General features: G+C 33.0%; 93 protein-coding genes, 1 tRNA gene and 2 pseudogenes (1 of these 96 only partly in view). 72 read left to right on the top strand and 24 right to left on the bottom strand.

The window, feature by feature from the left end:
* From H8R24_RS02730 to H8R24_RS02710, 5 genes are all read left to right on the top strand, one after another.
* Nucleotides 1-344, top strand: partial view of a response regulator gene (locus H8R24_RS02730; RefSeq protein ID WP_187016923.1) — the 3' portion only. 85 nt of this gene lie to the left of the window's left edge; 344 of the gene's 429 nt are visible here — the last part of the coding sequence; its start codon lies beyond the left edge, outside the window; the stop codon is at nucleotides 342-344.
* Between the two features lie 33 nt (nucleotides 345-377).
* Nucleotides 378-3,101: a response regulator gene (locus tag H8R24_RS02725; protein WP_187016924.1), complete on the top strand. Its 2,724-nt coding sequence runs from the start codon at nucleotides 378-380 to the stop codon at nucleotides 3,099-3,101.
* Nucleotides 3,102-3,122: 21 nt separating this feature from the next.
* A complete protein-coding gene (locus H8R24_RS02720) occupies nucleotides 3,123-3,680 on the top strand; it encodes a DUF6985 domain-containing protein (RefSeq protein WP_187016925.1) in 558 nt (185 codons plus the stop codon).
* 25 nt (nucleotides 3,681-3,705) lie between these two features.
* Entirely contained in the window at nucleotides 3,706-4,263 is a 558-nt protein-coding gene (locus tag H8R24_RS02715) for a hypothetical protein (protein ID WP_187016926.1), read from the top strand.
* A gap of 223 nt (nucleotides 4,264-4,486) precedes the next feature.
* Nucleotides 4,487-6,250 (top strand): alpha-amylase family protein, encoded by a 1,764-nt coding sequence (locus tag H8R24_RS02710; protein ID WP_187016927.1) that lies wholly within the window; start codon nucleotides 4,487-4,489, stop codon nucleotides 6,248-6,250.
* A gap of 157 nt (nucleotides 6,251-6,407) precedes the next feature.
* Here H8R24_RS02710 and H8R24_RS02705 read toward each other — a convergent pair whose 3' ends face one another.
* Complete coding sequence (locus tag H8R24_RS02705; RefSeq protein ID WP_187016928.1) at nucleotides 6,408-7,154, bottom strand: NUDIX hydrolase; 747 nt, start codon at nucleotides 7,152-7,154, stop codon at nucleotides 6,408-6,410.
* Between the two features lie 155 nt (nucleotides 7,155-7,309).
* On the opposite strand from H8R24_RS02705, the gene H8R24_RS02700 reads away from it, so the two are divergent.
* The 11 genes from H8R24_RS02700 (at nucleotide 7,310) to H8R24_RS02645 (ending at nucleotide 24,567) form a co-directional block, all read left to right on the top strand.
* Complete coding sequence (locus H8R24_RS02700) at nucleotides 7,310-9,787, top strand: glycoside hydrolase family 3 C-terminal domain-containing protein (RefSeq protein ID WP_187016929.1); 2,478 nt, start codon at nucleotides 7,310-7,312, stop codon at nucleotides 9,785-9,787.
* Nucleotides 9,788-9,901: 114 nt separating this feature from the next.
* On the top strand, nucleotides 9,902-11,011 hold the full coding sequence (locus H8R24_RS02695) for an acyltransferase family protein (RefSeq protein WP_187016930.1): 1,110 nt from the start codon (nucleotides 9,902-9,904) through the stop codon (nucleotides 11,009-11,011).
* Between the two features lie 196 nt (nucleotides 11,012-11,207).
* Nucleotides 11,208-12,026 carry a 3-methyl-2-oxobutanoate hydroxymethyltransferase gene (gene panB / locus H8R24_RS02690; RefSeq protein ID WP_187016931.1) on the top strand — a complete coding sequence of 273 codons (819 nt, stop codon included), beginning with the start codon at nucleotides 11,208-11,210 and terminating at the stop codon, nucleotides 12,024-12,026.
* 29 nt (nucleotides 12,027-12,055) lie between these two features.
* Nucleotides 12,056-12,745, top strand: a complete 690-nt coding sequence (locus H8R24_RS02685; RefSeq protein WP_187016932.1) for an RluA family pseudouridine synthase — start codon at nucleotides 12,056-12,058, stop codon at nucleotides 12,743-12,745.
* 201 nt (nucleotides 12,746-12,946) lie between these two features.
* Nucleotides 12,947-14,275, top strand: coding sequence for an aldehyde dehydrogenase (locus tag H8R24_RS02680; RefSeq protein ID WP_187016933.1), 1,329 nt, complete (start codon nucleotides 12,947-12,949; stop codon nucleotides 14,273-14,275).
* A 63-nt stretch (nucleotides 14,276-14,338) separates the two neighbouring features.
* Nucleotides 14,339-15,121, top strand: a complete 783-nt coding sequence (locus tag H8R24_RS02675) for a DUF2189 domain-containing protein (RefSeq protein WP_187016934.1) — start codon at nucleotides 14,339-14,341, stop codon at nucleotides 15,119-15,121.
* A 98-nt stretch (nucleotides 15,122-15,219) separates the two neighbouring features.
* Entirely contained in the window at nucleotides 15,220-19,278 is a 4,059-nt protein-coding gene (locus tag H8R24_RS02670; RefSeq protein ID WP_187016935.1) for a PAS domain S-box protein, read from the top strand.
* A 56-nt stretch (nucleotides 19,279-19,334) separates the two neighbouring features.
* Nucleotides 19,335-20,195, top strand: coding sequence for a KPN_02809 family neutral zinc metallopeptidase (ypfJ, locus tag H8R24_RS02665; RefSeq protein WP_187016936.1), 861 nt, complete (start codon nucleotides 19,335-19,337; stop codon nucleotides 20,193-20,195).
* A gap of 193 nt (nucleotides 20,196-20,388) precedes the next feature.
* A complete protein-coding gene (locus H8R24_RS02660) occupies nucleotides 20,389-20,754 on the top strand; it encodes a hypothetical protein (RefSeq protein WP_187016937.1) in 366 nt (121 codons plus the stop codon).
* Nucleotides 20,755-20,975: 221 nt separating this feature from the next.
* Entirely contained in the window at nucleotides 20,976-22,265 is a 1,290-nt protein-coding gene (locus H8R24_RS02655) for a DEAD/DEAH box helicase (RefSeq protein ID WP_187016938.1), read from the top strand.
* A gap of 862 nt (nucleotides 22,266-23,127) precedes the next feature.
* Nucleotides 23,128-24,567, top strand: a complete 1,440-nt coding sequence (locus tag H8R24_RS02645; protein ID WP_187016939.1) for an FAD-dependent monooxygenase — start codon at nucleotides 23,128-23,130, stop codon at nucleotides 24,565-24,567.
* Between the two features lie 118 nt (nucleotides 24,568-24,685).
* On the opposite strand, the pseudogene H8R24_RS02640 reads toward H8R24_RS02645, so the two are convergent.
* Nucleotides 24,686-25,579 (bottom strand): annotated as a pseudogene (locus tag H8R24_RS02640) (YifB family Mg chelatase-like AAA ATPase); the annotation flags it as partial.
* 252 nt (nucleotides 25,580-25,831) lie between these two features.
* On the opposite strand from H8R24_RS02640, the gene H8R24_RS02635 reads away from it, so the two are divergent.
* Nucleotides 25,832-26,647: a hypothetical protein gene (locus H8R24_RS02635; RefSeq protein WP_187016940.1), complete on the top strand. Its 816-nt coding sequence runs from the start codon at nucleotides 25,832-25,834 to the stop codon at nucleotides 26,645-26,647.
* On the opposite strand, the gene H8R24_RS02630 is transcribed toward H8R24_RS02635, so the two are convergent.
* Nucleotides 26,633-26,911: a hypothetical protein gene (locus H8R24_RS02630; RefSeq protein WP_187016941.1), complete on the bottom strand. Its 279-nt coding sequence runs from the start codon at nucleotides 26,909-26,911 to the stop codon at nucleotides 26,633-26,635. The genes H8R24_RS02635 and H8R24_RS02630 overlap by 15 nt on opposite strands.
* A gap of 40 nt (nucleotides 26,912-26,951) precedes the next feature.
* Here H8R24_RS02630 and H8R24_RS02625 point away from each other — a divergent pair, with 40 nt between their 5' ends.
* Nucleotides 26,952-27,422, top strand: a complete 471-nt coding sequence (locus H8R24_RS02625) for a hypothetical protein (RefSeq protein WP_187016942.1) — start codon at nucleotides 26,952-26,954, stop codon at nucleotides 27,420-27,422.
* A 32-nt stretch (nucleotides 27,423-27,454) separates the two neighbouring features.
* Here the strand turns inward: H8R24_RS02625 and H8R24_RS02620 are convergent, their stop codons facing one another.
* From H8R24_RS02620 to H8R24_RS02600, 5 genes are all read right to left on the bottom strand, one after another.
* A complete protein-coding gene (locus tag H8R24_RS02620; RefSeq protein ID WP_187016943.1) occupies nucleotides 27,455-27,598 on the bottom strand; it encodes a hypothetical protein in 144 nt (47 codons plus the stop codon).
* A gap of 34 nt (nucleotides 27,599-27,632) precedes the next feature.
* On the bottom strand, nucleotides 27,633-28,172 hold the full coding sequence (locus tag H8R24_RS02615) for a hypothetical protein (RefSeq protein ID WP_187016944.1): 540 nt from the start codon (nucleotides 28,170-28,172) through the stop codon (nucleotides 27,633-27,635).
* Between the two features lie 69 nt (nucleotides 28,173-28,241).
* On the bottom strand, nucleotides 28,242-28,952 hold the full coding sequence (locus tag H8R24_RS02610; protein ID WP_187016945.1) for a sigma-70 family RNA polymerase sigma factor: 711 nt from the start codon (nucleotides 28,950-28,952) through the stop codon (nucleotides 28,242-28,244).
* 66 nt (nucleotides 28,953-29,018) lie between these two features.
* Nucleotides 29,019-29,576, bottom strand: coding sequence for a hypothetical protein (locus H8R24_RS02605; protein ID WP_187016946.1), 558 nt, complete (start codon nucleotides 29,574-29,576; stop codon nucleotides 29,019-29,021).
* Between the two features lie 165 nt (nucleotides 29,577-29,741).
* A complete protein-coding gene (locus tag H8R24_RS02600; RefSeq protein WP_187016947.1) occupies nucleotides 29,742-29,933 on the bottom strand; it encodes a hypothetical protein in 192 nt (63 codons plus the stop codon).
* A gap of 965 nt (nucleotides 29,934-30,898) precedes the next feature.
* Between H8R24_RS02600 and H8R24_RS02595 the strand changes: the two genes are divergently transcribed.
* The 25 genes from H8R24_RS02595 to H8R24_RS02475 all read left to right on the top strand — a co-directional run bounded on the left by H8R24_RS02595 (nucleotide 30,899) and on the right by H8R24_RS02475 (nucleotide 55,219).
* Entirely contained in the window at nucleotides 30,899-31,297 is a 399-nt protein-coding gene (locus tag H8R24_RS02595) for a hypothetical protein (protein ID WP_187016948.1), read from the top strand.
* 3 nt (nucleotides 31,298-31,300) lie between these two features.
* Complete coding sequence (locus tag H8R24_RS02590; RefSeq protein ID WP_187016949.1) at nucleotides 31,301-31,939, top strand: glycoside hydrolase family 19 protein; 639 nt, start codon at nucleotides 31,301-31,303, stop codon at nucleotides 31,937-31,939.
* Nucleotides 31,940-32,131: 192 nt separating this feature from the next.
* On the top strand, nucleotides 32,132-32,851 hold the full coding sequence (locus H8R24_RS02585) for a hypothetical protein (protein WP_187016950.1): 720 nt from the start codon (nucleotides 32,132-32,134) through the stop codon (nucleotides 32,849-32,851).
* Nucleotides 32,852-32,853: 2 nt separating this feature from the next.
* Nucleotides 32,854-34,062 (top strand): Clp protease ClpP, encoded by a 1,209-nt coding sequence (locus H8R24_RS02580; RefSeq protein WP_187016951.1) that lies wholly within the window; start codon nucleotides 32,854-32,856, stop codon nucleotides 34,060-34,062.
* Between the two features lie 58 nt (nucleotides 34,063-34,120).
* Nucleotides 34,121-35,044, top strand: coding sequence for a hypothetical protein (locus H8R24_RS02575; protein ID WP_187016952.1), 924 nt, complete (start codon nucleotides 34,121-34,123; stop codon nucleotides 35,042-35,044).
* 70 nt (nucleotides 35,045-35,114) lie between these two features.
* On the top strand, nucleotides 35,115-35,687 hold the full coding sequence (locus H8R24_RS02570) for a hypothetical protein (RefSeq protein WP_187016953.1): 573 nt from the start codon (nucleotides 35,115-35,117) through the stop codon (nucleotides 35,685-35,687).
* 92 nt (nucleotides 35,688-35,779) lie between these two features.
* The gene (locus H8R24_RS02565; protein ID WP_187016954.1) at nucleotides 35,780-36,190 is read left to right on the top strand and encodes a hypothetical protein; all 411 of its coding nucleotides are present in this window, start codon (nucleotides 35,780-35,782) and stop codon (nucleotides 36,188-36,190) included.
* Nucleotides 36,190-37,332 (top strand): phage portal family protein, encoded by a 1,143-nt coding sequence (locus tag H8R24_RS02560; protein ID WP_187016955.1) that lies wholly within the window; start codon nucleotides 36,190-36,192, stop codon nucleotides 37,330-37,332. The genes H8R24_RS02565 and H8R24_RS02560 overlap by 1 nt, the downstream gene beginning before the upstream one ends.
* The gene (locus H8R24_RS02555; protein WP_187016956.1) at nucleotides 37,325-37,846 is read left to right on the top strand and encodes a DUF6712 family protein; all 522 of its coding nucleotides are present in this window, start codon (nucleotides 37,325-37,327) and stop codon (nucleotides 37,844-37,846) included. The genes H8R24_RS02560 and H8R24_RS02555 overlap by 8 nt, the downstream gene beginning before the upstream one ends.
* Nucleotides 37,846-38,172 carry a hypothetical protein gene (locus tag H8R24_RS02550; RefSeq protein WP_187016957.1) on the top strand — a complete coding sequence of 109 codons (327 nt, stop codon included), beginning with the start codon at nucleotides 37,846-37,848 and terminating at the stop codon, nucleotides 38,170-38,172. Before H8R24_RS02555 ends, H8R24_RS02550 begins: the two co-directional genes overlap by 1 nt.
* Nucleotides 38,172-42,716 carry an alkaline phosphatase D family protein gene (locus H8R24_RS02545; protein ID WP_187016958.1) on the top strand — a complete coding sequence of 1,515 codons (4,545 nt, stop codon included), beginning with the start codon at nucleotides 38,172-38,174 and terminating at the stop codon, nucleotides 42,714-42,716. Before H8R24_RS02550 ends, H8R24_RS02545 begins: the two co-directional genes overlap by 1 nt.
* 26 nt (nucleotides 42,717-42,742) lie before the next feature.
* A complete protein-coding gene (locus H8R24_RS02540) occupies nucleotides 42,743-43,189 on the top strand; it encodes a phage holin family protein (protein ID WP_187016959.1) in 447 nt (148 codons plus the stop codon).
* Nucleotides 43,190-43,293: 104 nt separating this feature from the next.
* The gene (locus H8R24_RS02535) at nucleotides 43,294-43,833 is read left to right on the top strand and encodes a hypothetical protein (RefSeq protein ID WP_187016960.1); all 540 of its coding nucleotides are present in this window, start codon (nucleotides 43,294-43,296) and stop codon (nucleotides 43,831-43,833) included.
* The gene (locus H8R24_RS02530; RefSeq protein ID WP_187016961.1) at nucleotides 43,833-45,002 is read left to right on the top strand and encodes a PBSX family phage terminase large subunit; all 1,170 of its coding nucleotides are present in this window, start codon (nucleotides 43,833-43,835) and stop codon (nucleotides 45,000-45,002) included. Before H8R24_RS02535 ends, H8R24_RS02530 begins: the two co-directional genes overlap by 1 nt.
* The gene (locus tag H8R24_RS02525) at nucleotides 44,990-45,598 is read left to right on the top strand and encodes a hypothetical protein (RefSeq protein ID WP_187016962.1); all 609 of its coding nucleotides are present in this window, start codon (nucleotides 44,990-44,992) and stop codon (nucleotides 45,596-45,598) included. The genes H8R24_RS02530 and H8R24_RS02525 overlap by 13 nt, the downstream gene beginning before the upstream one ends.
* Before the next feature lies 1 nt (nucleotide 45,599).
* The gene (locus tag H8R24_RS02520) at nucleotides 45,600-46,001 is read left to right on the top strand and encodes a hypothetical protein (protein ID WP_187016963.1); all 402 of its coding nucleotides are present in this window, start codon (nucleotides 45,600-45,602) and stop codon (nucleotides 45,999-46,001) included.
* Nucleotides 46,002-46,039: 38 nt separating this feature from the next.
* Nucleotides 46,040-46,459: a hypothetical protein gene (locus H8R24_RS02515; protein WP_222621506.1), complete on the top strand. Its 420-nt coding sequence runs from the start codon at nucleotides 46,040-46,042 to the stop codon at nucleotides 46,457-46,459.
* Nucleotides 46,459-47,562 (top strand): hypothetical protein, encoded by a 1,104-nt coding sequence (locus tag H8R24_RS02510; protein ID WP_187016965.1) that lies wholly within the window; start codon nucleotides 46,459-46,461, stop codon nucleotides 47,560-47,562. Before H8R24_RS02515 ends, H8R24_RS02510 begins: the two co-directional genes overlap by 1 nt.
* Nucleotides 47,562-49,427: a hypothetical protein gene (locus H8R24_RS02505; protein WP_187016966.1), complete on the top strand. Its 1,866-nt coding sequence runs from the start codon at nucleotides 47,562-47,564 to the stop codon at nucleotides 49,425-49,427. The genes H8R24_RS02510 and H8R24_RS02505 overlap by 1 nt, the downstream gene beginning before the upstream one ends.
* A gap of 40 nt (nucleotides 49,428-49,467) precedes the next feature.
* On the top strand, nucleotides 49,468-52,236 hold the full coding sequence (locus H8R24_RS02500; protein ID WP_187016967.1) for a hypothetical protein: 2,769 nt from the start codon (nucleotides 49,468-49,470) through the stop codon (nucleotides 52,234-52,236).
* Between the two features lie 111 nt (nucleotides 52,237-52,347).
* Complete coding sequence (locus H8R24_RS02495; RefSeq protein ID WP_187016968.1) at nucleotides 52,348-53,112, top strand: sigma-70 family RNA polymerase sigma factor; 765 nt, start codon at nucleotides 52,348-52,350, stop codon at nucleotides 53,110-53,112.
* 8 nt (nucleotides 53,113-53,120) lie between these two features.
* Nucleotides 53,121-53,456: a hypothetical protein gene (locus H8R24_RS02490; RefSeq protein WP_187016969.1), complete on the top strand. Its 336-nt coding sequence runs from the start codon at nucleotides 53,121-53,123 to the stop codon at nucleotides 53,454-53,456.
* A gap of 425 nt (nucleotides 53,457-53,881) precedes the next feature.
* Entirely contained in the window at nucleotides 53,882-54,253 is a 372-nt protein-coding gene (locus tag H8R24_RS02485) for an LPD29 domain-containing protein (RefSeq protein WP_187016970.1), read from the top strand.
* 99 nt (nucleotides 54,254-54,352) lie between these two features.
* On the top strand, nucleotides 54,353-54,661 hold the full coding sequence (locus tag H8R24_RS02480; RefSeq protein WP_187016971.1) for a hypothetical protein: 309 nt from the start codon (nucleotides 54,353-54,355) through the stop codon (nucleotides 54,659-54,661).
* A 6-nt stretch (nucleotides 54,662-54,667) separates the two neighbouring features.
* Nucleotides 54,668-55,219: a tyrosine-type recombinase/integrase gene (locus tag H8R24_RS02475; protein WP_187016972.1), complete on the top strand. Its 552-nt coding sequence runs from the start codon at nucleotides 54,668-54,670 to the stop codon at nucleotides 55,217-55,219.
* A gap of 111 nt (nucleotides 55,220-55,330) precedes the next feature.
* On the opposite strand, the gene H8R24_RS02470 is transcribed toward H8R24_RS02475, so the two are convergent.
* The 7 genes and pseudogenes from H8R24_RS02470 to H8R24_RS02440 all read right to left on the bottom strand — a co-directional run bounded on the left by H8R24_RS02470 (nucleotide 55,331) and on the right by H8R24_RS02440 (nucleotide 66,525).
* A complete protein-coding gene (locus H8R24_RS02470) occupies nucleotides 55,331-55,690 on the bottom strand; it encodes a hypothetical protein (protein WP_187016973.1) in 360 nt (119 codons plus the stop codon).
* A 166-nt stretch (nucleotides 55,691-55,856) separates the two neighbouring features.
* Entirely contained in the window at nucleotides 55,857-56,495 is a 639-nt protein-coding gene (locus tag H8R24_RS02465; protein WP_187016974.1) for a hypothetical protein, read from the bottom strand.
* Nucleotides 56,496-56,571: 76 nt separating this feature from the next.
* On the bottom strand, nucleotides 56,572-58,350 hold the full coding sequence (locus H8R24_RS02460) for a recombinase family protein (protein WP_187016975.1): 1,779 nt from the start codon (nucleotides 58,348-58,350) through the stop codon (nucleotides 56,572-56,574).
* A 7-nt stretch (nucleotides 58,351-58,357) separates the two neighbouring features.
* Nucleotides 58,358-59,056, bottom strand: a pseudogene (locus tag H8R24_RS02455) (magnesium chelatase domain-containing protein); the annotation flags it as partial.
* A gap of 160 nt (nucleotides 59,057-59,216) precedes the next feature.
* Nucleotides 59,217-60,572 carry a RagB/SusD family nutrient uptake outer membrane protein gene (locus H8R24_RS02450; RefSeq protein ID WP_187016976.1) on the bottom strand — a complete coding sequence of 452 codons (1,356 nt, stop codon included), beginning with the start codon at nucleotides 60,570-60,572 and terminating at the stop codon, nucleotides 59,217-59,219.
* An 11-nt stretch (nucleotides 60,573-60,583) separates the two neighbouring features.
* Nucleotides 60,584-63,604, bottom strand: coding sequence for a SusC/RagA family TonB-linked outer membrane protein (locus H8R24_RS02445; protein ID WP_187016977.1), 3,021 nt, complete (start codon nucleotides 63,602-63,604; stop codon nucleotides 60,584-60,586).
* Between the two features lie 413 nt (nucleotides 63,605-64,017).
* Nucleotides 64,018-66,525, bottom strand: coding sequence for a M14 family zinc carboxypeptidase (locus tag H8R24_RS02440; protein ID WP_187016978.1), 2,508 nt, complete (start codon nucleotides 66,523-66,525; stop codon nucleotides 64,018-64,020).
* Nucleotides 66,526-66,744: 219 nt separating this feature from the next.
* On the opposite strand from H8R24_RS02440, the gene H8R24_RS02435 reads away from it, so the two are divergent.
* From H8R24_RS02435 to H8R24_RS02390, 10 genes are all read left to right on the top strand, one after another.
* A complete protein-coding gene (locus H8R24_RS02435) occupies nucleotides 66,745-67,599 on the top strand; it encodes a cyanophycinase (protein WP_187016979.1) in 855 nt (284 codons plus the stop codon).
* A gap of 2 nt (nucleotides 67,600-67,601) precedes the next feature.
* Nucleotides 67,602-69,803, top strand: coding sequence for a penicillin acylase family protein (locus H8R24_RS02430; RefSeq protein ID WP_187016980.1), 2,202 nt, complete (start codon nucleotides 67,602-67,604; stop codon nucleotides 69,801-69,803).
* A gap of 306 nt (nucleotides 69,804-70,109) precedes the next feature.
* The gene (locus tag H8R24_RS02425) at nucleotides 70,110-71,579 is read left to right on the top strand and encodes a sodium:solute symporter family protein (protein ID WP_187016981.1); all 1,470 of its coding nucleotides are present in this window, start codon (nucleotides 70,110-70,112) and stop codon (nucleotides 71,577-71,579) included.
* A complete protein-coding gene (locus H8R24_RS02420; protein WP_187016982.1) occupies nucleotides 71,560-71,994 on the top strand; it encodes a GNAT family N-acetyltransferase in 435 nt (144 codons plus the stop codon). Before H8R24_RS02425 ends, H8R24_RS02420 begins: the two co-directional genes overlap by 20 nt.
* 6 nt (nucleotides 71,995-72,000) lie before the next feature.
* On the top strand, nucleotides 72,001-73,152 hold the full coding sequence (locus tag H8R24_RS02415) for an amidohydrolase (protein ID WP_187016983.1): 1,152 nt from the start codon (nucleotides 72,001-72,003) through the stop codon (nucleotides 73,150-73,152).
* On the top strand, nucleotides 73,142-74,293 hold the full coding sequence (alr, locus tag H8R24_RS02410; RefSeq protein WP_187016984.1) for an alanine racemase: 1,152 nt from the start codon (nucleotides 73,142-73,144) through the stop codon (nucleotides 74,291-74,293). Before H8R24_RS02415 ends, alr begins: the two co-directional genes overlap by 11 nt.
* Nucleotides 74,293-75,366: an alanine racemase gene (locus H8R24_RS02405; protein ID WP_187016985.1), complete on the top strand. Its 1,074-nt coding sequence runs from the start codon at nucleotides 74,293-74,295 to the stop codon at nucleotides 75,364-75,366. The genes alr and H8R24_RS02405 overlap by 1 nt, the downstream gene beginning before the upstream one ends.
* Nucleotides 75,367-75,568: 202 nt before the next feature.
* Complete coding sequence (locus H8R24_RS02400) at nucleotides 75,569-78,568, top strand: amidohydrolase family protein (protein WP_187016986.1); 3,000 nt, start codon at nucleotides 75,569-75,571, stop codon at nucleotides 78,566-78,568.
* Nucleotides 78,569-78,614: 46 nt separating this feature from the next.
* Nucleotides 78,615-79,913, top strand: coding sequence for an amidohydrolase family protein (locus H8R24_RS02395; protein ID WP_187016987.1), 1,299 nt, complete (start codon nucleotides 78,615-78,617; stop codon nucleotides 79,911-79,913).
* Between the two features lie 316 nt (nucleotides 79,914-80,229).
* Nucleotides 80,230-81,534: an ammonium transporter gene (locus H8R24_RS02390; RefSeq protein WP_187016988.1), complete on the top strand. Its 1,305-nt coding sequence runs from the start codon at nucleotides 80,230-80,232 to the stop codon at nucleotides 81,532-81,534.
* Between the two features lie 264 nt (nucleotides 81,535-81,798).
* Here H8R24_RS02390 and H8R24_RS02385 read toward each other — a convergent pair whose 3' ends face one another.
* Genes H8R24_RS02385 through H8R24_RS02375 form a run of 3 tightly spaced genes read right to left on the bottom strand, consistent with a single transcriptional unit; the run spans nucleotide 81,799 to nucleotide 86,488 of the window.
* Complete coding sequence (locus H8R24_RS02385) at nucleotides 81,799-83,844, bottom strand: protein-disulfide reductase DsbD family protein (protein ID WP_187016989.1); 2,046 nt, start codon at nucleotides 83,842-83,844, stop codon at nucleotides 81,799-81,801.
* The gene (gene tilS, locus H8R24_RS02380; protein WP_187016990.1) at nucleotides 83,844-85,154 is read right to left on the bottom strand and encodes a tRNA lysidine(34) synthetase TilS; all 1,311 of its coding nucleotides are present in this window, start codon (nucleotides 85,152-85,154) and stop codon (nucleotides 83,844-83,846) included. The genes H8R24_RS02385 and tilS overlap by 1 nt, the downstream gene beginning before the upstream one ends.
* A 47-nt stretch (nucleotides 85,155-85,201) precedes the next feature.
* A complete protein-coding gene (locus H8R24_RS02375) occupies nucleotides 85,202-86,488 on the bottom strand; it encodes an anthranilate synthase component I family protein (RefSeq protein WP_187016991.1) in 1,287 nt (428 codons plus the stop codon).
* 244 nt (nucleotides 86,489-86,732) lie between these two features.
* Between H8R24_RS02375 and H8R24_RS02370 the strand changes: the two genes are divergently transcribed.
* Both H8R24_RS02370 and H8R24_RS02365 read left to right on the top strand, forming a co-directional pair.
* Nucleotides 86,733-87,110 (top strand): DoxX family membrane protein, encoded by a 378-nt coding sequence (locus tag H8R24_RS02370; protein WP_187016992.1) that lies wholly within the window; start codon nucleotides 86,733-86,735, stop codon nucleotides 87,108-87,110.
* Nucleotides 87,111-87,356: 246 nt separating this feature from the next.
* On the top strand, nucleotides 87,357-88,250 hold the full coding sequence (locus H8R24_RS02365; RefSeq protein ID WP_187016993.1) for a DUF4349 domain-containing protein: 894 nt from the start codon (nucleotides 87,357-87,359) through the stop codon (nucleotides 88,248-88,250).
* An 86-nt stretch (nucleotides 88,251-88,336) separates the two neighbouring features.
* Here the strand turns inward: H8R24_RS02365 and lpdA are convergent, their stop codons facing one another.
* Together lpdA and H8R24_RS02355 are read right to left on the bottom strand one after the other, a co-directional pair.
* Nucleotides 88,337-89,740 (bottom strand): dihydrolipoyl dehydrogenase, encoded by a 1,404-nt coding sequence (lpdA, locus tag H8R24_RS02360; protein ID WP_187016994.1) that lies wholly within the window; start codon nucleotides 89,738-89,740, stop codon nucleotides 88,337-88,339.
* A gap of 152 nt (nucleotides 89,741-89,892) precedes the next feature.
* Nucleotides 89,893-90,351: an Lrp/AsnC family transcriptional regulator gene (locus H8R24_RS02355; protein WP_187016995.1), complete on the bottom strand. Its 459-nt coding sequence runs from the start codon at nucleotides 90,349-90,351 to the stop codon at nucleotides 89,893-89,895.
* Between the two features lie 288 nt (nucleotides 90,352-90,639).
* Here H8R24_RS02355 and H8R24_RS02350 point away from each other — a divergent pair, with 288 nt between their 5' ends.
* Nucleotides 90,640-91,842 carry an aminotransferase class I/II-fold pyridoxal phosphate-dependent enzyme gene (locus H8R24_RS02350; protein WP_187016996.1) on the top strand — a complete coding sequence of 401 codons (1,203 nt, stop codon included), beginning with the start codon at nucleotides 90,640-90,642 and terminating at the stop codon, nucleotides 91,840-91,842.
* A 71-nt stretch (nucleotides 91,843-91,913) separates the two neighbouring features.
* Here the strand turns inward: H8R24_RS02350 and H8R24_RS02345 are convergent, their stop codons facing one another.
* Together H8R24_RS02345 and H8R24_RS02340 are read right to left on the bottom strand one after the other, a co-directional pair.
* Nucleotides 91,914-92,441 (bottom strand): PaaI family thioesterase, encoded by a 528-nt coding sequence (locus H8R24_RS02345; RefSeq protein WP_187016997.1) that lies wholly within the window; start codon nucleotides 92,439-92,441, stop codon nucleotides 91,914-91,916.
* Nucleotides 92,442-92,635: 194 nt separating this feature from the next.
* Nucleotides 92,636-93,139, bottom strand: coding sequence for a hypothetical protein (locus H8R24_RS02340; protein ID WP_187016998.1), 504 nt, complete (start codon nucleotides 93,137-93,139; stop codon nucleotides 92,636-92,638).
* Nucleotides 93,140-93,486: 347 nt separating this feature from the next.
* Here H8R24_RS02340 and H8R24_RS18455 point away from each other — a divergent pair, with 347 nt between their 5' ends.
* Nucleotides 93,487-93,858, top strand: a complete 372-nt coding sequence (locus tag H8R24_RS18455; RefSeq protein ID WP_449404287.1) for a DUF7793 family protein — start codon at nucleotides 93,487-93,489, stop codon at nucleotides 93,856-93,858.
* A 95-nt stretch (nucleotides 93,859-93,953) separates the two neighbouring features.
* Here H8R24_RS18455 and H8R24_RS02335 read toward each other — a convergent pair whose 3' ends face one another.
* Nucleotides 93,954-95,912, bottom strand: a complete 1,959-nt coding sequence (locus tag H8R24_RS02335; RefSeq protein WP_187016999.1) for an amino acid permease — start codon at nucleotides 95,910-95,912, stop codon at nucleotides 93,954-93,956.
* 414 nt (nucleotides 95,913-96,326) lie between these two features.
* Nucleotides 96,327-99,242 (bottom strand): FAD-binding and (Fe-S)-binding domain-containing protein, encoded by a 2,916-nt coding sequence (locus H8R24_RS02330; protein ID WP_187017000.1) that lies wholly within the window; start codon nucleotides 99,240-99,242, stop codon nucleotides 96,327-96,329.
* Between the two features lie 376 nt (nucleotides 99,243-99,618).
* On the opposite strand from H8R24_RS02330, the gene H8R24_RS02325 reads away from it, so the two are divergent.
* From H8R24_RS02325 to H8R24_RS02255, 15 genes are all read left to right on the top strand, one after another.
* Nucleotides 99,619-101,196, top strand: a complete 1,578-nt coding sequence (locus tag H8R24_RS02325; RefSeq protein WP_187017001.1) for a glycoside hydrolase family 10 protein — start codon at nucleotides 99,619-99,621, stop codon at nucleotides 101,194-101,196.
* Nucleotides 101,180-102,445: an MFS transporter gene (locus H8R24_RS02320; RefSeq protein WP_187017002.1), complete on the top strand. Its 1,266-nt coding sequence runs from the start codon at nucleotides 101,180-101,182 to the stop codon at nucleotides 102,443-102,445. The genes H8R24_RS02325 and H8R24_RS02320 overlap by 17 nt, the downstream gene beginning before the upstream one ends.
* Before the next feature lie 122 nt (nucleotides 102,446-102,567).
* On the top strand, nucleotides 102,568-104,163 hold the full coding sequence (locus tag H8R24_RS02315) for a glycoside hydrolase family 3 protein (RefSeq protein ID WP_187017003.1): 1,596 nt from the start codon (nucleotides 102,568-102,570) through the stop codon (nucleotides 104,161-104,163).
* Between the two features lie 210 nt (nucleotides 104,164-104,373).
* A complete protein-coding gene (gene nhaC / locus H8R24_RS02310) occupies nucleotides 104,374-105,831 on the top strand; it encodes a Na+/H+ antiporter NhaC (protein ID WP_187017004.1) in 1,458 nt (485 codons plus the stop codon).
* Between the two features lie 196 nt (nucleotides 105,832-106,027).
* A complete protein-coding gene (locus H8R24_RS02305; protein WP_187017005.1) occupies nucleotides 106,028-106,666 on the top strand; it encodes a peroxiredoxin in 639 nt (212 codons plus the stop codon).
* 113 nt (nucleotides 106,667-106,779) lie between these two features.
* Nucleotides 106,780-107,088 (top strand): thioredoxin family protein, encoded by a 309-nt coding sequence (locus H8R24_RS02300; RefSeq protein ID WP_187017006.1) that lies wholly within the window; start codon nucleotides 106,780-106,782, stop codon nucleotides 107,086-107,088.
* 135 nt (nucleotides 107,089-107,223) lie between these two features.
* A complete protein-coding gene (locus tag H8R24_RS02295; RefSeq protein WP_074722499.1) occupies nucleotides 107,224-107,481 on the top strand; it encodes a DUF6952 family protein in 258 nt (85 codons plus the stop codon).
* Nucleotides 107,482-107,669: 188 nt separating this feature from the next.
* Nucleotides 107,670-108,167: a thiol peroxidase gene (tpx, locus tag H8R24_RS02290; protein WP_187017007.1), complete on the top strand. Its 498-nt coding sequence runs from the start codon at nucleotides 107,670-107,672 to the stop codon at nucleotides 108,165-108,167.
* 10 nt (nucleotides 108,168-108,177) lie between these two features.
* On the top strand, nucleotides 108,178-108,552 hold the full coding sequence (locus H8R24_RS02285; protein ID WP_187017008.1) for a diacylglycerol kinase family protein: 375 nt from the start codon (nucleotides 108,178-108,180) through the stop codon (nucleotides 108,550-108,552).
* Between the two features lie 17 nt (nucleotides 108,553-108,569).
* On the top strand, nucleotides 108,570-111,005 hold the full coding sequence (locus H8R24_RS02280) for a DNA translocase FtsK (RefSeq protein WP_187017009.1): 2,436 nt from the start codon (nucleotides 108,570-108,572) through the stop codon (nucleotides 111,003-111,005).
* 4 nt (nucleotides 111,006-111,009) lie between these two features.
* Nucleotides 111,010-111,651 carry a LolA family protein gene (locus tag H8R24_RS02275; RefSeq protein WP_187017010.1) on the top strand — a complete coding sequence of 214 codons (642 nt, stop codon included), beginning with the start codon at nucleotides 111,010-111,012 and terminating at the stop codon, nucleotides 111,649-111,651.
* A gap of 9 nt (nucleotides 111,652-111,660) precedes the next feature.
* Nucleotides 111,661-113,112 (top strand): LptF/LptG family permease, encoded by a 1,452-nt coding sequence (locus H8R24_RS02270; RefSeq protein ID WP_187017011.1) that lies wholly within the window; start codon nucleotides 111,661-111,663, stop codon nucleotides 113,110-113,112.
* Nucleotides 113,105-114,238, top strand: a complete 1,134-nt coding sequence (gene ribB, locus H8R24_RS02265) for a 3,4-dihydroxy-2-butanone-4-phosphate synthase (RefSeq protein ID WP_187017012.1) — start codon at nucleotides 113,105-113,107, stop codon at nucleotides 114,236-114,238. The genes H8R24_RS02270 and ribB overlap by 8 nt, the downstream gene beginning before the upstream one ends.
* A gap of 166 nt (nucleotides 114,239-114,404) precedes the next feature.
* Nucleotides 114,405-114,489: transfer RNA gene (locus H8R24_RS02260), tRNA-Ser, on the top strand.
* Nucleotides 114,490-114,605: 116 nt separating this feature from the next.
* Complete coding sequence (locus H8R24_RS02255) at nucleotides 114,606-115,226, top strand: hypothetical protein (RefSeq protein WP_187017013.1); 621 nt, start codon at nucleotides 114,606-114,608, stop codon at nucleotides 115,224-115,226.
* The last annotated feature ends 117 nt before the right edge of the window (nucleotides 115,227-115,343 follow it).

Raw genomic sequence — 115,343 nt, 5'->3', positions numbered from 1 at the left:
CAAAAAAGATTTCAAACCCCATACAAATAGCACGTGATGGTGCTGAGGCCTTGCAATATATAGACAAATGGGAAAGTGGAGCACCTACGCCTATCGTTATCTTATTGGACCTAAAATTACCCAAAGTGAACGGCTTAGAAGTACTTCAAAAAATAAAAACGCATCCTGTATTTAAAACGATACCAATTGTAATTCTAACAACCTCTGCTGAAACATCCGATTTAAAAACGGCTTATGAATTAGGAGTTAATTCGTATATTGTGAAGCCAGTAAGTTTTGAAAAATTTCTTGATGTTGTAGGTCATATCGACTTGTATTGGAGATTGACCAACAAACACATATAAAAGCAGCCATACCCTTTTAAAACCAAAAGTCAGATGAAAATATTACTTCTTGAAGACAACACAACCGATGCCGATTTAACCATCTTGGGCTTATCAAGACTAATCCCAACCATTAGTATTGAGCATGCTACTACCCTAGCGCAAGCAAGGGCTATTTTACAAGCGAATCATTCCTTTGATATCGCCCTTCTAGATGTAAACTTGCCTGATGGAAACGGGCTTGAAATTTTGATGGAAATCAGGAAGAATAATTTAGACTTTCCAGTAGTAATATTAACAGGTTCTGGTGATGAAGAGGCTGCTGTCACAGCACTTAAAACCGGTGCCGAAGATTACATTATAAAACAATCTGACTACATTACTGCACTCCCTGAGATCATTAGTCAAGCAATTATTAATTTCAAAAAAGATGCTTTCATCAAGTCGGAAGTTATAGATGTTTTATACATAGAGCATAATTCAGCCGATATTGATTTTACCATTCGCTATTTTGCTAAATATGCGCCTTATATCCAAATTAAAGCATTATCAACTGCCGAAGAAGCGATAATAAAACTGGAAACATCAGACAAGTATAAGGTTATTTTAATGGATTATAGACTTGCAGGAATGAATGCCTTGGAATTAATCAAAACCATTAGACAAAAATTAAAACTAAACATTCCAATTATACTGGTAACGGGGCAAGGTAGTGAAAAACTAGCCGTTCAAGCCTTAAAATTAGGTGCAAATGATTACTTGACTAAACATGAGAATTATTTAAATAGACTACCCAATCTGATCTTAAACTCTTATCAATACTGGCAATTGAAACAAAAACAAATTGCTTTAATAGAGAGCGAAGCTAAATACCGCCTTATTGCCAATAACTCAGGTGATACCATTTTTGTGCTTGACATGGATCTCAACTATACCTACATAAGCCCTGCCGTAAAAGCAATGAGAGGCTTTGAAGTTGATGAAGCTATGAGCCAACAAATAAATGAGACACTAACGCCTGCATCCTATCACAAAGCAATAAAGACAATCAAAGAATTACTGGACAATCAGGAAGAGTTTAAAAATGAACCCAATTCAAAACACACACAAATAACTATTGAGCTCGAATTGTACCGCAAGGACAAAACCACGATATGGACAGAAGTTAAGGCTTCACTGATCTTGGACAACAACAACAAACCTATGGAAATACTTGGCGTTACACGAGACATATCTGATCGCAAAGCCATTTCTGATGAATTGATAAAACTGTCACGTGCAGTAGAACAAAGCCCAACTTTGATAGTGATAACAGATATACAGGGAAATATTGAATATGTAAATCCTAAATTTTCCGAAACTACTGGATATACTTTAGAAGAGGTTAAAGGTAAAAATTCAAGAATATTAAAGTCGGGTTATACCAGCGAGGATGAATATAAAAGCCTATGGGAAAACATTTCCTCAGGAGGCGAATGGCGAGGCGAATTTCATAATAGACGAAAAGACGGTACTTTTTACTGGGAAGAAGCTTCCATCTCCTCTATTAAAAATGCGCATGGTGAGATAACACACTACTTAGCAGTAAAATCAGATATTACCGAAAAGAAAAAAATAATTGACGACTTCATTATCGCTAAGGAAAAAGCGGAGGAAAGCGACCGATTAAAGTCGGCATTTTTAGCGAATATCAGTCATGAAATCCGTACACCTATGAACGGAATTCTTGGTTTCGCTCAACTATTAAAAGAGCCGAATGTGACCGGTGGCGAAAAGAAAAAGTACATCAAAATTATAGAAAAGAGCGGAAAACGAATGCTTAATATCATCAATGATATCGTAGATATTTCAAAAATTGAAGCTGGCTTGGTCGAATTGAGAATTTCGGAGACTAATATCAACGAACAATTAGACTATGCATATACCTTCTTTAAACCAGAAGCGAACAAAAAAGGCCTTCAGTTTGAAAGAAAAGCACCATTGACAGATCAAGAAGCTATTCTACATCTTGATCGCGAGAAATTATATTCGATTCTTTTGAACTTGATTAAAAACGCAATTAAATATACCGATCAGGGAACAATCGAAATAGGATATAAATTATTGACCGAAGACTCACAATCATATGTTGAATTTTATGTATCCGATACTGGAATTGGAATACCCGAACACCAACAAAAAGCCATTTTTGAGCGCTTTATTCAAGCAGATATAGTCGATCGACAAGCAAGAGAAGGAACCGGATTAGGACTATCCATCTCTAAAGCTTTTGTAGAAATGATGGGCGGATCGCTGCGACTAGAAAGCAATCCTGAAAAAGGCTCGACCTTCTATTTTACAATACCATACGCCCCTTTACAACCAACATTAAAAACAGCAACAGTGGTCAAAGCACTCAATGATTATGGAATTCCTAACAATTTAAAAATTCTAATTGCCGAGGATGATAAGATTTCTCAAAAGTTACTAACCCTAATTCTAGCGCCCATAAGCCGTGAATTGTTAATAGCCCAAAATGGCGAGGAAGCAGTTAATTACTGCAAAGCAAACCCAGACATCGATATTATCATGATGGACATACAAATGCCAATTATGAATGGTTTTGAGGCTACAAAGCAAATTAGAGCATTTAATACAACAGTTGCTATTATAGCCCAAACTGCATTTGCACTTGCGGGTGACGAAGAAAAAATTAAAAATGCCGGCTGCAACAGCTACCTAAATAAACCAATTAAAAAAGAAAATCTCTTTTTGGCAATCAAAGAAAACATCAAATAAGCCACTTATCAACGCATAATTATGAGTCAATCTATTACCTCTTCGATAATTGGAAGCTTACAACAGGACAGCACTTTTGATGACTGGTGGCGTAGCGTACCAACTCCTATTCCGTTTTTTGACAATCAACCATTGGAGATTCTATTTATGGATCTGGATCCTACAGTCGATATAGATTTTATAGCCAAAGCAGATACCGCATTAAGCCATTTCATGCAATTAACAAACCAAGATCGATTTGCCATCACTGAACTGGCCTTCCAGAATTGTATGGATTTTCTTGATGCAGTTGAGTATGATGAAGCCGATGAACCTTTACATCAGATCAAAGATAAAAACGATATTTGGGATTTCATATACCCTTCAGAAATTTACATTTCCTTACGCCATAAAGATCAAGACATGTATGTTCAAATTGCTTGTAATTGCGAGTGGGAACAGGAACACGGACTACTATTAGTATTCAAACAAGGAAAAAAACTTACGCGAATAAGCCCTCAAGATGGTCACTTAACCGAAGGCGACGCCTACGGAAAACCAGATTCAGAGGACGAACTGTTGCGTCAATTCAATTTGTAACAACAAAGAGCTAAAACCAATCATCATGCGCAACAACATCACATCCCTCTTAATGGTTTCCTTTTTATTGCTGGTTTCTTGCCAAACAAAAAAGTTTAAAATAGAGCAAAGCGCTTACGCAAATGCAACACAAATCCCAACAACAGTTCCTACGGTCGTTACTGAAATTGTCACAGACACTACCGATTATGAAAATGCAACCTATTATTTAGTTATTGCTGATACGAGCCAAGTGTATGCAAAACTCCACAAAAAGATGTTTAGCCTGACTAACCAACTCCATCAACCAATTGATACCATGGGACGCTACTACAACAAAGAGAAAAACAGCATTGTACTTCCTGATGACGCAGATGACGAACTCTATGCTGGTGGTTATTACCCAAGAAGATTTCCGTCAAAAACGCTTAGTTTAGACTATTTAAATTTTTATAATGACAAGGCAGGCGAAAAAACAATTGCCCTTTTAGCTGGTATTTATGAGAGCCAAACAAGTGCCGATAGTGCTCTAGTACATTTAAAAAAGATAGAACACAAAGCCTTTACCCTTAAAACCAAGATGTACATACGTTGCATGCATTAACAGCCATACAACTATATCGTTTTCTTACATACATTCGACCTAAATTATTAAAAAATCAGTTATAGTAAGGCATCAAGGCCTATCTATTTCCCTTATATTTTATATCTTTGAAACAAACTATACACGGGATTTGGAATAATTTCGATACCAACAACAGCAGTGCGCTGTCATACTATCGTAATAAACCAACTTCAAAAAAAACCAAAAACTAGAACCAAATACAATGACTAAATTGACTAACAATCAACAAAGCGCTTCAACAATTAGCAATGGAGTGATGTTAAATGCTTACCCAGACAGCATTGGAACAAACTTAAGCGATATAGTAACCATGTTGAAAATGCCTGAATTTAAGGATACATTTTCACAGTTTTATGTTCTACCCACATTTTTTAACAGTGATTTGGACCGTGGTTTCTCGATTATAAACTATGACATCAATAAAGGCCTAGTTACTGAGGCCGATTTAGAAGCATTGCGCGAATTGCATATTCTGTTGAAATTTGATATTGTATTGAATCACTTATCAGTTGCTTCGCCGCAATTTAAAGACATTATTAAAAACGGTGATCAATCTAAGTTTAAAGATTTTTTCATTGACTGGAACGAGTTTTGGGAAGGCAATGGAACCTTGAACGATGAGGGAATAATCGTTCCCGAAAACAAATACCTAGATCAACTTTTTATGCGAAAATCAGGGCTTCCAATCTTGAAAGTTTTGTTTCCTGATGGAAAAGAAAGACCGTATTGGAATACCTTTTATCAAAAAATAACATACCATGCCATCACTAAAAATGATCTGGATTCAATTGCTAATCTTAGCATTGAAGCGGCCAACCAAATTTGTGACAAAGTAAACCAAGCCATTGATGCCAATCAAGAGCTAGAAACTATAGATTTTGCTGACCTAGCAGCTTATAAAAATGACGTACTAGCCATCGTTAATCAAAATCGCACGTACTTAGGACAAATGGATGTAAATGCCAAATCTCCTTTGGTTTGGGAATTTTACGAACAAGTGTTGGCAAAAGTGGCACAATATGGCGGCCAAATCTTGAGATTAGATGCTTTTGCTTATTTGCATAAAGAAATAGGTGAAACTAACTTTTTCAACAAGCCAGGAACTTGGGATTATTTGGCTAAAATCAATGAAATTGCTAAAAGAAACAATCTAGTGTTACTTCCAGAAATTCACGCTGAATTTGGCTTACACCTGCATGATGAAGTAGCTAATGAAGGTTATGCTATTTACGACTTTTTCTTGCCGGGATTGACCATTCATGCTATAGAAAAAGGAACGAACAAAGCATTAATCACTTGGGCCAAAGAAATAATAGCCAAAGGATTTAAAACCGTCAATATGTTGGGTTGTCATGATGGAATTCCGGTTTTAGATTTAAAAGGGAAAGATGTTAATGGCGTTTACCAACAAGGACTTTTAGAAGATGATGAAATTTCGGATATGATGGAATTGATTATTTCCCGTGGTGGTCAAGTAAAGAATCTTTATGGGGCCGACGGAAAAAAAATATCCTACTATCAAGTCAATGCGACTTACTATAGTGCATTGGGTGCAAATGACAAAAAAATGGTTTTGGCAAGAGCCATACAAATGTTCATGCCGGGGATTCCTCAAATATGGTATTTGGATATTTTCGCTGGTGCAAATGATCATGACGCTGTCGCAAAAGCAGGAAAAGATGGACATAAAGAAATCAACAGATCGACTTTAAGTATACAAGACATTGAGCAAGGTTTGAAAAAAGAAGTCGTTACAAAACAGTTAGAAATCATCCGATTGAGAAATACATCAACAGCTTTTTCTGGCACACTAACTATTACAGAAACTACCGAAGATCAAATGAACATGCTGTGGACAAACGACAAAGAGTTTGCACAATTAGAAGCAAATTTAAAAAGCCATGATTTTACAATTACCTACTCTGAATTAGGAGAAGAAAAAAAATACAATTTTAATACCTACTAATTCCTAAAAGGAAAATCATCAAAACAACCCCACTTTAAACTGTAAATGGGGTTGTTTCTTTTTACTGTTTAAGATAAAAATACGATTTTCAAATCTTTGGTAAAATTACTAGCATCAATTGCAATATGATTTACAATTATAGCTGTAAAATCAATAGTTACCAACCTTCGTTCAATCCGTTTTTTAATGCTAACTGGTATTTTTCTACATCAAATTTGTACAAATCAGGTGCTTTATGAGCTCCACCTTTCCTACTCTCGTCCAGTTTTTCGAGGATATCATACCGCAACATTTTTCGATAAAAATTACCCCTATTCAGCTTTTTACCTAGAATGATTTCATACAACTTTTGAAGTTCGGGCATAGTGAATTTCTCCGGTAATAAACTATGGCCAATAGGCTTATGATTTAACTGCAAACGCAATGTTTCTAATGCCTTATTAAATATAATATTGTGGTCCATCATAAATGCTGTCAAATCTTCGATAGCAACCCATTCACAGGGATCAAACACTGTATCAATAACTAAATTTACCTTTGAATAATCAACTAATGCATAAAACCCTACCGAAATAAAACGCTGCTTATTCCAGAGTGTATCCGCATACTCTTCAAAAAAACCTTCGGAACGATCTAAATCCCCAAAAGTGCTAAATTGGTTGAGGTAAATATTTTCGGCACCTGTTCTACTTTTAAGAATTCTAATGGCTGCTTCATTTAAATTTTCACGTTTTTCAACATATCCTCCCGGCAGACCCAAAAGATTTTTACCCTTCATTCTTAATACCAATACTTTCAGTTCACCATCGTGAAAACCAAATACTACACAATCGATAGAGATGCTTGGTAGATAGATTTCCCAGGACTCCTGAGACTTTTCTTCAATAATTCTTTTTAACTCCATTCGCTTAAATTGATTGCAAAAGTATTATTTTCTGTATTAAACTACTTAAAAAAATAATAAATGATAAATAAATATATATTTTTTTTCAGATATATTAAAAATAATAATTAATATTGCTTCAATATGAAGCAATAACTATTTACTAAATAAACCAAATGAAAACAACCACCCTCTCCACCATTGCCAAAACAACTTTGCTATCAGCATTAGTTTGTTCAGGAATTTCATGGGTAAAAAGTCCAAAAACAACAGACCCTGCACCTACTCCTATTTTAACTGTAAACGGATTTACGTTTGCCGACTTAAATAATAATGGAAAATTAGACCGATACGAAGACACAAGACTTCCTATCAATGACAGAATACAAGATGTAATAAGCAAAATGACCGACGACGAGAAGGCGAGTATGTTTATTGGGATCGGGATGCCTGGTTTTGATATGGTTTTGGCCAAATTTACAACCGAAGGCTACCAAGGAAAAGTGCCTGGAGCTGCTGGTGGAACATTTGAATTAAAAAGATTAGGAATTAAAACCGTAGTTGTTTCAGATGGTCCAGCGGGTTTACGAATTAATCCAAATCGAATTAATGATACAAAAACCTACTATGCGACTGCATTTCCAGTTGGGACAGCATTGGCATCCACTTGGAATACAGAGTTAATTAATACTGTTGGTAAAGCAATTGGTAATGAGGTGAAGGAATACGGTGTTGACGTTTTACTAGGACCTGGAATGAATATCCATAGAAATCCACTTTGCGGAAGAAACTTTGAATATTTTTCGGAAGACCCGTTGCTAACTGGTAAAATTTCGGCCGCAATCGTAAACGGAATTCAATCCAATGGCGTAGGAACATCGGTAAAACATTTCGCAGCCAACAATCAAGAACGCAATAGAATGGGAATCAATGAGCACATTAGCGAACGCGCATTGCGTGAAATTTACTTGAGAGGATTTGAAATAACTGTAAAAGAAGCACAACCTTGGACAATTATGTCCTCTTATAATTTGATTAATGGTACTTATACCTGCCAAAGAGAAGATCTATTGACTACTGTTTTAAGAAAAGAATGGGGGTTTAAAGGCCTCGTTATGACCGATTGGTTTGGTGGTTATGACGGCTTTGCTGGCCAAAACTCCCCATTTTCTCCAAATTCTGTGAGTGATGTCAATGCACAATTATCATCAGGTAATGATTTGTTGATGCCAGGAATGCCACTTCAAAAAAAAGCTATTTTAGAGGATATGAAAACTGGCAAATTATCTGCAGCAGTTGTAAATAAAAACTTAACTCGAATTTTAGAATTGGTTTTTAAATCTCCTTCGATGAATAATTATAAATATTCTGACAAACCAAATTTGCAAGCCAACGCCGAAGTAACCCGACAAGCAGCAGCAGAAGGAACTATTTTATTAAAAAATGATAAAAACACCTTACCATTCACTACTAAATCGGCACCATTGGCTGTATTTGGAAATAGTGCTTATGATTTTATCTCAGGCGGAACAGGAAGTGGTGATGTCAATGAAGCTTACACTGTTTCATTAATTGAAGGACTAACTAATTCGGGCTTTGCAATTGATAAAGAATTGGAAGGATTATACAAACCCTACACAGAAGACCAAAAAGCAAAAGAACTGGAACGTCGCGCACAAAATGGCGGATTAATGGCGTCGCCAAAACGAATTGGAGAACTACAATTAAACAATAATATCATTGAAAATAAAGCCAACTCATCTGAACTAGCTTTGATTACTATTGGACGAAATGCAGGTGAAAACGCCGATAGAAATATAAGTGATGATTTTAACTTAGCTCAAGATGAAATCAACTTAATAAATACCGTTTCGGCAGCTTTTCATGCTCAAGGCAAAAAAGTGGTAGTGGTATTAAATATTGGTGGTGTAATTGAAACCGCAAGCTGGAAAGACAAAGTAGATGCTATTCTTTTACCTTGGCAACCAGGCCAAGAAGGCGGAAATTCAGTAGCCGATGTTTTTACTGGAAAAGTAAATCCCTCAGGAAAGTTAACAATGACTTTTCCTGTGCAATACGAAGATACACCATCGGCCAAAAACTGGGTTGGAACACCAGCCGAAAATCCTACAAGCGTAACCTATGCTGAAGGAATCTATGTAGGTTACCGTTATTTCAACACCTTTGATGTAAAACCATCTTATGAATTTGGTTACGGATTGTCATATACTGATTTTGAGATTTCAAATGTGAAATTAAGCTCAAAAGCTTTTGCTAAAAAAATGGATGTAACAATCACTGTGAAAAATATTGGCAAAGCAGCTGGTAAGGAAGTGGTTCAATTATACCTTTCGGCTCCATCGAAAAACACAGATAAACCTACATCCGAGTTAAAAGCCTTTGGTAAAACTAATTTATTACAACCTGGAGAAAGTCAAACCCTAACTTTAACATTAAATCCTAAAGATTTAGCGTCGTTTGTTACCAATAAAAATGCTTGGATTGCAGAAGCAGGTAGCTATAAAGTAGCAATTGCAACTTCATCATTAGATATAAAACAAAGTGAAACGTTCACAGTAGCCAAAGAAACTGTGGTAGAAAAAACCAATTCATCCTTTGCAGCAGATGAAAAATTTGAAGATTTAAAACATTAATTGTTTCTATATTTGATTTTAGAACAATTAAAAAATACAAAAGCCTAGCAGTACTGTACTGTTGGGCTTTTATCTATTAACTACTGTTTAACTCCCTATAACAAAATCAAGCTAATGAGTACAAATACTTTAGAATCAAAACCCCACTACCCTATCCTTGATGGCTTGCGTGGTGTTGCAGCGTTGCTGGTGGTTGCTTTTCACCTTTTTGAAGCACATTCGGCAGGACCACTTTTTCAAATACTAAATCATGGATACCTAGCAGTCGATTTTTTCTTTTTATTATCTGGTTTTGTAATTGCATATGCCTATGATGATCGATGGGGAAAAATGTCAATTGGAAACTTTTTTAAACGCCGCTTGATCAGGCTGCAACCTATGGTTATCATGGGAATGATCATTGGCGCTCTACTGTTTTATTTTCAAGATTCGGTTTTATGGCCTACCATTCATGAGGTTCCAGTTTGGAAAATACTTTTGGTAATGGTTATTGGTTTCACTTTAATACCAGTACCATCATCATTAGACATTCGGGGTTGGGCAGAGATGCATCCGCTTAACGGACCCGGCTGGTCTTTATTTTATGAATACATTGCCAATATACTTTATGCTTTATTTGTTCGAAAATTTTCAAAAACAGTACTTTCCTTTCTTGCTTGTATTTCCGGGACAGCATTAATCTATCTTACCTTAACCACTCCACAATGTACTGTGATTGGTGGCTGGTCATTGGAACCACAACAAATCCAAATAGGCGTTACTCGTATGATGTATCCCTTTTTTGCAGGAGTTTTACTTTTTAGAATGGGTAAATTAATCCCAATTAAAAATGCCTTTTTCTGGAGTAGTTTGTTTGTGATACTTGCATTAGCAATGCCAAGAATTGGCGGGGCAAACCATTTATGGTTGAATGGGCTTTATGAATCATTTGTAATTTTATTCTTTTTCCCTTTTATCGTCTCTATAGCTGCTGGGGGAGCAATTTCAAACAAAACATCATCTGCTATTTGTCGGTTTCTTGGAGATATCTCCTATCCCATTTACATCACACATTACCCCATAATATACATTTATACAGCTTGGGTAGCTGATACTAAAACACCTATTAACGAAGCCTATCTTGTGTTTATTTTTACTTTTCTACTGTGTATTCTAGTGGGTTATACTGCTTTAAAATTATATGATATCCCTGTTAGAAAATGGATAACAGCTCAACTAGCTTAGGTTCAATTTTGAATGCCTTCGAATACTATAAAAAACAAAATAATGCAACGAACAGGCCGTTAAAATCGTTTTTTCGTAAAATAACTAAAATTGGGTCTATTATTCGGACCCAATTTTTTGTTTCTAAAGAATTTGTTTTAGTACTTTTACGGCATATAAACCGTCCCTTTACAAGGTGACCAAAACATACAATACCATGTCAGTAGCAAAAAAAGATTACAAAAGAATAACTACTAAATCCTTAATCGAAATGAAAGCCAATGGCGAGAAAATTTCTATGCTTACTGCGTATGATTTTACCATGGCCAAAATTGTTGACACAGCTGGTATTGATGTAATCTTAGTAGGAGATTCGGCTTCAAATGTAATGGCTGGACATGAAACTACTTTACCAATCACCTTAGACCAAATGATCTATCACGCTTCCTCAGTAGTAAGAGCGATAGAAAGGGCATTGGTTGTGGTTGATTTGCCTTTTGGAAGCTACCAATCAGATCCAAAGGAAGCATTACGTTCTGCCATTCGAATTATGAAAGAAAGCGGTGGACATGCTGTAAAACTTGAAGGTGGTAAAGAGATAAAAGAATCGATTAAAAAAATATTGAATGCTGGAATTCCAGTTATGGGACATTTGGGATTAACTCCACAATCTATTTATAAATTTGGAACGTATACGGTAAGAGCTAAAGAAGAGGAAGAAGCAGATAAATTAGTCGCAGATGCACAATTACTAGAAAGATTGGGCTGCTTTGCACTTGTTTTAGAAAAAATCCCAGCGCATCTTGCCGAAAAAGTAGCCAAAAGTATTTCGATTCCTGTTATTGGAATAGGTGCTGGTGGTGGTGTTGATGGTCAAGTACTTGTTATCCATGATATGTTAGGAATGAACAATGAATTTAGTCCACGATTTTTGCGTCGTTACATGGATTTATACGAAGGCATGACCACCGCAATCAGTCAGTATGTGGCTGATGTAAAATCAAGTGACTTCCCGAATGAAAAAGAACAATACTAATCGAAACATTCCCAAAAAAGGCAGTTGCCATGAAAATAGTTTCAGATAAAAACAACCTCCAAGTATTGCATGAAGACAACCACATCATCGTGGTTAACAAGCGTGTAGGCGATATAGTGCAAGGCGATAAAACTGGCGATAAACCGCTTAGTGAAGTAGTAAAAGAATACATCAAAGACAAGTACAACAAGCCCGGAGAAGTTTATCTGGGCGTTGTTCACCGTCTTGATAGGCCTACTACAGGTATCGTTGTTTTTGCTCGAACAAGTAAAGCGTTAACTCGATTAAACGAATTGTTCAAAAACAGAGAGACTCAAAAAACATATTGGGCTATTGTAAAAAACAAACCACCAAAAACAGAAGATCGCTTGATTCATTTTATCAAAAGAAATGAAAAAAACAATACTTCAAAAGCACATATTAAAGAAGTTCCTGATAGTAAAATGGCTAGCTTAGACTACACTATATTCAAGGAATTAAACAATTATTTTGCCTTAGAAATCAATTTACATACCGGAAGACACCATCAAATACGAGCGCAACTCGCAGCCATAGGTTCACCAATAAAAGGGGATTTAAAATATGGTTTTGATCGTTCAAATCCAGATGGAGGCATTCATTTGCATGCTCGAAAATTAATTTTTATACATCCTGTTTCTAAAGAAGAAGTCAAGATAACTGCACCTGTGCCTACAGAGGTAATCTGGAATGCACTTTGATTGAACCACAATTAAATGCGTAACAATTCGTTTTTAAGTGCAACATTTGTAGTTAGCCTAAAACCTAATTACTGCTTTTTTTAATTGGAACCAAACAATGGAAACGAGGGCTTTGTGTTGGTTTTACCTTCGTTTCATTCGATAAAAATCAGCTGCGAAAATTAAAAATTTTCATCCCTATTCCATACCTTAAACATTAAGATGAATTACAAAATAAATATAGAAGTTCGGAAAGCAGTTTTAAAAAAACTACTTGAAACCATTATACTGCATGAAAACGACATCATTCAAGCCTTGTATGATGATTTTAAGAAACCTGCATTTGAGTCGGTAATTACAGAAACTAGTTATGTCATTAGCGAATTAAAAGACACGATAAAAAACATCAAAAAATGGGCAAAGCCAAGAATGGTGCTACCATCTCTATTGAATTTTCCATCAACCGATTATTTATACAAAGAGCCCTACGGCAAGGTGCTAATTATCGCGCCCTGGAATTACCCATTTCAACTGGCAATATGCCCTTTAGTATCTGCCGTTGCGGCTGGTAATCAAGTAGTGTTAAAACCATCTGAACTAACACCGCATACATCGGCCATATTAGCCAAAATCATTCAACAAACCTTTGACAATGATCATGTTGAACTGATAGAAGGGGGCGTTGAAGTTGCTCAAGAATTACTAGCGCAACGCTGGGATTACATATTTTTTACAGGTAGTGTACCCGTAGGTAAAATTGTTGCCAAAGCGGCCGCAGTACATCTTACACCAGTAACTCTTGAACTTGGTGGAAAAAACCCATGCATTATTGACGAAACAGCCAATTTGAAAGTGGCAGCCAAAAGAATTGTTTGGGGAAAATTCATCAATGCCGGACAAACATGTATAGCTCCCGATTATTTACTGGTGCACAATGCAGTGAAAAATGAATTTATTGATTTTCTAAAAAAAGAAATCACCCTAGCTTACGGCAAAGATCTTGAAGCCTCACCAGATTTTGCACGCATCATCAATACTAAAAACTGGTCGCGTCTTGTTAACATGATAGCGCCCGAAAAAGTGATTTTTGGAGGGCAAACGAATGAAACAACACTATACATCGCTCCTACTTTAATTGACGAAACAGATCTTGATAGCACGATCATGAAAGACGAAATTTTCGGCCCTTTATTGCCCATCCTTTCGTATCAAAGTGAAGCCGATTTGTATACCATCATTTCTAGGTATGAGAAACCATTGTCTCTTTATGTTTTTACAAAAAATAATGCTTTTGCGCAAAAGATAATTAAAAATTATTCCTTTGGTGGTGGTTGTATTAACGATACAGTGGTTCATTTTTCGAATAAAAGGCTGCCTTTTGGAGGTGTTGGTCATAGCGGCATCGGGGCTTATCATGGGAGATTGAGTTTTGACGCTTTTTCACATAGTAAACCGATTGTCAAGAAAGCATATTGGCTGGATTTACCCATGCGATACGCACCTTATAAAGACAAACTTGAAACCATCAAGAAACTATTAAAATGGATTTAAAACACCTAATTTAGTACGTCAAAACAAAAGAATCCCATTAAAAATTATCCTAATACCAGCAACATGCCATCACATAAAAACAGAATTGAAAACTTAAAAAGCAATGGGTACTCCTTATCGTTTGACAGCGTGCTGAATCTTGCTTTCAAAAATTATAAAAAGATTGTTTTGTATGCTGGACTGCTCTTTTTTGTATTTGCCGTAGTAATGGCAATACTAGTGTCAATTGTTTTGATCAATCAATTTGGCGCAGACCAGTTAGAACAAATTCTAAAACCAGAGAATATTAATCCTGACAATTTAAAAGGAGACACAAAGAATATATTTCTTGGCGCTAGCGTTTTGGTATCAGTAGTATTGAGTCCGTTTATGGCTGGGTTTATTAAAATGGCTTACTGCGCTGATCGCGATCAAGAATTTCATGTTTCCACCATATTTGAATATTATACCAGTAAGCATCTATTCGATTTGCTTTTGGCTACTTTTATAATCTCGACCGTAAACACAGGGTTACCGCTGCTTAACGAGCAACCACAATTTCAAGTTGTGATAAGTATCGTTTCATATTTAATTCTGTTCATGACTTTTCTCACTATACCGTTAATCATTTTTAGTAATTTAAAAGCCATTCCTGCAATTAAAACGAGTATACAGTTATTTGCCAAACAACCTTTGGCACTATTCGCTTTAATTTTACTAGCTTATGTATTATCGGTAGTTGGTTTTTTTGTGTTTTATATTGGAATTTTCTTCACCATTCCGTTCTTGTACGCCATGCATTTTGCTTTATACAGTGAAGTTGTAGGATTTGATTTAGAAAAAGAACAAGAAATTGCTGAAAATTAAAATCTCAAAATTAAACGCAAATAAAAAAGCCGTGAATGCTTACATATTAAAAAAAAATATTAAATTGTTGTATATTTAACGAGAAAACAATTAAATACATGATTTTGTACCACAATCTTTTATATACAGTTACTGGGAGTAAAACAAGTCCTCTTGCTCCTATTTTATTGGATATAAAAGTAAAAAGCATAATGCTTTTTGTACAAAATATTCTCGAATTGGATGCGGTTCTAATTGGAATTTCGGTAGTATGCTTTGCATTACTTTTGATTTACTTTTTCAAAATAAAATCAAGGCTAACCAACAAGAATATCGAAATAAACGATAGTGAATTTATTCGCAATAAAGAATATCAGACCTATTTACTGTTTTTTGGAATATTACAACCCATTACTGAGATTAACCTTCATTATTTTTATGATAGACCAAAACATATTTTTTATATCAATTTAAGTATTGGGGCTGTATTGCTACTTATCTATTTCCTAAGTACAAAAAAAGCTATTGTTTTTAGATATATTAAAGAAATATTCACTGTTGTCTATCTTATTTATTTTCTGTTAATCTGTAAAAGCATTATTGCTTTACCGCTACAGCTTATTCCAATTATCTCATTTATAGTTACCTTCTTCTTTTCCTATACCATCTTTAAACCTATCAAATATTATTGGTTTTTTACAGCCTATGTATTTGCATTTATTGGCACCTTATTTTTCTTTGAATTAGCGCCCCAACAAACAACTATTATACTGTTCAACTATGCTATTCTTGTGTTCATGATCAACTACATTAACCATGTAACGGCGTTGAATGTACAAGATAAATTTAGATTTTCGAATGAAATTGTCAACAACGGAAACTCGTTGATCATGGCAACGACTAAAAAAGGAGAAGTACAGTTTTGCAGTGAAACTATCACTTCAATACTAGGTTATAAAGTAGACGAAGTAATGGGAATGAAATTTTGGGAAGTTACCGAAGATCCAGAATTTACAGGAGAAGCATTTCATCTTAATGCTAATCCAAACCGAACCTTTACAAGAAGATTAAAATGTAAAAACGGAGAATACAAACACATCCAGTGGCACGATAAGCAGTTTACTGGCGACCTGATTATTGGTATTGGTCAAGATGTAACAAATGAAATTAAAACACGCAAGAGCTACGAAAATCTAGTCGAGTCAGCTTATGATATCATTTATGAACTAGACCAACAAGGCAATTACCTTTTTATCAATAAAAACACCGAATTCATTACAGGTTATACCCTAGAAGAGTTATATAGCTTTAAATTTAGTGAACTTATTAGACCCGACTATCGAAAAAAAGTGTTAGACTTTTATTTTTATTCGAATTATGAAATGACCAATTTTCCTATTTATGAATTTCCAATTCAGAAGAAAAATGGCGAAACAATCTGGCTTTCTCAAAAAGTATCAATCAACAAAGACAACAAGCAAAACATAAAAAGTTTCTCTATAATTGCCCGAGACATTACTTTTTTTAAGCAAATTGAAGAAGAAAAAAACAACCGCGAAGCTAAAAACCAAAAATACCGTAACGCCTTAAAAAAATTCACACAAAAAAGTTACTCCAAAAAAGAAACATTAGAGTCTAAACTACGCACTATTCTAAAAACAACCGCTAAACAAATTGGCGTAAGTAGAGCTAGTTATTGGGATTACCAGCCCGATGCTATAGCATGTTTACTGCTCTATAAAGCAAATACAAAAGAATTTTCAACAGGTAAAATAATAACAAAAAAAGAATCTCCAGCCTATTTTGATCAAATAGAAAGCGCCGCTCAAGTAGTAGTGTCAGATGTTGCTAAAAACGATATCGCCCCTGTACAAGAAAATAATTATGCCGATAGAAATAACATACTAGCCATACTAGACACATCTGTTTATATTGATGGAGAACTAAAAGGTATTATTAGTTTTGAATGTACTGATGCAATTAAATATTGGGATAGTGAAGATATTAACTTCGCACGATCCGTGTCAGACATTATAGCGATTGCCCATGAATCAAAAATGAGGCTAGAAATTGAAAATAGACTGACCTATAAAAGTGAAATGCTAGCAGCAATGACCTTGTGTACAGAAAAGTTCTTGAGTAGTAAAAATATTGACGCTATCTTTGCAGACGTACTCATTATTATGGGAACAACAACAAAATCGCATCGTGCTTACTACTATGAAAAGAATTATAATACTAATTTAATAAGTCAAAAATACAGATGGATTGCAGGAAATAAAACGTTAACCGAAAATAATCCGCAGTTGCAAAACATGCCTTATGAGTTCTTTGAAGAATTAATAGATCCTTTACTCCATAATAAGATTTATGAAGCAGTAGTTTCTAAAATTGAAAATGAGTCTTTAAGAAACAAATTACTTCATGTAGAGGTGATCTCATTAATACTATTTCCTATTTTCATCAAAGATAAATTTCATGGATTCTTAGGATTTGATGATACTAGTGAAGAGCGTGTTTGGTCTGAAGATGAAGTAAATATCCTTCAAACTTTAGGTAAAAACATAGCTTCGTCTATTGAACGTATTGCTTCAGAAATAGCTATATACGAAAGTGAAGAAAAATTTAGACTACTAGCCAATAACATTCCTGGAACTGTTTACTTATCTCAAAATGATCAAACGTTTAAAAAACTATACCTAAACGACGAAATAGAAAAGCTGACCGGCTATCCAAAATCAGATTTCTTAGAGCATCGACTAGTTTATACTGATTTGATTCATCCTGACGACAAGGAGGCCATAATTCAAGAATCTGCTGACCAATTGGCGAAAGCCCAGCCCTTTCATTTTACCTATCGCATTATCAATAAAAACAACGAAATTGTATGGGTAGAAGAATTTGGTGACGCTGTATTAAAAAACGGACTAATTGTTTATATCGAAGGAATCATGCTCGATATTACCAAAAGAAAAGAAGCCGAAGACGCCGTTAAAGGTCGCGAATACGCAGAAGCAGCTAATAAAGCCAAATCTGAATTCTTGGCGAATATGAGTCACGAAATAAGAACACCACTAAACGGAATTATTGGCTTTACTGATTTGTTGATGAAAACAGAACTTGGCGAAGCCCAGCAAAAACACATGATAACGGTCAATCAATCTGCACATTCATTACTAGGAATTGTGAATGATATTCTTGACTTTTCTAAAATTGAAGCAGGCAAACTTGAACTACATATTGAAAAATATGAGATTAAAGCAATCATGTCACAAATTATTGATTTGATTTTATATGAAGCCAACCAAAAGAAATTGAACTTAGAGCTCAACATTGCAGCTGATATTCCCAACTATTTTTGGATTGACATTGTAAGACTCAAACAAATCTTGATCAACTTGCTAGCCAATGCTGTGAAGTTTACCGAAAAAGGAACTATTAAACTGAACATTTCGATTCAGGAACAAACGACTGATTCGAGCACAAAAATTCGATTTGCAGTTATTGATTCTGGTATTGGAATATTGGATAAAAACAAAGACAAGATTTTCAAAGCCTTTTCGCAAGAAGATGGCTCTACGACTAAAAAATTTGGAGGCACAGGCTTAGGACTTACCATATCAAACAAGCTCCTAGGATTGATGAACAGTAAGCTTAATCTAGATAGCCAATTGGGAGTTGGTAGTACTTTTTTCTTTGATTTAGACTTGCAAACCAGTAATGAAGTTGTTGCAAAAGTAGACGCACCAAATGAGTTAGATCATACTATCGCAAAAAATCAAATATTTAAAGAAAATACGAAGCTGCACAACCTTAAAATCATGCTCGTAGAAGACAATAAGATCAATATGTTGTTGCTCAAAACAATTATTAAAAACGTGATGACTGCTCCGCAATTTTTCGAAATTGAAAATGGTTTAGAAGCTGTACAACAATTTGAAGCAATTAATCCTGACATTGTATTTATGGACATACAAATGCCTATTATGAATGGATATGAAGCTACAAAAGAAATAAGGCAATTAGCTACTGGAAAAACAGTACCCGTAATTGCAATTACAGCAGGTACAGAAATGGAAATTCAGGAAAAATGTACAGAAGCTGGTATGAACGATTACATCTCTAAACCAATAATAAAACGTGTAATAGAGGACACAATAGTAAAATGGATACTCTAAATTTGTAGTCATTAAAAAAAACTAAAAATAAATACTAACAAGAAGAACAATAATTTATGAAATGGCAAGGTAGAAGAAAAAGTGACAATCTAGAAGACAGACGAGGAATGTCCTCGGGCGGTAAAACAGTTGTTGGTGGAGGAATCATCGGAATTGTGATTTTACTTTTAAACGTTTTTGGCGGAGAAAATGGACAAATGGTTGGTAATATTTTACAACAAACACAAGGCAAGCAACCTGCACAAACAGAAGCAAGAGAACTTACAGCAGCAGAACTAGAAGAACAAGCATTTGTAAATGCAGTTCTTGTAGACAATGAAGATGTATGGACTAAAATTTTCCAAGAAAACAATATGACCTACAAGCAACCTAAATTAATCTTATTTTCGGGTGCTGTAGAAACTGCTTGTGGTAATGCGACATCTGATTCTGGTCCGTTCTATTGTCCTGGAGATCAAAAAGTTTATATGGACTTAACTTTCTTTGAAGAATTAAAAACGCGTTTTGGTGCCAAAGGAGGCGATTTTGCCACGGCTTACGTAATTGCTCACGAGATAGGTCATCACGTGCAAACTTTGTTAGGAACATCGGCTAAAATGCGTGAAATGCAACAAGGAAAAAGTAAAGCCGAAGCCAACAAACTATCTGTAGCTTTAGAGTTACAAGCTGATTTTTATGCTGGATTATGGACGCATTACAACCAAAAAATGAAAGGAATTCTTGAAGACGGAGATCTTGACGAGGCCTTAAGTGCTGCGCATGCAGTAGGCGATGATGCAATACAAGCAAAAATGCAAGGTCATATAGTTCCCGAATCTTTTACGCACGGAACATCTGAACAAAGGAAATACTGGTTTATGAAAGGATATAAAACAGGAGACATCAATCAAGGTAACACTTTTGCTGAAATAAGATAAAACACTACAATACAATAGATTAAAATCGGACTTCGCGTCCGATTTTTTTTTACGCCTACTTTTTGACTGCTCCCAAATGCAATTTATCGACACTAAATTGCCATTCATCCAATGACTAAAAGGCGTCTACCTTAATAACCTAAATAGCTTACAAATTTGATCTACTTTTAGTATAATTAAAACAGTAAGCATCATGAAAAAAACAAAACAATTAGGGATATGGATGGATCATTCTGTAGCCTATGTAATGGAATTCACTACAAAACCTTTTGAAATTCAAACAATTGTCAAGGAATTTCACCGCAACGACACACTGGCTGTTCAAAAAGAAAGAAACTCATTATTTACGAGTATCAATACCTATTACAATCAAATTGCCGAAGCCATCGTTACTTACGATCAGCTTATCCTTTTTGGTCCTTCACATACTAAAGTTGATTTTTTTGACCTTTTAAGTGAAGACCACCGCTTTTTAAAAATGAAAGTCGAAATCAAGGAAACCGACAATATGAATGTAAATGAACAACATGCTTTTATACACGAATATTTCATTCAATAAATAATTCCCATAAAAAGCGCGAAAGTCTGGACCAAAACAGGCAATTCTCTAAAATTCTTATCTTAATTTCAAGAAAAATGAGCAAGAGACTAGGCTATTAAAATACTATTTACAAAACAAAATCTCGCATTAAAAAGCAGATAGAAAAAAATAGCAGTACCTTCGCGCCAAATTAAAGAAGTAAACAACCATAATAGTTGTCTACTTCATAAACACCATTTATGTCATTCAACTCATTAGGATTATCTGATGCTTTACTTAAAGCCATCACACAAAAAGGATACACAACGCCTTCACCAATACAACAAAAAGCAATACCACCCATTTTAGAAGGCAAAGATGTATTAGCATCTGCGCAAACAGGAACAGGAAAAACAGCAGGTTTTACCTTACCTATTTTACAAATATTATCACAAGGAAAACAATTAAGTCACAGGCCTATTCGTGCTTTAATCTTAACTCCTACTCGTGAACTAGCTGCACAAATATTAGCTAACATCAAGGAGTATAGTGAGTTTTTAGATTTGAATAGCGCAGTAATATTTGGTGGAGTCAATCAAAAGCCTCAAGTTGCACAACTGCGTCAAGGAGTAGATATCCTTGTTGCGACACCAGGCCGATTAATTGATTTGCAAAACCAAGGATTAATAACATTATCCAAGGTTGAAATCCTTGTACTCGATGAGGCCGATCGTATGCTAGACATGGGATTCTTGCGTGACATAGAACGTGTCATGAAGGTCTTGCCTCCAAAAAGGCAAAATTTAATGTTCTCGGCTACCTTTTCTAGAGACATCAAGAAATTGGCCATGGGAATATTAAACCACCCAGTACAAGTTGAAGCAACTCCAGAAAATACAACTGTTGACGCCATCATCCAAAAAGTTTTCCCTTCAGCCAAAGAGAAAAAAACCGAACTAGTAATTAAACTAATTACCGAAGGAGATTGGAAACAAATACTTGTTTTTACCCGTACAAAACAAGGTGCTAATAAGCTTACCGAAAGTATGATAAGCGCCGGTATCAAAGCCGCTGCCATACATGGAAACAAAGGCCAAGGAGCTAGAACTAAGGCACTCGCTGGTTTTAAAAACGGTAGCATCACCGCACTTGTAGCCACTGATATCGCTGCTCGTGGACTAGATATTCCATTATTGCCCCACGTGATCAATTTTGAATTGCCTAACATCCCCGAAGACTATGTGCACCGTATCGGTCGTACTGGTCGTGCTGGAGCTAATGGAGAAGCAATTTCACTTTTTAGTCCAGATGAGACTGTCTTTTTGCGCGATATTGAAAAACTAATTGGTATAAAATTACCAAAAGAGCAAATTAAAGGCTTTGAACCAGATCCAAACGCTTCAACCGAACCTATAAAACAAGGACAAGGAAGACCACAACGCCAATCAGCGCCACGAAAACCAAAACCAGAGGCTGGAGGTCGTACGAGCAACAACAGCTTTGGTCCAAGACGCCCATCGAACAATAATGACCGCCGCTCTTCTAAATAATAGCAGGTCATCGTATATACAGGAGCAGTACTACTTCGTCTTTCAACAACGACTAGTCCCGCTATCCATTACAAACCTTGTGAGGGCTAAACGCTAGCCCTCACAAGGTTTTTCATTTCTATCGGGGCTATATGACAAGGTGTTAATTTCCAAAACACCTAAATCGAACATTGCTTCAAATTTATAACAGACATCCATTTATTAATTTAAATTAAACATCAGCCTAATCACAACATGGAATTAAACTTCAAAAAATAATTTTAATATTTATTTTAGCCGCAATCCAATGCTTAGAATTCCTAAATTAAATCTCTTTTATAATGATTACAAATCTTATATGACAATCATTAGAAACTCTTGGTTAAAAAAATTGCTATTTTTACCAAACAAAACTATTACAAAAAAACTGCATGGCAATATTCAACCCCCGCATCAACTTTAACGGCAATGCCAAGGAAGCTTTTATTGTTTTACTAACCTGTACTTGGTGGAGATTTCGGGAACATTATACAATTCAAAGACTTAGTTAATGATCAATTTAAAATAGCTAATCATAAAGCCAACAAAATAATGCATATTGCCTTACCTATTGCACCAAAATATTGATAAAATGATCTGCCCGAAACTATGGGAAAAATATATAAAAATGAAAACCGCACTCAAATAGCAATAAGTGCCGCCAGCCACCATTTTTAACAAACTATCAGCTTCAGGCACTATTGAAGTACCACTAAACAAAAGCTTAAGGATCTTATTTTGGTATGTTTCGCGATAAATTTGGCATTAAATGGTTGATCGATTTCGATAGAAAGAAAAATTATAAAATAAAGGCAGCTTTTATTATGCTCTAAAAACAAAATAATTGGAAACTAAAAGTACACACTGGACCAGTTGTCCCGAATGTCAAGGTCGAGCAAAGAAAAGTAAAGGAATCAGCAAGAAAGCGCGAGAAACATATCAAGTAGCAATCGATACATTCGAGAAAAGCAATAAAAAAGGACCTGTACCAATTGCTCCTAAAGGGAATCTTTACTCCTGCTCAAATTGTAATGGAACCGGCCTGATACCCACACTAAACATACCAACTCCAGATACCAAAAACTACCCTACTATAGCCATCATTGGCGGCGGCATAGGTGGTATAGCGCTTGCTATTGCCTGTATGCAACGAGCAATTCCCTTTACATTGTATGAAAGAGACAACAACTTTGAAGCACGCTCACAAGGTTACGGACTTACGTTACAGCAAGCAACTAAGGCGATTCAAGCATTAGGAATATTCGATTTAAAAGAAGGAGTTATATCAACAAAGCACCTTGTACATACTACTGACGGACAAGTTATTGGAGAATGGGGTAATCGAAAATGGATGCAGCGAGATCAAAAAAAAGAGGCAAAACGAACGAACATTCACATTGCTCGGCAGTCGTTGCGTTTAGCGCTACTAGAACAGCTGGGCGGACAAGAAGCCGTAAAATGGGGGCATCAACTAATTGCCATCAAACCGAGCAATAACAAAGAACTTAATCTACAATTTGAAGTTAACGGTCAAGACCAATTTGCGAAAGCGGATCTCATAGTTGGTGCCGATGGTATTCGATCAACAGTACGTAAACTAGTTATTGGGGACTACAAAACACCATTGCGATACCTTGATTGTATTGTTATTTTAGGAATTTGTACGTTGCAATCCATAAAGAACGTTGATCGTACTTTACTGGATTCAGCAACCGTTTTTCAAACCGCTAACGGTAACGAGCGCATTTACATCATGCCTTACGACAGTAATTCGGTCATGTGGCAACTCAGCTTCCCTATGTTAGAAGACGAAGCTAAAGCCTTGAGTGCATTAGGTCCACAAGCGTTAAAAGACGAAGCAAGTCGCAGGACCCTTTGGCATGATCCCATTCCACAAATCATAGCAGCGACACAAGCGACCCAAATCTCCGGATACCCCGTATATGACCGAGAATTATTAAAACCAAACTTACTAGAAAACATAGGACCAATAACCTTAATAGGAGATGCCGCCCATCCTATGAGTCCGTTCAAGGGCCAAGGTGCAAACCAAGCCTTACTAGATGCAGTTAAGCTAGCACGAGAAATCACAAAAATGACCAAACCTGATTCCCCATGGAGAGAAAAGGGAATTCGAGAAACAATATTAAAGCAATTTGAAGCTGATATGCTAGAGCGTACCGCGGTAAAAGTAAAAGATTCGGCTGCTGCTGCCCAATTTTTACATACTAAAATGGTATTGCACGAAGCCAACCAACCTAGACGAAATATAGATCTGGACTAGTTGTTGAAACTATTAACCTCAACTCTACGAGAAAAAATAGCTTTACCTATTAGCACTTTTAGTCCGTGGCTCCGTAACAATAAAAAAACTATAAAAGTTCGCTTTCGCAAAGAAAAAGCTATCCCAACCATCCATCGCGATCCAAGCTTCTATACTGAATCGCCTCGGCTATATGAGACGATACAACTGTTGGAGCCGCGTCTAAGTCAGCTATCGTACGTGCAACTTTCAAAATACGATCGTATGCCCTAGCCGAAAGATTTAATCGTTCCATAGCCGTCTTTAATAATTGCTTAGAAGTATCATCAAGAGCACAATACTCTCTGATGTGTTTGGTATTCATTTGGGCGTTGTAATGTATATTTTCCATGTTCTCAAAACGAGTGGATTGTAGCTCTCGAGCTGCAGTAACCCTTTTACGTATATCCACACTAGCTTCTGCTTTACGGTCATCGGATAGTTTCTCAAAAGGCACAGGCGTTACTTCGATATGAATGTCAATTCGATCCAACAAAGGACCTGAAATTTTACTTAAATACCGTTGCATTTCGTGAGGAGAAGATGTTTGTGGTGCATCAGGATCATTAAAAAAACCACTCGGACTCGGATTCATACTAGCCACCAACATAAAAGAAGACGGATAGGTCACCGTAAACTTAGCTCGAGAGATCGTTACCTCTCGATCCTCCAGCGGTTGCCGCATGACTTCTAGTACATCGCGCTTGAATTCTGGTAGTTCATCAAGAAATAAAACCCCGTTGTGAGCCATGGAAATTTCACCGGGTTGCGGATAACTCCCTCCGCCAACTAGTGCTACATTAGAAATAGTATGATGTGGACTCCTAAAAGGCCGCTGATTCATCAAACCTACTTCTTTTAGCTTACCGGCCACGCTATGAATTTTAGTCGTTTCTAAGGCCTCTCGTAAAGTCATAGGCGGTAAAATACTAGGCAATCGTTTGGCGAGCATAGTTTTTCCTGCCCCTGGAGGACCAATGAGAATAAAAATGTGTCACACAAACGAACGTTTCAAAACATTGTTTATCAATTAGTTATAAATTGTTGTTTAAAAAAGTTTAAAATCATCAATTAAAATACTGTAAAAAAACGTCTAGGAACGTTAAAAGTAATAAATTAACTTTGTAATTAAACATAGTTGAAGTATGAATAAACAATCTAGGTTGATGTATCGTATAATTATGACCATTGGAACTATTATTTTAATGGTTCAACTGTATTATATTTACAAAAAAATAGCTTAATTATGATTCAAACGGGTATTAAATTAAAAAATATTGTTGATTTTCTAAAAGAATATTTAAGTGTTCTTATTGTTATACCAGCATTTATTGGTGGTATTTGGCAAGGATTTGAATTAATGTCAATTTCAATACCATATATTAGATTTTTTTCAATATCTCAAATTGTATCTGATGGAATATTGATTTTAATGTTTATAATTATTGCATTTTCATATAATTTTATTGGGTGGTTTGCTGATATATTGTTTTTTGAAAAAGGTAAACCAGAACCAGCTGAAGTGTTGAGTGCTGAAGATTATGAAATTTATAAAAGAAAGAAATTAAGATATTGGTTAATTTTTTTTATAATTTTCTACGTGTTTTCAGTTGTTTTTATTTATCGGTTATTTGATGAAAAAACAACATTATCTGATTTTAAAGGTTTAGTTGTTTCAACTTTTTTTTGTGTTTTCATACTTAATAGATGTTTAGATAATTGTTATTTTTATGCAAAAGAAAAACATAAAGAAATTTTTAAAGCTTGTAATATTTTATTATTTGTCTTGTATTTTGTTTTTGCATTATATTTTAGTAAACGAATTCATAATCTATTAATAGCACCTACCAATATAATTAATATTGAACAAGTAAAAAAAGATGTTGCTAATAAGTACCCAAATACAAAACAAGAATTCTTATACTTTAATGATAAATACATTTTTATTAAAATCATCGATAAAATAAAAATGGATAAAAAAGGAAAAGTTTTAAAACATACCAGCGAAAAAATATGCATTATGAAATTTGAAACTTTATTTGATGAATCACTTAAAAATTAATCTTGTTATTTCACCACTTATTTTAATGATATATCTATTTGGCATTTTCTTATTTGCCATACTTTGAAATGTTTTCAGCTGGAAAGGTTTAATGTTTTTGATGTTGATGTATAACCATTCATATTGATTGAATTTCTTTTTCCCAATCAAATAACCATCTCTATCTTCAATATCTTTTGTGTATATTTGAATCGATAATACAATTGATGGTACAATCCGTTTATAGATACCATTTATAATAGATATTTCATTATCTGTTAACATAGTTTAAATATCTTTATCTAAATTAAAAAAAAATACAATTATGACTGAAGAAAGAGAAAAAGAATTACAAAAAAAATCAGTTGATGAACTTAATAAAGCGTTTGATGATTGTGATGAATCAAATTTTAAGTATTTACGAAATCTTACTACATTAGCTACTGGTTTATTAGGGTTGTTAGTTTCATTAAAATCAGATGAAGCCATATCAATAAATAGTAAATACTTATTTATTTTAACTATTATGTTACTTGCTTTTGGTATTTTATTTTCGATGATTACACAGTACGAAGAAGTATATTATAAAAATAAAGATTTGGAAAATAAAATGTTTTCGTTTAGAAAAAAAAATTATAAAAAAGAATCTTGGGAATTAATCTCAATGGATAATAATGATAAATATAAACCACCAACAAAAGTATTTGTAAGAACAAAAAAAATAAGTTATGTGTGTTTATCATTGGCATTTATTTCATTAATTATTTATGTTATTTTTATTGAATTTTCATTATAAAAAAAAGCTACCAATTAGTAGCCTTTTTATAATTATTCATTATCTAATATTTCATTACTTTTCAAAAAGAATTCGTCAATCGCTTCAATAAATTCTTTTTGGTTTTGTTTATACTTGTTTATTTCATCAAGTATTTGTTTCATTATTTCTTCTTCATTAGTTGGTTGTGTGTTCATTTTGGTTAATTTGGTTTAGTTATGTTATTATTATTTAAAATGGTAATCCATCATCTTCATTATCATCTTCAACTGGTTCATTAAATTGTATTGGTGTAATTGAACCCCTGAATGCTTCATTTGATAGATTACACTTGTAGATTCCTTTGTTCATATTTCCTTTATCTTCAACATCACTTACTTGTAGATTTTTGATGATGGGTTGTTGTTCGTTGTGTGTATTGGTTGTTGTCCAAATTTTGATTGCATCATCATTGAAAAAGTTTATATATTGAATTTCAATATTTTTATTTTTGTTTGTTGGTTTTGCTTTAACTTGATGATAAACGGTTAATAAATTATTATGCTTTTTTTCTTCATAATCCCAATCAAGAAAAGCTTTTGAATCATAATTTCTAACTTTTATTTCACCAATTATTTTTGTACCACCAGAATAATAACTAATATCCCAATGCGCAAAATCATCTTTTGATTCTGCAATTACTTTGCACCAGCTTTGCGTGCTGCAAAATGTTTTAAATAATTCTCTACCATTGTTATCAGCTTTTCTATATTCATTAATTTCTATATTCATAATTTGTTTTTTATTGTTTGTTATATTAATAAATATCTAACTTTTTGAAAAAAAACAAATTATTTTTATTTATTTATTTGATTGGTCATATTTCTTATAATTTTTGTATTCATTATTTTGATATTCTTTTGTAATTCTTATTTCACTTTTATAATTATCATCATTAACACCAAAATCATTTTTTAATTTTTTCATTATCACTTGCAATTGTTGGCTAACTGCTTGTTTGCTTATTCCAAGTTTTTCTGCAATTTGTTCAACGTTTAATTCATCAACGTAACGCATCATTATTATTTGTTGATGTGATTGTTTCAACTTACTTAAACTTTGCTTTAAACGTGTTAAAATGCGTTGTTTTTCATCATCATTATCATCTTCAACTTCATCACCAGCCAACATATCACCAATTGTTGTTGAACCCTCTTCACTTATTGGTGTTGATGTGTTTATTGTTGGTACACTTGTTGGATTATTTGGATTGTGATTGGTGTGATTAACATTTAGTTGTGATTGTGGTATTCTTATTACTTTAACATTATCGTTGATATAGTTTAACATACGACCTCTTAACAAGTTGATTGTGTAACCGTGAAACGTTCCTTTATCTTCTTGATGTTTGGTAAAGCTTTCATATAATGCTAAACGTCCAATTTGCAAAAGGTCTTGATAGTGTTCATCTATATTGAATCGTTGTGCAACAACTTGAATATATCTTTCAGCATTTTTTAGTGTAAGTTCGAATGTATCTAATTTTTGTATTTGTTTCTTTTCTATTTTCAATTTTCATAATAGTATTTTTTTTGCGTTATTTTCTTTTAAAATGGTTCGCAATTGCGAACCAATATATTAATTCAGTATTCTATTATTCTGTTTTGATAAACGTTCTTGTTCATCTATTTTAAATTGTTCTTGTTTTGAAATTATTGGTTTTGGTTGGTAATTCATCCAATCAAACAAACTATCACTTTCATTTGCTTGTTCAGATTCAATTATTTCGTCTTTTGTTATATCAACTATCACTTCTTTACTTTCGTTGTTTATATCAATTGTAATTAGCTCGGTTTGTACTTCAACTTTTGAATTTGTTTGTTTTAAATCACCGTATTCACTAATTACATAATCCCAAACATTTTTTCTATTTGTTTTTTGAGTTTGAATTATGTAACCTTCATTTTCAAGATTGTTAATTGCTCTACCAATTGTTTTAGTTGTTTTGCCAAATCGGTTAGCGTATGTTAATACGTTGAATTTAAAATCATCAGAATCTGAAAGAATACTGAAAAATAATCTTACTTCAAAATCACTTAGTTTGTTATTGTGTAAGATGTGTAATGAACCGTTGAAGTATGTTCCTTTGGGTTTGTTGTTATTTCTAATTACATTTTTTGTGTTGTTGTTTTTCATTTTGGTTAATATTCTACTTTTGTTATTATATTTTTCTACCTTATAGGTAGTAGAACCAGCAGTTGGTTGCAATCCAATTTATCTGCTGGAAACCTAGATTTGAAAACTTTACTGTTTATTATAAATATATCAGTTTTTGTAAAAAGACAAATTATTTTTTTTTATTTATTTTGGATTAACTCTATCAATAATTGTATATCTGTTACGCTTGAAATTTGCACCATCTTCAAATAATAAATCTTTGAATTGACTGTAATAATATTGTTTACTTACTGTTATTAGTTGATATATCTCAACATCATTATCCGCTTCACCTATTTCACTTCCATTTTTAAATAATATATATCTTTTTTTCATCAACTGTTGTTTATCCTTTATGTTATTATGATACAAAGGTACTATTAACATTTCAAAATGTCAATGTTTTTTGTAAAATAAATGCAAAATAATTTGGTATTGTAAAATATTATGTTATAACTTAATTTAGTTATAAAAATATTTGTAGTGTTTTCAGGTGTTTAAGTGATTTTATTTTGGGTTTACCTGACGTTTATAAGTTAATTGTGTTATGAAAAAGTAAGAAATATTTTAATTAATGTTGAAGTGGTTTTATCTCATAGGACAAAAATGTCGTGCGACAAAAATGTCTTATGAATATTATATTTATTTCATAGGACAAAAATGTCGTGCGACAAAAATGTCTTATTTAACTAACCAATCTTTGTGGATATACTTTGAGTATAATAAAAAGAGAAAATAAAAAAAATAATATTAAATAAAAAAGAAATATTAATAATAATGATTATGCCTACTGGCGTAGCCATAATGTAAAATGCAGCTTCGCAAAGATTTCAAAGTTGATATTAATTTTTATTTATATTTTTTAATTTCTTTATTTATTTTAACTTAATAATATTTACCAGTTACAATATCAAACAATATCAACGTAAACGAATTTTCACCAGTTGTAACACAAAGTATATAAGATACACTTCAACGTAAAATAAGAAGATTTAAGCAATGATAACACACAAATAATAAAGTAATACTTCAACTCAAAGTTTATTCATTTACATCAACGTAAAGTGATTGAAACAATATCAACTAAAAGATTTTTAAGTTACACTTCAACGCAAAGTTGATAACATTCCAACGCTTCGCAGTAAAGTACCTACCATTTCACACTTTTTTATAATGGAAAATAACACACTTTTCGTGTGTTATTGTGGAAAAAAAAGTATTGTCAAATATTTATACTGGAAAATAAAACCTTTACATTCATCATTCAACATAGTATTATTTAAGTTATAAATACTTAAATAATGACAATAACAGTTACACAACAAAATCTTAAAAAATATCAACCATTTGTTATTAATGTTGATGAATGTGGTACAACACATCAAGTTGATATTGATGGTATTGGTGTACTTAACTTTTTAGAACCAATATCACCAGAATTACTTGTTGAAATACGTACAAATATTGATAATCAATTAACCAAATACTTTGAAGATATACCAGTTGACCCATCAACACTTGGTTATACATTCAATATTACACCACAAAACAAACTAGATAGAACACTAAACGCTGAAATTATCCAACTATCAGCAACATTTTTTGTTGAATCAATTGAAAATGGTAACAATACAGCACAATTAGCTTTAATCAAGATAATCACATTGATAATCTTGCAAGAAATAATGGTACTACCTTAACTTATGAGTACCAAAATCAAACAATTTCAAGTTCAATATGGACTTGTTTCTGATGGTATTTTAGGCAAAATCACCATCAACAAGCTAAAAGAAGTGCTATCAATTGAAACTGATGAACAAATTGCACATTTTTTGGGTCAAACTGCTCACGAATCAGGCGATTTTAGTGTAGATACTGAAAATTTGATGTATTCGGTTGCTGGATTACTTTCAATCTTTAAAAAGTACTTTAAAACGATTGTTGAAGCTAAAAAATACGCAAAACAACCAATTAAAATTGCAAATAGAGTTTATGCAAACCGAATGGGTAATGGTACTGAATCAACTGGTGATGGTTGGAAATATAAAGGCAGAGGTGCATTACAATTGACAGGAAAAGATAATTATCAACTGTTTTCAAATTGGATTGGTGAAGATTGTGTGAAAAATCCAGAACTGGTTGCTGGTAAATACTTTTTTGAATCAGCTAAATTTTATTTTGATACAAATCACCTTTGGAAATATACAACAACAGTTGATGATGATTCAATTACCAAAATAAGCAAAGCAATTAATCTTGGTAATGCAAATAGTAAAGCAACACCAAATGGATTAAGTGAAAGAATTGATAAAACTTTCGAAATATATCAACAATTAAAATAAACTATAACAAACCAGCTTCAATAGCTGGTTTTTTTATACTCAAAAACTAACAAAAGTTACACACCACTTTACTTTGTCCTATACACCAGTACTATTATAAGTATGAATATAGGAACAATCTACATAAACGGTGTTTTCCTATTTACTTTTTCCAAAATGAATATATATTCTAAATAAAAAAGAATATAAATTATGAATAAACAGGAAAAAAGACTTGGTGAAGTATATGTAACAAATGAAGGTTACAAAATTGAAATTATTGAATATAGTGGTAGTAATAAATATGTAATACGATTTGTTGATAATAATTACACAAGGAAAAATGTACAATTCACAAGTATATCAAGTGGAATTATTAAAAATGTTTACCATAAATCAATATTTGGTATAGGGTTTATTGGTGAGGGAGAATTTATAACAAGTGTAGATGGAAAAAACATTAAATCTTATGAAAAGTGGCGTGATATGTTAAGAAGATGTAATTGTGAAAAAACATTAATTAAACATCCTAGTTACAAAGATTGTTATGTGTGTGATGAATGGCATAATTATCAAAATTTCGCAAAATGGTATTATGAAAATAATATTGAAGAATATCAATTAGATAAAGATATTTTAAAAAAAGATAATAAATGTTACTCACCTGAAACTTGTCTTTTTGTTCCACAAAGAATTAATTCTTTGTTTACAAATGATAGTAAAGGTTCATCAATTCGACCAAGTGGAAAAAATAAATATGCTGCAAGATTAAGATTTGGTATAACAAAACATTTAGGGGTTTTTAATACATATCAAGAAGCATTTGAAGCTTTTAAAAAAGCAAAAGAAATATATATTCACAATATAGCTGATGAATATAAAAACAAGATAAGTGATAAAGCTTTTAAAGCTTTAAAAGAATATAAAAGTTAAATATGGATTCAAAAATAGGTGTATTGTATGTGAATGGTGTTATAGGTCAAGATACAACATTACTTGATGTTATAAAACAAGTAAAAAATCAATCTGATTCAACTGAATTTTTAGTAAAAATTGATTCAGTTGGTGGTTATGTTGATGCTGGTAATGATATATACAATTATTTGAAAAATCTATCAATTCCAGTTACAACTTATACAACAAAAGCATATTCAATTGCTAGTGTAATCTTTATGGCTGGTTCAACTAGAATAATACCAGCTGATGCACAAGATGCTTTAATGATTCATTTGCCTTGGATGGAAGCGGTTGGTGATTATTCAACACTTTCAGACCATTTAAACGAATTAAAAGCAACCGAGGATAAACTAGTTAAATTTTATAGTGAAGCAACTGGAATTGATAAAGATACAATTCATTCATTATTGAAAAGTGAAACATATTTATCAGCTGAACAAGCAAAAGATTTTGGTTTTGCAACTGAATTATCAATTCAACAAAAAGCGGTTGCAATGTTAACCTTAAATAATAATAACAAAGAAATAAAAGAAAGTTTAATGAATAAACTAGAAAGAAAAATAGATTCAATTATGAATCTTTTAACTGGAAAAATTAAAGCTGAAAAAGTGGTACAAGATGCAACTGGATTGGAATTGAAATTTCCTGAACTTGAATCAACAGATACAGTTGAAGTTGATGCAAAAGTAACACTTGATGGTAAAGATGCTGATGGTGAATTTTTATTACCTGATGGTTCAACAATCGTAACAGTAAAAGGTAAAGTAAGTGAAATTAAACCAGCTGATGTTGTTTCAACAGAAGATGTACCAGCAGAAGATGCACCAGTTGCAATTGAAGTTGAAGAAATTTCAAATGAAGATTTACCAACTGATGCAACACCAGAAGAAAAAGATGCAATGATTGCTGACTTGCAAGAACAAGTAATAGAATTGAAAGCAAAACTAGCTGAATATGAAGTTGAAGAAGTTGTTGAAGAAACGGTAGATGTTGAAGAAGTTAACAAGATGGTTGAATTAATTGAAGCAATGGCAATTAAACAAGTTGAAATGGAAAATAAATATTTAGCACTTGCAAAAAGTGTTAGTTCAGATTTTACATCAACAAACAAAAAAGAAATTAAAACGAGTGTAAAAGGTAGTACTGAAAATATGTCACGTGCTATGCAAATATTAAACTCAAAATAATAAAAAAATAACATAAAGAAGTTGAAATAAACTTCAAAAAAATTAAAAAATTATTAATATGGCTTATAGCGTATCATCATTAACAGATTATGTTAATGAACAAAATTTCCCAATTTTAAAAGCATCTGTTTTAGGTGCAAAAACTGCATCTATTTTCACACTTCAAACTGGTATCAAATCTAGTGCAGCTTTAAACATTATGGCAGTTGATGCCAAATTGCAAGATGATAGCGTTGGAGCATCAACTGATGGAGGTTCAAACGTAACATTTTCACAAAGATTAATTACAGTTGCACCTATTGCAGTTCGTGAATTCTTTGACCCAAAATTGCTTAATGCAAAATATCTACAATCTCAAATTAAATCTGGTTCTGCTGATAATGAATTAGTATTTGAGGCTGAATTGATGGAAGAAGTTGTTAAGGTTGTTAACAAAAAAAATGAAGTTGCTTTATGGCAAGGTGATACAAGTTTAACTGGTTCAACTGATTTAATGCACTATGACGGTTATTTAAAATTACTTGATACTGCATCAGCTAGTACAACTAATGTAACAGCTGCAACTTTCACAAGTTCAAACGCAATCGCTTTTGTTGATGCTGTTTATACAGCTATTCCAGTTGAAGTATTGGATGCTGATGATATGGCAATCTATATGGGTCGTGAATATTTCAGAACATACACAACTGCTTTGAAAAATGCAAACTTATTCCACTATGGAGCAGATTCAACTGATGGTGAAATTGTAATTCCTGGAACTCAAATTAAAATCTATGCTTTAAACGGTTTAAACTCAACTAAACGTGTTGTAGCTGGTAGAAAATCAAATTTCTATGTTGGTTGTGATTTGGATGGTGAAGAAGACAATGCAAGTGCAGTTTACATTGACCAAACAGAAAGAGTAAAATTAAAAATTGCTTACAAATACGGTGCGCAAGTAGCATTCCCAGCTGAAATTGTAGTTGGTAGAGTATCAGCATAACAATAAAAATATATGGGGTGTTATTCACACCCCATTATTAAAATAACATAAAAAAAAATATAATATATATATGTCTTGTATAAATAAATTAACTGCTAATATCGCTTATGACTGTACACCAGCCAATAGAGCAAAAGGTGGTTTAGAAACTTCAGCGGTTATTATAAATGTTGAAGATATTGACAAAACAGCACTTACATCTAGTGGTGCAACTATTACGAATTTATCATTGAATGCTGGAAAAACTGGTTATTCAATTGAATGGATAAAACAACTTGGAAACACAACATCTGAATTTAGTGTTAATGATGGTTTAGATACATTCACACACGGTTTTGCTTGTAGAGTGTTTGGTCAAAGTGCTGCTGATGCGGAAAGAATTAAAGAATTAAGCACATCGGAAGTAGTAGTTGTTGTAGAAACAAAATATAAAGGAACTGGTAATGTAGATTCTTATAAAGTTTTCGGTATCGAAAACGGATTAAGAATGTCAGAGGGTTCATTTACTAGTCTTGAAAATGATGGTTCATTTGTTTTCACATTATCAAGTGTTGAAAACTTTGGTGAAACATATCCATACCAAGTTTATCTTGAAGGTAGTTATTCAGCATCAACAGCTAAATTTAATACACTTTTTGTTTAAACATAATAAGTTTTACTAACTAAAATAATATAGTATAATTAAGGGTAGATGGTGTATAGCTATCTACCTTTTTTTTTATAAAACAAATGAATATGAACAACGAAAGATTAAATGAATTACTTACAAAAGAATATTCAACTTTATCAACAAATGAAAAAAGTGAAATAACAAAATTTTATGTTGATTTACATAAAATTAAAGGTTGTAAGAGTTGTAAAGATAAAAGTGAAATGTATTACAATAAACTTAAAAATGATAGCTTAAAAACGCTCAAAATAAGTATTGATAATATTGAATTAAATGAGGGTAGTTTTAAATTAAGAACAAATCTAGGGGTAACTAAAATTTTATTTGATAATGGTCAATATATATCATTTGATGAATGTGATAATGATGTTGCATTAGGATTCCTTGAAGCCAATCAAAACAGAATATCAATGTTTGAAAAATATCCAGAAAACTGGAAAGAATTAATAACAAAAATGAATAATAAAATGGAATAATGAGGATAAAATTAGTTGATATTGATAATAGATTATCGATTAAATACAATAAACAAGATGATGTTTTTTCTTGGGGTGTTGATAATGCTTATCCATCATTAGTTAATTCACTTATTAATTCATCAGTAACCGCAAAACAATGTGTTGATTTAAACAGTAAGTACTTATATGGTAAAGGATTTGAATTTGCAAGTGGAATTAAAGACAAATCAAGTCTTATTGTTAATAAAAGAGGTGTAAACATCAATCAATTATTAAGAATCGTTACACGTGAATTTTCGGGTCAAAATAATCTTTTTTTACACATCAATTACAACGCACTTTATCAAGTTACAAGTGTTGATATGTTAAGTTGTGAAGATGGTAGAATTGGTAAAAATGATTCAACTGGTTATTCAGGAAAATATATTGTTTATGATAACTGGGATAAATCAAAAGGTAAAAAGATTGAAAAAAAAGACTACAACATTATTGATAAATACAATCCAAATCCAGCAGTAATTGATGCGCAAGTAAAAAGTGCAGGTGGTTGGAACAAATATAAAGGGCAAATATTACACATAACAAGTGATTATAATGAATTGTATTCATTAAGTGATATTGATAGTGTTGTATATGATGCTGATTCAGAATTTCAAGCTGCATTATTTAAAAATAGTGGATTACGTAAAGGGTTTTTTGGTGCAAAATTATTTGTTGTTAAACCATTTTCAAGTGATTCTGAAAGAAAAGATTTTGAAAATACAATAAATGATTTAAAAGGTTCAGAAAATTCAAGTGGTGTGTTATTACTTGAATCTAATGCTGAAAGTGATGTATTAAGTGAACAATTTTTAATACAAGATATTAATTCAAATATCAATGATAAACAATTTGAATCTAGTGAAGCTTCAAGTGCTAAAAATATTAGAAAAGCATTTGGAATACCATCAATTTTAATTGAAGATTCAGATAATTCAATCTTTGGTAATAGTGGTGAATTGTTATTACAAGCTAAACAAATGCACTGGGATAATAAAGAAGAAGAAAGACAAATTATTGTTGAAGCTTTTGAAATGTTATTTTCAAATTTTGCAAAACCAATCAATCCAACCAATGATTGGTCAATAACACCAATATTTAAAACACAAACAAATGAATAACTTATTAACACCAGAACAAATAAAATCATTTAAGGATATAGGTAATAAAATTGATGATAAAAAAATCATTCCAATCATTGAACAAGCACAAATTGTTGAATTAAAAGAAGTATTAGGTGATAGATTCTATTTTGATGTTATTGCTAATAAAGATAATGTTGAATATTCAGATTTATTTACTGGGTCAACTTTCACTTATTACGATGTAAACTATTATCAAGATGGTTTAAATGCACTTTTAAGTGATTATTTTATGTCAAAGTACATTTTACAAGTAAATACGAATTTAACACCATTTGGAGCAACACAAAAGACTGGAAATGATAGTGAACCAACAGAAAGAAATACACTAAAAGATATAAGTACACAACAACTACAATTAGCTGGTGCAAGATGGGAAATAATCAAAATGTACTTGGATGTACATTTAACTAAATTTCCTAATTGGAAATTTAACATAAATGGCGAAGTAAATTCTGAACCATATAGAACACTAAAATTTAGAAAAATATAATGATTTTAATTAACAATGAAGATGAGGATTATTTCAGACTTAATGGGATAAAATATACCAAAAATTTTATAATTATTAAACAAGGCTTAGAAAACATAAGTGTTCACAATATATATGATACTAAGCAAAATATTCTTTCATCAACTCACTTTAGCCAAATATCTGTTGGTGGTAATATTTATAACAATCAAATCGATTTGATAGATAATTTAACATCAATCTTATTCACAAAAAAAATACATATACCATCAACAACGGTATCAACATCAACACCATCGGGAATACCAGCAAATGGTGATGAATGGATTACTTATTCAGCTATATAATGGTAAAAAATATAATGATAGGTGGTTTAACCCACCAAGAAGCAACAATTGTTGGTAAAGTTCCGTATGCACTACCATCAGAAATTAATGAACCAAAAGTATATACAATGACTTTTGACCAATCAACAGTAAGAATATATGTGAATGGTGAACTTATTAGTTCAGCTGCAAATGCTGGAAACTGTAAATATTTAGGTGATATTTTTATTGGTGCTGATTATGATGATACAGAATTTTTTAAGGGTATTATTCCAACATTAGCATTTTACGATAAAGCCTTACCAGATACACAAAGAATATTACTTGAAAATTGGTTAGCTGATAGATGGCTACCAACAGGAACTGTTATGGCTAGCGGTCACACAGTTACTACATCAGCAGGAACAAAACCAACTTGGACTACTACAATTGGACAACCTTTTATGGATTTTGATAGTGAAGGATTAAATTTAAGTGGTGGTACTAGAGTAACTGGATGGACAGATTCAACATCAGTAGGTACAATAAGAGTTGCAACACCTAAAGCTGGTACAACAGCTGGTGTAAGAACTGTTAAATCAAAGAATGCTTTATATCTGGATAATGCAACATATTTTAAAATTCCAATTTTAGATACTGCTGCCAATTCACCAGACCCAATTACAGTAATTTTTGTTGCACAATTTGATGATTTTGATGCAACATCTTATGGTGGTCAAACAGCACAAACATTACTTGGTGCAGCTAATAATGCAGCTATTAGAATTAAGAAATATGATTCTGATAATTATTTGAGTGTAAGATTTGGTACAAATACTAGTGGTTACTCAAATTTAGAAATACCAAAATCAAAAGTATTAACATCATCAATAGCTTCAACACCAAGTAATGTTAAAGTTATATTATCAACTAATACTGGTTTCACATCTTCATTTGATTCAACTGTATTAATTGCAAATCCAACAACAAACTATGGTACAACTAAACATACTTTATCGGGTTTAACTGCTGATACAACATACTATGGTAAATTCATTGTAGATGATGTTGTTGAAACTGGTAATACTTTTACTTTTAAAACACTTTCAAACACAAGAAAAAGTTTTAAAATAATTACTGGAAGTTGTAACAGAACAGCATCATCAGCTTCAACTTGGAACGAAATGTTAACTGAAAATGCTGATATGTTTGTACATCAGGGTGATTTACATTATGAAAACATTTCATCATCAAATCCACAAGATTATGCAACTGTAACTGATTTGGCTTTAAGTAGTTCACAAATGACTAATTTTTTCAAAAATCAACCAACAGTATATTTATATGATAACCACGATTCATTAGGTGCAAATCCTAATAAAGATAATGATTGGAGTACTTATTTACCATTTTATGATACGGTCTTTCCAAATTACCCGTATGGTTCAAATACACCATTAACTGATGGAACTTATTTCAGTTGGAAAATGGGAAGGACTAGATGTATAATAACTGGTATGAGAACACATCGTAACCCAATACAAGATGTTGATGATTCAACAAAAACAACATTGGGTACAGTTCAAAAAGAGTGGTTAAAAAGTGAATTATTAGCAGCTAAAAATGGTGGTGAAAACATTATTTGGTTTAGTCCAATTACATACAATGCTGATATTAATAATCCATTAGGACAAAGTTTTTTAAATGGTGGTATGACTTGGGGAAGTTTTGCAACTGAACGAAAAGAAATAGCTAATTATATTTATTCCAATCAAATAAATAACATAACAATTGTTACAGCTGATGCACATTTACAAGCAATTGATGATGGAAGAAATACAGTATATGCAACTGATATAAGTGGTAATACATTAAACTGGTCAACACTAGATGAAAAGTATTTAATACCAAATTTAGCAGCTTCACCAATTGACCAATATAATGATATTGAAGGTGGTCCTTGGCAAATAAATTCAACTGAAAATTCAGGTGGTATGTATCCAAGTTATGAACAATCTTATGGAGTGGTTGAAGTAACTGATGAAGGTGAAAATTGGATTCAAATTAGATTAATTCTTAAAGGTTTTGATGGTTTAGAATGGGTTACAATTAGAGAATTTGCATACAATAGACCAATGGACGGTACAGCTGGAACACCACCATCATTAACACCTAACATACCAAATCAAAAAGGTTATGTTGGTAAATCAAATGAATGGAATGAAATAGAAAAAAGATATATTGGTGTTGTTGATACTTGGAAGGAAACAAAGTTTAAATATGTAGGTAAAAATGGTTATTGGAAATTGGTTTATAATGATAATGAAATTGATACCGATGCACCATTTTACATTACAAGCTTACAGGGTTATACATTGAATGCTGGTAACAGTTTAGAAGTATATGGAAAAAAACTATTAGATAGTCAATTTGTATCACCAAAAGCTGGTTCACATTTTGAATTAAAACAAAATTATTCTGATATTTTTGATAATCTTTCAAATGGTTCATTAATTGGTACTGGTGCAACTTTTACAGTTGTTGATGATGTACAATCATTGAAACTAAATACAACCAATACTTATTTTCAATTACCATCTGACCCTGATTCAGGTTTTGATTCAACAGCATTTTTTGGTGCTGATGGGTTAAATGATACTGTATTTGCAGTATGGGTTCATATACCAGCTTTACCATCGACTGGAACAACTAAATATATTTATCATTATGGTATTACATCAGATTATGGTAGTATGTATATTGATTCAAATGGTAAGGTTAATATTGAATTTTACAAAGCATCAACTTTACAAAAATACACAACAGCTGAATCAATTGTTATAGGTTGGAATCAAATTTGTTTAAATAGAAAAGGTAATAGTAATGATTATACTTTTATTTATCTAAATAATGCAAAAGCAACAGTTAATTTTAGTGGTTTAACAGTTCCAACATCAACAACTGCATACCCAATAAATATTGGTGCAGGATTGATTTCGGGTGTTACAACTAGTTCAAGTGGATATTCATTTGCAAATATATATATAAGATACCGTGGTTATATAAGTGAAAATCAAATTAATATTTTAGCAACTAAACCAACACCAGTAGTTGTTTTTCAAGCTAAAAATAATCCATTAGTTGAATATACAGTTGATGAAAGTTGGATTGGTAGATACACTAATGAAATTACGACTTTTACAATACCACCAACATCAGAACTACCAAATGGTGAATACTATTTGAAATTGGAATCTGAATTACACACATCAGCACTATTATTAGTTAATATTCAAGATGTTGTAGTTGAAACTGAATCTTTTTTTGATGATTTTAAAAATCCTGATACATTAAGAAATAACTATTATGTTTTAAATCGTGCTTGGGGTGGTGCAAATGGTGGTGTTGTTCCAGATAATGTTTTTTTAAGAAATGATGAACTTATTCTAAAAGCAAATGGTGATAATTATACTGGTACAACACAAGGTGTTGATAGGGATGGAATAAAAAAAATACATACAAACGTATCAGACCCACAATTTGGTGAACCTTGGACTAATAGAGTTGGTGGGTGTATTGTTTATAATAAAAGAACTGGTTTTGGTTCTTATGAAATTGAAGCTTTAATACCAAATCAATTGGGTGTGGCTTATGCTATGTGGACTTTTTTTTATAATGAAATTTATCCAACTGACCCACGTTATCCACAATTTATTGGTGAAGCTTATGAAACTGTTGATGTTATTAATATAATAGAATCAGGTTATACCATCAATAATACAATTGATGATTATGGTATAATTAGTTATGGAACTAATTTTAATATTGGAGATAAATTTATAATTGACCAAGATGTATCACAAACAATTTATACTTGTGTGGGAAATGAACCAAGTGTAGTTTATTATAACCCAACAACTTTTTTAACGGTTGGTAATACATTTAGTAAAATTGTAATAACTACTGAACAATCCCCAACTAATAACGAGGGATTACACGAACAAGGAACAGTTGATGATGGTTTTTATATAACAAGAAACCACGAAATTGATATAGAATTTCCATCACATTTAGACGGTGGTACATTATCAAATCCATCATTAAGCAATATGAAATGTAATACTTGGAGAGGTGAGCTAAAGAATTGGGATGTAGCAACAACCGACCCATCATATTGGGAAGAGTATAGAGATAATTTAACATCAGTTGGTTTTAATATTGCTGATGGTGATTACCACAAATTAAGATTTGATTGGTATCCAGATAGAGTTGAATTCTATGTTGATGATTTATTAAAAAGAACAAACATCAACACATTAAGTGGTGATACTGTTCCAGATATAAGTGGTTTTTTCACATTTGGTGTTTGGTTTCCATCATCACCATTACCATCATCACCTTGGTTAGTTAACCCAAATAATGCTTGGGCTGGTGGTGTTGTTGATACTGATGGTGGTATGAAAGCTGATTTTGAATCTATTGAAATGAGGGTCAAAAGTTTTAGTTTCACTCCATTTAATGAATATGTTAGTGAACAAAGAAATGAGGGTGAAACTTATCCATTTGGTGGTTACAACAAAAAATAACATTAAAAATAAAAATATGAAATAAATTGAAAATAACACTAGTGCTTTTGGCAATAATAACAACATTTTTAACACCTATTCAGGGGTTATTAATTATTATGTTTATGATGGTAATGCTAGATACAGCATTTGGAATATACGTATCAATTAAAATAGAATCAATTAAATCATTCAAATCACATAAATTATTTAATATTGTGATTAAATTATTTTTCTACTTAACAACAATCATTTTAGCTTTTTTAGTAAATAAATATATAGCTGGAAAAATGTTATTTGGAATTGAATATTTAATACCAAAAATAGTTACAGCAACTTGGAGTTATATCGAATTAAAAAGCCTTGATGAATCTTCAATGAAATTAGGAAATAAATCATTTTGGGTAATCTTCAAAGAAATGATTAATAAACTAAAAGGAATGAAAACAGATTTAAACGAATTAATTGATGATAAAAAGGAAGATACAAAATAACATAACAACTTAATAAACTAAACCCACTTTAACGAGTGGGTTTTTTTATGGGTTTTACTTATCACAAAATGATAGTATTATTATGGTTATAAACATATTATATAATGAATAATGAATTTGAAAAAAATAAGGTTGGAAGACCATTTAAAATGCAAGTTTGGGTACAACAATTAAATACAGTACTTGAAGCTGATGATATAATTAGTTATACAGATGAAGACCTTGTTTTTTTAGTAAATCGAGGTTTACCAATTGATAGCCAAATATCAAAATCAACATTCGAAAAATGGAAAGCTGGAAAATTTCACCCAACCGAAGAAATTGGAAAAGAATTTATTGGAATGATTCATTTAGCATTAATAAGACAAAAAGCAATACTAGTAAATAAACTAATGAATGATACAACTGGTCAATGGACAAGATACGCTTGGTTATTAGAACGAAAATTTGCTGAATGGAATCTTAAACATATTTCAGAAAATATTAATAAAAATGAACAAGAAACAATCATTCAAATAACAGCTGGAAGTGAAGAACAACGCAAACTAATTGATTCATTAATTAATACTGATTTTGTTGAAATTAAACCAAAACAAATAGATTCAACTAACAATAACGAAGATGAAAATGATTTACCGTTTTAATGATAATACCAACAACAACATTTAATAAAATTGCAACACTTAAACAACCAATAAGAGTAATTCAAGGTGGTACAAGTGCTGGTAAAACATTTTCAATCTTACTGTATTTAATATATTATGGATTAAAGAAAGATTTACTTATTTCAATTGTAGCTGAAAGTGTACCAGTACTTAAAAGAGGTGCATATAAAGATTTTCAAGATATATTAATCTTATTGGATTTATATGATGAAACAAATCATAATAAAACTGATAGAACAATTAAGGTTGGTAAATCAACATTTGAATTTTTTGGTGCTGATGATTCAACAAAATTAAGAGGTTCAAGACGTGATATTTTATTTTTAAATGAAGCAAACAACATAACATTTGAAGCATTTTCTGAATTAAATGTTAGAACAAAATTGTTCACATTTTTAGACTATAACCCAACATCACCATTTTATGCACATACTGAATTGATAGGAAATGATAATGTTGATTTTCTTATTGTTACATATAAAGATAATGAATTCTTAAATGAAAAAATAATTGATGAAATTGAATCTTGGTTAGTCAAATCTGAAACATCGGACTATTACAAAAACAGATGGAAAGTAATGGGATTGGGTCAACTTGGTATTCAATCTGGGGCGATATACAATGATTGGTCAGAAATTGATTCATTACCAGAAAACGCAGAATTATTAGGTAGTGGTTTAGATTTTGGTTTCAGTAACGACCCATCAGCACTTGTAAGTGTATATCGTTACAACGGTGAAATAATAATAGATGAAAAGATATATCAAAAAGGTTTGTTGAATTCACAATTAGCATCATTAATTAAATCTAGTGATGCAAAAAATGCAATAATATATGCTGATTCAGCTGAACCAAAAAGTATTGCTGAACTTAAACATTATGGATTAACAGTATTACCAGTTATTAAAGGTAAAGATAGTATCAATTATGGTATTCAATTAATCCAAGAACAACCATTTAAAGTAACCAGTAGAAGCATTAATTTAATTAAAGAGTTACAAAATTATGTATGGGCAAAAGATAAAGATGGTAATCAATTATCAATTCCAATTGACACATACAATCATATTTTAGATGGATTACGTTATTTCTTTTTAATGAAATTTAGTAAAAAATCAACACACTTTAATTTAAAATGGAAAAGATAGTTAACTATAAAATTAAAAACTTTTTTATAATTCAAGATTATAAATTAATAGTTGATTATTTATCAATACTTGATAATCTGAATCCATTAAGACAAATACAAAATCCAAAATATAAATGGTATAAGATTAAAGAATCAAAAACAATTCAAATACCATCAATACTTGAATTAACATTTGGTGAAGTAACTGAAATAAGAAATTCATTTGGTAGTACCGATATTGAATCTATTATTGATTCGGTAATGATGTTAACTAAATTAAAACGTAATGAAGTATTAAATTTTACAATCATACAATTCTATGGTATTATATCAAGTATCAAAGCTGATTTAATTCAAATTCAAAATATGGAATTTAACGAATTAAGCAATGATGAAGATGATATAAATGTTGAATTAACCAACGCAAACGAAAGAATGTCAAAGTATGGTATTTTAAATGTCTTTGATAATCTTTCAAATGGTGATATAACCAAATGGAATAAAATTGAAAAGATGCAATATTTAACTGTATTCACAAAATTAAGTCTTGATAATACTAAAGCTAAAATTCAAAAAGAAATTTCTGAATTACAAAAGAAACAAATAAAAAAATAATATGTATGAACTATTACAAACATTAGCAATTAATAACGAATGGGTTTTTGAGTATTCAAAATCAGATTATCAAAATTTATATGATGATATGACAACGGATAAAGTTCATTTATTCATTGACCCAATAACTATTGATACATCATTTAGTGATGCTGGTGTTGAAACACATACATACAGCGGTAAATTGATGTTATTGGTATCTAGTGATGTTGATGAAGATTACAAAGATAAATATATCAACAACATTAAACCTCTTATGAATGAAGCTTCAACAATATTAAAAAATGCGTTGGTATGTGCTGATGCAACAATAAACAAATTTACACAAGTTGAAGTGATTAACCTTTTTGATTTTAATCTTGATGGATTATTAATAACATATTCAATAACACTTATTGAATAATGGATTTCTTTAATTATGATGAGATTCTTAAACAAGAAATGGAAGCAATAAAAGCTGATATAATTGATGTATATGAATCAAGTGGTAAAAAGGTATCAGGTGAGTTTTTAAATGGTTTAAATACGTCCTATTCGCCTAACAAAGCAACATTAAGTGGTTATGTGTATTTGGCTGGTAGGGTTGCAGGAAAGCAACCACCAACAGCACCAATTGAACAATGGTTAATAGCTAAAGGAATAACACCAATTGAAAAAAATATGAAAATATCAAGTCTAGCATATTTGATTGCTAGAAAAATTGGTAAACAAGGAACAAATAAAGAAAATCATTTAAAGATATATGAACAAGTTATAACACCAGAAAGAATTGATACAATTCTTGAAAAGATAAATAAAATAAATGTTAATCTTTTTATTAATGAGATTACAATAATGATACAAAAAATAGAGAATAAATAATGATTACAATAACAAATGATTTATTACCAATTAATCCAGCTTATAATGATTCAATAATTGAATTTGAAATTGATGAAGTTGGTACATATCCAAGCGCATATATAGTAATTGATTCAACGGATGATATTTTTGCTATATATGGAATAAATAATAAATACTTTTTTAATTTCAAAAGTATTGTCACATCATTAATCAACAAAAATAACTTTAAGGATTCAATTATACCACAATTATACTCATCTAGTATTTATGATGATGAATCACTTTCTTTAATATTACCAATAACTATTTATATTAGTGGTGCTTTTATTTCAAAGACTTATAAATTCAAAAAAAATGTTGAACAACTGATAGGATATAATGACAAAATCAATTCTAGTAATACTATTAACATTCTATTACCGACACAAAACAATGTTGATTACTATTTACCATATTTTGAGGGTTATCCAATCGATTTTGCCATTTTTGGTTTAACAACTGGTGATACTTATTATTTGAAAAACACATCAACTTATAATATATCAGCACCTGCAACATCATCAAATGATAAAGTAAAAAGATTATTTCTTTCAGATGGAGCAAATAACGAATTCTTAACCAATTTAATTGGTTTATCAACAACAGTTAATAAATGTGAATTATGGGTTAATGAAACATTCAAATCAAACCTATTAATCAAAAGGAATGAATCAAAATGTGGTGTATATCTTAAATGGTTTAATGATGCTGGAAGCTATTCATATTGGTTATTTGATGAAATAAGTGAATCAATCAAAACAGATACCATTAGTGAATTAAGTACAGGATTTAACAATCTCCAACACTTAACATCAACATCACAAATTACAGGTAAGAAAGCAGACAATGCAAAGGTGTTAACAACCAAGTTCAATGAATTTGAAAGAAGTTACATCCAAAGTATTTTAAGTTCACCATTTGTTGAAATGTATATCTATAACGAACCATTTAGACAAATGAATCAATATTCATTTATTGGGGTTGCTGTTAATGAAAGCAATACAGTATTTAACAAAAAGAATAACCAATATAAAATGAATGTTACAATAACATTACCACAGATTAACACACAAACATTATAATGGCAAATGAAAGAATTTTTATAAATGATGTTGAATTTGAATTAACAAATAATTCGACTGATTTTGCTCGAACACTTCAAGTAAATGATTTAATTAGTTTGCAATCAAGACAAACATCATATACAAAAAATATTCATATTCCAAAAACACCAAATAATTTACAAGCCTTGGGTTTTATTGGTGAATTTAATAGTACTGGTTATGCATTACCAAGTAGAAAATTAGAAGTTACATATATCGTTGGTAATGATTATATGATTTATAAAGGTTGGGGTGTAATTGAAGAAACAACTGATGAATATATTTCAATTAATGTGTATGATGGTTTAATTGATTTATATAAATCAATTGAAAATGTTACATTATCTGAACTTGATGTTGATGCTTTGGAACACCCAAAAACATTAACAAATGTTATTAATTCAATTACAAATATTGCAACAAGTCCATATACTTATATAGTTGCTGATTACGGTGGTAAAGCAAGATTTACATTTGTAACTGGTGGTACTAGTGGTACTAGTGTTAATATGGATTATTTAGTACCATCAGTTAAAGTAAGTTATTTAGTTGATAAGATATTTGATTATGCTGATGCAACCTACTCAGGAAGTACTTTTTTAACAACTGAATATGAAGAGTTATATATTAGTTATTCAAATGGTTATCCAGTTGATGCTGAACCAATTATATTTTATTCTAACACATCTTTTCAACAAGGTACAAACTTAGGTAATTCTAGTTATTCAGCATTTGTTGTTAAACATAATTCAGCAGCACCATATTCAGGTTCATTTTCAACTGATGAAGTTTATCTGATTCCAACTACTGGTGTGTATCAATTCGTTGATGATGGTGTTGGAACTGGTAAATGGGATAAAGGTATATATGGTCAAACTGCTTTTGGTATAAGAAATGCAATGGTTGTTGAAGTTATAGTTAACAACGGTACAGCGTATGATATTAAAACTAAACCAATATTAACACTTAATTCAAATGATACAATTAAAATAATTGCAAGAACATCTGGTGGTTATAAATTAAATAACATCACTTTTAAATTGAATCTTAAATATTATTTGATTGGTGGTAACGAAGTAAATTTTAAAAACTCATTAAAGGAATTTCAAGTAAAAGATTTTCTTAATGAAATTATATATCGTTATGGTTTAACCATTTATAAAGATAAATATACCAATCATTATACATTCAAAACATTTGATGAAATAATAAATTATGATAGTAATAATTTAATTGATTTATCAAATTCATTTGTAAAAAAAATAAATGAGAAATACAAATATGGTTCTTATGCGCAAAACAACATTATCAAATATAAATATAATGTTGATGGTTCAAGTTATGAAGATAAAACAATAACAATAAACAATGTTAATCTTGAAGAAACAAAGATTGTATTAACTTCAAAAATGTATGCAAAAGAAGAATTTCAATCAAAAGAACTTGGATACTATTCAAATCAATATTTATTGTGGACAAAAGATTTAAGTGATGGTGTAACTACATATAGAAGTTTAACAAATCATTTTCATTTCATATCGTTAAGTCGTTTAGATTTAAACACATTTATAGGTTCTGAATTAACTGGTGATAAAATATTAATTAATCCATTTTATCTAAGTAAAGATGTGTACTTACAACCTTATGTGAAATTTGAAGGTATATTAAATGATTTCAAATTAATAACTGCTGAAATGTATTTTGATATTTCTCAAATAAACAATTTTGACTTTTCAAAACTATATTATTTTAAACAACTTGGTGGTTATTATATAGTAAATAAAATACAAGATTATCAACTTGGTAAAACTTGTAAAGTAGAATTGATTAAAGCTAATTATTAAAAACAACAACAATAACGAAAAAATATATACTATGGAATAAATGGCTCAAATTATAGAAGTGTTATCACTTGATATTAACACTAATGCACTAATTAGTAAAATGACTGAAACACGTGCTGAAATTGATAAACTGAAAGCAGCACAAAAAACACTTACTGATTCCAATCAAACAAATTCAGATTCATTTACAAAAAATGTAGTTGAAATTGCTAGACTGCAAACATCTTACAATGCACAAAAAAATGTTGTTGCACAATTATCAACAGCAAACCAAGCTTTTGCAAAAGCAACTGATGCTGCAACACAAGCTATTGCAAAAGAAAATACTTCAATTGCCGAAGCTAGAGAAAACAATAAACAACTTTTAGCAATAAGAAACCAAATCAACACCAAAACAACTGAGGGTCAAACCGCAGTAACTGCAATCAATTCAAAACTAGATGAAAACAACAAATACATTAAAGATAATGTATCAGGTTTGGAAAAACAAAAAATTGGTATTGGTGATTACGGTAGAGCAATAACCGAATCTGTACAAGCATTAGGATTGCAAGGTGTTGAATTAAGAAATGTAAATGTTATACTTGAAAAATCAAGTGGTACTTGGAATTTCTTTAAAGGTCAAATGAAAGATGGTGCAGAACAAATAAAAAATTCAGCATCAGCAACCGAGGGAATGACAACAGCACAAAAAGCAATGACAATTGCAACTGGTGTTGGTACTGGTGCTATGAAAATCTTTACAGCCGCACTTGCAGCAACTGGTATTGGTTTAATCATTATTGCAGTTGGTTTACTTATTGGTTACTTCAAAACGTTTGACCCACTCGTGGACAAACTAGAACAAGGTTTTGCTGCAATGGGTGCAGCTGTTCGTGTGGTTCAACAAGCACTTGCATCATTATTTGATAGTACACAAGATTCATCAAAATCATTTAGTGAATTAGGGGATAATATGGCTAAAGCTGCAAAAGATGCAGCAAAGTTAAAAGCTGCTCAACAAGACCTTGCCGACTTGAATAACTCACAAGAAGTTGCCAACGCTAAAGCAATACAACAATATGCTGAACTTATACTTAAATCAAAAAATCGTACACTAACAGAAAAGGATAGACTAGCATTTTTAAAACAAGCAGAAGCAATTGAAACAGCAAACTTTAAACAACGTTCAGCACTTGCTGATGCTGATTTAAAACAATCAATTGAAGCTGCTAGAATCAAAGGCAGTTTAAGTAATCAAGAACTTGCAAACTTACAAAGAAATACACTAGCCTATGGTACATATTTATTGAACCAAGGTAAAATAACTGATAAAGAATTACAAGATTTAAAAAAATCTGAACTAGGTAAAATTGCAATTAAAGATGAATCAACTAAACGTTTAGAAAAGAATCAAAATGCACAAGATAAACTTGAAGATGATGCAACAGCCAAAAGAGAAAAAGCACAAGCAGATGCACAAGCTGCACAACAAAAAGCAATTGAAGCACATAACAAAAAAGTTGATGCTGGAATACAAAAAAACAAAGATGAAATTGATTTATATATTCAACAACAAGGAATAAAAAAACAATCAATGGTTGATGAGTTATCAACTGCTGAAACAGTAATGAATAAAAAATTAGCATTACTTAAAACAGAATTAGATAATAAGAAAATAACTCAAACAGCTTTTGAACTTGAATCATTAAAGTTAAAAAATGACTTCGCAAAAAAACAAGCTGATGTAACAGTTGCAAATGCTAACATTGAATTACAAAACTTTAAAGATACACATCAATCAAAAATAGATGCAAATCAATTCTTAAATGATACACTATATCAACAAGAACTTGAAAGAATTAGATTAATTAGCGAAGCCGAAGCAACAGCAGCTAAAGCATCATTTGATGCTGGTATTACTAATAAAACAGAATATGATGCAGCAATTGCACAAATTGATTTAACAACAGCAACAAACAAAAAAGCAGTTGATGATGCTAAAATTGTAGCTGATAATGAAAAGAAAATAATTGATGCAACCAACAAACAAGAAATAGATGAATTAGAGTTTCAAACCAAATTTGAAGCCGATACAGCACGTGAACAAATGCGTTATGATGCTGAACTATTGGCAGCCGATAAGAATGGAGCAGATAGAGATTTAATAGAACAAAAACACGCTGCAAACCAAAAAGCAATCGATGGTGAACTACAAAAAACAAAGATTGCAGCATTGGGAGCAACATTGGGTGTTGTATCTGATTTATTAGGTAAATCATCTAAAGCTGGTAAAGCGGTTGCATTAGCACAAGCATTAATAAATACCTATCAAGGTATAACTGCTGGTGTTGCTTTAGGTTATCCTATGGCAATTCCAGCGGTGGCAATGGCAGCTGCAACTGGTTTTGCAGCCGTTAAAAACATCATATCAACTAAAGATGTGCCGAAACGTGCTGATGGTGGTTTAATACCTACTTTATCATCTGGTGTTATCAATAACGGTTCAAACATTGTACCATTATCAAATGGTGATGATACGCTTGCATACGTTGGACAAGGTGAATTAATATTAAATAAGGAACAACAAGCACGTGCTGGTGGTTTTCAGTTCTTTAAATCAATTGGTGTGCCTACTTATGCAACTGGTGGTTATGTTGGTAATCAATCAATATCAAACACGGCTAGAATGTCAATAGATTATGATAGACTAGCTGCAAGTGTTGCACAAGCTTATGCAAATGCACCAGCACCAGTTGTAAGTGTTGTTGATATTAATCATCAACAAAATAGAGTAAGAATGGTTGATTCTTATGCTAATTTACAATAACAAAGAATAACATAATTAAACCACAAGTATAATTAAAAAAATATTTGTGGTTTTTTATTAATAAGTATGTCCTTTTGACAAAGTTGTGATATTTATTATTAAAAGAAATATATGATAACTAAACAAATGTATAACCAAATTAAACAGTTTGAAACACTAACAACTGAACAAACAAAAAATCTATTCATTGAATTGAATAATGGAAATAATAACGCAAAAGAAAAACTGATTCAACACAATATTAAATTGGTTATTCATTTTGTAAAACGATATAAAATTAAATCAAACTTAATTGAATTTGATGATTTAATAAGTGAGGGTACAATTGGATTAATTAAAGCAATCGAAAACTATAATATAAATAAATCATCAAAGTTTTCATTCTATGCTAGTTTCTGGATTAATAAATATATTACAGATTTTATAATTAATTATTCTGATGTAATCAAATCACCTTATTCAACAAAAATATCTAATGATAAAATTAAAATTGAAATAGCAAAACTATTTCAAAATAATGAATCTGAAATATATCCAGAACATATTGAAACATTAAACCTATTTACAACCGCTGAAATTCATCACTACTTTAATACCAAAGAAATAATTAAAGTTGATAATCTTGATATATTTTGTGATAATGAAAATGATGATTCTGAAATTGAAAATGAAAGACTAAAAAACCAAATTAATCAAAATCTAAAATTTCTGAATACACGTGAAAGATTTATTATTAAAACTTATTTCGGAATTGATACCAATCCAAAAAAATTAAAAGAAATCGGTGAAATTCTTAACATTACAAAAATGAGAGTTTCACAAATTAAAGATGAATCACTAAATAAACTTAAATTAAAATTTAAACCAGTTTACTAGGCTATGCAATGCGCCAGCTTTTCCAGCTTCACAAGGTTTTTCAAAACAAAAAACAACATAAAAAGATTTTAACACAAAAACCAATAACAATAAAACAATATCAACAATTAAAAATGAATAGATACCAACTACTAAAGAAAAATAAAAACACAATACATAGATTCGTTAAAAATGGAATACTTTCTTATATGGTAATAAGAGATATTGAAATATATGAAGCACTTCAACAACTACAAAAAGATATTCCAAAAGAACTAAAATATATTATGTTAGCTGAACAATTTGAACTATCACCCGATAGAGTAAAACAAATAATATATAATATGCAATCATTAATAACATAACATCATAACCAGCTAATAATTAGCTGGTTATTTGTTTGTAATCAATTAATAAACAATTTGTTATAAATCAAACAAAAAATTATTATGTCATATTAAAAGAATCACATCACCAACTTCATCAAAACTATCTTGAAATACATCATCAAACTATCTTGAAATACATCACTAAAATACTGCCAAAGCGTACATAAAAGATGAAATTTGAAAAATCTTGATAAATCACATCAAAATCTGTTAAAAATAAAATGTTCACTAATGTACTAAGTTAACATTATTTTGTTAACACTAGTAAAATCAATACTTCACAAGGTTTTTGAAAATCATAAATAAAAATAATGTTCACTTTTGATAAAATATGTTTGGAAGTGAACATTTAATTTATATCTTTGTGGGGCAATAAAGCAATAACATAAATTAATAACACAATGGCTTATATCACATCAGAATCAGTAAAAGAAATTAGAAACAATTTGAAAGTACTATTTCCAGCAAAACAAGGTTGGAAATTTAGTGTAACTAGACAACATTATTCAAATGTACGTTGTGAAATATTAACAGCACCAGTTGAATTAAGATTAGATACAACAAGAACAAATGAATCAGTTAATAATTTTTGGATTGAATCACGTTATGATGGTAATAATGATGCAGCAACTGCAATACTTAAATCAATCAATGATATTCTTAATCTAAACAATTATGATAATTCAGATGCACAAACAGATTATTTTGATTGTGGTCATTATGTAACACTAACAATTGGTGCTTGGGATAAACCATTTCAAGTTGTTGCATAATACCAAAACCTTTTTTTTAAATAAAAATGTTCACTTATATTTGCGGGTGAACATTTTTTTATTACATTTGTACCAAGATAATCAAAACACAAACATATTATGATACCTAAAGCAATCCTAAACAAAGTAACAAAGTTAAATGAAATGATTGCATCACATATTGATTCAGATGGTGGTGCAATAGGTGTAATTGATACAAATGGTACTTGGCAAGCACCAACAGTATATTCAATAGTTATTAACTTAAATAGCATTAGAATTGATTCTTATGATGTGTATGTTAATGAAACTAAAGTATATGATTCATTCAGATTCAACAAATCAAATCCATATCAACAAATAGAATGTAATGAAACATTGAATGACTTGATTAAACAATATCGTAAATCAATTAAATCTTTAAACTAAAATATTATGTCACTAAAGAACTCAACAACAACAGCTGATTATATAGACTTTGATAGAGCATCAAACGTTGCATCTAAACTACTAAAAGAACCTAAAACAGTATTGATAGGTAAATATATTATTATTGCAATGAATACTGGTTTAAGATGTAGTGATATACTTGCATTAACTTGTGAACAATTAAAACAACCATCTGTAACAATAACCGAGGGTAAAACAGAAAAGAAAAAAACCTTTGCAGTTAATGATGCAATCCGTGCCATTGTTCCAGCTGATGCAACTGGTGGTTTATTCATTACACAAAAAGGTGGTATAATATCTATTCAACATCTGAACCGATTGTTAAAGGATGCGTTCGCAAAAGAAAGTAAAACACTTAACATATCATCACATTCATTAAGAAAGTCATTTGGTCGTAGAGTATTTTTTAATAATGGTGAATCAGAAAAAGCTTTGGTGTATCTAAGTGATTTGTTTAATCATTCATCAATTGCTGTTACTAGAAAATATTTAGGTATTCGACAAGATGAATTAAATGATATATATCTTAATCTTTGATACCTTGTTTTAATTATCTATGCTGTTTGATGTGTTGTACGGTTGTTAAAATTATCGTTGCTTATATCGCTTTAAAATGCGTCATTATATTAAACAAAAAAAACCATTCAATTACTGAATGGTTTCTTTGTTTAATGTAGTATATGAAATAACAGCTTTTAAATCACTTGGTTCAGCAGCATCAATACCAATCTTAACTTGATATTGTTTGTCTGTTTTAACAACATACAATGTGTACTTGTAGTGGTTATCAACATCATCTTTATCTTCATTTATGTAACTACCAATCAAATTTACACCGTTATTAATCTTTACGTTTTGTTGGTATTGGTTAACCAGAATCAACAAAGATTTAATTGGTTCAACACATTCAGCAAACCTTTTTGATTGTATGTGTTCAGTTAAAGAATGTGAATCTGGATAATAAGGTTGATAAGGATAATTATATATTAACTTTGTTTTTTTTAACATTATTTATTTTAAAGCAATTTAAGCAACTATATAATTTTATATAGCACCTATATCATTTGTTATTTATATCGTCTTATTTGGTCTGTATTGAAGCGTAGTGAATAAATAAAGGATAACTGTAACGGTTATCCTTTAATGTTCTTAGGTGGTATTTGTTTTTGTAATATTATAGTTTACCTAAATCACCACCTAAATCTGTTTTAATAATTGATTGTGATGAATATTCTTTTGGTAAATTATTCTTTGGTGGAAATAGTTTATCAAGTTCTTCTTTTGTTGCTTCTGGTTTCAAATACTTGAATAAGTTTCTTGCTGATAGTGTTTCTTTTTTACCGTCAATCTTTTCATTTATTGTACTGGTGATTGGTTGACCCTTAGCACCAATCAAAGCTGTTTTATCATCATTCAATTTATACTTAGGAGCATCACCAACTTTTAATTCAGATATTAACCTTGCTTTTGCTCGTAATGCTAATACTACTTTTATTTCAGGTCTTTTAATTTCAAAATCAACACCGTATTTTTCTTTAAATTCATCTTTGTATTCACCTATATTTTGAATTAATAGATTTTCTTCTTGTTTGTGTTTTTTACTTAATTCTTTTTCTTCATCATCGATTTTCTTTTTAAGGATATTCCACTCACTTTTAATTTTTTGACTTAATTCAAATCTTGCATCATCAACTTGTGCTGATAATTCAAGTTGTTTTATTTCCTTTTCTAATTCAGCAGCTCTTTTTGCTTTTAGTTCAGCAATTTGTTCATCAATCGTTAAGACTGGTTTTTTTGATAGTGGTGTTGCCATAGTATTTATTATTTAATTTGTTGTTAATATTTATATTGATATCCAAAGATTAATAATTTAATTTTATATAACCTAATTATAGATTTAATTTATTTAACACATTCCACTTTTTAATATTAGGTATATGATTTGGAATTACTGTTTCTCTATGAAAATTTATATCAACATTACCGCTAACTTTCATAAATGATATTTTAGGTTGTTGTGTTATTTTCTTATCTATTATTAAATAATTCACTTCAATATTTTTACAATTTCTTTGTGAATAAATTTCTGGATTTGTCAATAAACCATAGGTTGTACCATCTTTAATTATCAATTCCAATACAGTATATTGTACATTATGTTGAATGATATTAATATCATCAATGAAAATATTAATATACTTTTTTAGTAGTTCTTTATCGCTTTCAATCGTTGATAGATTATCATTAATGATTGATTCAACATCACCTTGTTTATCAAAGATTAAAAGTTTATTAGATTCAATCTTTGATTTTTCTTGTTGGATTTTATTATAATCATTTTCAAGTTTTTCAATCTTTTTACCAGTAGTTTCAATAAGAGTTAAAACACCAGCACTTGATAATTTTCCAACTGATTTTAAGATTGCAACGTTTTCATCAATATTGTTTTGAATTTCTTTTTCACGTTGGATAAGATTTGATAAATGGTTATCCATTTCAAGTAAGTATTCATCAGGATTGATTTCATTTATCTTTTTTGATAATGCTGGTAAATCCAATTTAATGAGTTGCCAAACTGCACTATCAATTAAATTCATACTTAATGATTTTCCAACACTTGAACAAGATTGCGTATCTGTTCTTGATGTGCATCTATAACTGTTTTTTGCTCCATCTTTTCTTATTCTATAATTACCACCTAATTTACGTCCACAAGCTGGACAATTTAATATTTTTGATAGTAGTGTAATATGTTTAGTTTCTTTATCTGAATTAATGATATTTGATTTAAGTTTTGCTTGTACCTTTTCAAATGTATCAACATCAATAATTGGTACATACTTAATCTTGGTTGATGAAACTAGATATTCTGGTGCATTGGACACAATACCAAACTTTGGATTTTTCCGTTTATTGTTGGTTACTTTTTCACCAGTATAAGCTTGTTCTTTCAGTAGTTTGTTTACGTTCCGTTTACTATGTGTGTATTTATGACAACCACGTTTCACACATTCAATTGATATTGATTTAATTGATGGGTTTACTATTGTTGGATTGTTAGTACTTGTTAAACCGTTTAAATACCAGTTAAATATTTGTCTAACAATTGTTGCTTGTTCATCATTAAGTATTAGTGTATTCTTATTGATTTCTGGGATTAAGAACCTATCATATCCAAATAGGATTTTACCACCGATTGATAGCCCTTGTGCCATTAGTTCTTTTCGTTTTCTTTGGAATCTTTCAAGTTTTTGTTTCACTTCCGATTCACTGAACATACCGTACAAAGTGAATATCATTTCACTTTGTTGATTGATTTTACCATCATCATCCAACAATTTAAAATTCAAATCTTTTATGTATATTTGGATTTGATTATTTTCACAATGTTCTTTGATTTGGTGTAGGATACTTTGCCGTCTGGCTAAACGGCTCAATTCTGTTATTAAAATTGTATTATATTCTGGATTTTGTTCTTGGAACTGAAACATTTGATTTGTACCAACCTTTTGACTTAAATCAGCAAATGCTGTTTCTTTGGTTTCAATTACTTTGAAATGTGTATAACCTAAACTTTTACCATATTGTTCAAGGTCATAAATTTGGGCTTGGTAGTCCTGAATTTCCGTAGACACTCTTACTAGTAATATTGCGTGATGGTTTTTCATATTCTCTTTTTTTACAAAGATATGTAAAACGTTCGTTTGTGTACGTCATTATCATAATATTATGACCTCCCGCTGCAGCGATCTCCATACAACGCTTAATGGACTCTTGCCCTTTCACGTCGCTAAAATCAAATTCGGGGAAATCTAAGTCTTTGTAGAACTCGGCTCTCGTATCAATTGTTGTGGGCTCTAAGGTGCCTTTACCTTCCAAAAAATCAATCACTTCCTGAACATTAGAAATACCATAAACATCAAGTCCTGCAACGATAGCAGCTTCTTTTACGTTTTGTATTGGCAGAAAAAAGCCTTTAAAACCTTCTTCTTTGGCTTTTATGGCAATGGGCAAGGCTCCCCGAATAGGCTGTAAACTTCCATCAAGAGAAAGTTCACCCATAATAATATACTTATCAATATCCTTGGCCTCAATTTGCTGTGAAGCGACTAAAATGCCTATCGTCAAAGTTAAATCGTATGCCGATCCTTCTTTGCGTAAATCAGCAGGCGCCATGTTGATCGTTATCTTTTTACCAGGCATTTGATAGCCGTTGTTTTTAAGAGCGGCCGCAATACGATAACTGCTTTCTTTAATCGCGTTGTCGGGCAAACCCACCAAATGGTACCCTACCCCTTTGTCAATATTTACTTCCACAGTAATTGTAGTAGCTTCTACACCAAAAACGGCACTTCCAAAAACTTTTACTAACATATCGCGTATTTTTTTTTAAAAATAATGAATTTTAAAACACCAACAGTAGAATTATCTGACTAAATAATAGCGATTTAGCAAGTTTTTTATTTAAATATTGAAAATAAAAAAGAGTTGTGTTTGACCACAACTCTTTCACTTACTTTAAACAATTTATTAGTTAATACCCATCATTCTGAATTAAATTCTTGTTGACATCCATTTCTCTTAAAGGGATCGGTAAAACGAGATTATTAGCATTGTAAGGCAAAGATCCTATGTTTTGTTTTAACCTTTTTGCATCAAATAACGCAAATCCTTCGAAGGATAATTCTCTTTTTCTTTCCATCAGTATAGTCGCCAAATCTACCGTGGTGAATAAAGTAGCACTTGAACGGAACCTCAACATATTAATATCATCTAAAGGCGATAGTCCCAAAACTGTTCCTTCTCTAAAATTAGCCTCTGCACGTATCAAATACATTTCGCCTAAGCGCAAAAACGGGATGTTTGCATATTGGCTTTTCCATTTTGTGGTACACCAATAACCAGCCTCATAAAAGAATTTCGATCTTTCATCATTTGCATCATCATAAATATCCCAATGCTGATCTTCAATATCAACATCTGGATTTCCAGAACGACCTCCAAAATCAGATCCTGCCCAAAAAAGATTAAAATCATTTATACTATCATCTTGACTATTTACCTGCCATGCAAACAAATCTTCGGTTGAATTTTCCGAATTATTAAACGCTTTAGCAAAAGTGGTAGTTAATGCTGAGCCACTATCTTTGATTACAATATTAGCCATATTTCGTGCATTTATATAATCTCCTTTTTGCAAATAGACACGAGCCAAAAGTGCTGCTGCACTATATTTTGTAGCATATACCCCATTTGTTTCTGGTAGTAAAGTATATGCAGCCGTTAAATCAAGTATTACTTGGGTATACACTTCCTCAAGAGTATTCCTAGATGGAAAAGTAATTTTAGAAGGATCTAAAACTGGATCCAATACTATAGGAACTCCAAGTTGATTGTTTACAGAACCCTTTATATAGGGTTTTGAAAATAATCTTCCTAAGTCAAAATAAACTAATCCTCTAAGAAATTTTGCTTCGCCTTCGGCAACATCTTTTTCGGATGCGTTTGTAAAAACAGCTAAATTAGCCAATATTATATTGGATTGATTGCTTATTTTATAACCATTAAGCCAGATCTCTCTCACATAACTATTATCTTTTAAGATAGCTTTCTCGTTATATTCACCTGGCTGACTATAGGTTCCATTCCAATAAATATCACCGTCATTCGCTATTAACTCTGATGCCAATGCAATATCTCCACCATAACTAACACTTGATCTTGCATCTGCATAAGCATTATTTAAAATTTTACGAAGATTTGATGAAGTGCTTATGGCAACATCAGTTGTTATATCCTGCTCAGGCGTAATATCTAGATTATCATTACATGCTAAAAAAGAAAGTGCAATAAATGATATTAAAATTATTTTATATTTATACTTTTTCATATCTAATTTCATTAAAGGTCAATATTTAATCCAATAATTATTGTTTTTGCTGGAGGTGCAGAATAAAATGCAATCCCTTTTCTAATATTTGAATCTCCATTATTATCGTAAGAAGATTCTGGGTCGTATCCTGTATAATTTGTAAAAGTTAAAAGGTTTACCCCAGTCATGTAAAGTCGAAGTCTATCCACTGAAATCTTTTGACTTATTTTTTTCGGCAAGGTATATCCTAATGATAAATTTCTTAAACGTATAAAATCTGATTTTTCTAGATAACGAGTTGATGCTTGTTGTCCGTTGGTACGATGCATCCTCGCTTGAGGAACATTAGTAATATCACCTGAGTTTTGCCATCTGTTCAATTGATCTGTTGTTTGATTATCTTCATATCGAGCGTTACCCGATTGAAATTTACCTGCTTCATTATATAGTGAAGCTCCCCACTCTCCTTGAAAAGTAAAAGAAAAATCCAAATTTTTAAATAAGATCGTATTTGTCATTCCTGTCATAAACGTAGGATATGGACTTCCTGAAATCACTCTATTTGCTTCATTGTAATCATTCGTTTTTGTTTTATCCAAACTACCATCGGAATTAGGTGTGTTTTTATAAAACAAAGCATCTCCGTTGGCAGGATCAACACCTGCATATTGCACTAAATAAAAAGAGGAAATAGTTTCACCTACTCTTACTATATTGCGTTCATCCACAATATCTCCTCCTGGTAAATTAGTTACTTTATTGTTTAAAGTAGCCAAATTTAAAGAGGTTTTCCAACTCAAATTATCTGTTTTAACATTGGTTGTATTTAATACAAATTCAAACCCTTTATTTGTTAAAGACCCCACGTTACGGGTTAATGTGCTCCAACCAGAGGTACCAGGCAAGGGTTCATTTAACAAAAGGTCATTCGTTTTTTTAACATAGTAATCAATTTCACCCGAAACTCTATTATTTAAAAAGCCAAAATCAATACCTGCATCAACCTGATTTGTTTTCTCCCATTTCAAATCCTGATTACTTAATTGCGATGGGTTAATTGCAGAGGTTTTATTGTAAGCAGATCCGTTAAAAAGACCTAAACTTGCAAAATTACCAATTCCTGCATTACCTGTAATCCCAAAACTTCCTCTTAATTTCAATAAACTAATTGTGTTATTGTCTTTCAAAAAATCTTCTTGTGAGATAATCCAACCAGCCGAAGCTGCTGGAAATACTCCATAACGGTTTGAAGCGCCAAATCTTGAAGATCCGTCATAACGCAAACTCCCTTTTAAAAGGTATTTGTCTTTGATTGAGAATGTAGCTCTACCAAAGTAAGAAAGAAAGTTATATTTAGTTCTGCTTGAAAGTCCTGAGGTAATTTCGGAAGCACTTTCAACGGTTTGCAAATCATCCGATGGAAAACCTGTACCTGCAACATATTGTCTTTTACGCGCACTCTCTTCAAAACTCATTCCACCAACAAATTCTAAATCATAATCTTCCTTAAATGTTTTATTATAGGTGAAATAATTATTGATACTATATTTATCGGATTGAATAGCATTTGCGTCAGCATATCCGTTGGTTGAGGCTGATTGTGTTAAACTTCCCGAAAAATACTCTTCCGTTTGATTGTTGTTATCATATCCCAATTCTGTTTTAAAGCTTAATTCTGGTAAAATTTTATATTCTAAATAAGAATTCATTATGGTTCTAAAAATGTTAACATCCCAGCTTCCATTAAATTCTTGCATCAAAAAATTGTAATACAACGTACTTTCATTGTTAGGTGTAATACCATCTGCCAAATAAGCAGGAGACAATGGTGATTGTGCTACTGCTTGCAAGGGCGTTGCAAACGAATTATCTGTACCTATCCTTGTAATATGTGACTTACTCAAACTCGTATTAAGACCTACTCTTAACTTATCCGAAACCTTATGATCTAAATTTCCTCTATAAGAATAGCGATCCATGCTATTACCGCGAACGATACCTTGGGTATTATTATATCCTCCAGAAAGAAAGAAAACTGTTTTACTATCTCCCCCAGATATAGAAAACGTATGATCTTGAACCGAACCTTTTACCAAGGCTAAATCCTGCCAATCGGTATCAATTTGTCCGTTTCGCCAATCTAGTCCATTAGATAGTTTATCAAATGATCCGCCTGGCTCAGTTAACCACAAATCACTTGCTCCCCAAGTATTTGCCGAAGCTTCAGTAAAAAGCTCTACATATTGTGCTGCATTTAACCAGCTCATTTTATGAGTAGCTTCGCTCCAACCTGCTGAGCTATTTAAAGATATTTTCGTTTTTCCAGATTTCCCTTGTTTAGTTGTTATTAAAACAACACCATTTGTCCCTCTAGCGCCATAAATTGCAGCAGAAGATGCATCTTTTAAAATCTCTATAGATGCTACATCATTGGGATTTAAGGAAATTAAAGGATTTATAGGTGCTGCAGATACACTTTCGTTATCATTAATTATTGGCATTCCATCTAAAACATATAAAGGTTCTTGAGACGAAGATATACTAGATATACCCCTCACTCTTATTTTTACGCCTCCTTCAACTTTACCATTAATTTGCGTGATTTGAACTCCTGCGGCTTTAGCCGTAAGTGCACCTTGTAAATTTGAAATAGGAATTTGATTGATTTGTTCCGCAGATATCGAGGCTATATTATCTGTTAATTTACGTTTGGACTGTTTTCCAAAACCGATAATTAAAACTTCATTTAACTCTGCTGAATCCACTTTTAAAAGGGTATTAACAACACTCTTTCCTTTAACGTTAATTTCCTGAGTTTTTAGTCCAATATAACTAAAAATTAGTGTAGCATTTAAACCCACATTTCTAATGGTATAATTACCATCCATATTTGTCTGCGTGCTATTTGTTGTTCCTTTCACTAAAATAGTAGCTCCCGGAAGTGGACCATTTGAATCTGATACACTACCCGAAACATCTTGCGAATAGGTTAAACTAGTACAAAGAATCGTTAGAAACGACAAAAAGACTTTAAGTAAGGTATTTTTCATAAATCATAAGTAAATTAGTTAATACTTGTTTTATAATTTGTTTTATTACTAACAAATATAACTAATAATGTTAAGAAAAACTTAAATCCTTAAACATATTTCAATTTCATTTCTTAACAAAATAATAAATATTAATCTATAATTAGTTAAAAAATAACACATTAACAAAAAACTCACTACTCTACTATTAAATTATAGAATTTAAAAGATAATAATGTTAAAATCATAATTTTTTGTTAATAAAAAATTTACGAATTACTTCAAAAAGTGTACTTTTTATCCAATTTTGAAGGTTTAAAAATTTTAATTTCCCTTTTGATACCTTATGTTTGATATAAATTTATAAAAAGAGGTTGCCTTTATACAAGACAACCTCTTTATTAATTTGAATTTTAAAATTATACCAACTAAATTTAGTTCACTAAAAATAAGGCATTACTAAATAATAAATTTCCGTTTTCCCAAAAACCCCTAAATAATGGATTGTCTATCATATAAATCAATTTTCCATTTTCTTTGCTTTCAACAGCAAAACTTACGGTTTTGTTTAATTTCTTTTTTAAATTATTTCCAATAAAACCATAACTCTTGTAGTCCACCGGAATATAAGCTACGTTTACACCATTTTTAACTAACGGATACTGTTTGTAATCTGTTTTCAAGCTAAAATATTTATCTCCTAACCCGAAAGACATAGGATAAGTAGTATCCAAAACATTTTCAATTATAGCGCCAGTAACTGTAGCGGAAATAGCTCTTCGCTCGGAACCTTTATAATCCAAGAAACGATCTTTTGATTCTTTATCTTTCACTTCCTTTTCAGAAGCCTTTTTATCTTCATCCGAATCATAAAGACTAAGGCTATATCCTTCCTTATCGGCAAAAAGATTCAAAGCATTATTCATAGCAATTACTTTACCTCCATTATTAATCCAATCATCAATTCGTCTTTGCTGCTCTTTCGAAAAATCATAGCTACCATCGGCCAAGATTAAGGTATTATATCCGTTCAAATTCAATAAGTCAAAATTAGTTGTCTCGATAACACTTACCGGATAACCTATAACTGAATCGAGATAATACCACACAGCACCAAATTCAGTCGAACTAACTCCTTTACCTGATAATAATGCAATTTTAGGTGCTTTCAATAGGAAAAAATTTTCTCCTCCTAAATCTTTTCCATTTACGGTATATGCTGTATTGATAAAGTTATAATCATTTTTAATTTTTATAATGTCAATTACTGTTTTTTCAAAATCAACTATTTTGGGATTATCCGCCTTACTCACAATTAATCCACCAGCTTCGACAGTTAGCTTGCCAAAAATTGCTTTTTCACGTGCTGCTCTCACTTTAATATTATTTTGATGCAACGATGATAAAACTTGTGCCGAAATTCGATTATTCCAAGGAACGTAAAAAGCATACACATTTTGAGGTGTATTATGTTCTATAGGTTCAATAATAGCTTTCGTTTTTATGTTTAAATTATTTTTTAATGCATATCCTTCCACCCCATAAGCAAGCGGAAGATTCCAAGCTGTAATATCATAAGATAAACTATCATTTAATTTATTATAGGGTTCAAATAACATTTGAGTCAAAACAGCTTTGGGTTGATCCACTTTTATAATTAAATCGTTTATGTCAATAGCAAAACTTTTATCATTTTGAGTTTGATAATTAAAGCCTATCGCTTTTTGATTTGCATCAGCGTAAGCAAATTCAATTTTATTTTTTTTCAATAAAACAGTTAATTGCTCAAGTTTTGCGTTATTTTTTAGAACATAGGTATTGTATTTTCCTTTTATGTTTTTTCTGGAATTGGTCATATACTTTCTAAAACCCTGAATTAAATGATCTAATTCAGAGGCTGCTGCACCAACTGTGGTTAAAACAGACTTTACATGATGATTGATTCGATCTTGCATCGTCAATACAGATCCATTTTCTAATAAAACAGCTCTTCCAGCTCCAATACCACCTTGCTCAAAAGTCATTCCTACAGCTCCATTATATGTGGGATAAGTGTCACCATAACTAGGGTAAAACATATCATAGGTTTCTCTGGTATTGTATAGCCAATTTTCTTGATCAAATTTATTCGAAATTTTTTCACCAACAACATTTTGAAAATCTTTTTGATATTTGTCTATAAATTCATGCCATGGTTCAGCAGACGGCGGGAAGAAATAAGGGGAGTTATACCCCATTTCATGTACATCAACATGTACTTGAGGTAACCATTCATTGTATAAAGCTAAACGTTGCTCTGACTCTATTTGAGTTTGCCAAGCCCAATCTCTATTTAAATCAAATAAATAATGATTGAATCTCCCACCAGGCCATATTTCCATATGCTCTCTATCGGATAATTCAGGATGTGTTTTTTTTCCAGAAATTTCCCTTAACCAATTCCCATATCTTGAGTATCCATCTGGATTAATACATGGGTCTAAAATTACGATCGTGTTTTCTAACCATTTTTTGGATTCAGGATTATTTGGATTTAATAATTGATAGGCAACCGTCATTGCACTTTCGGTTCCTGCATATTCATTTCCATGAACACTAAAACTCAACCATACAATAAGTTTATCTCCAATAGTTTTAGAAACTTTGTCAGATAAGCCAATAGCAGCCAAATTATTATTTCGGATTAAATCTAAGTTGGCCAAATTCTCAGGAGTCGATATATAATATACCATTAAGTCTCGCCCCTCTGAGGTTTTTCCATAGTTTTGTTTTTTGATAGAATTTGATTCTTCAGTTAAAAATTTAAAATAGGACTCCACTTGATAGTAGTAACTAATTTGTTTTCCATAATCAGGAATAAATTCGGACGGTGTTTTTAACTGAGCTTTTGCAGTGATTATTACTAGAAAAAAGAGTAGCAAGAAAAATAATGTTTTTTTCATTTAGACAAAATAAATTATTAGTAAGAATGTTTAAAATTGAAAATTTATGAATAAATGCACAGCTTTTGCTAAAAAAACAAAAACAAAATATATAATAAGTTGTTATTTCAAAAAAGCTGTGATTTAAACTTAAAAAAATCAAATCATAAGATAAATATACATACTTTTAACATAAATATTGAAAAAACGCATAAATTTAACAATTTAAAATTATAAATCATGTACAGACACAACTTGCTTACAAAATTTTATCTGAGTATTGCCATTCTTTTCAGCATTGGAATCCTGCAAGCCCAATCATCAAAAGGAAAACTTTTTATTATTGGTGGTGGAGACCGATCGGATAGTTTATTGACGCATTTACTCTCAATTTCAGAATTGAATACCAAAGATTACATTGTTATATTACCAATGTCTAGCGAAGAGCCTGACAGTTCATATATCTATATCAACAATCAATTAAAGAAATTGACCTCAAATCCTGTAGTGATGCTCAATTTTGACAAAACGACAGCATTAAATCAAAAATGGACAGACTCGCTTCAGAAAGCAAAACTTATTTTCATCACTGGAGGAGATCAAACTCGATTTATGAATATAGTAAACAATACACCTATAAAAACTGCCATACATGATGCTTATCAAAACGGGAGCACTATAGGCGGAACCAGCGCAGGTGCAGCAGTAATGTGCGAACATATGATAACTGGAAATCAGAAATTAAATAAAGAGTACTCGGGAACTTTTGACAATATCAAATATGATAATCTTGAAACTTCTGAGGGTTTAGGTTTAGTAAAAAATGTAATAATTGATCAACACTTTTTAAAAAGAAGCCGCTACAACCGATTACTTTCTGCCCTAGTCGAATTCCCCACACACATTGGTATTGGTATTGACGAAAGTACAGCCATTATTGTTCGAAACAACGAGATCGAAGTCACCGGTGAAAGCGAAGTAATAGTAGTTAAAAACCCTAAGGGAATTAAAAAATATAAAAAAAACAATCTCATATCTATAGAAAATCTAGAAATGAGTATTTATAAAAGTGAACAAAAATTTAAAATTAAATAGTGATGCAAAATTATATAAAACACCTCCAATTTAGCTTCCTTTTTTTAATAGCATGCGGCCCTGTTTTTTCTCAAAAAGTAACACTAAAAGAGATTAATAGACTGCAAAAAGAAGCTACACAAGTTACGATAATTAGAGACAACTGGGGTATTGCTCATGTATATGGAAAAACAGATGCGAACGCCGTATTTGGTCTATTATACGCACAATGTGAGGATGATTTTAATCGAATAGAAATGAATTATATAGAAAAATTGGGGCGATTATCCGAAATAAAAGGACCTTCTGTTTTATATAACGATTTAGAAATAAAATTAATAATAGATGAACAAGAAGCAAAAAACGATTATGAACAAGCTAAGCCTTGGTTAAAAAAACTATTAAACGCTTATGCAGATGGAATCAATTATTTTTTATACAAAAATCCGAAGGTAAAACCAGCTTTGTTACAACATTTTGAGCCATGGTATCCTCTACTTTGGACTGATGGAAGTATTGGAGCTATTAGCACAGGAGATCTTACCACTGGAGAATTAAAATCCTTTTACTCTGGTAACAATAATAAAGTATCATACATAGAAAGAGTAAGAGATGTACAAACGGGCTCAAACGGATTTGCATTAGCTCCTTCAAAAACGGCCTCAGGAAATGCGATCTTATACATCAATCCCCACACGAGCTTTTATTTTAGACCCGAAGTACAAATCAGTAGTGAAGAAGGATTAAATGCTTATGGAGCTGTTACTTGGGGACAGTTTTTTATATACCAAGGGTTTAACGAAAACTGTGGCTGGATGCACACCTCGTCAAATGCGGATGTTGCTGATATGTATGCCGAAAAAATTGTGGTGAAAAACGACAAGAAATTTTATGAATATGACAATCAATTAATTCCGCTGAAAGAAAAAATAATAACCATTAAATATTTGCAAAATGGCAAAATTGAAAGTAAAGAATTCAACACTTATGCAACCAATCATGGTCCCATAATGGCGCAAAGAGATGGAAAATGGATTAGCTTAAAATCGTATAATCGTTCCATGAAGAGTCTTGAACAAAGTTGGTTAAGAACCAAATCTAAAAGTTTTGAAGATTACAAAACTGCAATGGACTTAAAAGCAAATACCTCCAACAATACTGTTTATGCCGATTCCCAAGGTAACATTGCATATTGGCACGGTAATTTTGTACCTATTAGGGATAAAACCATAAATTGGTCCAAAGTTGTGGATGGAACAACAGCTGCAACCCAATGGAAAGGATTACATGAAGTCACTGAAACCGTTCATTCTTACAACCCGATAAATGGTTGGTTACAAAACTGCAATTCTACCCCTTTTTCAGTTGCGGGAGATAACAGTCCTAAAAAGGAAAACTACCCGCCTTATATGGCACCAGATGGAGAAAACTTTAGAGCCATAAATGCTGTCCGCCTTTTAACTAAGGGCGAAAAATATACTTTAGATAAAATTATTGCCGATGGCTATGATACTAAACTCAGCGCTTTTGAAATCTTAATTCCAGCATTAATATCTAGCTTTGAAAAGCAAAAAAACACAGAAAACGCGCAATACAGTCAATTAACAGAACCTATTGCTATGCTTAAAAACTGGGATTATCACTCTAGCGAGACCTCGATTGCTACAACTCTAGCTATAGAATGGGCCACAAAACTGGATCCCATATTACAAAAAGTATACATCGATCAAGGCGAATCAGACCAAATTGAAAACACAACTAAATTTGCCCAAGACGCAACTGATGAACAACTACTCCCACAATTATTGCAGGTTGTAAATGAATTAAAAACAAAATTTGGTACCTGGCAAGTTCCCTATGGAGATATAAATCGTTTCCAAAGGTTATCTGGAGCAATTGATTTAAAATACGACGATACCTTAACAAGCCTACCTATTGGTTTTGGCCCAGCACTTTGGGGATCTTTACCTGCTTTTAGGAGTACTTATAAAGAGGGTACACAAAAAAGATATGGATTTAATGGAAATAGTTTTGTTTGCGCTGTGGAATTTGGTCCAAAAATCAAAGCAAAATCACTGCTGGCTGGAGGAAACAGTAGCGACCCAAATTCAAAGCACTTTAATGACCAATCTGAAATGTACCAAAAAGGAAAGTTCAAAGATATTTTATTCTACAAAGAAGAAGTCGAAAAAAATGCTGAACGTACGTACCACCCTGGAGAATAATTTATGGTACGTATAGGACTATTTTAACGTTAAAATTAATACTAGAAACATCAGATCGCAAACCTTGGTCAAAAACCATAGCTTATAAATATTAGAAAATCAGATATAAATTCTTATATTTGCCGAGATTTATATGGTTTTTACCGCCAAAAAACGTTTTTTATTACATTTTTCGCAACAAACCTGATCTGATTTCTTTTTCATAGAATCGCGATATAAATCATCCTTTATTTGTAGTTCGCTGCATCTGTTGCCTTTTGGAAAAATTCCATAATCAGGCTAATAAATAATCATAAATGAAACCAAATGCACTGGATAGATTATCTAATCTTTGTCGTTTATATGCTCGCTATGCTTGGTGTTGGAGTGTATTTTTTTAACAAAAACAAAACTGCCGAAGACTTTTATGTAAGCGGTCGCAATATGAGCAGCTGGCACATTGGTTTATCTGTTGTAGCCACTGATGTAGGTGGTGGTTTTTCCATAGGGCTTGGAGGTTTAGGTTTTACTATGGGAATATCCGGATCTTGGATGTTGTTTACTGGACTACTAGGCGCTTGGCTAAGTGCCGTATTCCTGATTCCGAAAGTAAGTCAATTGGGACATCAGTACAAATTTTTCACTTTCCCTCAAATATTTGGTCATTTTTATAATAGTAAAGTTGCGCTACTGGCTGGAATTATCTCCGCTATTGGATACATCGGTTTTACAAGTTCACAGGTTTTGGCTGGAGCCAAATTAGCTTCGGCAACTATAGAAGGTCTTGACATCCAGATGGCATTGATTGTCATGGGGGCCATAGCGGTAGTTTACACAGCAATTGGTGGCTTAAAAGCAGTCATTTATACCGATACCATTCAGTGGCTAATTCTAATAGGGGGCTTAGTTTTCATTGGTATTCCTATAGCTTACCACGCAGTAGGCGGATATGATGTGATCAAAGCAACACTAGCACCCGAATATTTATCACTAACTAATGTGAGCTGGTACCAAATTCTAAATTGGTCGATCACCATCATCCCAATTTGGTTTGTGGGAATGACTTTGTACCAACGAATATATGCCAGTAAAGGCGAAAAAGAAGCTAAAAAAGCGTGGTTGATTGCCGGAGTATTTGAGTGGCCTATTATGGCATTTATGGGAGTCATTCTTGGGATGCTAGCCAAAGTAGCCGCTACAAACGGCATGTTTGAAGGAATTACAGACGCCGCTTCAATGGATAGCGAAATGGGATTACCTGTTTTACTAGCAACTATTCTTCCGGTAGGATTGATGGGGTTGATGCTTTCTTCTTACTTCTCGGCTATCTTGTCTACGGCTGATAGTTGTTTAATGGCGGCTTCGGGAAATATAGTTACTGATATTATTGCTAAATTTTCTAAAAAAGAACTTACTCATAAAAAAGAATTGCAACTCTCACAACTAGTTACTTTGTTAATTGGTGTTTTTGCTATTTTATTGGCTTCGCAAATGCAAAACGTATTAGAACTCATGCTGTACTCCTATGCCTTTATGGTTTCGGGTTTATTCATTCCGGTTCTAGGCGCACTCTTTTGGAAAAAAAGCCATCCAATCGCCGCTTTTTGGAGCATGCTTTTTGGCGGAGCCACCACAATTTTATTAATAATCACCGAAAATAAATTACCTTTAGGATTACAATTACCCGAACATCTAGATGCGAATATTTATGGCATCAGTATTTCGCTAATTTTATTTTATACTATATCAATTTATCAATATAAAAAAGAAAAACAAAATGGAATTCAAAATAATTAATGCTGCTTCAGGAGAAGACAAAACGCACACAAATCAAATAATAGCTCAATTTCTTTTCACACATTTAGAAGAATACGGAGATAAGGTCGAAGACATTTTAAAATGTATCGCTTATGTGATGAATCCGGATAAAGGTGGAAATATTGTAGTAGGTCTTGACGATGACAAAATTGTAGGTGTTACGATTTTAAACAATACCGGAATGAAAGATTTTATTCCTGAAAACATTTTGGTTTACATAGCCGTAGACAATAGTCAACGCGGAAAAGGTTACGGAAAACAATTGATGCAAAAAGCCATTTCGATTGCCGAAGGAAACATTGCACTTCACGTAGAGCCGGATAATCCTGCCAAAAAATTATACGAAAAACTGGGATTTACAAACAAATACCTAGAAATGCGTCTCATCAAATAATCCAAAATGGAAAATTTAAACCAACGCTTAGCTGCACTTACGCTATTGCGAAAGGAATTACATAAAAATCCAGAAGTTTCAGGAAAAGAAGTTCAAACCGCTAAAAGGATTACTTCTTTTCTTGAAAATTATCCTCCAGATGAACTCATAACGCAACTGGGGACTACAGGTATTCTAGCCATTTATAACGGAAAAACTGCTGGTAAAACAGTATTATTTCGTTGTGAACTAGACGCATTGCCCATTCAAGAAATCAACACATTTGAACATCGTTCTTTGACTAATGGCGTTTCTCATAAATGTGGACATGACGGGCACATGGCAATTTTATGTGGTTTAGCTATGGAATTGCATTACAACAGACCCGAAACAGGAACTGTTATTTTGCTTTTTCAACCCGCCGAAGAGGACGGAAGTGGTGCTGCTGCAGTTTATAATGATCCGCAGTTTAGCTGCAAACCTGATTTTGCTTTCGCCTTACATAATATTCCAGGTTATAAAAAGCATCAAATCGTGGTAAAAAACAATACTTTTAGTTGTGCTGTAAATAGCTTAATCATAAAACTAAAAGGAATTACAGCTCATGCAGGGGAACCACATAAAGGAACTAATCCTGCATTGGCTTTAGCCAAAATCACCACCGCATTTGATCAATTCATACAAGACGATATTTCAAACAAAGATTATTGCTTGATTACTCCTATTTATTCCAAAATGGGTAAAAAAGCGTATGGTGTTTCGGCGGATGCTGCTCAAATTCATTTTACTGTTCGTACCAATAGTAATGCTCAAATGAAGCACATTGAAAGTAAGTTAGAACAACTTGCTCAATCCATTGCGGCTAAATTCGACTTGAAATGCAAAACCTCTTGGACTCAAAGCTTTCAAGCCAATGAAAACCATCTAGAAGCGGTACAACAGATCCTAAAAGCAGCTGAATTTCATGATTTTGAAATTTTAGAAAAAGAAAGTCCTTTTTCATGGGGAGAAGACTTTGGTCTTTTTACACAACAATTCCCGGGCGCTATGTTTGGGTTAGGCTCAGGTATCACTACTCCTGCCCTACACAATCCTGATTATGATTTTCCAGATGAAATTATTGCAACTGGACTTCAAACCTTTTTACAAATAAGCAAACAAATTACGAATGCACACTAATTCGATTATAGAACTTAACAAACAAGCGTACCAAAAAAACATCAGTTTTCTTAAAACTACATTTGGAAAAAAAGTACTACTTTCTTCTGTTGTAAAAGGGAATGCCTATGGCCACGGCATCAAAGAATTTGTTGCTATGGCGTATGATATAGGAATCACTCATTTCTCTGTTTTTGATGTCGAAGAAGCCAAAATTGTGAAAGCTACTCTTGAAGATAAAGCCACTATTATGGTAATGGGACTTGTGCAAGATGAAGATATGGAATGGGTTGTTGCCAACGATGTTGAATTTTTTGTATTCGATAAAAGCCGACTTTCAAAAGCACTGAAGATAGCCAAAAAACAAACTAAAAAAGCCATCCTCCATATCGAAATTGAAACTGGAATGAACAGGACTGGTTTTGAGAAAAAAGAGCTTAGCAGTATCATTCCCATTCTAAAAAAAGAAAAAGAACACCTTGTTTTTAAAGGACTTTGTACCCATTATGCAGGAGCCGAAAGCATTGCCAATTATTACCGAGTTGAAAAGCAAATCAAACAATTCAACGACATTTATCAATATCTTTGTGATCAAGACCTAAGACCTCAGATGAAACATTCGGCTTGTTCAGCAGCATCGATGATGTTTCCCCAAACTAGAATGGACATGGTACGTATCGGTATTATGCAATATGGCTTATGGCCAAGTCCAGAGGTTTTTGTTAATTATTTGAATACTACTAAAAATAAAACCGACCCTTTGCATCGCGTGATTAGCTGGAAAAGCAACGTCATGAGTGTAAAAAAAGTCAATATAGGCGATTTTATAGGATACGGAACAAGCTTCTTGGCCGAAAGAAAAATGAAAATAGCTGTGATTCCTTTAGGATATTCTCATGGATATAGTCGTTCTTTGAGTAATCAAGGACGGGTTTTAATCAACGGACAACGTTGTATTGTGGTAGGATCTGTCAATATGAATATGATGACCGTCGATGTTACGGATGTCGAAATTGTAAACAAGGAAGACGAAGTCGTTTTAATAGGTACGCAACAAGATCTTACTGTCTCAGTAGCTTCTTTTAGTGATTTTAGTAATCAATTGAATTATGAATTGCTGACCCGAATTTCAAAAACGATTCCGCGTAAAATAATAGAATAATGGCTTTTATAAAATTATACAGAAAGAAATTAGAAGAAAACTATAGCTTTCTCGATACCCTTTTCAAAGCGAGAAACATACAATGGGGAGTTGTTTCAAAATTACTTTGCGGAAATAAATTATACCTTAAAGAATTAATTGCGCTTGGTGTACGAGAAATACACGATTCCCGTATTAGCAATTTAAGGAAAGTTAAAGCTTTAGATCCTACCATTCAAACAGTTTATATCAAACCTCCCGCAAAACGAAGTATTGAAAAAATTGTACGCTATGCAGATGTAAGTTTTAATACTGAAATTTTCACAATCCAACTCCTTTCGCAAGAAGCACAAAAACAAAATAAAGTCCACAAGATCATCATCATGATTGAAATGGGAGACCTACGTGAAGGCGTAATGGGTGAAGAACTAGTCGAGTTTTATGGTGCTATTCTAAAATTACCCAATATTGAAATTCGCGGAATAGGAACCAACCTTAATTGTTTAAGCGGCATCATGCCTACACAAGACAAATTGATTCAGCTTAGTTTGTACAAACAACTTATCGAAGCAAAATTTGACATCAGTATTCCTTGGGTTTCCGGAGGAACTTCGGTAGCGATACCATTAATGCTGAAAAATGCTCGTCCTATGGCGGTAAATCACTTTAGAATAGGTGAAGCCTTGTTTTTCGGAAAAGATTTATTCACAGGCGACACTATTGAAGGCATGCATAATGATGTCTTTAAATTATATGCCGAAGTAATTGAAATCACCGAAAAGCCCGATGCGCCAATAGGTGAATTGGGAGAAAGCGGTGTAGGAACCAGCTATGTACCTAACAACACAGATGATCTAGGCGAAACTTCATTAAGAGCCATCTTAGACATTGGCTTACTTGACATGCAGCCACAGTACATTGAGGCCGAAGATGCAGGTATTAAAATAATCGATGCCAGCTCAGATATGCTAGTAATTGATATTTCGCATTCGACAAAGAAATATAAAATAGGCGACTTAGTCTCTTTCAAAATAAAATATATGGGAGCGCTATACCTTTTAAACTCCGATTATATCGAAAAAAGAATTGGGTAACTCCTCGTTTTTATAACAATACCAACCAATATCCAAAATGGGAATATGAAAATAACATATTCCCATTTTTGTTTTATTAGCAAAAAACAAACATTTCGCTGGTACTTTTTGTTTTTATTAAACAAACAACTGTTAATTTTATAGATTTACAACAATATATGGTATTGATTTTTTACTTTTAATAAAAATTAACTGTAACCATATGAAAAGATTTTTTCCCTTCCTATTTTTATTGATTTTTGTTCCAAAAATTAAAGCACAAGAATATTTTCCAAATAACGAAAGTGTTCAAAGTAAAAACAACAATTACACCGCATTTACAAATGCTAAAATCTACATTACTCCTACTCAAATCATTGAGAAAGGTACTTTACTTATTCAAAACGGAAAAGTAGTAAGTGTAGGAGCAACGGTTACAATACCTAAAAATGCAACAACTGTAAATCTAGACGGAAAATCAATTTACCCTTCCTTTATAGATATGTACACCAATTTTGGTGTAGAAAAACCTCAAAAAAGTGAAAGATCTCGTTTAAGTCAAACTTATGACACAAAGCGACAAGGATATTACTGGAATGAGCACATCCGCTCAGAAGTGAACTCCTATGAAAGCTTTAGCTACGACAATAAAAAGGCCGAAGAGTTTTTAAAAGCTGGTTTTGGAATGGTAGGCAGTCACATTGCTGATGGAGTTGCTCAAGGTACTGGTGCTCTAATTGCGTTAAACAATGATGATACTGCTAATAAAAAAGTAGTTTCAAACCAAATCACAAATCATTTTGGGTTTTCAAGAAGCGTAGCCTCTAATCAAGCGTATCCAAGTTCGCTAATGGGGATGATTGCATTAGTACGTCAAATGTACCTTGATATGGATTGGTATAAAAAAGGAAACGCTATTGCAAAAGATATATCGCTAGAAGCTTTAATTAAAAATGAAAATTTAGTACAAATCTTCACAACCGAAGATAAATTAAATAGCTTGCGAGCAGCTAAATTAGGAAAGGAATTTGGCTTAAACTACATTTTAAAAGGTGGAGGAAATGAGTTTGAAAGAATAGCCGAAATCAAAAGCAGCAATGCTAAATTTATTATTCCTATCGATTTCCCGGAAGCATACGATGTTTCAAACCCTTATCAAGCAAGTCAATTGGATTTTTCTGATTTACGCATGTGGAACCAAGCGCCAACAAACTTAAAAGTGCTTTCGGACAACGGAATCGTATTTGCCTTGACTACTGATAAGTTAAAGAAAATGGAAGATTTTAGAACAAATCTTTTAAAAGCCATACAATATGGTTTCGACAAAACCAAAGCACTGGAAGCATTAACTACTGTTCCTGCAGCATTACTTGGAAAAAGCAATGAAATAGGAAATTTAAAAGTAGGAGCTTACGCTGACTTCCTTATTACATCTGGAGAAGTATTCGATAAAAAAACAATCCTTTACGAAAACTGGGTACAAGGAACGAAATACGTTGTTAATGATATTACTGCCAAAGACATTCGTGGAAATTATGATTTAAAAATCAATAATGATTCTTACAAATGGGTTGTAAAGGGCGAAATTAGTGCTCCAACATCAGAAATTAAAGCAATTGATAGCACAAAAGTAAACTCAAAACTAACCATTGCAAACAACTGGGTTTCTTTGATCCTTAAAGATAAAGATTCTACTGCTAACAAATTCAATAGACTTACAACTTACTTAGATGCAAATACTACTCTAAGTGGTAAAGCAATCTCTTTTGATGGAAAAGAATCAACTTGGTCAGCGACTAAAACAGGTCCATTTGTAGCAGAAAAAAAAGAGGATAAGGTTGAAAAAAACAATCTGGTACTTCCTATTATGTATCCAAACATTGCATTTGGAAACACACAAAAACCAACACAGCAAACTTTATTGTTTAAAAACGCTACCGTTTGGACGAATGAAAAAGAAGGAATCGTGCAACAAACAGACGTATTAGTTAAAAACGGAAAAATTGCAGCTATAGGAACTAATTTATCTGATGCAAACGCAACAGTAATTGATGCCAAAGGAAAGCATTTAACTAGCGGAATTATCGATGAGCATTCTCATATTGCTATTTCGAATGGAGTCAATGAAAGCGGACACAACTCTACTGCCGAAGTAACGATTGAAGATGTAGTAAACTCGGATGATATTAATATTTACAGAGAACTTGCTGGAGGTGTAACCACTTCACAGTTACTACACGGATCAGCGAACCCTATTGGAGGAAGATCTGCCATTGTAAAATGGAAATGGGGAGCAGCACCAGATGAAATGTTATACAAAGACCAACCTAAATTTATCAAATTTGCTTTAGGAGAAAATGTAAAACAATCAAACTGGGGAAACAATAATCCAACACGTTTTCCACAAACAAGAATGGGAGTAGAACAAGTTTTTACTGATTATTTTCAACGTGCTAAAGACTATGATGAAAGCTGGAAAAAATACAATGCTAGTTCGAAGAAAAACAAAGAAAAAGCACCTAGAGTTGATCTAGAGCTACAAACTATAGCTGAGATACTAAATAAAGAACGTTTCATTAGTTGTCACTCTTATGTACAGTCGGAAATTTTAATGTTGATGAATGTAGCCGAAAAATTCAATTTTAGAGTAAACACTTTCACACATATCTTAGAAGGATACAAAGTGGCTGATAAAATGAAAGAGCATGGTGTAGGCGCTTCTACATTTGCTGATTGGTGGGCTTATAAATTTGAAGTAAATGACGCTATTCCATTTAATGGCCCAATTCTTCATAATGCAGGTGTTTTAGTAGCTTACAACTCTGATGATGCCGAAATGTCAAGAAGACTAAACCAAGAAGCAGCAAAAGCAGTTAAGTACGGAAACTTATCCGAAGAGGAAGCTTGGAAATTTGTAACCTTGAATCCTGCAAAATTACTTCACTTAGATGATAAAGTAGGAAGTATCAAAGTAGGAAAAGATGCCGATATCGTACTTTGGAACAACAATCCGTTATCTATTTATGCCCAAGTAGAAAAAACAATTATTGAAGGTGTCGTTTATTACGATAGCGAAAAAGATGCACTAAAAAGAACTGAGGTAGCTAAAGACAGAAACCTATTAATAGGTCAAATGTTAGACGAAAAAAATAAGGGAATGAGCACTCAAGAGCCTAAGAAAAAAGCGAAGAAAGAATACCATTGTGATACATTAGAACAATAAAAAACGGCTTCACTTATACAATCACACTAATCATAATTCGAAAATAATGAATAAAAAAATATATCTTTTAGTATTGATATTCAGTATATCAATAACAGCACAACAAGCGCCGGCAAGCAAACAAAGTAAATCTATTTTAATCCTGAACGGAACGGCACATCTAGGGAACGGAAAAGTTATAGAAAATAGCGCCATCGGTTTTAAAGACGGAAAACTAACCCTAGTTGCAGATGCCACTACCATTCGTTTGCAAAACGGAGCCTATGATATTACCATAGATGCCAAAGGAAAACAGGTTTATCCCGGCTTTATAGCGCCTAATTCTACATTAGGATTAGTCGAAATCGATGCGGTAAAATCATCTGATGATGAAAGCGAAATTGGAAACATGAACCCACATGTTAGAAGTTTAATTGCGTATAACGCCGAGTCAAAAGTAATTGAAACTGTGCGTCCAAATGGAATATTAATTGCACAAATCACACCTAGAGGTGGCCGTATATCTGGTACATCATCTGTGGTACAACTAGACGCTTGGAACTGGCAAGATGCGGTAATGAAAGAAAACGACGGAATCCACTTGAACTTTCCAGTTACCTTCAATCAATCAGGATGGTGGGCTGAACCAGGAGGAATTACACTAAATAAGGACTATGCAAAACAAGTAGACGAAATCAAAACTTTTTTATCAGATTCAAAAGCGTATTTGGGAGCTGCTTCAAAAGACAGAAATCTAATATTCGAATCGGTAAAAGGACTTTTTGACGGAAGTCAAACTTTATTCATACATGCCGACAATGAATTGCAAATTGTTGACGCGATCAACCTTGCAAAAAGCAATGGGGTTAATAAAATTGTTATTGTAGGAGGATTTGAAGCCTATAAAGTAGCCGATATTTTAAAAGAAAACAATGTAGGTGTCCTTTTAAGACGCGTTCACGATATGCCTGAGTACGACGACCAAGATGTTAATTTACCTTATAAAATGGCCAAAATATTAACCGACAAAGGAATAATAGTAGGACTGGAAAACAGTGGAGCCATGGAAAGAATGAATACTAGAAATTTACCTTTCCTTGCTGGTACTTGTGCTGCTTATGGTTTAGACAAAGAGCAAGCGTTACAACTTATCACATCTAACACTGCGAAACTATTAGGAATTGACAACCTATGCGGAACACTTGAAGAAGGAAAAGACGCTACTTTATTTATCTCTGAAGGTGATGCGCTTGATATGAGAACCAACTTGATCTATAATGCATTCATACAAGGTAGAAAATTAAATCTCGAAACACACCAAACAAAGCTGAACGCTATTTATAAAGAAAAGTACAATCAAAAATAAGTGGCAGAAGTACTGATACAAGACTACAGTATTTTTTATTTAAAGTAAACTTTACAAAAAAGACCAATTTCATTCCTTGAAATTGGTCTTTTTTTATACCTCAAAACATAAAACAAGGACAATTTTAATCAATAAACACCAAATAAGACACAGCTAGATTACCAAATTATGATTTTTAACACTTTTTTAAGCATGCACCCTTAAAATTATAGGGGGTAAACTTTTATATTAATAAAAATAACAGAACAAAGGACAGTTTTCTATAGGGACGTTGATACATTTTATACTTTTACTAAAAAAAACAAACCAAAAAACTATGAGGAAAATTATTTTAAGCGTTATTCTGGTAACACTTTTGGTACTTACGATCTGTACCAACTTTCTAATGACTGAAAACCCACTTCCTGCTGAAGCGGCAAAATTTGACACAGGTGATACTGCCTGGATGATTGTTGCAACAGCATTAGTATTAATCATGACACCTGGACTAGGATTCTTTTATGGAGGAATGGTAGGAAAGAAAAATGTTATTAGTACCATGTTACAAAGTTTCATGGCTATGATCATTGTTACGATATTATGGGTCATTATTGGCTTCAGTTTATCATTTGGAACATCTATAGGTGGAATTATTGGAAACCCAATGGATTACTTTATGTTTCAAAACGTGGGTACCGCAACTGCATGGGGAACAATCCCTTTCATGCTTTTTGCTTTATTCCAAGCTAAATTTGCTATTATTACACCCGCTTTAATCACAGGTGCATTTGCAGAACGTATTCGTTTCTGGGCTTATATGTTGTTCATGGTGCTATTCATCATTGTTGTGTATGCTCCATTATGCCATATGACTTGGCATTCAGACGGACTATTCTTTAAAATGGGAGTTTTAGATTTTGCTGGAGGAACAGTAGTACACATGAGTGCTGGATGGGCTGCACTAGCAGGAGCTATGTTTTTAGGAAAAAGAAAAGGACAAAAATCAAACCCAGCTCGTATTACTTATGTATTACTAGGAACTGGATTATTATGGTTCGGTTGGTTCGGGTTTAATGCAGGATCAGCACTAGCTGCCAATGGATTAGCGGTTCAAGCTTTAGGAACAACAACTGTAGCAGCTGCAGCAGCTGGAATGGCTTGGGTATTCTTTGATAAAATATTAGGACATAAAGTATCAGCAATGGGTGCTTGTATTGGTGCCGTTGTAGGTCTAGTAGCTATTACGCCAGCAGCAGGATTTGTAAGTATTCCTAATGCTATTTTCATTGGGATCTTCAGTAGTATTGTGAGTAATATTGTAGTGAGTAAATTCCCAAAAGGTAAAATTGATGATGCCTTAGATGTCTTTGCTTGTCACGGTGTAGGTGGTATGACTGGAATGTTATTAACAGGAGTTTTTGCTTCAAAAGCAATCAATCCAGCAGTAACTGATCAAGGACTAATCTTTGGTGAAACTACGTTATTCATTCACCAATTAACAGCTTTAGTAATCGTATCAGTATTTGCATTTACTGCTTCTTACTTTCTATTCTTTATCGTAAATAAAATTACTCCACTAAGAGTTTCTGAAGATAAAGAAGAATTAGGATTAGACATTTCGCAACACGGAGAATTCTTGTAAATCAAGTAAACTTTTCAATAATACAACTCCTTGGGAATTCATTCTCAGGGAGTTTTTTTTTGGGGATTAAATTACGCACTAAACAAACAGTTACATCACTAAACAATTCAATACTATCATTAGTGAAACAACTAACCTGAGCTATAAAAAAACTACTTAAACAGACTACAATTAACCCTAAAAAACTTTTATCGTTTACAACTGGACATAAAAAAAACTTGCCCTAGAGCAAGTTTTTTTTTATAACTAATTAATAATTACCGCTTATTTTTTAAAATTAGCTATTCCCGCACTTAGCCAAGACTGGTATTCTGCCACAGGTACATAACTAATTGTTGGTATCGATAGGTTCAAACTATTTCCTTCTAAATCCGTTAAAACATATAAAGGTTGTGTATTGGTTTTATACTTAGATATCATAAAATCCGTCCACTTATCCCCTACTGTTTCTATAGTTGACCCAGTCGTTTTTGATATAAATTGCTGGTCTTTTGGCAAATCTCTTTTATCATCAACATATAAAGAAATCAGCACTATCTCGTTTTTCAATAGTTTTAACACTGTTGCTTCAGACCAAACATTGTTTTCCATTTTACGGCAATTTACGCAGGCATAACCTGTAAAGTCGAGCATAATGGGTTTATTAACCTTTTGGGCGTAAGCCAATCCTTTCTCGTAATCATCAAAAACTACAAGTCCGTGAGGTCCACTTTTTGCACCATCCGGCAAAGCAACAGTTTCACTTGCATTTCCTGAACCTCCAACACCAAAAGGACTTTCACTGTACTCCATTGTAGGTGGAAAAGCACTTATTAATTTAAGAGGTGCACCCCATAAACCTGGAATCAAATAAACTGTAAAAGTCAAAACTAATAATCCCATCATTAAGCGCCCAACTGAAATATGAGTCAACGGACTATCGTGTGGTAGGGTTATTTTTCCAAATAAGTACAAGGCTAAAGTTCCGAAAATAGCAATCCAAATAGCCAAGAAAACTTCTCTTTCAAGCAAATGCAATTGTAACACTAAATCGGCATTCGATAAAAATTTAAAAGCCAAAGCCAATTCTAAAAACCCTAAAACAACTTTTACAGTATTCAACCATCCACCTGATTTTGGCAATGAGTTTAACCATCCTGGAAACATTGCAAACAGCATGAAGGGCAAAGCTAATGCCAAAGAAAAACCAAACATACCTACAATAGGTGCTATTCCTCCTTTTGAAGCCGCCTCAACCAATAAAGTCCCTACGATAGGCCCAGTACATGAAAACGACACAATTGCTAAGGCTAATGCCATGAACAAAATCCCAATCATCCCCCCTCTATCGGCTTGACTGTCTACTTTATTAGCCCAAGAATTAGGCAACATAATCTCAAAAGCTCCTAAAAAGGAAGCTGCAAAAACCACTAGCAATACAAAAAATAAAATATTAAACCACACATTGGTAGAAAGCGCATTTAATGCATCGGCACCAAAGACCCAAGTCACCAGAAAACCTAACATTACATAAATAACAATAATGGCAATTCCGTAAATTATAGCATTTCTTATTCCTGCCGCCTTATTTTTACTCTGTTTGGTAAAAAAACTTACCGTCATAGGGATCATAGGAAACACACAAGGCGTCATCAAAGCTGCCAAACCTCCTAAAAATGCGAAGAAAAAGATAGACCACAATCCTCTTTTAGAATCTACTGCGGGAGCTGCAATTGTTTCGTTTGTAGTTTTTGCTTCAAGTACGTCACTATTTCCTAAATTTGGCTCAGGAGACGCGGCTACAACTGTATCTACAACTGCAGGAGTTTCAATTGCAAGCTTTTCTGTTTTGGTATCTGCAGCTACAACAGCGGTAGTTTCACTTACCGGAATTACAAAACTAAATTTTTTCTCTAGGTTGATACAAACTTCTTTACAAACTTGATAGTTTAATTCGGCATCAATTTTTGTTATTTTGGGGTTCGTTACCTTAATTTCTTGTTGAATTTGCGCTTTGCGCTCAAAAAATGTTTCGTTTACCTCAAAAATATCGTTGTAAGCTGTTCGCGTTTTACTCTCTTTGGCTTTCCCAATCATGCTAAAGTTTCCTTTGGCATTTTTAAAAACAACTTCCAAGGCTAACGGTCCTCCATCTGGTGTATATTGAGAATACATATGCCATTCTTTTTCAATGACTCCGTCAAAAGTTAACAGATACGTGTTTTCGGATTTTTTTTCAATTTTAGTAGTCCATTTAACGGGATCTAAAATTTGGGCATTTACATTGGCGAAAGCCAAAAGACCCAGCAGTAAAAAAATAATTTTCTTCATTATTGTAAATCTATTTTTAATATGTTTTGTGTTGTACTTTGTATTTTAAAACGTTCGTCTTGCCTGTACCCAACAATCCAAACTACTGCTTCTCCTGAACATAAAATCCAGCAATTTTCTTTTTCTAACAAAGAAAATTTCTCGTCTTTAAAAAACTTACTTAGCTTTTTCGACTTGCCTTCCATACCAAAAGGCTGAAAAACATCGCCTTCTTGCCACTTGCGCAAAATGAGCGGATAATCTAATTTATCTTCATCTACAAATATAGCCGTATTTGCGCTAACCGAAATGTCATTTACTTTACAAAACGACAGTTTTAAGGGAATCTTAACGTCTTGCACTCCCTGTGAGATCAAATACTCTTGCTGTTGTTCTTCAAAATTAATCGGACTCAGAATTAAAAAATCACGATCTTTAATCAGTCTAAAGTTAGACGAGTAAACTTGTTTTCCTGACAAACTATCTACTAGGTTATAAACATCATCCCAAGCCGAGAATTGAAACTCCTTTAACCATTGGTATAAATACGATTTGTAATTGGGCAAACGCAACAATTGCTTTAAATCAATATAAATTTCGTCTTCTTCTTGTCGTACCACTTGTTGATATACCATAATCGAAGCATCCTCTACCATGGCTTCTGATTGTTGTAAATAAGACTGTGTTTTTTGGAACGAACTTATAAATTGCGGATTTAATTCCTTGAGTAACGGCACTAAGTCGTGTCGAATTTTATTGCGCAGGTACTTCTCCGAAGCATTGCTGCTGTCTTCTCGCCACTCAATGCCATGATCATGGGCATATTGCGCAATTTCATCCCTTGAAAACGCTAATAAAGGTCGAATGATGTTGCCGTTTTCGGCAGGAATACCTGTTAATCCTTCTAAACCGGTACCACGACTCAAGTTAATTAGAAAGGTTTCTATATTATCATCGGCATGATGTGCGGTTAATATATAATCGAAATTTTCGGACTCCAATAGCTCGTAAAACCAATTGTATCGCAAATCTCTAGCTGCAACCTGAGTAGAAAGTTTATAATCTTTGGCGAAAGCCAACGTATCAAATTGAGTGACATAAACCGGGATTTTATTGGTATCAGCAAAATCTTGAACAAATTTTTGATCGCCAAAACTCTCCACACCACGCAACTGAAAATTGCAGTGCGCCAGTGCAATATCATGATGTAATTGCTGGAATAAATGAGCCATTACCATACTATCCAGTCCGCCACTAGTAGCCAGCAGTAGTTTTTTATTGTCCAAAAAAGGAAACTGATCTGCGATTTGAATTTTAAGTTTATCTACCATTTTTCAAAAATAAAGATTATAATCTGAAAACGATTGCTGCTTACTACTTATTCTAGCACCTCGCGCATGGCTTTCGCTTTCAGCAAACATTCGGCGTATTCAGATTCGGGTATCGAAAGCGAAGTGATCGCGCTTCCTACCGAGAAGGATACGTATTTCTTGTCCTGATTGTACAAAATACTACGAATCACCACGTTAAAATCGAAGTCGCCATTTGGCTTAAAATAGCCTACCGCACCGCTGTACAAGCCGCGTTTGGTTTCTTCAAGTTCTTCGATAATTTTCATAGCGGCAATCTTAGGAGCGCCCGTCATACTCCCCATAGGAAAAGTCGTTTTAAGAGCGTCTATCGCTGTGTATTGAAAATCTAACTTGGAGGTGATGGTCGAAATCATTTGGTGCACCTGCAGGAATGAATACAGACCACACAGTTCTTTTACAGTGACAGTACCACGTTGTGCAGTATGTGATAAATCGTTCCGAACGAGATCTGTGATCATAATATTCTCGGCTCTTTCTTTCGGGTCTACAGCTAGATTATTCTTAGATGCCTCATCTTCGACTGGATCAAGATAGCGCTTAGCTGTTCCTTTTATCGGTTGCGAAATCAACAGTTCACCTTCCTTTTTTAAATACCGTTCTGGCGAAGCAGAAAGTAAATACTGTTTATTATTTTTAAAAAAGACTGCAAATGGGGGTTGTGATATTTCGTTTAATTTTAAAAATTTTTCCAATGGATCAATAACCGCATCTGTCGCATAAAACTCCATACAAAAATTGGCCTCATACAGATCTCCCTGTTGGATATACCGTAACATTGCAGCAATTTTGGTTAAGTACGCTTCCTTTGAAACCCGTTGTTGAATTTCTAGCTTCTGCTTGTTTTCAGTTTCTAAAGCAACTACTTGTTCGATTTCGATAAAATCCATCTCAAACTCATCATCACACATATTAAGATAGTGCAATTCAAGTTGATTGCCTTTTAACAAAAATATCTTTTTAGGTTGAAAGAAAAACAAATCTGGAAACTCGAGACCGTCAAATTTACTGGAAACTAATTGCTCCACATCGTTTTTTAAATCATAAGACAAATACCCAAAAAGCCAATCCTGAGTGGTTTGTTGGTATTGCTTTAAATCTTCGAAGGCATTATAAGTATCTGTTTTTATCGAAGTAAGCGCATCTACCGCCAAAATACAGTCGTAATTTGAATATTTTTGTGGATAATCGTTGCTATCCAGGAAAGTAACTTCGCGGAATTGCTGCGACCAAACTAAAAGTTGTTTTTTGAACAATTTGGTATTCGAAATGGACTTATAAACGGATGTTCTCAAAAATAGCGGCTTTAAAATCCAAAATTACGATAAAAAAAAAGCTTTAATATGGCATTCTACTAAAAAACAACCCATAATTTTTGTAAATTTACAATAACATCCTGTTTTTAAACCACTTAAACAGCAACATCTTAAATTACAGCATGCCTTAATCCTTTTTACGGGACCTCAACATATCGACAACATATTTAACTCGTGTCCTGAAAAAGTAATACTCAATATTTAACCAATAAACCTAAATATTATGAAAATTGCTAACATTATTATTCGGACTTTGCTTGGGCTTCTATTTCTTTTTACCTCCATTAGTTATTTCTTTCATTTAATGCCAGAACCAGCTTCAACTGGTGAATTCAAAGCCTTTCAAGTAGGTATTGTTGCTTCGACCTATTTATTACCCTTAGCTAAAGGAATTGAATTATTATGTGGATTATCATTTGTGACCGGTAAATACATGACAATGGCAAACCTTATGATTTTCCCAGTTACACTCAATATACTACTCATCAATTACTTCTTGACTCCCGAAAACTTACCGCTCGCTATATTCGTATTTCTAGGGAACATCTTTTTAATCTTTACCCATTGGGAAAACTACAAAGGCCTTTTTAAAGCAGATTAACCGCTTTTATAGATCAACATTAAAACCGACTTATTAAAACAGGTCGGTTTTTTTTGTGGCTATTAATCCAAAAATACACAAAAGAGCATCGGAAAAAAAATATCGAATTAAACCATTGAAAAACAATTACATAGTTGCTTGTTAATTATTATATAAAAGAATTTTTCGTGTTTAAAATAATAATACATTTGAAAGAAAAATAACAATAAAAAAAATCCATTCACATTTACACCCCAAAAAAAAACCATGACAAAAATTGTAAAATTAGGCTTAACAGTAGTAGCAATTGTTACGCTTATTATTTCTTGTAAAAAAGGCGAAGCTTCAGAAGAAATGGCTGATGTAAAACAAACAGACAGCATTGCATCCTCCTCTGCCGCAGTTGAAAAACCAGGGAGCACGCGCAAGTTCATTAGAACAGCCGACTTAAAATTTAAAGTGAAAGATGTGACCAAATCTACTTATGCGATTGAAAACATCACCAATAAATTTAACGGTTTTGTTACCTACACTAATTTACAAAGTACAATAACTGAAAAATTTGAGACAAATATAAGTAAAGACAGCACACTTGAAACGACCAAGTACACGGTAGAAAATAGCATTACAATTAGGGTTCCTAACACAAGACTAGATACCGTTATAAAATCGATTGCAAAACAAATTGATTTTCTTGATTATCGTGTGATCAAAGCCGATGATGTTTCGTTAAAAATGCTTTCGAATCAAATGGCACAAAACAGAAGCAGTAATCAAGAAAAAAGAGTTGAAAAAGCTATTGATACCAAAGGAAAAAAGATAAATGATATTATTGAAGCCGAAAATACGCTAGCAAATCAAAAAGAACAAAAAGACAATAGCAAACTAGACAATTTATCCTTGAATGATCAAGTAAATTTCAGCACCTTGACCATTGAAATTTACCAACATGAATCATTAAAACAACAAATGCATGCAAGCTCAAAAGATGCTAATTTTTACAAACCAAACATTGGTATTCGTATCTTGGACTCACTTAGCTCTGGATGGTATGTTTTATTGAATATTATTGCATTTATATTCGAGATCTGGTGGTTTCCATTCTTAGGACTAATCGCGTATTTTGTTTACAAAAAATTCTTTAAAAAGGAAAAAGAATAACTCCAGTTATCCAAATATTTATTCATAAAAAACCCCAGTCAAATTAAATTTTGACTGGGGTTTTGTTATATAAAAACAGTGAATTACTATACGTGTAATGCTCTATTATCAGTTGCTGCTAATGCTGCTTCTTTTACTGCTTCCGCAAAAGTAGGGTGTGCGTGAGACATTCTTGAAATATCTTCGGCAGAGGCTTTGAATTCCATTGCTACAACTGCTTCGGCAATTAAATCAGCTGTTCTTGCTCCAATCATGTGAACTCCTAAAACTTCATCTGTTTTTGCATCAGCAAGGATTTTTACAAATCCATCCAAGTCAGCACTTGCTCTAGCACGACCTAATGCTTTAAAAGGAAAGCTTCCTGATTTATATGCAATTCCAGCTTCTTTCAACTGTTCTTCTGTTTGTCCTACAGCAGCCACTTCTGGCCAAGTGTAAACAACACCAGGAATCAAGTTGTAATCAATATGTGGTTTTTGACCTGCAATTAACTCAGCCACCATTGTACCTTCTTCTTCTGCTTTGTGTGCTAACATTGCTCCACGAACCACATCACCAATAGCGTAGATATTAGGAACATTAGTTTGTAAATGATCGTTTACTTCCACTTGTCCTCTGTCTGAAATTTTAACTCCAGCTTTGTCAGCATTCAATCCATCCGTATAAGGACGACGCCCTACAGAAACCAATGCATAATCTCCTTCAAGAGTGATCGTTTCCCCTTTAGCATTTTCGGCTTGAACAGTAACAACGTCACCAGCTCTTTCTACTGATTTTACTTTATGAGAAACGTAGAATTTCATTCCCTGTTTCTTTAGTACTTTTGTCAATTCTTTAGACAATGAACTGTCCATTCCAGGAATGATACGGTCCATGTACTCTACTACAGAAACTTGCGCTCCTAAACGTAGATATACTTGTCCTAACTCAATACCAATAACTCCACCACCAATGATCACCAAATGTTTAGGAACCTCAGGCAATTTTAAAGCTTCAGTAGAAGTGATGATTCTTTCTTTATCAATTGTAATAAAAGGTAAAGATGATGGTTTAGAACCTGTAGCAATAATGATGTTTTTTGCTTCAATAGTTTCTGTAGTTCCATCTGCTTTTGCAACTGCAACGTGAGTAGCATCTACAAAAGAACCTGTACCTTCAAGAACAGTAATTTTATTTTTATCCATCAGGTATTTTACACCACCAGATGTTTGGTCAACAACTGCTTGTTTGCGAGCAACCATTTTTTCCAAGTTTACTTTTACTTCACCAGTAAGTTCGATTCCGTGATCAGCAAAGTGCTTAATTTCAGCATAATGATGCGAAGATGCCAACATTGCCTTTGAAGGAATACATCCTACATTAAGACAAGTTCCTCCTAAAGTTGAATATTTTTCGATAATTGCAGTGTTGAAACCTAGTTGTGCACAACGAATTGCCGACACATATCCTCCTGGACCAGAACCTATAATGATTACGTCAAATGAACTCATAGTATATTTTTTTATATGTAAATTAAATTTTCGAAGTACAAAATTAAGGAATTAAGTTTTGTTTAAAGTTTAAAGTTGAAGCTTTTTTGTTATGATTTTATTTAATCATTGATTATTTCGCTCTTAAACGATCTTTATAGCTCGTTTACATATTAAATTGTCACTACAGTAGTATTTTTTACCTCACTTATCATAAAAGTGCTTTGCGTACTTCCTATGTGCTGAAGCGTCGTTAACTTAGTTACCAAAAATTCGCGATAGGCTTCCATATCCTTGACCACTATTTTTAAAATATAATCGTAATCACCGCTTACGTGATGGCATTCTAGTACTTCATGTAGTTTTACCACTTCGCTCTCAAAATGTGTGAGGAATTCATGCGAATGCTGAATCAATTTTAAATGACAAAAGACAACAAATCCCTTCTCTACTTTGGATTTATTAAGGACAACCACATACTTCTCTATGATGCCTTCGCGCTCTAGCTTCTTGATGCGTTCATAGACGGCAGTAACTGAAAGATTGAGTTTTAAGGATAATTCTTTGTTGGTTCTCTTACTATCTGTTTGTAGTAATAAAAGGAGTTTTTTATCAATTGGGTCTAATGTCATGCGTTGCTTGAATTTGGATTTTGAAATATAATCTATAAAAAATGCATTTTTTCATTTTAAACAGAAAATTAAATTGTAAAAATACTTATTTATAGTTTAAAAAACTATATCAAATAACTATGATTGATTATTAATCTATAAATACTTTATTTTGAATTGGGTTTATTGAGTAATCAAAAACGCCTAGCCCAGATAGTAGCGGCATCCTTTATTTTTTTTCTTAAAAAAATAAAGATATAGCGGATAGCTGGAAATAGCTTCTAAAAACAATTCAAAAAACATATAACAATGGACAATTTTAATCCTGCAGACAACATTCAAGACTTACAGTATTTTGGTGAATTTGGTGGTGTAAACCCCTCAATATCCGACTCATCGACCTATACCTTTTTATCAGCAAAAACAATGTTTGATACTTTTGAAGGTAATATGGAAGGTTGTTATTTGTATTCCCGTCACTCCTCGCCTAGTAATTTGTACCTAGACAAAGCCTTAGCTGCAATGGAAGGTACGGAAACAGCCAATGTATCGGCCTCAGGAATGGGAGCAATTACGCCTACTTTATTGCAATTGTGTGGCGCGGGAGACCATATTGTATCAAGTAGAACAATTTACGGAGGGACTTATGCTTTCTTGAAGAATTTTGCTCCAAGAATGGGTATCAAAACCACTTTTGTAGACATTACAAAACTAGATTTGGTTGAAGCGGCGATTACGCCAGATACTAAAGTATTGTATTGTGAAACGGTGAGTAACCCTTTACTAGAAGTGGCCGATATTGCTGGATTGTCTAAAATTGCCAAGAAACACAATTTAACATTAGTAGTTGATAATACGTTTTCTCCACTATCTGTAACACCTATTAAATTAGGTGCCGATATTGTGATTCATTCTCTGACCAAATACATCAACGGAAGTAGCGATACTGTGGGTGGTGTTACTTGTGCATCGCAAGAATTTATCAACAGTTTGAAGGATGTAAATAGTGGTGCGAGTATGCTACTAGGTCCTACAATGGACAGTATGCGTTCTGCGAGTGTGATGAAAAACATGCGCACATTGCACTTGAGAATTAAACAGCACAGTTACAATGCGGCTTACTTAGCAGAGCGTTTTGAAAAAGACGGACTTAAAACGGTATACCCCGGCTTAGCAAGTCACCCAAGCCATAAAATATATGCATCGATGATTAATCCAGAATATGGTTTTGGAGGAATGATGACACTAGACGTAGGTTCTTTGGCGAAAGCCAATGAATTAATGGAACTCATGCAAGCTAAAAACTTAGGATATCTAGCGGTAAGTTTAGGATTTTACAAAACGTTGTTTAGCGCTCCTGGAACTTCTACATCAAGTGAAATTCCGCTAGAAGAGCAAGCAGAAATGGGCTTAACAGATGGACTGATTCGTTTTTCGATAGGTCTTGACAATGATATTGAAAGAACGTACCAAATGATGAAAGCTTGCATGCAAGAACTTTCTATTCTATAACTTTTTTTAGTTGTTTACTGTAGTTAAATCCGCTTGGGAGTGATCTTGAGCGGATTTCTATTTTTACCTCCTTATTCTCGGTTTTTCAATCTCTTTTTTTCTCTAAAGAACGATTTCTCGGCAATGTAGATCGTTTTTCTCACTTCGCAGTACACAACAGATCGGTCCTGATTAGTCAATTGAGTGATTTTAGTCACTTCAATTTCATTCTCAGTAGCTACTCTATTCAATATATCTTCGACCTCTATTGTTGTATAAATAAAATCGGCATATAAATTCTCTTTGGCTGGTTTCTTAAAATAAATTTCGGCCGACTTGTCCCAAACCACAAAGTCATCACCCAAAAGATGCATCAATTGAATCATAGGAATAGGGTCCACCGCGGCAAACATACTCCCTCCAAAAATAGAATTGACATAATTCTTGTTCTTGTAGCTAATAGGCAACTTGATGGTAACATTCAATAAATCTTCGGATATAGCAACAATCCTAGCCGTGCTTCTGCGATACATAGGTGAATAATTGAAACCGTGCTTAAAGAGTTTGCTTTTCCCAATGAACTTACCACCAAAATCGGCTAATTTTTTATATACTGACATTTTTTTGTTTATTAATTCTTTACTATTATTTTGTAACCTTTAGACAGTGTTCAAGATCTTACGAATTATATAGTCCAATTGCCAAATATCCCTTTTCTTTCGCAAATAATGAAGGGTTTTATAATCCGTTAGAAGTTAATCTATAAAAATTGGCTAAAGTAGACATCCTGTTTTCTAATTCACCCCCCCCTAACTTACTTTTTATCAATGTATTTGGCAATTTGTTCACCATTAGTCAAAAGCAAATAACCTATAATTATTTTTATGAAATGATAGATTAACCAATTTGCATCGCCATATTCTTTGAATAATAATTTCTGTTGGAAAAATCGAAACAAACCTTCACAAAAGTGAGGTATGCTTTCCACAATAATCAACCCACCCATAATAATGCTCGCAATCGTTAAAACAGTTGTGGCTTTGACATTCAACTCTATTCGCTCTTCAGTAAAATGATGTGCAAGTTGTAACTTATCAATAATCCACTGCGACTTAAATAAAAAAAGCCTGATCACAATGAAATAAATCACAATAGCAGCGCACAATATAAACCATACTGTTGCTAGACTTGCGGTATCTAAACTTCCATTTATAAAAGATAAAGTTGAATAAAACTGTGGCAGAATCGAAATGCAGTTAAATAATAACCATAATCCAATGATCTTAATTACTATGGTCCAAAAGGTTTTAATTAGCATCGATTTTTTAAAATTACATTTTTACAATAACTTCAAATATAAACAACTTCCCTCATAATCCTAATTTTTCAACTATTCGATAAAAACAAAAACCGCCGTAGTAAGAAAGTACCCTAAAACCTCATTTTTTATAATGCAAGCTACTAGTACCTTAAATTAAAAATGAAACCGTTTTAAATTTTATAAATTTTAAACTCAAAACAATCCTAGCAAAACCAAACATCATACAATAAATAACGTATTTTACTACATTTTAAAATAATACATACATTTAATCGATTTTATTAGCTTTTAATCGTTAGTCTAGCGCTGTTTTATTAGATTGCACCTCCCAATCCAATCAATCTATGTATACCTACAAAGTCTTCAACAATAAAAAAACGGATCATTTCATTCAGTTTGATTTTAAAGAAAATTCTAAAATAAACGAAGAATTATTATTTGAAATAAAAAATGTCAAACGAATAGAACTTGATGACAAAATTAAAAAATCGATCATTTTTGATCTGAGTAACACAACAGAAATTAAGTTTAGCAAACTAAACCTGATAAACCTAAAAATAGGCACAAAATTCAATAGCATACACAAAATAGCGTTTATAGCAAATACCGACAAGAGCAATAGACTCATGAATTTTATTGTCGCTAATTACAAATTCAAAATACCTATCGCTGTATTTCATATACGACATGCGGCTATAAAATGGCTAAAGACATAGTATACAACTTCAATATCATGCGATGTGATACAACAAAAAAAAACGTTTTGACTTCCATCAAAACGGTTTTTAAGCTTATTTCTTTTTGTGTGTTACTATAAGTGACTTAATTTACTATTTTTTCGGCTGTAGCCAAAGTAAATCAACAGACCGATAAGCAACCAGATGGTAAAGTAAATCCAGTTCCAAACACTTAACTCGGCCATCATGTACAAGCAACTCACTAATCCTAATAACGGAATCAATGACAGGTTTTCTTTAAAAGACCACATAGTCAATCCAATTAATGATAAAAGGAAAATCCACATTGGTATTTTGTGTTTGAACAAGCTGAATCCGCTTTCGTACTTTAAGCTATTATCAATTGGTAAACCCGCAACAACAGCAGCATATTTCACTTCATCATCTTGGTATTTACTCAGTAAATTTTCTAAATCTGGTTTCCCTACAGTATTCTTATCTGTATCTATACGCACTAAATAAGCATATACTTTTTGAGACTCTTCTTTATTTAGAGAAGTAATTATTGTTTCGGCTTTATTCGTTTGTGTTTCATTCATGACGAAACCCATCGTCGCTTTACTATTAAACTGAAAAGCATAAAACAACCCTGCAGCTAATAAAAACGGAACAACATATTTAGAATTTACATAAGGCGTTTTAAACTTCCCTCTAGGAATGTCTTTTTTATTTTGCAAAACCAAAACTCCTGCACAAACCAATACAAAGGCAAATAAAGTACCAATACTACATAAATCCGTTACCATGGTCAAGTTCAAGAACAGCGCTGGTATAGCAACAACAAACCCAGTCACAATTGTAGCATAAGAGGGGGTTTTGTATTTAGGGTGTACTCTTGAGAAACGTTTTGGCAACAAACCGTCGCGACTCATGCTCATCCAGATACGTGGCTGTCCCATTTGAAAAACTAATAATACACTCGCCATGGCAATCACAGCGCTTACCCCTATAATAGCCGACATTACTTTTAAGTCTAGCTTGGCAAATACAAATAATAAAGGATCCCCCACATTCAAGTCCGCATAACTTACCATTCCTGTTAAGACCAAGGCGATAATGATATATAAAACAGTACATATAATAATGGCCCACATCATTCCTTTTGGTAAATCACGTTGTGGATTTTCACATTCTTCTGCAGTGGTTGATATGGCGTCAAAACCAATATAAGCAAAGAAAACAGCCGAAACTCCTTTCAAGACACCACCTACTCCATTGGGAGCAAAAGGGGTCCAATTGTCAACATCTATATAAAAAGCTCCAACCGCAATGACTAATAAAATTATACACAATTTTACAATTACCATCATATTACTCGCATTACGAGATTCTTTCATACCGCGATAAACTAAGGCTGTAATCAAAACAATGATGAATAAAGCCGGAATATCAGCAACAAAATGAAAAGAACCAATCGTAGGAGCAGTGGTCCAAGCTCTGTATGCCGACTGCAAACCAGTACTTAAATTTTCAAATGATTTTCCACCTTGCATTAAAGCAGTAGCATCTTTAAACCCATTAGAAGCCGTTAGGTAATCCATTTGAGCCCAATCAGCAATGAGTTGTAAATTAAAATGATAGTTATGATTGAGGTTATTGATGATATTATCCATCAAACTGGTAAAATAATCACTCCAGGATATCGCTACGGTAATATTCCCGATGGCATATTCCATAATTAGCGCCCAGCCAATAATCCAAGCCATTAATTCTCCAAAAGCAACATACGAATACGTATACGCACTTCCCGAAACAGGTACCATTGAAGCAAACTCAGCATAAGCAAATGCAGCAAAACTACATGCTATAGCAGTAAACAAAAATAAAAAAATCACGGCAGGACCACCATCATAACTGGCTTTTCCTATGGTACTAAAAATTCCTGCACCAATGATTGCTGCAATACCAAAAGCAGCGAGATCTCTCGCTTTAAGGTGCTTGCCTAATGCATTATGCCCGTCAGCATTATTTTTTTCTACCTGTGCTAAGATGTCTTGCACTGTTTTTTTTCTAAACAAACTCGAAAGTGCCATAATCAGGAAATTGTTAGTATAAATTAATATTGTATAATAATTGAGCCTTTATTTTGAAAATAATGCATGTTTTAATAAAAATCCAAATGTATAAAACAATTTTAATTATCAATGATTTTAGGTAATATTTTTAATTATATAATTAAAATAAGTCAAAAACAACTTTACGTGCTGACAAATAAGTCAATTAGTATTGTTTAATTCGCACTTAAAAATAATAATTCAACTACCTAAGAACATAAAATCACATCATAGGATTTTCAGCTTGCAAAGTCTGTACGTCTTTTACTTTATAAACTGCCGCAGATCCATCCTTTCCAACTTTTACTCTACAGCAAAAAAATAAAAGATTGACAGATACTATTGCTCTGTATTCGATTGTCCCCTTTTTTTAAAGACCTAATGCATTGCTTATTACTTCAAACAACTTCTTAAAATAGAAACTGGATGTTGAGCCTTCCTACTGGTACCGTCAAAAATTTGATGCCTACAACTCGTACCAGCAGCTGCAATAGCTGTGGATTGCTCTGTTCCTCTAATTTTAGGAAACAAAGTATCCTCTCCCATTTGCATACTAATCTCGTAATGTTCTTTTTCATACCCAAAAGAACCCGCCATACCGCAACAACCCGAATTATAAATGGTTACTTTATTATTTGTAGGCACATTTAGCATCGCAAAACTAGCTTCAACTGTACTCAATGATTTTTGATGACAATGCCCGTGTATTTTAATTTGCTTTTCTTCATTTGAAAACTGAGCAGCATGAATTCTACCACTTTCAATTTCACGCTTGAAAAACTCTTCTACCGTTAAGCAGTTTTTAGCTAATTTTTCGGCGGCAGTCTTATCATCAGCCAGTCGTAAATATTCATCTCTAAACGTCAATATTGCTGATGGTTCGATTCCGATCAAAGGGATTTCTACAGTTACAATCGGTGCAAAAATTGAAACGTTTTTATTAGCAATTACTTTTGCTTCTTCCAGGAAACCTTTAGATATATAAGCTCTTGCGCTTTCCTCATGATTGATCACTAAAACTTCGTACCCCAATTGCGTTAACAATTCGTAGGCATCAATTCCTACTTGAACATCATAGTAATTAGTAAACTCATCGCAAAACAAAGAAACTCGTCCGTTTACAAAGTCAGCAGCGGTCTTTTTACTTTTATTGCTATCAAGCCATTTTCTAAATGTTTTGGGAGCTAGTAAAGGCACTTCACGCTTTGCAGCCACACCCATTCCTTTTTTCACTAAAGGTTGATTCACTAAAAAATTAGTCAACCCAGGAAAAATGCTTCCTAACTTATTCAGTTTGGCATTATTGGCAAAAATTTTATTTCGTAGACTAAATCCATTTGCTTTTTGGTATTGGTATAAAAACTCCGACTTTAATGCGGCTACATCTACATTAGAGGGGCATTCGCTAGCGCAAGCTTTACAACTCACACACAATTCAAAGACCTCATATAGCTCTTTGTGGTTGAATTTATTCTCTTTTTCTGATTGGGTTAAATATTCTCGTAACGCATTTGCTCTTGCGCGTGTCGTATCTTTTTCATTTTTAGTAGCTCGGTAACTAGGACACAAAGTCCCTCCTGCCGATGCCGGTTTTCTACAATCACCAGAACCATTGCATTTCTCTGCCAATCTTAAAATCCCCATACTATCTGAGAAATCTTGAATGGTCTGAATTTCTGGCTCGGCTCTTCCGGGTTCAAAACGCAGCTTTTCATCCATTTTTGAGGCATTTACAATCTTCCCAATATTTAAAACCGAGTACGGGTCAAAAGCTAATTTAATGCGCTTCAATAATTCGTAGTTTTTATCCCCAATCATAAACGGCAAAAATTCCCCACGAACAATACCATCACCATGCTCACCACTTAACGAACCCCTGTATTTTTTAACTAGATGAGCCACCTCAGTAGCAATGTTTCTAAATTGATAAACGCCTTCTTTGGTTTTTAAATTCAGCACCGGACGCAAGTGTATCTCTCCTGCTCCGGCATGTGCGTAGTAAATTGCTTCTTGTCCGTGACGCGCCATCATGGCCGAGAAATCGGCGATATAATTGGGTAAATCACTTAATTCTACTGCAGTATCCTCAATAGAATCAGCCGCTTTATCGTCCCCTACTATACTGCCCAAAAGCCCTAAACCTGCTTTACGCAATTCATTGATTTTATCAATATCGGCACCATAAATTTTAGGCAACGCATAGCCAAAATCATGCAGTTCTAAATCGGCAATCAATGCATTGGCTTGTATCTCGGCATCTTCCATACTAACGTACGACCCAACTTCCATCATAATAACCGCCTTGGGATCTCCTTGTATAAAAAATCGGTTTTTAGCTTGCTCTCTGTTGGTCTTTGTACAATTTAGAATCGTATCATCCATCATTTCACAAGTGTACAAATGATGTTTCATGGCCGTAACTACAGCTTCTAGACTTTCTTGAATGGTATAAAAATGAGCGACCACCATCACATTATTCGTTGGAGGCAAGACATCAACTTTCAAAGTCACCTCGGTAGTAAAAGCCAGTGTTCCCTCGCTACCACAAAGTAATTTACCTACATTTATTGTAGATTCATTTCCTCCAAAAAGATTCGATTTCAATAAAATATCAACTGCATAACCCGTATTTCTTCGGTGAATTTCTGGTTTTGGAAATTCATTTTTAATTTCCTCCTGAGTTGCAGTATTTCTTAACTCCTCGTGCAACTTTCGATAAATAGCATTTTCAAGTGTATCTCCTATTGTTTTTTCGATAAAAGCCTCCGAACTCAATTCGCCAAAAACAACCTCAGTCCCATCACTTAGCACTGCTTTAATTTCCACAATTTTATCTCTCGTAACGCCGTATCGAATCGATGTGGTTCCTGATGAGTTATTCCCTACCATACCGCCTATCATGCAGCGACTAGAAGTAGAAGTATTGGGTCCAAAAAACAATCCATGTGGTTTTAAAAACAAGTTTAACTCATCTCGTATCACCCCAGGTTGCACGGTTACCGTTTGTTTTTCTTTGTCAAAATGCACTATCTCCGTAAAATATTTTGAAACATCAACAATGATTCCGCTACCCACCGTTTGTCCCGCTAGCGAGGTTCCCGCCGTTCTAGGAGTCAACGAAAGGTTGTTTTTTCGTGCAAATTGCAACAATTTTACAATATCGGCATTCGTCTTTGGCAAAGCAACTGCCTCAGGCATAATTCGATAGGCCGACGCATCAGTTGCGTACAAAATTTTATGAAGTCGGTCGTATAAAAGTGTTCCGTCTAGCGATTGCGATAAGGACTCGAACTGTTGTAAAATTGACATGGAAAGGCAGTATTTTAGATAAAGGACAAATATAAATAATAGTAGTTTACCGATTTGCAAATTCTCACACTAGTTCTATTTTTTATTTTCTGGAGCTATTCCCAGCATTCGTTTCAAGCTTTTTGGTCTCAAACCCTTTTTCTAGCTGCGGTCAGGAGCTTCTTGCAGTCGCTCTGCCCGCACCAGAAAAAAGTGGTTTTCAACCTACAAAGGCTTTACACTCCTGTTGGGGCTAGGGCATTTGTATCCATAAAAACCTGCTGGTAAAATATTGGCTCAAATTTTGCAACAGCCTCCACAATGCAATTTTCTACTAAATAATCCAGTATAATTCATCAAAAAACCTATTTTTGACACCTATTAAAAAGTCCTTAAAATGAAGCTTACAAAATCTTTCTTCCTTTTCTTAACTACTGTACTATTAATATGCTCCCTTGGAAACGCTCAAGAAACAGTGGCACATCCCAAAAGCGAATTCAGAGCCGTTTGGATTGCAACTGTTGTGAATATCGACTGGCCAAAAAATGGAATTGATTCGATAGAAAAACAAAAAGCCGACTATCTAGAAATTCTAGATACCTATAAAAAACTCAATTACAATGCTGTTATTGTACAAATACGAAGCGTAGGAGACGCCTTTTATCCTTCACAATTAGCACCTTGGTCAAAATACCTAACTGGAAAAGAAGGCAAAGCACCGGCTAATAATTTTGATCCACTGGCCTGGATGATCGACGAAGCCCATAATCGTGGTTTTGAATTTCATGCATGGCTAAACCCCTACCGCGCTACTATGGACTTAAACACGGCTGTTTTGAGCCCAACACACGACTTTTTCAAACATCCGGAATGGATGATTAAATATGGTGGCAAATATTATTACAATCCAGCATTACCCGAAGTGCAAACCCATTTAGTAAAAGTCGTGGACGAAGTGGTGACTAATTATGATATTGACGCCATACACTTTGATGATTATTTTTATCCGTACAAAATACCTGGAGAGCAATTCAACGACAGTCTATCGTATAAAAAATACAACAACGGACTCGCTCTAGACGACTGGAGACGGGACAATGTAAATGCATTTGTAAAATCATGTGCCATTGCCATAAAATCCAGAAAACCATGGGTACAATTTGGCATCAGTCCATTTGGAGTTTGGCGCAATAAATCCGTTGACCCAAAAGGATCAGACACCCAATCTGGGCAAACTAATTATGACGATTTATTTGCCGATGTGATGACTTGGATGGAATACAGTTGGGTTGATTACGTATTGCCTCAATTGTACTGGAGCATGGATCATCGTACCGCATCCTACAGTAAACTATTAAAATGGTGGTCCGAAAATTCAAAAAACACAGCTATCTATATTGGTAACAGCAGTTATAAAATCAACAGCGACTCAGATAAAAGATGGAATAATCCGTACGAAATTCCCAACCAAATAGACATTACACGTTCGTACAAAAACGTAAACGGAAACGCTTATTTCAGTGCCAAGTCATTTGTGAATAAAAACAAAGCCGTAACGGATATTTTGATGCAAAATCAATACAAATACCCCGCTTTGCCTTATGTGGTGCCTAACTCTAGAAAAGCTGTTACTGATATCCCTACTATTTTTAAAACAACAACTACAAATGATAACTCAACTGTTACTTTGCATTATCCAGTAGTGAGCAAGGTACGTTATGTAGTGGTTTATGAAGCCAAAAACGGCGCAAATTTAAACCTAAATGATGCGAGTCAAATTATAGATAAAATTGCAATCAAAGAAACAAAAGACACGATTAACATCGTTATAAAAAAAAATACCGAAGACAAAAAGAACCGATATGCCTTGACCTATATTGACTATTATGGCAATGAAAGTATGGCAACACCGGTTACGATAAAACCAGAAAAAAAACCAACTCAAACAGAAATAAAAAATGAAAGCAAACAATAGACCTTGGTTCTGGATACCTGTATTAAATTTTGCTTCAGGGCTGCCGTATGCTATTATAATTTCAGTTTCGGTAATCATGTATAAAAATCTGGGTATCAACAATGAAGATATCGGAGTTTACACCAGTCTTTTATACCTGCCATGGGTTATAAAACCGCTATGGAGTCCCTTTATCGATTTGTACGCAACCAAGCGAAAATGGTTTCTAGCTATGCAGTTACTAATCTCAATTGCGTTTTTAATCGTAGGATTTTCTATCCCTATGAATCATTTTTTCATCATTAGTTTGGTTATTTTTTGGGTGGCTGCTTTTGCATCTGCTTCAAACGATGTGGCAAGTGACGGATTTTATTTATTAGCACTAGAAAAAGACCAACAATCTTTTTTCCTAGGAATACGCAGTACTTTTTACCGTCTTTCTATGCTTACTGGAAATGGATTAATTGTGATAATAGGAGGTTACCTAGAACAAGAATATGGCGACAAACAAAAAGCATGGTCCTACACGATGATCATCGTAGGATTAATCATGACATTGATCACGATCTACAATTATTTTGCCACACCAAGAACCGAAAAAGCAATTATCAAAAATTCCGTTGAAGCTCAAAACGCCAGTTTCGGGACGGTATTTGCAAGCTTTTTCCAAAAGAAACAAATAGGAATTGTACTGGCTTTTATTTTATTATTCCGTTTAGGAGAGTCACAATTACTTAAAATGCTAACGCCTTTTTTAATTGACGATAAAGCAGTAGGAGGTCTCGGACTCACCACACAAGATGTGGGAATCATATATGGAACATTTGGAGTGTTTTCCTTAACTATTGGAGGAATACTAGGCGGAATAGTAATATCAAGAGATGGATTGACTAAATGGATGTTACCGATGATTCTAGCGATGCACTTGCCTATTCTTGGGTTTGTACTTTTAGCCCATTTTCATCCTGCCTCTGTTTATTACATTTATGCTACGGTCATTGCAGAGCAATTTGGCTATGGTTTTGGATTTGCCGCTTTTATGATGTACTTGATTTACGTTGCAGAAGGCGAATCAAAAACCTCCCACTACTCCATCGCGACTGGATTCATGGCATTAGGAATGATGCTCCCAGGAATGGCCAGCGGATTCATTCAAGAATATTTAGGATATGGCAACTTTTTCATTTGGGTGTTCCTTGCGACTATTCCAGGGCTTGTTCTTTCTCGTTTCTTAATATTCCCTAAAGATTTCGGGAAAAAATCTGAGTAAAAAATTTCCTAATCAAATCAGTTCTATCCGTTTTTCAAATGAAAATAAAAACGAATAAAAAAAGCACAAATCTTAGTGAACTTAGCGCCTCCTTTGCGTGCTTTGTGGTTAAATAAACACGTATGACTTTACAACATAAAATAGGACAATTCTTTTTTCCAGCAGTTTTCATCAATGATACCGAAGCGAACATTCAGGAAATGGAGCAATTGATTAAAACGTACAACATAGGTGGATTGACTTTTTTTCATAGTCGAGCTAGCGCAGCAACCAACTATGAAACCAAGAAAAAAATCGTATTTAATGACGACAGCTACCAGCGACTAAAAGACCTTATTGTTCGTTATCAAAAATGTGCTCCTACTCCATTATTAATGAGTATCGATGCCGAATGGGGTTTGGCCATGCGTGTCGAGAAAACACCGCAATATCCTTATGCAATCACATTAGGCGCTTTGCCTGAAAGTGAATCGCATTTGGTTTACGAAGTTGGGAAACAAATAGGACTTGATTTAAAGTCGGCTGGAATTCATTACAATCTAGCGCCATTGGCCGACATCAATAACAACCCTAATAATCCGGTGATTGGGTACCGTTCCTTTGGAGAAAACAAAGAAAAGGTAGCTCTTTTTGCTTTAGAATACTTGCGCGGAATGACTGATGTGGGTGTTTTAGGATGCTTAAAACATTTCCCTGGACATGGAAATACGAATGTCGATTCGCATTTGGGTTTGCCGGTTTTAAAAGAAAATTTAGAAGAATTATTAGCAAACGAATTATATCCGTTCATTAAAGGAATTAAAAACCAAGTCGATTCGATTATGATTGGTCATCTGGCTGTACCTGCTTTGAACGACGGAAAAGACACCTCGGCCACTTTATCCAAAAACATAATCGAGAACCTTTTGAGAAAGCGTTTAGGCTATGATGGTTTAGTGATTTCGGATGCGTTGAACATGCACAGTGTTTCAAAATTGTATGACAAAAAAGGCCAACTGGAATGGGAAGCTTTTAATGCAGGAAACGATGTTTTATGCTTTGCCGAAAATGTAGCCGAAGGAATTGATGAAATCTTAAAAAACGCAAGTCCTGAGCGCATTAACGAGAGTTATGAACGAATAATGAAATGCAAGAAACAAGTTGGCATACTAGCATCAACTGCTGCATCAGCCGTTTTAGATTTTGAAAAAGCATCAATTCTCAATAAAAAAGTAGCGGCAAACAGCTTGACTAAAATATCGGATAACGGGAGTACCAGCCTGCTTTTGGAGGCATCCGAAAAAGGAAAACTAGCCAAAATTAGTCTGTACAAACCTACGAATAATGCTTTTTTTCAAGATTTAAAAATAGATTTTCCTGCTGACGAATTTGCAATTGAAACAGACACATTAGACACCATTACTGCTTTAGAACAAAAGTTAGAGCCTTACGATAGTTTACTGATTTCATTATTTGTTCCAAAAGCGAAACCAATGAATAATTTTGATATTGATACGGAAGTTTTAACATTTTTAGAAGAAATATTTTTAACCAAAAAATGCGTTTTGTACGTCTTTGGAAATCCGTATGCTTTACAAGTAATTCCGAATCTAAAATCAGCTGTTGGTGTTGTTCAAGCTTACCAAGATTTTACCGAATTCCAACAAGTAGCAGCGCAGCAATTAATTGAAAATTCAGCCTGCAAAGGAACTCTCGCTGTGCATATTGAAGGATTATAACACAATGCGATAGGCAATTATTTTGATCGCTTCAATTTTTATTTTATTCGAATAAAACAGCACCAAAACAATTGTTTTTAAATTAATAAAATGCTGTTTTTACAAATGTGAAAAACAGCATTCCCATTATCCATAGCCTTTACAAGAACATAGCCCCCGTTAGGTAGATGGGTGTTTTTTTGTCTATATTGCAATTTCAAATAATACAATATGGATATCAAAATCAATAAAAACAAAGAATTATCAATCACAGAGGCTATGATTCCGGTCATTGCCCTCGTATTACTTTTGGGCTATAATGTTTCTGTTTATGGAGATGAAGCTTTGAGTGGTAGTAATCAATTTGTTTTATTATTAGGAGCAGCTGTAGCGGCTATTGTAGGTTTCTTCAATAAAGTCACTTACCAAAAGATGATGGAAGAAGTTGCCGAAAACATCCGATCTACTGTGGGAGCCATTTTAATTTTATTGATGGTAGGTGCATTGGCAGGAACTTGGCTAGTGAGTGGTATAATCCCTTCGATGATTTACTACGGTTTACAAATATTAAGTCCGGCTATCTTTTTACCAGCCACCTTAATTATATGTTCAATTATCTCTATTGCAACAGGAAGTTCTTGGACTACCAGTGCAACTGTAGGTATTGCATTAATAGGTGTGGGTGGCGCATTAGGTTTTGATCTAGGAATGGTGGCAGGTGCGGTCATCTCTGGAGCCTATTTTGGAGACAAACTTTCCCCTATGTCAGATACCACAAACCTTGCTCCTGCAATGGCTGGAACCGATTTGTTTACACACATTCGTTACATGACATTGACCACGATTCCTACTTACATCATCAACTTAATTTTATTTATCATTTTAGGGTTGACTGTAGATATTAAAGGTGACGTTAATATTGCTGACTTATTACGTGATATAGAAGCATCCTTTACCATTTCGGCTTGGTTATTTTTAGTACCGGCCACTGTCATTGGACTTATCGTTAAAAAAACAGAACCACTTATTGCATTATTAACTGGAACCTTATTAGCAGCTGTTTTTGCAGTTCTTTTTCAACCACACATTCTAAACCAAATTGCAGGTGTTGAAAGGATGACATTCGAGTCGGCTTACAAAGCAGTAATGGACGCCATAACAGGCAAAATAGTTGTCCCAACAGACAATAAAACTTTGGCCGATTTATTCACTTCGGGTGGAATGCAAAAAATGTTAGGAACCATCTGGCTGATTATTTGTGCAATGGTTTTTGGAGGAATAATGGACGCTATTGGTGCTTTGGCAAGAATTAGCCAAACTTTACTGAAACTAGCACATACTACTTTTGGATTATTTGCTGCTACAGTAGGAAGTTGTTTAGCCTTAAACATCACCGCTTCTGATCAATATTTAGCAATTGTAGTTCCCGGAAAAATGTTTGCGAAAGCATTCAAAGAAAAGGGATTAGCCCCAGAAAACCTAAGTAGAACCCTTGAAGATTCTGGAACAGTAACATCCGTATTGATCCCTTGGAATACCTGTGGTGCTTATCAAGCGGGTACGTTAGGAGTTCCTACATTTGATTATTTGCCTTACGCTTTCTTTAATATTTTAAGTCCGTTTATGACATTACTATTTGCAGCATTCAATATTAAAATACGTCAATTGGTTATTGATGAAAAAATTTAGGTAGAAAACGACTTTAAATCATCTTAACAGATAAATACTAAAACCATGACTTACTAACAGTTATGGTTTTTGTTTTTATACTAATAAGCAAATCCTATTGCTACATAAAAATATATAATTGAAACTGATTGTACGATTATTGATGATATGCGTATTTTTGCAGTATCAAAATAATTAACATTAAAAAAATAAACTTATGTCTTTAGTAGGAAAAAAATTCCCAAGTATTGCAGTTGACGCTATATCAGAAATGGGTGATAACATGAAAATCAACATTTTTGACGAAGCAGTAAACAATAACAAAAAAGTACTTTTGTTTTGGTACCCAAAAGATTTTACTTTTGTTTGCCCAACAGAACTACACGCTTTTCAAGCTGCTTTACCTGAATTTGAAAAAAGAAATACTATTGTAATAGGTGCTTCTTGTGATACGAACGAAGTACACTTTGCTTGGTTAAACACTCCTAAAAACAACGGTGGAATTGAAGGTGTAACTTACCCAATTCTTGCTGATACAAACAGAAACTTATCTAACATTTTAGGTATTCTTGACATTGATTCAACTGAGTATAGTGAAGAAACAGATTCAGTTATCGTTGAAGGATCTAACGTAACTTTTAGAGCTACTTACTTAATTGACGAAACTGGAAAAATCTTCCACGAAAGCGTAAACGATATGCCACTAGGTCGTAACGTAAACGAGTACTTACGTATGGTTGATGCTTACACACACGTTCAAGAAAAAGGAGAAGTTTGTCCTGCTAACTGGGAAGCTGGTAAAGAAGCAATGAGCGCAGACAGAAAAAGTACAGCTGAATACTTAAGCTTAAACTAATTTACTTTTAAGTTGCTAAGATATCAAAGTTGCTAAGGTCCTAAGTTTTGTATACACTTAAAACCTTAGTAACTTAGAAACTTAGTGATAAGAACATTTAAAAAACAAAAAATATGTTAATAGATTTAACCGAAGATACATTAGCTGATTTAGTAAGCCAAAACAACAAAGTTGTAGTGCAATTTTCAGCTTCATGGTGTGGTAACTGCCGAATCATGAAACCAAAATTCAAAAAATTAGCTACAGAAAACGAAGCCATTACATTTGTACTTGTAGATGCTGAGAATTCACCTGAATCAAGAAAATTAGCTAATGTGAGTAACTTACCTACTTTTGCCACTTTTGTAGATGGAAAACTAGTAAACGAAACACAAACAAACAAGCAAGAAGTACTAATTGAATTAGTAAACGAAATTGTTTAATTAATTTATATAAAGTTTAATATTCTTTCGCTTGATAGATAAATTTAATAGTAAACTAAAATATCATTTCTGAAGCAACACATCACTTTAAACTTTAGAGCTTTAAAACTTTAAACCTTACACGAAAAGAAAAACATGAAATTACCTGTAATAAAACATCTTACACAATTTATAGAAGAGAACGATCAAGATTATATCATAGAAACCATTGATGTTCTGGAAGCAATGACTGAAATTCCATCATTGAAAGACGAAGAATTAGATGTTATAGGAGAATTAATTTCAAATATGTACGGCGCTCTTGAAGTACATAAAATGGTAAAAAACGGTACCGATAAAAAAGAAGCCTTAAACACTTTCATGAAAAGAGTTTTAGGATCGATTGACAAATAACAATCCATTTTTTCTTCAAATAATCAAGAAACGCAATTCGAAATGAGTGCGTTTTTTTTTGTTTAAAACAATTTGTATACAAAAGACATTCAGATACAACAGATTGCAAAAGTTCTAAAATCTTAAGAGTTCGCACACGAATCTTAAATAAATTTCATACTTTTGAACCTTAACAAAAAACTATAAAAATGGCTTCAATTACATTAGGAGGAAATCCAATAAATACATCAGGAGAGTTACCAAAAGTAGGAACTAAATTAGCTAATTTCAAATTAATCCAAAATGACCTATCAGTAGCTTCATTAGGAAGTTTTGCAGGGAAAAAATTAGTTTTAAATATTTTTCCAAGTATTGATACTGGAACATGTGCTGCCTCAGTTAGAAAATTCAATGAATCTGCAGCAAAATTAGACAACACAGCTGTGTTATGTATTTCTAGAGATTTACCCTTTGCTCAAAAACGTTTTTGTGGAGCTGAAGGAATCGAAAATGTAGTAAACTTATCTGATTTTAACGGAGGTGACTTTGGTAAAACAAATGGTTTAGAAATTGTTGATGGCCCATTGGCTGGATTACACTCTAGAGTTCTTATTGTAACTGATGTTGATGGAACCATCCTTCACACAGAGCAAGTAGGTGAAATTGCTGACGAACCTAATTATGAAGCTGCGCTTGCAGTACTTTAATTAAAAATTAATGGAGTTTCAAAAAGACAATACTTTCTTTACCGGAAGATTAAAAAGCGTGACGTATGCTTTTAAAGGAGCTGTAAAATTAATTACCACGGAACACAGTATAATGGTACAATTTTCCCTTGGAATCTTGTTAAGTATTACTGGATTTTACTTCAATATCACATCGACTGAATGGCTTTTTCAAACCATGGCCATTGGTTTAGTAATGAGTATCGAAGGATTGAATACCGCTGTAGAAAAAATAGCCGACTTTATACATCCTAATTATCATGAGAGAATTGGATTTATCAAAGATATCGCTGCCGGTGCTGTATTCTTTGCAGCAATCACAGCAATAATAATCGGTTTAATCATATACATGCCTAGATTTTTATAGGCATAAGACAACCCATAATGGCAAAAACAACAAAAAAAGAACCTTTAGACAAAAAGAGTAAATCAAAAGTAGGTGTTGAAAAATCATGGGAATTAACAAAACAACACAAAATTGTTTTGGGTAGTTTACTGATCTTATTTTCAGTTGCTTTGCTAGTGGCTTTTATTTCCTTTTACCTCCACGGACAAGAAGACCAAAGTGCAGTATCTGAATTTACAGATCGCTCTGAGGAAGTTCAAAACTGGTTAGGGAAATTTGGCGCCTACCTAGCTGATTTAATCGTTTATAGGGGTTTTGGGTTGGCTTCTTTCCTATTTGTCCGTTTATTTTTCTTGACAGGTGTTTACTTCATCGTAGGTATATCGCCAAAAAAATTAAAAGGAATATGGTTTTGGGATTTATTTGCCTTAATCATTGTATCAGTATTACTAGGATTCTTTGCCACTTCTTTACCAGAATTGGGCGGAACTGTAGGATATGAGTTGAATTTATTTTTGCAAGATTACATTGGAAAAACAGGAACCTTATTAACCTTACTTTTTGGATTGATCATATATGTGATTTTCAAAATGAAATTGTCTCCTGAAAAAATCATGTCGGTTTTTGAAAATACTAAAAAGGAAATCAAAACCGACTTGAATACCGCAACTGCAACCAGCGGTGATGCAGCTTACAATCTAGAAGAATTTGCTATTGACGAAGATAAAGAATTGGAGAACATTCAATTAAAACCAAAACCTTCTCAATTTGAAATCAATAAAGAATCGATGAAACCTACGATTTCACATTCTTCTGAAATTAATTTGGATCCAGTTGTAAAAACAACTCCACCACCAATCAAACCGATTGTTGAAGCACCAACAGATACCTTTGTTGTTGAAACAGCACCAGAGGAAGATTTAGTTACTGAAAATCTAGCTTCCCGACTTGTGTCTGATTTTGGATTATTTGACCCAACTTTAGATTTATCGAATTACAAATACCCAACAATAGATTTATTAAAAGAATATTCAACTGGCGGAATTACCATCAATCAGGAAGAATTAGAAGAAAATAAAAACCGAATTGTAGAAACCCTGCGCAATTACAAAATTGAGATTGCACAAATTAAAGCAACCGTAGGACCATCGGTAACTTTGTATGAAATTGTACCCGAAGCAGGTATTAGAATATCAAAAATCAAGAATCTTGAGGACGATATTGCACTATCACTTTCGGCCTTAGGAATTCGTATCATTGCTCCTATCCCAGGAAAAGGAACAATAGGTATTGAAGTTCCAAACAAGAATCCTACCATGGTTTCAATGAAAAGTGTTATTGGCTCAGCCAAATTTCAAGAAGCCGAAATGGAATTGCCTATCGCTCTTGGAAAAACAATCTCTAACGAAACATTTGTTGTCGATCTAGCCAAAATGCCTCACTTATTGATGGCAGGTGCTACAGGACAAGGAAAATCAGTAGGATTGAACGCTGTTCTTACTTCATTATTATACAAAAAACATCCAGCCGAAGTAAAGTTTGTCTTGGTGGACCCGAAAAAAGTAGAGCTTACTTTATTCAATAAAATTGAAAGACATTATCTAGCAAAACTACCTGATACCGAAGACGCTATCATCACAGACAATGCCAAGGTAGTCAATACCTTGAATTCACTTTGCGTAGAAATGGACAACCGTTACTCTTTATTAAAAGATGCTATGGTGCGTAATATAAAAGAGTACAATGATAAATTTAAGGCTCGAAAATTAAATCCTGAAAATGGACACCGTTTTCTACCTTACATTATTCTAGTAGTCGATGAGTTTGCCGATTTGATCATGACCGCAGGAAAAGAAGTAGAAGTTCCTATTGCTCGTTTGGCACAATTAGCCCGTGCTATTGGAATCCATTTAATTATTGCAACACAAAGACCATCGGTAAATGTAATCACCGGTTTGATTAAAGCGAATTTTCCTGCCCGAATCGCTTTTAGAGTAACATCAAAGATTGACTCAAGAACTATCCTTGACACTCAAGGAGCTGATCAATTGATAGGACGCGGAGATTTATTGTACACCAACGGAAATGATGTGGTACGTGTACAATGTGCCTTTATCGATACTCCCGAAGTAGAAAAAATCACAGATTTTATAGGTTCACAAAAGGCATACGCGACTGCTTATTTACTTCCAGAGTTTGTGGGAGAAGAAAGTGGCATTAATCTTGATGTAGATATTTCCGAAAGAGATACTTTGTTTAGAGAAGCGGCCGAAATTATTGTGAATGCGCAACAAGGCTCCGCTTCATTGTTACAAAGAAAACTAAAATTGGGTTACAACAGAGCCGGACGATTAATTGATCAACTCGAAGCTGCTGGAATTGTAGGTTCCTTTGAAGGTAGTAAAGCACGTAGTGTAAACATCCTAGACATGAGTTCTCTTGATCAATTTTTTAACAATGAACAAAACAATTAAAATTATGAAAAAATTTATTCAAATTGCATTTATTATTCTTTTCAGCTTTTCGATTCAAGCACAAGACCAAAAGGCAAAAAACCTTTTAAATCAAGTAACATCAAAAGTAAAAAGTTATAATAATATTGTAATTGATTTTAAATATTCGTTAAATAACGCCAAAGAAAACATCAATCAAGATAGTAAAGGGAATGTAACCATGAAAGGCAACCAGTACGTGTTGAATTTTATGGGTATTACCAAAATATTTGACGGAAAAAAAACATATACAATTGTTCCCGAAGATGAAGAGGTTACTATTTCAAGTGTTAACGAGAAAGATGATAATGCCGTTACACCTTCAAAAATGTTAACATTTTTTAATAGTGGTTACAAATACTATATGGATGCTGTACAAGATATAAGAGGAAGAAAAATTCAATACATCAAATTAGTTCCAACTAGCAGTAGAGATCAAAGAAAAGAAATTCTTTTGGGAATCGATGTGCAAACAAAACACATTTATAATTTGATTGAAGTGGGTAAAAAAGGAACAAAAACAACATTAACCGTTAATTCTTTTAAAACCAACCAACCTTTGTCAAAAAATCAATTTACATTTGCACAAAGTAAATATCCAAATTACTACATCAATAAATTAGATTAGATCATTTAGGTGAAAATTCTCGACAAATACTTATTAAAAACATTCTTGATTACATTTGCTACGGTATTTGTAATCTTGTTTTTTATATTCATACTTCAAACCGTTTGGCTATTTATAGCTGAGCTAGCAGGTAAGGATTTAGACTTTGCATTAGTTATAAAATTTCTTTTATTTTCGATGCCTCGAATAATTCCATTAGTACTCCCCCTTTCTATTTTACTAGCTTCTATCATGTCGTTTGGTAATCTAGCCGAAAACTACGAATTTGCCGCGATGAAGTCTTCTGGGATTTCACTGCAGCGCGCTATGCGAGGGTTAACTGTATTTATTTTACTACTTAGTGTGGTAGCGTTTTTTTTCGCAAATAATGTAATTCCGTTTGCCGAATACAAATTCATCAATTTCAGAAAAAATATTGCTCAAGTAAAGCCTGCTATGGCCATTACAGAAGGACAGTTTAGCGATGTTGGGTTTTATAATATTAAAGTAAATAAAAAATCAGGTAAGGATGGAAACACCTTAACCGGAATTACAATTCATAAAAAATCCAATGTAGGTGATGGCAGTAAAACTGTTATCAAAGCCAAAGATGGAGAATTGATCAGTAGCGAAAAATCAAGTATATTGCAGTTAGTGCTAAACGATGGGAATTATTACGAAGATTTGATTCCGAAAAAATACGAAGACCGCAACAAATTGCCTTTTGCGAAAAGCAGTTTTAAAAGATACACGCTAAATATTGACTTGTCACAATTGAATAAAGTTGACGTAGATGACAACAATATTGCAAACACCAATACCATGCTTACTTTAAATGAGCTTAGCTACACACTAGACTCATTGCATAAAAATTTCAAAGCCGAAATAGTTTCGTACTCAGAAAACATCAATCAGAGAACAGGAATTATCAAGAACAATATCTATACTGAGAAAGCGAAGCCAAAAAGCAAAAAACTTCCAGACAACATCTTGTCATTGTACGCCAATGATCAAAAGTCAGAAATATTAAAGATTGCAAGTAGCAATGTAGTAAGTACAAATTACTCGATTGACACTACCCGCGTTAACCTAGAAAACAAACAAAAAAACATCAACAATCATTTGCTTGCCTTTTACGATAAATTTGTAATTGCATACGCCTGTTTAATGATGTTTTTTATAGGTGCTCCACTAGGCGCTATTATTAGAAAAGGAGGACTTGGACTTCCAATTATCTTTGCGGTATTAATATTTATATCGTTTCACTTTATAAACACTTTTGGAAAAAGAATTGCCCAAGAGGACGGATTATCTCCCTTTTTAGGCGCTTGGATGTCCTCCTTTATTCTTACTCCATTAGCTTTATTACTTACGTACAGAGCAACAAATGACATTGGTTTAATCAATATGGATGTTATTTTGACCCCTCTACAAAAATTATTTAAAAAACTACTTCCCGCAAAAAAATACAAAAATGGCTGAAAATAAAATACAACTCAACACAATTGAAGAAGCGATTGAAGACATTCGTCAAGGAAAAATAATCATTGTTGTTGATGATGAAGACAGAGAAAACGAAGGTGATTTCTTGGCAGCAGCCGAAATGGTTACTCCAGAAATGATTAACTTCATGGCCACTCACGGACGCGGACTAATATGCGCTCCATTGACAGAAAGTCGTTGTAAAGAATTAGGACTACACGTCATGGTTTCAAACAATACAGATCCAATGGAAACAGCCTTTACGGTATCTGTGGACTTAAGAGGAAATGGTGTTACTACAGGAATTTCGGCTGGAGACAGAGCCAAAACCGTTATGTCCCTCATAAATCCCAATACAAAACCACACGATCTAGCACGTCCTGGACATATATTTCCTTTGATTGCTAAACAAGGGGGTGTTTTAAGAAGAACAGGTCATACTGAAGCTGCAATTGACTTTGCAAGACTAGCTGGATTCAAATCGGCCGGAGTGATTGTCGAGATCATGAATGAAGATGGTAGCATGGCACGTTTGCCTCAATTAGTCGAGGTGGCGAAAAAATTTGACTTAAAATTGGTTTCAATAGAAGCGCTTGTGGCGTATAGAATGCAACACGATAGTTTGATTGTTAAAAAAGATGATTTTGATATCCAGACTCGTTTTGGAACATTTCGTTTAAGAGCCTATGAGCAAACAACCAACAAACAAATCCATATTGCTTTAACCAAAGGAACTTGGAATTTAGGAGAAGCCATATTGACCAGAATCAATTCGTCCCAAGTAAACAATGACTTATTAGGTACCTTGACTAACAATGCAGACCAACAGCTTGATGATATGTTTAAGGTGATCAACGAGCAAGGAAAAGGCGCTGTTATCTTTATCAACCAAGACATGCAATCTGTAAATTTATTGAGTCGATTGACTGAGTTGAAAGAATTACAAAACGAAGGAGAGATGAAAGCCCCAAAAATCATAATTGACAGTAAAGACTACGGTATAGGTGCTCAAATTTTACACGATATTGACATTTCAAAAATTAGATTAGTATCGAATACTGAACAAGGAAAACGTGTAGGAATGATAGGTTACGGCCTTGAAATAACAGAATACGTAAGCTACTAGAGCAAATTGATGCTGTTTTCAATTTTATTTTAATTGCTAATTAAAAGAGAATGAAACAATTAAAAAATAAAATAAAAAATTGTCTGATTTTTTATCAAAATAGGATTTAAAAACCAAAAAAGCATCTTATATTTGCACTCGCAATCAGCAATGATAGCGACAGACTGGAGAAATGGCAGAGCGGTCGAATGCGGCAGTCTTGAAAACTGTTGACTGTAACAGGTCCGGGGGTTCGAATCCCTCTTTCTCCGCAGGAAAATTACCCTAACCCTTATAAACAAAGGCGTTAGGGTTTTTTATTTACAATATATCCCCACATTATCCCCACAAGTATCTTTTTTTATTTTTTATTAACTTTAAAATAAAAATGGAATCACATAAATTATCCGTAAAAAGAATCCTTATCGATTTACTTTCAATCAAGGATCAATTGAAAATGCTTTTCAATAACAATACTGAATACGCAACCCTTATAAATTTCCTTACCGAGAAAGATTATTATAATGATGATGATATCCCTTTACCAAGTTTAAAAGAGATTGAATCTAAAACTGGATTAAAAACAAATCAACTTAGAAATCAGCTTTTAAATATCTATCAAGAATTATTTGAATATGATTCAAATAAAACATTAGAATTTAATAATAAAGAATACTTCTTCTTTCTAGAATTTAATAAAACATATGCCTCTTTTACACTCAAAAACATCAACCATCTACCAAGAATTGGAGAAAACATTACAATTCCTTTTTTAAAAGCAAAAATTCAATTAGAAGTTTTTTATGTTGAAGATATCAGACATGAATTTACAGGCACTTCTCAAAGGATTGAAATATATTTAAAATCAGGTTATTTTAATTCCTATTTCCATTTCCGAAAACATCAAGCTTTGGAAGAAAACGAAATAGGTATTCTAGAAATACATGATATGACGGATTATCAAATTAAAGAAAGATTACGAATGGGTCGATTTAAATACAATAGATAAAAAAACCGCTTATTTCTAAGCGGCCAATAAAAAGTATCGAAATATAAATTACCGTACCAAAGCTAATTTAAGATACTCCCCTTTAAGTTTTGCTGTGCTTTTGTGTTTTAATTTACC

Origin of the sequence: Flavobacterium muglaense, assembly GCF_014305155.1 — a bacterium.
Classification (GTDB): Bacteria; Bacteroidota; Bacteroidia; order Flavobacteriales; family Flavobacteriaceae; genus Flavobacterium; species Flavobacterium muglaense.
Note: the sequence above shows the minus strand (reverse complement) of the source record. Positions and strands in the feature narration are given on the sequence as shown.

What these genes read in the sequence shown, in the direction of transcription:
- H8R24_RS02725 (WP_187016924.1), top strand. Translation starts at nt 378, where the DNA reads ATGAAAATATTACTTCTTGAAGACAACACAACCGATGCCGATTTAACC.
- H8R24_RS02720 (WP_187016925.1), top strand. Translation starts at nt 3,123, where the DNA reads ATGAGTCAATCTATTACCTCTTCGATAATTGGAAGCTTACAACAGGAC.
- H8R24_RS02715 (WP_187016926.1), top strand. Translation starts at nt 3,706, where the DNA reads ATGCGCAACAACATCACATCCCTCTTAATGGTTTCCTTTTTATTGCTG.
- H8R24_RS02710 (WP_187016927.1), top strand. Translation starts at nt 4,487, where the DNA reads ATGACTAAATTGACTAACAATCAACAAAGCGCTTCAACAATTAGCAAT.
- H8R24_RS02705 (WP_187016928.1), bottom strand. Translation starts at nt 7,154, where the DNA reads ATGGAGTTAAAAAGAATTATTGAAGAAAAGTCTCAGGAGTCCTGGGAA.
- H8R24_RS02700 (WP_187016929.1), top strand. Translation starts at nt 7,310, where the DNA reads ATGAAAACAACCACCCTCTCCACCATTGCCAAAACAACTTTGCTATCA.
- H8R24_RS02695 (WP_187016930.1), top strand. Translation starts at nt 9,902, where the DNA reads ATGAGTACAAATACTTTAGAATCAAAACCCCACTACCCTATCCTTGAT.
- panB (WP_187016931.1), top strand. Translation starts at nt 11,208, where the DNA reads ATGTCAGTAGCAAAAAAAGATTACAAAAGAATAACTACTAAATCCTTA.
- H8R24_RS02685 (WP_187016932.1), top strand. Translation starts at nt 12,056, where the DNA reads ATGAAAATAGTTTCAGATAAAAACAACCTCCAAGTATTGCATGAAGAC.
- H8R24_RS02680 (WP_187016933.1), top strand. Translation starts at nt 12,947, where the DNA reads ATGAATTACAAAATAAATATAGAAGTTCGGAAAGCAGTTTTAAAAAAA.
- H8R24_RS02675 (WP_187016934.1), top strand. Translation starts at nt 14,339, where the DNA reads ATGCCATCACATAAAAACAGAATTGAAAACTTAAAAAGCAATGGGTAC.
- H8R24_RS02670 (WP_187016935.1), top strand. Translation starts at nt 15,220, where the DNA reads ATGATTTTGTACCACAATCTTTTATATACAGTTACTGGGAGTAAAACA.
- ypfJ (WP_187016936.1), top strand. Translation starts at nt 19,335, where the DNA reads ATGAAATGGCAAGGTAGAAGAAAAAGTGACAATCTAGAAGACAGACGA.
- H8R24_RS02660 (WP_187016937.1), top strand. Translation starts at nt 20,389, where the DNA reads ATGAAAAAAACAAAACAATTAGGGATATGGATGGATCATTCTGTAGCC.
- H8R24_RS02655 (WP_187016938.1), top strand. Translation starts at nt 20,976, where the DNA reads ATGTCATTCAACTCATTAGGATTATCTGATGCTTTACTTAAAGCCATC.
- H8R24_RS02635 (WP_187016940.1), top strand. Translation starts at nt 25,832, where the DNA reads ATGATTCAAACGGGTATTAAATTAAAAAATATTGTTGATTTTCTAAAA.
- H8R24_RS02630 (WP_187016941.1), bottom strand. Translation starts at nt 26,911, where the DNA reads ATGTTAACAGATAATGAAATATCTATTATAAATGGTATCTATAAACGG.
- H8R24_RS02625 (WP_187016942.1), top strand. Translation starts at nt 26,952, where the DNA reads ATGACTGAAGAAAGAGAAAAAGAATTACAAAAAAAATCAGTTGATGAA.
- H8R24_RS02620 (WP_187016943.1), bottom strand. Translation starts at nt 27,598, where the DNA reads ATGAACACACAACCAACTAATGAAGAAGAAATAATGAAACAAATACTT.
- H8R24_RS02615 (WP_187016944.1), bottom strand. Translation starts at nt 28,172, where the DNA reads ATGAATATAGAAATTAATGAATATAGAAAAGCTGATAACAATGGTAGA.
- H8R24_RS02605 (WP_187016946.1), bottom strand. Translation starts at nt 29,576, where the DNA reads ATGAAAAACAACAACACAAAAAATGTAATTAGAAATAACAACAAACCC.
- H8R24_RS02600 (WP_187016947.1), bottom strand. Translation starts at nt 29,933, where the DNA reads ATGAAAAAAAGATATATATTATTTAAAAATGGAAGTGAAATAGGTGAA.
- H8R24_RS02595 (WP_187016948.1), top strand. Translation starts at nt 30,899, where the DNA reads ATGACAATAACAGTTACACAACAAAATCTTAAAAAATATCAACCATTT.
- H8R24_RS02590 (WP_187016949.1), top strand. Translation starts at nt 31,301, where the DNA reads ATGAGTACCAAAATCAAACAATTTCAAGTTCAATATGGACTTGTTTCT.
- H8R24_RS02585 (WP_187016950.1), top strand. Translation starts at nt 32,132, where the DNA reads ATGAATAAACAGGAAAAAAGACTTGGTGAAGTATATGTAACAAATGAA.
- H8R24_RS02580 (WP_187016951.1), top strand. Translation starts at nt 32,854, where the DNA reads ATGGATTCAAAAATAGGTGTATTGTATGTGAATGGTGTTATAGGTCAA.
- H8R24_RS02575 (WP_187016952.1), top strand. Translation starts at nt 34,121, where the DNA reads ATGGCTTATAGCGTATCATCATTAACAGATTATGTTAATGAACAAAAT.
- H8R24_RS02570 (WP_187016953.1), top strand. Translation starts at nt 35,115, where the DNA reads ATGTCTTGTATAAATAAATTAACTGCTAATATCGCTTATGACTGTACA.
- H8R24_RS02565 (WP_187016954.1), top strand. Translation starts at nt 35,780, where the DNA reads ATGAACAACGAAAGATTAAATGAATTACTTACAAAAGAATATTCAACT.
- H8R24_RS02560 (WP_187016955.1), top strand. Translation starts at nt 36,190, where the DNA reads ATGAGGATAAAATTAGTTGATATTGATAATAGATTATCGATTAAATAC.
- H8R24_RS02555 (WP_187016956.1), top strand. Translation starts at nt 37,325, where the DNA reads ATGAATAACTTATTAACACCAGAACAAATAAAATCATTTAAGGATATA.
- H8R24_RS02550 (WP_187016957.1), top strand. Translation starts at nt 37,846, where the DNA reads ATGATTTTAATTAACAATGAAGATGAGGATTATTTCAGACTTAATGGG.
- H8R24_RS02545 (WP_187016958.1), top strand. Translation starts at nt 38,172, where the DNA reads ATGGTAAAAAATATAATGATAGGTGGTTTAACCCACCAAGAAGCAACA.
- H8R24_RS02535 (WP_187016960.1), top strand. Translation starts at nt 43,294, where the DNA reads ATGAATAATGAATTTGAAAAAAATAAGGTTGGAAGACCATTTAAAATG.
- H8R24_RS02530 (WP_187016961.1), top strand. Translation starts at nt 43,833, where the DNA reads ATGATAATACCAACAACAACATTTAATAAAATTGCAACACTTAAACAA.
- H8R24_RS02525 (WP_187016962.1), top strand. Translation starts at nt 44,990, where the DNA reads ATGGAAAAGATAGTTAACTATAAAATTAAAAACTTTTTTATAATTCAA.
- H8R24_RS02520 (WP_187016963.1), top strand. Translation starts at nt 45,600, where the DNA reads ATGTATGAACTATTACAAACATTAGCAATTAATAACGAATGGGTTTTT.
- H8R24_RS02515 (WP_222621506.1), top strand. Translation starts at nt 46,040, where the DNA reads ATGGAAGCAATAAAAGCTGATATAATTGATGTATATGAATCAAGTGGT.
- H8R24_RS02510 (WP_187016965.1), top strand. Translation starts at nt 46,459, where the DNA reads ATGATTACAATAACAAATGATTTATTACCAATTAATCCAGCTTATAAT.
- H8R24_RS02505 (WP_187016966.1), top strand. Translation starts at nt 47,562, where the DNA reads ATGGCAAATGAAAGAATTTTTATAAATGATGTTGAATTTGAATTAACA.
- H8R24_RS02500 (WP_187016967.1), top strand. Translation starts at nt 49,468, where the DNA reads ATGGCTCAAATTATAGAAGTGTTATCACTTGATATTAACACTAATGCA.
- H8R24_RS02495 (WP_187016968.1), top strand. Translation starts at nt 52,348, where the DNA reads ATGATAACTAAACAAATGTATAACCAAATTAAACAGTTTGAAACACTA.
- H8R24_RS02490 (WP_187016969.1), top strand. Translation starts at nt 53,121, where the DNA reads ATGCGCCAGCTTTTCCAGCTTCACAAGGTTTTTCAAAACAAAAAACAA.
- H8R24_RS02485 (WP_187016970.1), top strand. Translation starts at nt 53,882, where the DNA reads ATGGCTTATATCACATCAGAATCAGTAAAAGAAATTAGAAACAATTTG.
- H8R24_RS02480 (WP_187016971.1), top strand. Translation starts at nt 54,353, where the DNA reads ATGATACCTAAAGCAATCCTAAACAAAGTAACAAAGTTAAATGAAATG.
- H8R24_RS02475 (WP_187016972.1), top strand. Translation starts at nt 54,668, where the DNA reads ATGTCACTAAAGAACTCAACAACAACAGCTGATTATATAGACTTTGAT.
- H8R24_RS02470 (WP_187016973.1), bottom strand. Translation starts at nt 55,690, where the DNA reads ATGTTAAAAAAAACAAAGTTAATATATAATTATCCTTATCAACCTTAT.
- H8R24_RS02465 (WP_187016974.1), bottom strand. Translation starts at nt 56,495, where the DNA reads ATGGCAACACCACTATCAAAAAAACCAGTCTTAACGATTGATGAACAA.
- H8R24_RS02460 (WP_187016975.1), bottom strand. Translation starts at nt 58,350, where the DNA reads ATGAAAAACCATCACGCAATATTACTAGTAAGAGTGTCTACGGAAATT.
- H8R24_RS02450 (WP_187016976.1), bottom strand. Translation starts at nt 60,572, where the DNA reads ATGAAAAAGTATAAATATAAAATAATTTTAATATCATTTATTGCACTT.
- H8R24_RS02445 (WP_187016977.1), bottom strand. Translation starts at nt 63,604, where the DNA reads ATGAAAAATACCTTACTTAAAGTCTTTTTGTCGTTTCTAACGATTCTT.
- H8R24_RS02440 (WP_187016978.1), bottom strand. Translation starts at nt 66,525, where the DNA reads ATGAAAAAAACATTATTTTTCTTGCTACTCTTTTTTCTAGTAATAATC.
- H8R24_RS02435 (WP_187016979.1), top strand. Translation starts at nt 66,745, where the DNA reads ATGTACAGACACAACTTGCTTACAAAATTTTATCTGAGTATTGCCATT.
- H8R24_RS02430 (WP_187016980.1), top strand. Translation starts at nt 67,602, where the DNA reads ATGCAAAATTATATAAAACACCTCCAATTTAGCTTCCTTTTTTTAATA.
- H8R24_RS02425 (WP_187016981.1), top strand. Translation starts at nt 70,110, where the DNA reads ATGCACTGGATAGATTATCTAATCTTTGTCGTTTATATGCTCGCTATG.
- H8R24_RS02420 (WP_187016982.1), top strand. Translation starts at nt 71,560, where the DNA reads ATGGAATTCAAAATAATTAATGCTGCTTCAGGAGAAGACAAAACGCAC.
- H8R24_RS02415 (WP_187016983.1), top strand. Translation starts at nt 72,001, where the DNA reads ATGGAAAATTTAAACCAACGCTTAGCTGCACTTACGCTATTGCGAAAG.
- alr (WP_187016984.1), top strand. Translation starts at nt 73,142, where the DNA reads ATGCACACTAATTCGATTATAGAACTTAACAAACAAGCGTACCAAAAA.
- H8R24_RS02405 (WP_187016985.1), top strand. Translation starts at nt 74,293, where the DNA reads ATGGCTTTTATAAAATTATACAGAAAGAAATTAGAAGAAAACTATAGC.
- H8R24_RS02400 (WP_187016986.1), top strand. Translation starts at nt 75,569, where the DNA reads ATGAAAAGATTTTTTCCCTTCCTATTTTTATTGATTTTTGTTCCAAAA.
- H8R24_RS02395 (WP_187016987.1), top strand. Translation starts at nt 78,615, where the DNA reads ATGAATAAAAAAATATATCTTTTAGTATTGATATTCAGTATATCAATA.
- H8R24_RS02390 (WP_187016988.1), top strand. Translation starts at nt 80,230, where the DNA reads ATGAGGAAAATTATTTTAAGCGTTATTCTGGTAACACTTTTGGTACTT.
- H8R24_RS02385 (WP_187016989.1), bottom strand. Translation starts at nt 83,844, where the DNA reads ATGAAGAAAATTATTTTTTTACTGCTGGGTCTTTTGGCTTTCGCCAAT.
- tilS (WP_187016990.1), bottom strand. Translation starts at nt 85,154, where the DNA reads ATGGTAGATAAACTTAAAATTCAAATCGCAGATCAGTTTCCTTTTTTG.
- H8R24_RS02370 (WP_187016992.1), top strand. Translation starts at nt 86,733, where the DNA reads ATGAAAATTGCTAACATTATTATTCGGACTTTGCTTGGGCTTCTATTT.
- H8R24_RS02365 (WP_187016993.1), top strand. Translation starts at nt 87,357, where the DNA reads ATGACAAAAATTGTAAAATTAGGCTTAACAGTAGTAGCAATTGTTACG.
- lpdA (WP_187016994.1), bottom strand. Translation starts at nt 89,740, where the DNA reads ATGAGTTCATTTGACGTAATCATTATAGGTTCTGGTCCAGGAGGATAT.
- H8R24_RS02355 (WP_187016995.1), bottom strand. Translation starts at nt 90,351, where the DNA reads ATGACATTAGACCCAATTGATAAAAAACTCCTTTTATTACTACAAACA.
- H8R24_RS02350 (WP_187016996.1), top strand. Translation starts at nt 90,640, where the DNA reads ATGGACAATTTTAATCCTGCAGACAACATTCAAGACTTACAGTATTTT.
- H8R24_RS02345 (WP_187016997.1), bottom strand. Translation starts at nt 92,441, where the DNA reads ATGTCAGTATATAAAAAATTAGCCGATTTTGGTGGTAAGTTCATTGGG.
- H8R24_RS02340 (WP_187016998.1), bottom strand. Translation starts at nt 93,139, where the DNA reads ATGCTAATTAAAACCTTTTGGACCATAGTAATTAAGATCATTGGATTA.
- H8R24_RS18455 (WP_449404287.1), top strand. Translation starts at nt 93,487, where the DNA reads ATGTATACCTACAAAGTCTTCAACAATAAAAAAACGGATCATTTCATT.
- H8R24_RS02335 (WP_187016999.1), bottom strand. Translation starts at nt 95,912, where the DNA reads ATGGCACTTTCGAGTTTGTTTAGAAAAAAAACAGTGCAAGACATCTTA.
- H8R24_RS02330 (WP_187017000.1), bottom strand. Translation starts at nt 99,242, where the DNA reads ATGTCAATTTTACAACAGTTCGAGTCCTTATCGCAATCGCTAGACGGA.
- H8R24_RS02325 (WP_187017001.1), top strand. Translation starts at nt 99,619, where the DNA reads ATGAAGCTTACAAAATCTTTCTTCCTTTTCTTAACTACTGTACTATTA.
- H8R24_RS02320 (WP_187017002.1), top strand. Translation starts at nt 101,180, where the DNA reads ATGAAAGCAAACAATAGACCTTGGTTCTGGATACCTGTATTAAATTTT.
- H8R24_RS02315 (WP_187017003.1), top strand. Translation starts at nt 102,568, where the DNA reads ATGACTTTACAACATAAAATAGGACAATTCTTTTTTCCAGCAGTTTTC.
- nhaC (WP_187017004.1), top strand. Translation starts at nt 104,374, where the DNA reads ATGGATATCAAAATCAATAAAAACAAAGAATTATCAATCACAGAGGCT.
- H8R24_RS02305 (WP_187017005.1), top strand. Translation starts at nt 106,028, where the DNA reads ATGTCTTTAGTAGGAAAAAAATTCCCAAGTATTGCAGTTGACGCTATA.
- H8R24_RS02300 (WP_187017006.1), top strand. Translation starts at nt 106,780, where the DNA reads ATGTTAATAGATTTAACCGAAGATACATTAGCTGATTTAGTAAGCCAA.
- H8R24_RS02295 (WP_074722499.1), top strand. Translation starts at nt 107,224, where the DNA reads ATGAAATTACCTGTAATAAAACATCTTACACAATTTATAGAAGAGAAC.
- tpx (WP_187017007.1), top strand. Translation starts at nt 107,670, where the DNA reads ATGGCTTCAATTACATTAGGAGGAAATCCAATAAATACATCAGGAGAG.
- H8R24_RS02285 (WP_187017008.1), top strand. Translation starts at nt 108,178, where the DNA reads ATGGAGTTTCAAAAAGACAATACTTTCTTTACCGGAAGATTAAAAAGC.
- H8R24_RS02280 (WP_187017009.1), top strand. Translation starts at nt 108,570, where the DNA reads ATGGCAAAAACAACAAAAAAAGAACCTTTAGACAAAAAGAGTAAATCA.
- H8R24_RS02275 (WP_187017010.1), top strand. Translation starts at nt 111,010, where the DNA reads ATGAAAAAATTTATTCAAATTGCATTTATTATTCTTTTCAGCTTTTCG.
- ribB (WP_187017012.1), top strand. Translation starts at nt 113,105, where the DNA reads ATGGCTGAAAATAAAATACAACTCAACACAATTGAAGAAGCGATTGAA.
- H8R24_RS02255 (WP_187017013.1), top strand. Translation starts at nt 114,606, where the DNA reads ATGGAATCACATAAATTATCCGTAAAAAGAATCCTTATCGATTTACTT.